This is a genomic window from Geothrix fuzhouensis (assembly GCF_024609325.1).
Classification (GTDB): Bacteria; Acidobacteriota; Holophagae; order Holophagales; family Holophagaceae; genus Geothrix; species Geothrix fuzhouensis.
The window spans coordinates 1011925-1127267 of record NZ_JANHMQ010000001.1 but is presented as its reverse complement, the minus strand read 5'-3'; the positions used below and the strand labels follow the sequence as shown (position 1 = coordinate 1127267).

The 115343-nt window shown below is 61.7% G+C and carries 95 protein-coding genes and 2 tRNA genes (2 of these 97 only partly in view); 75 read left to right on the top strand and 22 right to left on the bottom strand.

Features of this window, described 5'->3' with window-relative positions; all coding sequences use genetic code 11:
- Window positions 1-377, top strand: the 3' portion of a protein-coding gene (locus NOV74_RS05140) for a bacteriohemerythrin (RefSeq protein ID WP_257309844.1). Its footprint begins 28 nt before the window's first position; 377 of the gene's 405 nt are visible here — the last part of the coding sequence; its start codon lies beyond the left edge, outside the window; it ends in the stop codon at window positions 375-377.
- Window positions 378-562: 185 nt separating this feature from the next.
- Window positions 563-3649 carry a TonB-dependent receptor gene (locus NOV74_RS05135; protein WP_257309842.1) on the top strand — a complete coding sequence of 1029 codons (3087 nt, stop codon included), beginning with the start codon at window positions 563-565 and terminating at the stop codon, window positions 3647-3649.
- 62 nt (window positions 3650-3711) lie between these two features.
- Here the strand turns inward: NOV74_RS05135 and NOV74_RS05130 are convergent, their stop codons facing one another.
- Complete coding sequence (locus NOV74_RS05130; protein ID WP_257309840.1) at window positions 3712-6132, bottom strand: endonuclease MutS2; 2421 nt, start codon at window positions 6130-6132, stop codon at window positions 3712-3714.
- Between the two features lie 77 nt (window positions 6133-6209).
- Window positions 6210-6416 carry a 30S ribosomal protein S21 gene (rpsU, locus tag NOV74_RS05125; RefSeq protein WP_026852993.1) on the bottom strand — a complete coding sequence of 69 codons (207 nt, stop codon included), beginning with the start codon at window positions 6414-6416 and terminating at the stop codon, window positions 6210-6212.
- A gap of 144 nt (window positions 6417-6560) precedes the next feature.
- Between rpsU and NOV74_RS05120 the strand changes: the two genes are divergently transcribed.
- The gene (locus tag NOV74_RS05120; RefSeq protein WP_257309837.1) at window positions 6561-8522 is read left to right on the top strand and encodes a protein kinase domain-containing protein; all 1962 of its coding nucleotides are present in this window, start codon (window positions 6561-6563) and stop codon (window positions 8520-8522) included.
- A gap of 71 nt (window positions 8523-8593) precedes the next feature.
- Complete coding sequence (locus NOV74_RS05115; RefSeq protein WP_257304861.1) at window positions 8594-8824, top strand: hypothetical protein; 231 nt, start codon at window positions 8594-8596, stop codon at window positions 8822-8824.
- Window positions 8825-8860: 36 nt separating this feature from the next.
- On the opposite strand, the gene NOV74_RS05110 is transcribed toward NOV74_RS05115, so the two are convergent.
- The 3 genes from NOV74_RS05110 to asd are packed head-to-tail and all read right to left on the bottom strand — an operon-like array spanning window position 8861 to window position 10712.
- Window positions 8861-9112, bottom strand: coding sequence for a hypothetical protein (locus NOV74_RS05110; protein WP_257309835.1), 252 nt, complete (start codon window positions 9110-9112; stop codon window positions 8861-8863).
- Window positions 9109-9783 carry an SMC-Scp complex subunit ScpB gene (gene scpB, locus NOV74_RS05105; protein ID WP_257309834.1) on the bottom strand — a complete coding sequence of 225 codons (675 nt, stop codon included), beginning with the start codon at window positions 9781-9783 and terminating at the stop codon, window positions 9109-9111. The genes NOV74_RS05110 and scpB overlap by 4 nt, the downstream gene beginning before the upstream one ends.
- Window positions 9780-10712 (bottom strand): archaetidylserine decarboxylase, encoded by a 933-nt coding sequence (gene asd, locus NOV74_RS05100; protein ID WP_257309832.1) that lies wholly within the window; start codon window positions 10710-10712, stop codon window positions 9780-9782. The genes scpB and asd overlap by 4 nt, the downstream gene beginning before the upstream one ends.
- A gap of 69 nt (window positions 10713-10781) precedes the next feature.
- Here asd and NOV74_RS05095 point away from each other — a divergent pair, with 69 nt between their 5' ends.
- Both NOV74_RS05095 and NOV74_RS05090 read left to right on the top strand, forming a co-directional pair.
- Window positions 10782-11429: a methyltransferase family protein gene (locus NOV74_RS05095; RefSeq protein WP_257309831.1), complete on the top strand. Its 648-nt coding sequence runs from the start codon at window positions 10782-10784 to the stop codon at window positions 11427-11429.
- The gene (locus NOV74_RS05090; protein ID WP_257309829.1) at window positions 11426-12013 is read left to right on the top strand and encodes a HutD/Ves family protein; all 588 of its coding nucleotides are present in this window, start codon (window positions 11426-11428) and stop codon (window positions 12011-12013) included. Before NOV74_RS05095 ends, NOV74_RS05090 begins: the two co-directional genes overlap by 4 nt.
- Here NOV74_RS05090 and NOV74_RS05085 read toward each other — a convergent pair.
- Window positions 12010-12948: a YncE family protein gene (locus tag NOV74_RS05085; RefSeq protein WP_257309827.1), complete on the bottom strand. Its 939-nt coding sequence runs from the start codon at window positions 12946-12948 to the stop codon at window positions 12010-12012. The genes NOV74_RS05090 and NOV74_RS05085 overlap by 4 nt on opposite strands.
- Window positions 12949-13125: 177 nt before the next feature.
- Between NOV74_RS05085 and NOV74_RS05080 the strand changes: the two genes are divergently transcribed.
- A complete protein-coding gene (locus NOV74_RS05080; protein WP_257309825.1) occupies window positions 13126-14274 on the top strand; it encodes an ABC transporter substrate-binding protein in 1149 nt (382 codons plus the stop codon).
- Window positions 14275-14315: 41 nt separating this feature from the next.
- Window positions 14316-15104 carry a sulfite exporter TauE/SafE family protein gene (locus NOV74_RS05075; RefSeq protein ID WP_257309822.1) on the top strand — a complete coding sequence of 263 codons (789 nt, stop codon included), beginning with the start codon at window positions 14316-14318 and terminating at the stop codon, window positions 15102-15104.
- A gap of 249 nt (window positions 15105-15353) precedes the next feature.
- Here the strand turns inward: NOV74_RS05075 and NOV74_RS05070 are convergent, their stop codons facing one another.
- Entirely contained in the window at window positions 15354-15497 is a 144-nt protein-coding gene (locus NOV74_RS05070) for a hypothetical protein (protein WP_257309820.1), read from the bottom strand.
- On the opposite strand from NOV74_RS05070, the gene NOV74_RS05065 reads away from it, so the two are divergent.
- From NOV74_RS05065 to NOV74_RS05055, 4 genes are all read left to right on the top strand, one after another.
- A complete protein-coding gene (locus tag NOV74_RS05065; protein ID WP_257309818.1) occupies window positions 15496-15648 on the top strand; it encodes a DUF3309 family protein in 153 nt (50 codons plus the stop codon). The two genes, NOV74_RS05070 and NOV74_RS05065, sit on opposite strands and share 2 nt — an antisense overlap.
- Window positions 15649-15715: 67 nt before the next feature.
- Window positions 15716-15994 (top strand): hypothetical protein, encoded by a 279-nt coding sequence (locus NOV74_RS05060; RefSeq protein ID WP_257309817.1) that lies wholly within the window; start codon window positions 15716-15718, stop codon window positions 15992-15994.
- Between the two features lie 29 nt (window positions 15995-16023).
- The gene (locus NOV74_RS15450) at window positions 16024-16611 is read left to right on the top strand and encodes a YXWGXW repeat-containing protein (RefSeq protein ID WP_371748408.1); all 588 of its coding nucleotides are present in this window, start codon (window positions 16024-16026) and stop codon (window positions 16609-16611) included.
- A gap of 104 nt (window positions 16612-16715) precedes the next feature.
- Window positions 16716-17870 (top strand): AI-2E family transporter, encoded by a 1155-nt coding sequence (locus NOV74_RS05055; RefSeq protein ID WP_257309814.1) that lies wholly within the window; start codon window positions 16716-16718, stop codon window positions 17868-17870.
- Window positions 17871-17960: 90 nt separating this feature from the next.
- Here the strand turns inward: NOV74_RS05055 and NOV74_RS05050 are convergent, their stop codons facing one another.
- Window positions 17961-19625: a sigma-54-dependent Fis family transcriptional regulator gene (locus NOV74_RS05050; protein ID WP_257309812.1), complete on the bottom strand. Its 1665-nt coding sequence runs from the start codon at window positions 19623-19625 to the stop codon at window positions 17961-17963.
- 423 nt (window positions 19626-20048) lie between these two features.
- Here NOV74_RS05050 and NOV74_RS05045 point away from each other — a divergent pair, with 423 nt between their 5' ends.
- The 19 genes from NOV74_RS05045 (at window position 20049) to NOV74_RS04955 (ending at window position 42517) form a co-directional block, all read left to right on the top strand.
- Window positions 20049-20195 (top strand): hypothetical protein, encoded by a 147-nt coding sequence (locus tag NOV74_RS05045; protein WP_257309810.1) that lies wholly within the window; start codon window positions 20049-20051, stop codon window positions 20193-20195.
- A 949-nt stretch (window positions 20196-21144) separates the two neighbouring features.
- On the top strand, window positions 21145-21912 hold the full coding sequence (locus tag NOV74_RS05040; RefSeq protein ID WP_257309808.1) for a BON domain-containing protein: 768 nt from the start codon (window positions 21145-21147) through the stop codon (window positions 21910-21912).
- A gap of 75 nt (window positions 21913-21987) precedes the next feature.
- Window positions 21988-22137 (top strand): lmo0937 family membrane protein, encoded by a 150-nt coding sequence (locus NOV74_RS05035; protein WP_257309806.1) that lies wholly within the window; start codon window positions 21988-21990, stop codon window positions 22135-22137.
- 166 nt (window positions 22138-22303) lie between these two features.
- Window positions 22304-22693 (top strand): hypothetical protein, encoded by a 390-nt coding sequence (locus tag NOV74_RS05030; RefSeq protein WP_257309805.1) that lies wholly within the window; start codon window positions 22304-22306, stop codon window positions 22691-22693.
- A 10-nt stretch (window positions 22694-22703) separates the two neighbouring features.
- Window positions 22704-22982 carry a YtxH domain-containing protein gene (locus NOV74_RS05025; protein WP_257309803.1) on the top strand — a complete coding sequence of 93 codons (279 nt, stop codon included), beginning with the start codon at window positions 22704-22706 and terminating at the stop codon, window positions 22980-22982.
- A 496-nt stretch (window positions 22983-23478) separates the two neighbouring features.
- A complete protein-coding gene (locus tag NOV74_RS05020) occupies window positions 23479-24339 on the top strand; it encodes an alpha/beta fold hydrolase (protein WP_257309802.1) in 861 nt (286 codons plus the stop codon).
- A 362-nt stretch (window positions 24340-24701) separates the two neighbouring features.
- Window positions 24702-26099 (top strand): cardiolipin synthase, encoded by a 1398-nt coding sequence (cls, locus tag NOV74_RS05015; RefSeq protein WP_257309801.1) that lies wholly within the window; start codon window positions 24702-24704, stop codon window positions 26097-26099.
- A gap of 186 nt (window positions 26100-26285) precedes the next feature.
- Window positions 26286-26957, top strand: coding sequence for a PIG-L deacetylase family protein (locus NOV74_RS05010; protein WP_371748407.1), 672 nt, complete (start codon window positions 26286-26288; stop codon window positions 26955-26957).
- The gene (locus tag NOV74_RS05005) at window positions 26954-28090 is read left to right on the top strand and encodes a glycosyltransferase family 4 protein (RefSeq protein WP_257309797.1); all 1137 of its coding nucleotides are present in this window, start codon (window positions 26954-26956) and stop codon (window positions 28088-28090) included. Before NOV74_RS05010 ends, NOV74_RS05005 begins: the two co-directional genes overlap by 4 nt.
- Before the next feature lies 1 nt (window position 28091).
- Entirely contained in the window at window positions 28092-29216 is a 1125-nt protein-coding gene (locus NOV74_RS05000) for a glycoside hydrolase 100 family protein (protein ID WP_257309795.1), read from the top strand.
- The gene (locus NOV74_RS04995) at window positions 29119-32430 is read left to right on the top strand and encodes a chemotaxis protein CheB (protein WP_257309793.1); all 3312 of its coding nucleotides are present in this window, start codon (window positions 29119-29121) and stop codon (window positions 32428-32430) included. Before NOV74_RS05000 ends, NOV74_RS04995 begins: the two co-directional genes overlap by 98 nt.
- Complete coding sequence (locus NOV74_RS04990; protein ID WP_257309791.1) at window positions 32423-33106, top strand: PAS domain-containing protein; 684 nt, start codon at window positions 32423-32425, stop codon at window positions 33104-33106. Before NOV74_RS04995 ends, NOV74_RS04990 begins: the two co-directional genes overlap by 8 nt.
- Before the next feature lie 273 nt (window positions 33107-33379).
- Window positions 33380-35668, top strand: a complete 2289-nt coding sequence (locus NOV74_RS04985; protein WP_257309789.1) for a nitric-oxide reductase large subunit — start codon at window positions 33380-33382, stop codon at window positions 35666-35668.
- Window positions 35669-35693: 25 nt separating this feature from the next.
- Entirely contained in the window at window positions 35694-36011 is a 318-nt protein-coding gene (locus NOV74_RS04980) for a cupin domain-containing protein (RefSeq protein WP_257309787.1), read from the top strand.
- Entirely contained in the window at window positions 36008-37306 is a 1299-nt protein-coding gene (locus NOV74_RS04975; protein WP_257309785.1) for an NAD(P)/FAD-dependent oxidoreductase, read from the top strand. The genes NOV74_RS04980 and NOV74_RS04975 overlap by 4 nt, the downstream gene beginning before the upstream one ends.
- Before the next feature lie 186 nt (window positions 37307-37492).
- On the top strand, window positions 37493-37768 hold the full coding sequence (locus NOV74_RS04970; RefSeq protein ID WP_257309784.1) for a hypothetical protein: 276 nt from the start codon (window positions 37493-37495) through the stop codon (window positions 37766-37768).
- A complete protein-coding gene (locus tag NOV74_RS04965) occupies window positions 37765-39996 on the top strand; it encodes an alpha,alpha-trehalose-phosphate synthase (UDP-forming) (protein WP_257309782.1) in 2232 nt (743 codons plus the stop codon). Before NOV74_RS04970 ends, NOV74_RS04965 begins: the two co-directional genes overlap by 4 nt.
- A gap of 2 nt (window positions 39997-39998) precedes the next feature.
- Window positions 39999-40742 (top strand): trehalose-phosphatase, encoded by a 744-nt coding sequence (gene otsB / locus NOV74_RS04960; protein WP_257309780.1) that lies wholly within the window; start codon window positions 39999-40001, stop codon window positions 40740-40742.
- A complete protein-coding gene (locus NOV74_RS04955) occupies window positions 40739-42517 on the top strand; it encodes a glycoside hydrolase family 15 protein (RefSeq protein WP_257309778.1) in 1779 nt (592 codons plus the stop codon). The genes otsB and NOV74_RS04955 overlap by 4 nt, the downstream gene beginning before the upstream one ends.
- Before the next feature lie 365 nt (window positions 42518-42882).
- Here NOV74_RS04955 and NOV74_RS04950 read toward each other — a convergent pair.
- The 3 genes from NOV74_RS04950 to NOV74_RS04940 form a co-directional block, all read right to left on the bottom strand.
- Window positions 42883-42973: transfer RNA gene (locus NOV74_RS04950), tRNA-Ser, on the bottom strand.
- A gap of 76 nt (window positions 42974-43049) precedes the next feature.
- Window positions 43050-44498 (bottom strand): aminoacyl-histidine dipeptidase, encoded by a 1449-nt coding sequence (locus NOV74_RS04945; protein ID WP_257309776.1) that lies wholly within the window; start codon window positions 44496-44498, stop codon window positions 43050-43052.
- Between the two features lie 119 nt (window positions 44499-44617).
- A complete protein-coding gene (locus tag NOV74_RS04940) occupies window positions 44618-45799 on the bottom strand; it encodes a trans-sulfuration enzyme family protein (protein ID WP_257309774.1) in 1182 nt (393 codons plus the stop codon).
- Window positions 45800-45942: 143 nt separating this feature from the next.
- Here NOV74_RS04940 and NOV74_RS04935 point away from each other — a divergent pair, with 143 nt between their 5' ends.
- Window positions 45943-46413, top strand: coding sequence for a PaaI family thioesterase (locus NOV74_RS04935; protein WP_257309773.1), 471 nt, complete (start codon window positions 45943-45945; stop codon window positions 46411-46413).
- 9 nt (window positions 46414-46422) lie between these two features.
- The gene (locus NOV74_RS04930) at window positions 46423-47034 is read left to right on the top strand and encodes a class I SAM-dependent DNA methyltransferase (RefSeq protein WP_257309772.1); all 612 of its coding nucleotides are present in this window, start codon (window positions 46423-46425) and stop codon (window positions 47032-47034) included.
- A 3-nt stretch (window positions 47035-47037) separates the two neighbouring features.
- Here NOV74_RS04930 and NOV74_RS04925 read toward each other — a convergent pair whose 3' ends face one another.
- Complete coding sequence (locus NOV74_RS04925; RefSeq protein WP_257309770.1) at window positions 47038-47964, bottom strand: MBL fold metallo-hydrolase; 927 nt, start codon at window positions 47962-47964, stop codon at window positions 47038-47040.
- Between the two features lie 355 nt (window positions 47965-48319).
- On the opposite strand from NOV74_RS04925, the gene NOV74_RS04920 reads away from it, so the two are divergent.
- Window positions 48320-49558 (top strand): tyrosine-type recombinase/integrase, encoded by a 1239-nt coding sequence (locus NOV74_RS04920; RefSeq protein WP_257309769.1) that lies wholly within the window; start codon window positions 48320-48322, stop codon window positions 49556-49558.
- 357 nt (window positions 49559-49915) lie between these two features.
- Window positions 49916-50365 (top strand): hypothetical protein, encoded by a 450-nt coding sequence (locus tag NOV74_RS04915; protein WP_257309767.1) that lies wholly within the window; start codon window positions 49916-49918, stop codon window positions 50363-50365.
- 282 nt (window positions 50366-50647) lie between these two features.
- On the opposite strand, the gene NOV74_RS04910 is transcribed toward NOV74_RS04915, so the two are convergent.
- Window positions 50648-51124, bottom strand: coding sequence for a hypothetical protein (locus tag NOV74_RS04910; protein WP_257309766.1), 477 nt, complete (start codon window positions 51122-51124; stop codon window positions 50648-50650).
- Window positions 51125-51810: 686 nt separating this feature from the next.
- Between NOV74_RS04910 and NOV74_RS04905 the strand changes: the two genes are divergently transcribed.
- The 21 genes from NOV74_RS04905 to NOV74_RS04810 all read left to right on the top strand — a co-directional run bounded on the left by NOV74_RS04905 (window position 51811) and on the right by NOV74_RS04810 (window position 79106).
- Window positions 51811-53763: a type IV secretory system conjugative DNA transfer family protein gene (locus NOV74_RS04905; RefSeq protein WP_257309764.1), complete on the top strand. Its 1953-nt coding sequence runs from the start codon at window positions 51811-51813 to the stop codon at window positions 53761-53763.
- The gene (locus NOV74_RS04900; protein WP_257309762.1) at window positions 53760-54257 is read left to right on the top strand and encodes a hypothetical protein; all 498 of its coding nucleotides are present in this window, start codon (window positions 53760-53762) and stop codon (window positions 54255-54257) included. The genes NOV74_RS04905 and NOV74_RS04900 overlap by 4 nt, the downstream gene beginning before the upstream one ends.
- A gap of 193 nt (window positions 54258-54450) precedes the next feature.
- On the top strand, window positions 54451-55152 hold the full coding sequence (locus tag NOV74_RS04895; protein ID WP_257309760.1) for a JAB domain-containing protein: 702 nt from the start codon (window positions 54451-54453) through the stop codon (window positions 55150-55152).
- 186 nt (window positions 55153-55338) lie between these two features.
- Window positions 55339-56709, top strand: a complete 1371-nt coding sequence (locus tag NOV74_RS04890) for a toll/interleukin-1 receptor domain-containing protein (RefSeq protein ID WP_257309759.1) — start codon at window positions 55339-55341, stop codon at window positions 56707-56709.
- Window positions 56706-58223 carry an argonaute/piwi family protein gene (locus tag NOV74_RS04885; protein WP_257309757.1) on the top strand — a complete coding sequence of 506 codons (1518 nt, stop codon included), beginning with the start codon at window positions 56706-56708 and terminating at the stop codon, window positions 58221-58223. The genes NOV74_RS04890 and NOV74_RS04885 overlap by 4 nt, the downstream gene beginning before the upstream one ends.
- A 56-nt stretch (window positions 58224-58279) precedes the next feature.
- Window positions 58280-60490 (top strand): ATP-binding protein, encoded by a 2211-nt coding sequence (locus NOV74_RS04880; RefSeq protein WP_257309755.1) that lies wholly within the window; start codon window positions 58280-58282, stop codon window positions 60488-60490.
- A 126-nt stretch (window positions 60491-60616) separates the two neighbouring features.
- Window positions 60617-60856, top strand: coding sequence for a hypothetical protein (locus NOV74_RS15445; protein ID WP_371748406.1), 240 nt, complete (start codon window positions 60617-60619; stop codon window positions 60854-60856).
- Window positions 60857-60892: 36 nt separating this feature from the next.
- On the top strand, window positions 60893-63355 hold the full coding sequence (locus NOV74_RS04875) for an AAA family ATPase (protein ID WP_257309753.1): 2463 nt from the start codon (window positions 60893-60895) through the stop codon (window positions 63353-63355).
- Between the two features lies 1 nt (window position 63356).
- Window positions 63357-64445, top strand: a complete 1089-nt coding sequence (locus NOV74_RS04870; RefSeq protein ID WP_257309751.1) for a 5-methylcytosine restriction system specificity protein McrC — start codon at window positions 63357-63359, stop codon at window positions 64443-64445.
- 90 nt (window positions 64446-64535) lie between these two features.
- The gene (locus NOV74_RS04865) at window positions 64536-65330 is read left to right on the top strand and encodes a hypothetical protein (RefSeq protein WP_257309750.1); all 795 of its coding nucleotides are present in this window, start codon (window positions 64536-64538) and stop codon (window positions 65328-65330) included.
- Complete coding sequence (locus tag NOV74_RS04860) at window positions 65327-66076, top strand: caspase family protein (protein WP_257309748.1); 750 nt, start codon at window positions 65327-65329, stop codon at window positions 66074-66076. The genes NOV74_RS04865 and NOV74_RS04860 overlap by 4 nt, the downstream gene beginning before the upstream one ends.
- Before the next feature lie 60 nt (window positions 66077-66136).
- Entirely contained in the window at window positions 66137-68953 is a 2817-nt protein-coding gene (locus tag NOV74_RS04855; protein WP_257309747.1) for an SNF2-related protein, read from the top strand.
- 22 nt (window positions 68954-68975) lie between these two features.
- Entirely contained in the window at window positions 68976-69737 is a 762-nt protein-coding gene (locus NOV74_RS04850) for a DUF3800 domain-containing protein (RefSeq protein WP_257309745.1), read from the top strand.
- Window positions 69738-69898: 161 nt separating this feature from the next.
- Window positions 69899-71617: a site-specific DNA-methyltransferase gene (locus NOV74_RS04845; protein WP_257309743.1), complete on the top strand. Its 1719-nt coding sequence runs from the start codon at window positions 69899-69901 to the stop codon at window positions 71615-71617.
- A complete protein-coding gene (locus NOV74_RS04840) occupies window positions 71614-74352 on the top strand; it encodes a DEAD/DEAH box helicase (protein ID WP_257309742.1) in 2739 nt (912 codons plus the stop codon). Before NOV74_RS04845 ends, NOV74_RS04840 begins: the two co-directional genes overlap by 4 nt.
- A complete protein-coding gene (locus NOV74_RS04835) occupies window positions 74349-75266 on the top strand; it encodes a hypothetical protein (protein ID WP_257309740.1) in 918 nt (305 codons plus the stop codon). The genes NOV74_RS04840 and NOV74_RS04835 overlap by 4 nt, the downstream gene beginning before the upstream one ends.
- A 92-nt stretch (window positions 75267-75358) precedes the next feature.
- Window positions 75359-76777 (top strand): AAA family ATPase, encoded by a 1419-nt coding sequence (locus NOV74_RS04830; protein ID WP_257309739.1) that lies wholly within the window; start codon window positions 75359-75361, stop codon window positions 76775-76777.
- A gap of 100 nt (window positions 76778-76877) precedes the next feature.
- Entirely contained in the window at window positions 76878-77141 is a 264-nt protein-coding gene (locus NOV74_RS04825) for a hypothetical protein (protein ID WP_257309737.1), read from the top strand.
- A gap of 155 nt (window positions 77142-77296) precedes the next feature.
- The gene (locus NOV74_RS04820; RefSeq protein ID WP_257309735.1) at window positions 77297-77587 is read left to right on the top strand and encodes an AbrB/MazE/SpoVT family DNA-binding domain-containing protein; all 291 of its coding nucleotides are present in this window, start codon (window positions 77297-77299) and stop codon (window positions 77585-77587) included.
- Window positions 77588-77824: 237 nt separating this feature from the next.
- A complete protein-coding gene (locus NOV74_RS04815) occupies window positions 77825-78169 on the top strand; it encodes a single-stranded DNA-binding protein (protein ID WP_257309734.1) in 345 nt (114 codons plus the stop codon).
- Between the two features lie 43 nt (window positions 78170-78212).
- Window positions 78213-79106, top strand: a complete 894-nt coding sequence (locus NOV74_RS04810) for an ArdC family protein (RefSeq protein ID WP_257309732.1) — start codon at window positions 78213-78215, stop codon at window positions 79104-79106.
- Window positions 79107-79327: 221 nt separating this feature from the next.
- On the opposite strand, the gene NOV74_RS04805 is transcribed toward NOV74_RS04810, so the two are convergent.
- The gene (locus NOV74_RS04805; RefSeq protein ID WP_257309729.1) at window positions 79328-79675 is read right to left on the bottom strand and encodes a helix-turn-helix domain-containing protein; all 348 of its coding nucleotides are present in this window, start codon (window positions 79673-79675) and stop codon (window positions 79328-79330) included.
- A gap of 199 nt (window positions 79676-79874) precedes the next feature.
- On the opposite strand from NOV74_RS04805, the gene NOV74_RS04800 reads away from it, so the two are divergent.
- Genes NOV74_RS04800 through NOV74_RS04790 form a run of 3 tightly spaced genes read left to right on the top strand, consistent with a single transcriptional unit; the run spans window position 79875 to window position 83133 of the window.
- Entirely contained in the window at window positions 79875-81407 is a 1533-nt protein-coding gene (locus tag NOV74_RS04800) for a recombinase family protein (protein ID WP_257309727.1), read from the top strand.
- Entirely contained in the window at window positions 81404-82258 is an 855-nt protein-coding gene (locus NOV74_RS04795; RefSeq protein ID WP_257309726.1) for a ParB/RepB/Spo0J family partition protein, read from the top strand. Before NOV74_RS04800 ends, NOV74_RS04795 begins: the two co-directional genes overlap by 4 nt.
- Complete coding sequence (locus tag NOV74_RS04790; RefSeq protein ID WP_257309725.1) at window positions 82255-83133, top strand: plasmid partitioning protein RepB C-terminal domain-containing protein; 879 nt, start codon at window positions 82255-82257, stop codon at window positions 83131-83133. Before NOV74_RS04795 ends, NOV74_RS04790 begins: the two co-directional genes overlap by 4 nt.
- Window positions 83134-83159: 26 nt before the next feature.
- Here NOV74_RS04790 and NOV74_RS04785 read toward each other — a convergent pair whose 3' ends face one another.
- The gene (locus NOV74_RS04785; RefSeq protein ID WP_257309723.1) at window positions 83160-83609 is read right to left on the bottom strand and encodes an MDR/zinc-dependent alcohol dehydrogenase-like family protein; all 450 of its coding nucleotides are present in this window, start codon (window positions 83607-83609) and stop codon (window positions 83160-83162) included.
- 297 nt (window positions 83610-83906) lie between these two features.
- A tRNA-Ser gene (locus NOV74_RS04780) sits at window positions 83907-83996 on the bottom strand.
- Window positions 83997-84050: 54 nt separating this feature from the next.
- Here NOV74_RS04780 and NOV74_RS04775 point away from each other — a divergent pair.
- The 4 genes from NOV74_RS04775 to NOV74_RS04760 all read left to right on the top strand — a co-directional run bounded on the left by NOV74_RS04775 (window position 84051) and on the right by NOV74_RS04760 (window position 90032).
- Window positions 84051-85133 (top strand): DUF2891 domain-containing protein, encoded by a 1083-nt coding sequence (locus NOV74_RS04775; protein WP_257309721.1) that lies wholly within the window; start codon window positions 84051-84053, stop codon window positions 85131-85133.
- A 211-nt stretch (window positions 85134-85344) separates the two neighbouring features.
- A complete protein-coding gene (locus NOV74_RS04770) occupies window positions 85345-86805 on the top strand; it encodes a hypothetical protein (RefSeq protein ID WP_257309719.1) in 1461 nt (486 codons plus the stop codon).
- A gap of 39 nt (window positions 86806-86844) precedes the next feature.
- The gene (locus tag NOV74_RS04765) at window positions 86845-88902 is read left to right on the top strand and encodes a hypothetical protein (protein ID WP_257309718.1); all 2058 of its coding nucleotides are present in this window, start codon (window positions 86845-86847) and stop codon (window positions 88900-88902) included.
- 11 nt (window positions 88903-88913) lie between these two features.
- Window positions 88914-90032, top strand: coding sequence for a PKD domain-containing protein (locus tag NOV74_RS04760; RefSeq protein ID WP_257309717.1), 1119 nt, complete (start codon window positions 88914-88916; stop codon window positions 90030-90032).
- Window positions 90033-90036: 4 nt separating this feature from the next.
- Here the strand turns inward: NOV74_RS04760 and tadA are convergent, their stop codons facing one another.
- Window positions 90037-90498, bottom strand: coding sequence for a tRNA adenosine(34) deaminase TadA (gene tadA, locus NOV74_RS04755; protein WP_257309716.1), 462 nt, complete (start codon window positions 90496-90498; stop codon window positions 90037-90039).
- Between the two features lie 250 nt (window positions 90499-90748).
- Between tadA and carA the strand changes: the two genes are divergently transcribed.
- From carA to NOV74_RS04740, 3 genes are all read left to right on the top strand, one after another.
- On the top strand, window positions 90749-91831 hold the full coding sequence (gene carA, locus NOV74_RS04750) for a glutamine-hydrolyzing carbamoyl-phosphate synthase small subunit (protein WP_257309715.1): 1083 nt from the start codon (window positions 90749-90751) through the stop codon (window positions 91829-91831).
- Window positions 91824-95033: a carbamoyl-phosphate synthase large subunit gene (carB, locus tag NOV74_RS04745; RefSeq protein WP_257309714.1), complete on the top strand. Its 3210-nt coding sequence runs from the start codon at window positions 91824-91826 to the stop codon at window positions 95031-95033. The genes carA and carB overlap by 8 nt, the downstream gene beginning before the upstream one ends.
- Window positions 95034-95152: 119 nt before the next feature.
- The gene (locus NOV74_RS04740; protein WP_257309712.1) at window positions 95153-95554 is read left to right on the top strand and encodes a CoA-binding protein; all 402 of its coding nucleotides are present in this window, start codon (window positions 95153-95155) and stop codon (window positions 95552-95554) included.
- Between the two features lie 94 nt (window positions 95555-95648).
- On the opposite strand, the gene NOV74_RS04735 is transcribed toward NOV74_RS04740, so the two are convergent.
- Window positions 95649-96641 carry a hypothetical protein gene (locus tag NOV74_RS04735; RefSeq protein WP_257309711.1) on the bottom strand — a complete coding sequence of 331 codons (993 nt, stop codon included), beginning with the start codon at window positions 96639-96641 and terminating at the stop codon, window positions 95649-95651.
- Between the two features lie 50 nt (window positions 96642-96691).
- Here NOV74_RS04735 and NOV74_RS04730 point away from each other — a divergent pair, with 50 nt between their 5' ends.
- The 5 genes from NOV74_RS04730 to NOV74_RS04705 all read left to right on the top strand — a co-directional run bounded on the left by NOV74_RS04730 (window position 96692) and on the right by NOV74_RS04705 (window position 102123).
- A complete protein-coding gene (locus NOV74_RS04730; RefSeq protein ID WP_306672281.1) occupies window positions 96692-97591 on the top strand; it encodes an ACP S-malonyltransferase in 900 nt (299 codons plus the stop codon).
- Window positions 97592-97682: 91 nt separating this feature from the next.
- Complete coding sequence (locus NOV74_RS04720) at window positions 97683-99458, top strand: HD-GYP domain-containing protein (protein WP_257309709.1); 1776 nt, start codon at window positions 97683-97685, stop codon at window positions 99456-99458.
- A 21-nt stretch (window positions 99459-99479) separates the two neighbouring features.
- Window positions 99480-100007, top strand: coding sequence for a type II secretion system protein (locus NOV74_RS04715; RefSeq protein ID WP_257309707.1), 528 nt, complete (start codon window positions 99480-99482; stop codon window positions 100005-100007).
- Window positions 100008-100013: 6 nt separating this feature from the next.
- Window positions 100014-101159: a D-alanyl-D-alanine carboxypeptidase/D-alanyl-D-alanine-endopeptidase gene (locus NOV74_RS04710; protein WP_257309704.1), complete on the top strand. Its 1146-nt coding sequence runs from the start codon at window positions 100014-100016 to the stop codon at window positions 101157-101159.
- A 55-nt stretch (window positions 101160-101214) separates the two neighbouring features.
- Complete coding sequence (locus NOV74_RS04705; protein WP_257309703.1) at window positions 101215-102123, top strand: DMT family transporter; 909 nt, start codon at window positions 101215-101217, stop codon at window positions 102121-102123.
- 155 nt (window positions 102124-102278) lie between these two features.
- Here NOV74_RS04705 and NOV74_RS04700 read toward each other — a convergent pair whose 3' ends face one another.
- Together NOV74_RS04700 and NOV74_RS04695 are read right to left on the bottom strand one after the other, a co-directional pair.
- On the bottom strand, window positions 102279-103577 hold the full coding sequence (locus tag NOV74_RS04700; RefSeq protein WP_257309702.1) for an ABC transporter ATP-binding protein: 1299 nt from the start codon (window positions 103575-103577) through the stop codon (window positions 102279-102281).
- A 7-nt stretch (window positions 103578-103584) separates the two neighbouring features.
- Complete coding sequence (locus tag NOV74_RS04695) at window positions 103585-105333, bottom strand: ABC transporter permease (RefSeq protein ID WP_257309701.1); 1749 nt, start codon at window positions 105331-105333, stop codon at window positions 103585-103587.
- A 295-nt stretch (window positions 105334-105628) separates the two neighbouring features.
- Between NOV74_RS04695 and NOV74_RS04690 the strand changes: the two genes are divergently transcribed.
- On the top strand, window positions 105629-108802 hold the full coding sequence (locus NOV74_RS04690) for a serine/threonine-protein kinase (protein WP_257309699.1): 3174 nt from the start codon (window positions 105629-105631) through the stop codon (window positions 108800-108802).
- Here the strand turns inward: NOV74_RS04690 and NOV74_RS04685 are convergent.
- A complete protein-coding gene (locus NOV74_RS04685) occupies window positions 108799-109152 on the bottom strand; it encodes a hypothetical protein (protein WP_257309697.1) in 354 nt (117 codons plus the stop codon). The two genes, NOV74_RS04690 and NOV74_RS04685, sit on opposite strands and share 4 nt — an antisense overlap.
- 39 nt (window positions 109153-109191) lie before the next feature.
- On the bottom strand, window positions 109192-110145 hold the full coding sequence (locus NOV74_RS04680) for an AAA family ATPase (RefSeq protein WP_257309695.1): 954 nt from the start codon (window positions 110143-110145) through the stop codon (window positions 109192-109194).
- A gap of 165 nt (window positions 110146-110310) precedes the next feature.
- On the opposite strand from NOV74_RS04680, the gene NOV74_RS04675 reads away from it, so the two are divergent.
- The 3 genes from NOV74_RS04675 to NOV74_RS04665 form a co-directional block, all read left to right on the top strand.
- Window positions 110311-111459 carry a thiolase family protein gene (locus NOV74_RS04675; RefSeq protein WP_257309694.1) on the top strand — a complete coding sequence of 383 codons (1149 nt, stop codon included), beginning with the start codon at window positions 110311-110313 and terminating at the stop codon, window positions 111457-111459.
- Window positions 111460-111493: 34 nt separating this feature from the next.
- Complete coding sequence (locus tag NOV74_RS04670) at window positions 111494-113857, top strand: 3-hydroxyacyl-CoA dehydrogenase/enoyl-CoA hydratase family protein (protein WP_257309692.1); 2364 nt, start codon at window positions 111494-111496, stop codon at window positions 113855-113857.
- Window positions 113858-113985: 128 nt separating this feature from the next.
- On the top strand, window positions 113986-115343 hold the 5' portion of the coding sequence (locus tag NOV74_RS04665; RefSeq protein WP_257309690.1) for an elongation factor G. 682 nt of this gene lie beyond the right edge of the window; only the first 1358 of its 2040 coding nucleotides appear in the window; the start codon lies at window positions 113986-113988; the stop codon falls past the right edge of the window.

The following is a 115343-nucleotide window of genomic DNA, read 5'->3' as shown; positions in this document are numbered from 1 at the left end:
ACACGGGCATCCAGATTATCGACGAGCAGCATCAGGAACTTTTCGCCATCGTCGATCAGCTTCGGAACTCCGTCCAGTCCGGCGGAAAGCGCGAGGAGGTGGAGGCGCTGCTGGCCACGCTGGTCAGCCACTCCGAGCGCCACTTCTCCACCGAGGAGTCCTTCATGGCGAGGTACGGGTATCCGGACCTGACCCAGCACGTCTCCGAGCATGCGTCCATGCTCACCAGCCTCCACGAACTGCTCAGCAAGTTCCAGGAGAGCCACCATGCGCTGGCCCTGATGGTTCCGACCTTCATGGAAGGCTGGCTGAAGCACCACATCAGCGATGGGGATTTCGGCTTCGTGACCTACCTGAAATCGCGGAATCTGGCCTGAGGGGCCAGCCGTGACGGCCGGGTGAAGGCCGCCGGAAATGTCCGGAAACAGTTCGGGTAAAAAAGGCACTTGAGTTGCCCGATCGGGATCGAGGATCCTTGGGGCTTCCCTTCCCTCGGGTGACCGGAATAAACCGGGACTCGCAATCCGTATTGACGGCCATTCCCCTGGCCTTTGGAGCGACGATGAATCGACGTTGGGCAACCCTCACGCTGACAGCCCTGGCCTGCGCCATGGTTGCCTCGGCCCAGACCTCCTCCACGGCCGGCGCGGTGCGCGGCGTGGTCAAGAACAAGGCGGGCCAGGCGTTTCCTGCCGCGAGCCTCTCCCTGCGGAATCTGGAGACAGGTCTGGTCCGCACGGCCACCACCAATGCCCAGGGCGAGTACCAGATCGGTCTGCTGCCGGTGGGCAGCTACGAACTCACGGTGGTCGCAGCCGGCATGCGGACCCTGAAGGACACTCAGGTCCAGGTGTCCCTGGGCCAGAACACCGTCGCCAACTTCAGCCTGGACGTGGCCGAGGCCTCAGCCATGGTGGAGATCGTCGCGTCGTCCCAGACCCTGGACACCACCCAGGTGAACAGCGTCACCGCCGTGGACAGCAAGCTGGTGGAATCGCTCCCCCTGGCCGGCGGCCGGGACTTCACGGCCCTGGTGCAGCTCACCCCCGGGTCCGTCTACGACTCCGACAACAACCGCGTGTCCATGGAGGGCGCCCGCGGCATCCAGAACAACCTGACCATTGACGGTGCATCGTACCAGTCGAACTTCTTCGGCGAGCAGCGCGGCTCCACGCGCATCCCCTTCGCCTTCGGCGCCGACACCATCAAGGAACTCCAGATCATCACCAATGCTTTCGACGCCCAGTACGGCAATGCGGCGGGCGCGGTGATCAATGCCGTCTCCAAGACGGGCACCAACGAATTCGGCGGGTCTGCGCTCTACCAGGTCCGCCCCAAGTCCCTGGTCGCCAAGATCCGGTCCGTGCCCTACGATCCGCGCGGGACCACCAACACCGACAAGGCCCGGACGAAGAACTTCACCCAGACCCAGTTCAACGTGAACGTGGGCGGTCCCATCATCAAGGACAAACTGTTCTTCTTCGTGGGCGTCGAGACCTACAAGTACAAAGAGGACATGACGCCGGACTTCGCCATCGGCACCTCCAGCTCCACGAACCTCGCGGCGTTCAACACCTTCATCGGCACCTTCGGCGGCCTAGTGATGGGGAACGATGGGCGCACCCTGGCCCAGGAGGGCGGCCACAGCTACACGAACGACCGCACCAACACCGTCTACTTCGGGCGCCTGGACTGGACCATCAACGAGAACCACCGGGCCACCCTGCGCGTGAACGCCCAGGACTGGAAGTCCGAGAATGGCACGACGTCCTTTACCAGCAGCTTCGCCCCCACCACGGGCCAGACGCAGCAGGGCCTGGAGAAGAACAGCGGCCTTTCCTGGGTGGCTGAGCTGAACAGCATCTTCGGCTCGAACCTGGTGAACGAGGCCCGCATCCAGCGCGCCATCGAGCGCCGCCCCCGCTACGCCAACACCACCGCCGCCCCGGAGTTCCAGGTGAACAGCGGCTTCACGGCGGGCCAGAACAACTTCCTCCCCAACGGATTGGACGAGTACAGCTGGCAGGTCATCGACAACCTCACCTGGAGCCAGGGCGACTGGACGGTGAAGGGCGGCGTGGACCTCCAGTTCTTCGACTTCAAGAACACCTTCTTCCGCTACCAGAACGGCTCCTTCCAGTTCGGGAACTACGCCACGGCCAGCCGCTGGGCCGCGGGCACCGTGGGCACCGGCGACACGCTGGTCTACCAGGGCGCCTTCAGCAACTACGGCGGGGCCATCTCCTACAAGTCCAAGCTCTTCGCCGGGTATGTCCAGGGCCAGTATCAGGGCCTCCTGGACCGTCGCCTGCTCCTCAGCCTCGGCCTCCGCGCCACCCGCGAGAACCAGCCGGACAACCCGCGCCCGAACCCCCAGTTCGCCGGGTTGGACCAGGCCAACGACGCCACGTCGTACGACCCCCGGTTCGGTTTCACCTATGACCTAAAAGGCGATGGCAAGACCCTCATCCGCGGCGGCTACGGCTGGTTCTCGAGCCCGAACGCCAGCCTCACCGTGTCGAACACGATGAACAGCAACGGGAACACCACCGCCACCTACCGGATCGCCAACGGCGTGTCGAACAACGCCCTGTTCAACTCCGGGCCCCTCTCCTTCGCGAACCGCGTGTCCGGGACCACCCTCACCCGCCTTGATCCCACCCTGCTCTCCACGGTGGGCAACACCAATTCGAAGCAGGGCCAGGTCTGGGATCCCCGGAATGATCTGGCTGTGGCCAAGCGCGCCGCCCTGGGCGTGGAGCACGCCTATGACAGCGGCTACACCGTGGGCATCCAGGGCGTCTACGCGAAGTTCGAGAACCTCCAGTACTTCGTCAATATCAACCTGAACCAGACCGGGGCCCCCGCCGGCTCGTACTACAGCGATGGCTACCCCCTCGCCACCAACCGGTTCGGCGGCACCCGCCCCGGCAAGGCCGTGGTGGCGGGCCGGGTCCTGGATTTCACGGGCTTCGGGGACGTGTTCCTCAGCCGGAACGACGGCGAGGGCAAGTACCAGGCCCTGATCCTCACGCTGTCCAAGCGGGCCGAGTCCGGGTGGGGCTTCACCTCCAACCTGACCTGGTCCAAGGCCCGGGACAACAACTCCAACGAGCGCACCACCGCCAGCGCCAGCTCGGATTCCAACGTCAACAACCCGGCGGATCCCCTGGCCACCTACGCCTACAGCGACAATGACCGCCGCTGGCGCGTGGTCTTCGCCGGCTATTTCCCCGTCTACTGGGGCATCCAGGGCGCCGTGAACTTCAGCTACACCTCCGGTCGGCCCTACAGCTCCTTCAACACCGGTCGCACCATCGCGGGTGTCTCCTACTCCGGCGACCTGAACGGCGACGGCGCGACGAACGACTACAGCCCGGACACCGAGCGCAACCAGTTCCGGCAGCCCTCGGTCCGCAGCCTGGACCTGCGCCTGAGCCGGGACTTCAAGATCGCCCGCCGCTTCGAGGTGCAGACCTTCATCGACATCTTCAACCTGCCGAACTGGGCCAACCAGCGCACCACGCTGACCACCGGCACCCAGGGCAACCCCACCGTCGGCTTTGTCCCCTCGACGGACTTCGGCTTCATCAACCTGCCCGACCGCAGCACCCGCGAGGTCCAGCTCGGCGTCCGCGCCAAGTTCTGATCAAGTAGCCCGCATGAAGAAGGCCCCGCACTCGCGGGGCCTTCTTCATGCGGCTGGAACGCTCATTTCAGGGTGATGACCGTGGCGCCGGCTCCGCCCTGGTTCTGGGGGGCGTCCTCCACCCGGATGATGCCGGGATGGCCGCGCAGGGCCTCACGGACCGCCGCCTTCAGCCGGCCGGTGCCGTGCCCATGGACGATGCGGATGATGCGCCGACCAGCGGCCAGGGCTTCTTCCACGAAGCGGTAGATCTCGCTGTCCACATCGTCGCTGGCCCGGCCGATGAGGTTGATCTCGGAGTCGATCTCCTGGACTTCGGCCCGTACCCGCACCTTGCCGGTGGGTTTCGGCGCCGCCTCCCGGGCTCCGATGGGCTCCAGCTCACCCAGGCGGCACTCCAGGCGGCGGCCCTGGGGCGTCTCCAGTGTGGCCCGGTCCCCCTTGAGGGAAACGACCTTGCCTTCGACGCCCAGACCCCGGTGGCGGGCGTACCCGCCTTCCCGGACCTCCTTGGGGGCGGGGGCCTGCGGCTTCGCGCCCCGCGGCACCAACTCCGCCTCCGCCAGGCGGCTGAGCTGCTTCACCCGCTCGTGAGCCTCGGTGCCCAGCCGATCGGCATTCACCTCGGCCGCCTTCTGCCGTTCCTTCAGCTCCTTCACCAGACGCTTGCCTTCGTAATCCAGGAAATCGAGCACCCGGGCCACTTTCTCTTTCGATTCCTGCTGGAAGGCTTCGCGTTCGATGCGCAGCTTCTCCTCCCGCTGGCGGAGGATCTCCCGGTCCTTCTCGGCGGCGGCCATCTGCTGGCGCAGGGTTTCCGCCTCGTCCAGCAGGCGTGTGCGCTCGGCCTCCAGCTCCCGCAGGAAGTCGCGCCAGTCCTGCTCCCGCTTGCCCAGCACCTTGTCGGCGTGGTCCAACACGGCCTTGGGCAGCCCCAGCTTGGCGGCGATGGTGAGGGCGCGGCTCTGGCCCGGCTGGCCCACCAGCAGGCGGTAGGTGGGTGCCAGGCGGTCCTCGTCAAACTGCACGAAGGCGTTCTGGAATCGCGTGTGGCGGAGGGCCCACTGGCTGATCTCGCCCAAGTGCGTGGAGCAGAGGATCCAGCAGCGGCGTCGGGAGAGGGTCTGAAGCAGGGCAATGCCCAGGGCGGCTCCCTCCTTGGGATCCGTGCCCGTGCCCAGCTCATCCAGCAGCACCAGCCCGCCGTCATGGACGCTTTTCAGGATCTCTTTCAGATGCAAAATATGGCTACTGAAGGTCGAGAGGCTTCCCGTGATGGTTTGGTGATCGCCGATGTCCGCGTGGAGGCTGGGCAGGGCGGGGAAGCTGGAGCCTTCCTGCACGGGCACCGCGCAGCCGCAGGCGGCCAGCACCGAAAGCAAGCCCACGGTCTTCAGGACGACGGTCTTGCCGCCGGTGTTGGATCCCGAGATGACGAGGCCTGGTTTCTCCGCCTCCAGCACCAGGTTCAGGGGAACCACCGGATGCGGCAGGGGCTCCAGGCCCATGGCCTCCCGCACGGTGGGCAGCAGCATGGGATGCCGCGCCTCCAGCAAGCAGAGCCGGCCCTGCTTGGGATCGGTTTCCAGGTCCGGCAGACGGCCATCGCACAGCGCGGCCCAGCGCAGGAGGGCCAGACCCTGGTCTGCCTGGGCCTGAAGGTCCCGCCAGCGGGTGAAGTCCTCACGCCGGCCCCGCAGATCGGCCAGCAGGTCCCGCAGGAAGGCTTGCACGGCCAGGGCGTAGTCGCGGTCGGCCTCCACGAAGGCGTTGTTGAGGGGCACGGCCTCCATGGGTTCGATGAAGACCGTGGCGCCGCTGCCGCTGCGGTCTAGCACCAGGCCCGGCACCAGGCTTCGCCGTTCCTGGCGGACCGGCAGGCAGGCCCTCCCATTGCGCTCCACGACCATGGCTTCATTGAAGGCGTCGGGTGTGGCCCGCAGCAGTTTCTGGAGCTTGGTCTGCACGGTCTGGAAGGCATCCTGACGGTGCCGGTGGAGGCTGGCCAGGGCCGGGATGCGCAGGGGGTCCAGCTGGCCATCGGCGTTGAAGCTCTTGGCCAGGCGCTCCGCGATGGATGTGGGGTCCGGCAGCAAGGCGGCCGTCACCTGCAGGCGGTCGATGCCCAGGTGGGCTCCCACGGGAGCCGGGCGGACTTCAGGCCAAGGCAGGGCCGCCAGACTGTTGAGGAGGCGGGCCATGGCCTTGAGGCCCTCCCGCAGCTGCCGCCAATGCTCCGGCAGCAGCCAGCCCGCCGGATTGAGCAATTCGTCCAGGGCCTCGTCCATGGGCAGGATGGGCAGCATGTCCGGGGCCTGGACCCAAAGGTCCTGCAGCTCCATCTGATGCAGCCGCCGCAGCCCCGTCCGCCCGTCCCAGGGCTGCATGGCCCCCAGCGCCGCCCACGCAGGCGCCGTGCGGGCGCCCGCCTGGATCAAGCGTACCGCATCGGGGAATTCAAGGGCATGGAGTTCAGGGTTCATGGGCGACATCTTCAGCCTTCAGTAAAACAAAAGGCCCGCTTCCGCGGGCCTTTTTCGAGATGAAGCCAAGCTTCATCTCAACCGATCATGCGGCGCTCCTGAGCGAGGCGCTTCAGGGTCTTCTTACGGGCGGCGAGCATCTTGCGCTTGCGCTTGGTGCTGGGCTTCTCGTAGTGCTGGCGCTTCTTCAGCTCGCTGAGAATGCCAGACTTCTCGCACTTCCGCTTGAAGCGGCGAAGGGCGAACTCGAAGGTTTCGTCTTCTTTGACCTTGACCAAAGGCATATGGATGCACCTCCTTTCCCGTGGATTGACAAGGGCCTGCCAGGCAGGACCGAGCCGAACGAAAAGTCTACCTCATGACTGGGGTTATGGCGAGGACGAAAGCCTCTGGTTACCCTTAACCCTCACTACTTCTTCCGGATGCCCATGCAGCGCCCCTTCCTTCTCATCGTGGACGGTGAGTCCTTGCGGACTCCTGGCCTGGTGTCCGCCATGGAAGGCGATGGCTGGGAGGTCCAGTGGATCCGGCACGACGGGACGGAGGCCATCCTCCAGGCCGACCGGGCTCCAGACCTGTTGCTGGTGGACTCCGGGGCCCCCGGCGGCGGCGGCAGCGATCTGGTCCAGCGCCTCCGCGAGCGGAACCCCCGACTGCCCGTGCTGGTGCTCACCGAGGGCTCGGAAAGCGGGCAGGAGGGCGGGGCAGGCGTCCAGGAATACCTGGAACGGACCCGTCCCGATGGCGAGATCGCGGCCATCCTCCGCCGATACCGGCCCGGACCCGCCAAGCTCACGACCAGCGACATCTTTGGCGACCTTCTGGCGGATCTGGAGGGGGGGGCGGAACCCGTGCCTCCTGCCGCCGCATCGAAGGCGCCGGCGACGCAACCACCCCTCAGTGCCGCGGAAATCTTCGGGCGGGTGATCGAAGAGGTGGAGGCCGTTCCGGAACCCGCTCCGGCCAGGAACCTGGTGCGCGTGGTTCCGGCCCTGGCCTCGGTCTCGGCGCCGACCCCATCCCTTTTCTCGGCTCCGCCTGCAGCGTCGTCCGCGGCTCCGATCGAGTCTCTGGGACCCTCGGATTTCACCCTCAGTGGCATCTCCGGGGTCAATGATCCCTTTGCCTGGACCGGGGCCCCGGCGGGACCCGCCGCGGTCCCACCGACGAAGGGTGCGAAGCCGGCGCCGGCGGGACCACCGGAAGTCCTGGAGGAATACGGGAACTATTTCCTGCTGGAGAAGATCGCCATCGGCGGCATGGCCGAGCTCTTCAAGGCCCAGCAGCGAGGGGTGCAGGGCTTCCAGAAGATCGTCGCCATCAAGCGCATCCTGCCGCACTTCAGCGACAACGAGGACTTCGTCACCATGTTCATCGACGAGGCCAAGCTGGCGGCCCAGCTGACCCACCCGAACATCGTGCAGATCTTCGACCTGGGGAAGGCTGGCAGTTCTTACTACATCGCCATGGAGTACGTGAATGGCCGCGACCTCCGCACGCTGCTGCGGAAGGTGCGGGAATACGGCCTGCCGTTCCCGGAGCAGGTGGCGGCCTTCGTGGTGATGAAGGTGGCCGCGGCCCTCGATTACGCCCATCGCAAGCGGGGCTTCGACGATCGGGAGCTGAAGCTGGTCCACCGGGACATCAGCCCCCAGAACGTGATCCTCTCCACCGAAGGCGCCGTCAAGCTCGTGGACTTCGGCATCGCCAAGGCCGCCAGCAAGGCGAGCCACACGGTGGCCGGCGCCCTCAAGGGGAAGCTGCTCTACATGAGCCCGGAACAGGCTACAGGCCAGCCCCTGGACAACCGGTCGGACCTGTATTCCCTCGGCCTGGTGCTCTTCGAGCTGCTCACGGGCGAGCGCTGCTTCCAGGCGGACTCGGAGCTGGGCGTGCTCGAGAAGGTCCGCCTGGGCCGGATATCTGACCTAGCCACGCTGAATCCGAATGTGTCCAAGGAGATGGCGGCCATCGTGAACCGGGCGCTCCAGAAGGGTGTGGACCACCGTTATCCCTCGGCCCGCTTCATGGAGCGCGATCTGCGCGACTACCTGCAGCGGCTTGGACCGCCCATCACGGAACATGATGTGGCGGAATACATGCACGTCCTGCTCAATGGGACCCCGGAGAACCTGGAGCACCTGATGGCGTCCCGGTTCCCGCCACCCACCGGCCTGACGAGCGGCACGCACCGTAATCTGGCCTTCCAAACGGAGACGGCCATCCGAAAGGCCCCCCTGCCCAGCGAGGTTCTCGAGTCCACCCTGGAATCGCTGGAACCCATCGAGCCGCTGCCCGACGCCGCACCCCGCCCTCGCTGGCTGCTGCCGGTGATCCTGGGCCTCGCGGCGCTCCTCGTGGCCCTGCTTGCCATCGCCCGGTGGTCCTGAGCCAGTGGTCGTGACTCGGGGATCGGGATAAGATCAGCTTTTCCGTACCTTTCATCGCCCAGGGAGTTGCCATGGATCTGAGCCAGGATCAGAAGGCCTTTTACGAGACGACGCGCGAGCGCTGCCGCTCCGAGGTATCCCAGATCAACAACACCATCGCCACCGAAGTACAGCGCGTGAAGGAACTGCTCACGAGTCTGAGCAACCGCAAGACCGCCGTGCTTCAGATGTACGGCGCCGCCTGTGAAGTGCTGGGCGAAGAGAACGACCTCGCCGAAGAGTCCATCGACATCGAATTCTGATCGACCTCTGGGTGGTGGAGCGGTTTCGCCGCCCAGCTATTCATGAATCCGCATCAGCGGCGCAGCACACTTCTGGCAGTTGCTCTGATGGGGCGGATTCTTCTTGCCGCAGTGGCTGCACACCAGGACATGGGCCCGCTTGCGGCGCCAGATCCGCAGGTAGAGGACGCCGAGGAGCACGACCAGCAGGCAGCCCTTCTGCCAGGACTGGAGGAAGAACCCCGTGGGGCTCTCGGCTTTCGGCTTCTCCGGCTGTTCCTGGAGGCTGAGGGTGGTGGGCTGGCTCATGCTTCGGCCCCTTCGTCCGGCAGGTCTTCGATCCTCTCCATCGCCCCTCCGCCGAACAGACCGTCTTCGGGCAGTGGCGGTTCGAGGCCGGCCAGGGCCTGGGCTTCCAGGCGGCCTTCGCCGAAATCCTCCAGCCGGGGCAGGTCGTGGAGGCTCTTCAGGCCGAAGTGCAGCAGGAAGGCCTGCGTGGTGGCATAGGTCATGGGGCGGCCCACCACGGGCTTGCGGCCGGCGGGGGTGATGAGCTGCCGTTCCATGAGGCTCTTTACCTGGTTGGCGCTGCTGGTGACGCCGCGGATGGCATTCAGCTCGGTGATGGTGACGGGCTGGCGGTAGGCGATGATGGCCAGCGCCTCGATCTGCGCCGGCGTGAGCTTGCCACTCCGGGTGGTGGTCACCAGCCGGGCGACCATCTCCTTGTAGAGGGGGCTGGTGGCCATGCGCCACCCGCCGCCCACTTCCAGGAGGCGCAGGCCGCTGGGCCCACTCAGGCGCTCCTGCAGCTTCTCGATGCCCTGCTGGAGGGCGCCGTCGCCCAGGCCGGTGAGTTCCCTCAGCCGAGCCAGATCCAGCACCTCGCCGGCCGCGGTGAACAGAGCCTCCAGCGCGCCGGGCAGGTCCCCGCCCTCGTCCCAGAGAGGATCCTGATTGAAGATCTCGGTTTCGTTCACCGGTAGGCCCCCAGACGCTGTCCGACGTTCACGTTGCCCTGGGTTTGGAGCGGAACCCAGTCACCGGCTCTGGGACCCCCGATCAGCAGCACCACGGTGGAGCCGAATTCGAAGGTGCCGAGGTCTTCGCCGGGCGCGCAGGGCAGCAGGTCCACGGCGAAGCCACCGTCTTTCGGCAGGTCGCGTCCAGCGAGCCAGCGCCGGTCGATCACGACGCCACCCACATGCGTGGCACCCACCAGTACGGCAGCCACTTCCAGTCCTTCACAAGGGCCCGTGCCCAGGGCCATCCAGACTGCGCGACGGTTGCGTTCGTAGAGCTGCGGAATGGCGCCGGTGCTGAGGTCATTCACGGGCCAGAGCTCTCCTTCCACGCGGCTGACGGCGCTGACCTTGCCTTCCAGCGGCACGTGGATGCGGTGGTAATCCTTGGGCGAGAGGTAAAGCGTGAGGTAGTGGCCGCCCTCGAAGCGCCCGGCCCCTTGTTCGTGCTTCAAGAGTTCCGAAACGCGGTAAGAGAGCCCCTTGGCCTGGATGGCCGTGTCGGCCTCGATGCGGCCGCTGGCGATGATGCGGGCGTCCACGGGACTGTTCAGGCCGCCGGGCGTGGCGGCGTCCTGGGGGCGGAGGCCCGCCTTGAGACGCCGCGTGAACAGGGCCTGGAGGCTGGGATAGTCACCCAGGGGAAGCTCCGCTTCCGCCAGGTTGATCCCGTAGTGGCCTGCGAAACGCCCCAGCAGAGGCTGACGCCAGGCGCGGGGCAGAGGGCAGGCGGCGGCCCAGCCCACCACCCGCGAACCCAGCTTCTTCGGGTACAGTCCCAGCACCCTCAAGGACAGGGGGCCGGGCGTCCAGAGCAGGACATAGGCCACCCAGAGCAGGGCTAGGACGAGCGCAACACGCGCGGGCTGGGGCCAAGTCAGATGCATCGCAACAGGATAACCCGCCAGCCGGTTCCGCCGGTGGCCCTCGAAGACTCAGGCGCCCACAATCGATACATGGGTTCTGACACCGCCAATGTATTCCTGCTTTGCCTCGCATGGGTCGCCTTCGCGGCCGTGCACTCCAGCCTGGCCTCCCTTGGATTAAAACGGGTCACGGCCTTGCACTGCCCGCGTCTGGTGCCGGCCTACCGACTGTTCTACAACCTGGTGGCCGGGCTGACGCTGCTGCCGATCCTCTGGCTGCTGGCGTACCGCCCCGGACCCTGGCTCTGGCGCTGGACCGGTCCGGCGGCGTGGGTGATGAACGGTCTGGCCCTCGTCGCAGCTGGAGTCCTGGTGTTCGGGCCGGCCGGGTACGACTTGAAGGAATTCCTGGGCTGGCGGCAGATCCGGATGGGCCGCGAAAGCGCGGAGGATCTGGAACCGCTCAGGATCTCGTCGCTGCACCGCTTTGTGCGGCATCCCTGGTACAGCCTGTCCCTGGTGATCCTCTGGACCCGTGACATGAACACGGCACGCCTCGTGTCAGCCGGGTGGATCACTGTCTACTTCATCGCCGGGTCGTGGCTGGAGGAGCGGAAGCTCCTGGCCCGGTTCGGCGCGGCGTACCGGGACTACATGGCCCAGGTCCCCGGATTGCTGCCGCGACCCTGGCGGATCCTGAGTCGAGAAGACGCCCGGAGATTGGAGGGAAGGCGATGAGGTGGCAGCGGATCAAGCCCGCCGAGGGTCGCGTCGTGCCCTGGAAGAACGGCGGGGGTACGACCCTGGAGATGATGGTGGACCCGCCGGGGGCCGCGCTGGAGACAGGTTTCCGATGGCGCATCAGCTCGGCGGAGGTGGCCGAGTCAGGGCCTTTCTCGGCCTTTCCCGGCCTGGACCGCTGGCTGCTTCTGCTGGAGGGCGCGGGGTTCGACCTCGACTTCGGCCCATTCGGCCGGGTGGAGCTCACGGAACCGCTCGTGCCCATCCGCTTTTCCGGGGACTGGCCCGCGGCGGCCACCCTGGTAGACGGACCCTGCACGGACTTCAACCTGATGGTGGATCCACGGGGCTGCCACGCTCAGGTGGAGTCCTTCCGCCTGGTCTCCCCACGCACTCTGGCCTGGCCTGCGGGCTCCACCCTGATCGTCTTCGTGGCCGCGGGAACTGTCTATGTCCCGGAGGTGGACCTGCACCTGGGCCGGCGCCATCTGCTGCGGATGGACGATGCCCCAGGCAGCCTTCAGCTGATGCCAGGCTTCGGGGGCGCGGCGCTGGTGGTGGTCGAACTCAGAAACGTCTAGCGGCCCACCACCAGGATCTGGAAGCTGCCGGGCGTCATGGTGGGCCGGGGCCTGGGGGCTTCCGCCGTCGGGGCAGGGGTGGGGCCGAACTCGGCGGTGGGCAGGTAGATCCGGTGGGTCTTTTCGTCCAGGGCCATGGTGCGGGCGCCGCGCTTAGTGGGGGCCTGCTCCAAGACGATGTAGCGGTCTGGGCCCTCCTGGCGGATGACAGTGAGGGTGCCCTCGCCGTTCGAGCTGAAGGCCAGGCCCAGCTCGGGATCGTAGGCGGCGGCATCGGCACCGGCTCCGATGGCGGGCGTGGCCACGATCTTTCCGGTGCCGGTATCCAGCACCGCCATCAGCTTGTTGCCGCCGACAATGAAGAGCCGGTTGTGTTTCAGATCGATGGCCATGCCGGTGGGATCCTGGAGGGGAGCCAGGGGCCAGCGCTGCTCCACGGTAAGCTTCTTCGCGTCGATCACGGCGACTTCCGCCGGATCTTCCAGGTTCACGAACACATGGCCCTTGCCGTCGGTGGCGGCAAATTCAGGTTTTTGGCCGAAGGGGATGGTTCCCACGGCGTTCCCCGTGGTGGCGTCGAAGACCGTGGCGTTCTTCCCCCGGCCATTGAAGCAGAACACCCGGGTGGTGGCGGGATCGAAGAGGATGGCGTCGGGGCCTTCGCCGGTGGCTTTGGCCTGGCCGAGAACCTCCAGGCTCGATAGGCGGAAGATGGTGATGGTGTTGCTCCGGCCATTGCTCGTGAAGCCGCGGTCCAGGCCCGGGGCCAGCGCTACGCCGTGGACGCCGCCAGTGCCCCTGATCTCCCCGAGCGTTTTGCCATCCACGTCCAGGACCAGCACCCGATCTGACCTGGGCACGTAGAGGCGCTTGGCCGAGCTGTCGAGGGTCACATAATCCCATCCGCCAGCTTCACCGACGGGGAGGGTCTTCACGACTCGGAGTCTTGCCGGGTGAGGCACGGCCGCGAGTGCAATGGAAAGAATCGATGCCAGGAATACCCGCATGGCCGACCTCAGGGAAAGACCGCGAGCCTATCACGTTGACCGAGGCTCGGGCATGCTACGCTCCCGTCCAGCATTCAATCCCAATCCAATATCCAAGGAGTCAGCATGAAGCTGAGAATCCTCGCGCCCCTGATGGCCTTCGGGCTTGCTCTCCAAGCGCAGACGCCCGTGAAGATCGGAGTCATCAACTGCGCCACGGGCACCCAGGCGCCCATCGGCGAATACATGAGCAATGGCTACAAGCTGGCCTTGGAGGATCTCCAGAAGAAGGGCATCAAGGTCGAACTGGTCATCGAGGACGACACAGGCAAGCCGCAAGTGTCCATGTCGGCCATGGAGAAGCTGGTGACCCGCGACCGTGTGGCCGCCGTGGTGGGGCCCTACAGCTCCGCCTGCGCCAACGCCGTGTCCAAGCTGGCCGAGAAGTACAAGGTGCCCCTCTTGGTGCCTGTCGCATCGAAAGAAGACATCACCCGCCAGAACCAGAAGTACGTGTTCCGGCTCAGCGCCACCACCGAGGACTACGCCTCCATCCTCATCTCCATGGCCCAGAAGCTGGGCAAGCCCAAGACCATGGCGATCCTGAACGAGAATACGGATTTCGGCACGTCCGGCGCCAAGTCGGCCAAGGCCTACGCGGCCCAGGTCGGCATTCAGGTGGTGATGGAAGAAGCCTACGCGGCGGGTTCGCCCGATTACCGCTCGACTCTCGCCAAAGTGAAGGCGACCAGGCCCGACCTCGTCTTCATGGTGTCCTATGTGGCCGATGGCATCCTGCTCATGCGACAGGCGCGCGAGGTTGGTCTGCAGCCCCAGGCCTTCCTGGGCGCGGGTGCGGGCTTCGCGTCCTCCGAGTTCGCCCGGGAACAGGCGATTTCCAACAACGTGTTCTCCAGCACGCAGTGGACCACGGACGTGAACTGGCCCGGCGCCAAGGACTTCGGGAAGCGCTACAAGGCCAAGTTCGGCAAGGCCGAGGTCCCCTACCATGCCGCCAATGCCTACGCCTCGATGATGGTGATGGCGGAAGCCGCGGCGAAGGTCGGCGGCGATCGCGAGAAGCTTCGCGCGGAACTGCGCGGCGGCCACTGGAATGGCATCATGGGCGAGGTCCGGTTCGTCGACTACAGCGGTTACACGAACCAGAACAAGCACCAGATGCTGGTGGAACAGATCCAGAACGGCAAGCACGAAACCGTGTGGCCACCTGAGTACGGGTCGAAGAAACCGGTCTACCCCTTCAAGTGGAAGTAGCCGTCTTCTGATTCGCGCGTGAGCCTGTCATCTTGGATGGCATGCACATCGGGTACCTATTCACTGTCATGGCAGCGGCTTTTCTGGCCGGAGCCATCAACTCCATCGCGGGGGGCGGCACACTCGTGTCGTTCCCCGCGCTGCTTGGCATCGGCCTCACGGGGCAGCAGGCCAATGTGACCAGCACCATCGCCTTGTGGCCGGGCTCGATCGGGGGATTCTGGGGCCATCGCCGGGATCTTGCGGGCACGAAGGAATTCGCCCTGCGGTTGATGCCGGTCTCCCTCGTCGGTGGTGCGCTGGGTGCGTGGCTCATGCTGGTCACCCCGCAGAAGGTCTTCGACCACCTGGTGCCTTGGCTGATCCTGGCGGCCACGGTGCTGCTGGCGGCCAATGATCCGGTCAACCGAGTGTTGAAGAGGATGGGGAGCCACAACCGGACGCCGGGGTGGTGGGTCGGGGCCATGATCTTCCAGTTCATCGTGGGCATCTACGGCGGCTACTTCGGTGCCGGCATCGGCATCCTCATGCTGGCGGCGCTGAGCCTGCTGGGCCTCACGGACATCCACCAGATGAATGGCCTCAAGAACCTGCTGGCCCTCTGCATCAACGGCGTGGCCATCTTCGCCTTTCTGGGCATGGAATACCTGCGGCATCCCGGCAACGTCCAGTGGGTCCTCGTAGGCCTCATGGCCGTCGCCGCAGGCCTGGGCGGGCTGTTCGGTTCCCACATGGCGCATCGTGTCGGGCGAACCACGGTCCGCTATGGGGTCATCACCATCGGGTTCGTGCTGACCGCCTGGTACTTCTACAAGATCTACGCAGCCTGAGCCTGTCTGACAGCTCCCCACGGCGCCATGCGAGGGATGTCGGCGGTATGTTCGGACCCGGCCTGGGCGCTGGCTTCTTTCCGATGTGACAGCTGCGGCTATCACGGAGGGCAGGCCCATCGTTTTGAATCTGAATTCCGATCGTTTTGAACAGTAATCGGATGTCTCTGCATCCCAATTGCTTCGCCATTCCCATTTCCGAACACGTTCAATAGCTGGGCCTTATGGGGTTGGGAGTGCCGGGAGAGGTCACAGGGGCATGCGGCACGCTCCTTGATACATGAGGAGCGTGCCACTGATGACAGGGTCGGCCAACGACCGTCCCTGCTGGATCGGCGGGAGGTTCCAGAGGTGGGACTGTACTTGGTTCATGAATCGGAGGAGATGCACCATGCTCACCATCCTGATCGTCCTTCTGGTTCTGATGGCCCTCGGCACCTTACCTACTTGGCCCCACAGCAAGACGTGGGGTTATTACCCGAGTGGCGGCCTGGGCCTTGTGGTCCTGGTTCTCATCCTTTTGCTCCTGCTCGGGCGGATCTAGTTGGCCCTGATGGGTCGCGAAGCACCTGAACGCTGCCAGCGGCAGTCAAAGCTATAGGGAGAAAAATATGAATCGCACGATGGCCGTACTGTTGTCTTCGGCCTTCCTCCTCACGTCCTGCGTCGTGGCGCACCGGCGCGGTGGCGGGATCGAGATCATTCCCATCCTGCCAGCACTCATCGAGCTGGATGTGGACCAGCCCTACTACACCCAGGACGGCTATTACTACTTCTACACCAACGACCGCTGGGAGTACTCAAGGTCCAGAAACGGGCCTTGGGCCGAACTGCCTCGATCCCACTGGCCGCGCGAGACACGGTGGAGGGGTCGGGACCGTAGGCATTGACCCATCTCAATCTGGACCAGGAGTCCTCCATGCCTTTCAAGCTGTCGCAATGGGCCTTACCTGCGGTGTTCGCAGCCTTCAGTTGTGTGCCCGCCGTGGCCCAGATCCGCGTGGGCGTGGACCTTGGTGCCATCCGCATCCGCATCGCCCCGGAGGCTCCGCCTCCACCGCAGGTGGAAGTGAGGATGGCCCGGCCCAGCCGGAACCACGTGTGGATCCAGGGCTACTGGGATCGTCAGGATGACCGTTGGGCATGGTCCCCCGGTCGCTGGGAGGAACCATCCCAGCAGGGTGCCCGGTGGATCCGACCGCAGTACCGGTCGGAGGGAGGGGCTTACCGATATGAGCCTGGCCACTGGTCCCATCAGCGCCTGGAGGAGGGGGAGGATTACAGCCGCTGGCGCCAGGAGCATGGCCGGCAGCCTGGCAAGCACTGGGCAGGGAGAGGGACCGTGAGAGGGACGACCATCACCGGGAGCACTGATCGCATAAGAACTGCAGGGCCGTCCGGGGTGCGAATCCCGACGGCCCTCCGGGTCATCAGGCTGGTGATGGGTGCCGGCGTGGAAGGCAGGCCCTGCTTACGTACTTCTGAATGCGCCAGGGTGGTGCCATGAATCCCACGACGCCACCGCCTTCGGACCCCCGGCCACGCGAGGGTTCTCAAGAATCTTCGGGCGCTCAGCCACGTACGGTGCGCTTCGATGTATCTGCAGCGACCATGCTCCGGCTGGTTCTCGTCGGCATCTCGCTATGGCTGGCCTTTCGGCTCTGGCCCATCATCCTCGTGCTGGTCGTCGCCCTTCTCATTGCGGGAACGCTGAGCCCTGCTGTGCAGTGGCTGGAGGAACGGAAGGTCCGGCGTGGCTTCGCAATCGCAGGTGTCTACCTGGGGATCTTCATCCTCGGAGCCCTCATCGTGACCCTGACCATCCCCTCGCTCCTGGGGCAGGCGGTGGCGCTGTTCGAACGGGAACCCGCCTTCCGCAAGAGCCTGGCTGATTATTTCGCCCAGTTCCATGCGAGCGCACCGTTTGCCAATTGGCTTCGGAACATGAGTTACGACAGTGCGCTGAGTGCGATTGGCGGGGTCGCGTTCGGCTACTCCGTCCGGGTTTTCGAAGCCGCCACCTATGGCATGAGCGCCCTCTTCCTGTCGCTCTACATGATGATCGACCGCGACCGGCTGCGTGGAGGGCTGTTTGCGGTTGTTCCGCGCTCCCACCACATTCGCCTCTCCCGCGTCCTGTTGAACCTGGAGACGATCGTTGGCGCCTACATCCGCGGCCAGCTGGTCACCTCAATGCTCATGGGCGCCTTCACCTACATCCTCTTGAAGGCCTGTGGCATCGAGACTGCGATGGCCTTGGCGGTGTTCGCCGCGATCGCGGATATCCTGCCCTACATCGGCGGCATCATCCTGCTCGGACCAGTGGTGGTCGTCGCGCTTGGCCGTAGTCCAGCAGCGGCGATCATCGTCTTCCTGGCGATGCTCGCGTATCAGGAAATCGAGAGCCGCCTGCTCATCCCGCGGATCTACGGCCGGTCTCTCCGCCTTCCCTCGTCTGTGGTCCTCTTCGCACTCCTGGTGGGCGGAACGCTGATGGGGCTGCTCGGTGCTCTGCTCGCGCTTCCTGTCGCGGCGACGATCATGATGCTGCTGGAAGAACTGCGGGTCGAGCTGCCGGGAGAGCAGGAGCAAATTGAGGACAGGGAGCTGCGCGCCCAGGACGATCTCGCGGAGGAAGACTACGAGCGTCGGACCGAGGGTGTGGCGGCCCACGAGGCCGCGGCGGTCGCCCTCGAAATTTCGGCGAACCGCCAAAGCGAAGACGCTCTTTCGGCCAAGTCGAAAGCCGAGGAATCTGATGCGTGACTGCGCCAGGCCTGGGTCTTCAAATGACACGGCCGCGATTTGGACATTGGTAGGCCCAAGGGCGGCCTTGAACGCAGGCTGAGCTACGGCCTAGGAGTCCTTCCGCGTCTTGCTGCGCTCGGCACCGATCAGTCCATAGCTCTTGAGCTTGCGGTACAGCGTCGCTGACCCGATCTTCAGCTGTTCGGCGGTGCGCGTCTGGTTTCCCCCATTCAGCTCGAGTGCCGCGATGATGTATTCCTTTTCGACCTCATCCAGGGACCGGACCGCTCCCGTAGTGGCCACGGGCATGGAAAAGGCTTCGCGGATTTCCTCGGGCAGGTCTTCCAGTTCCACCCGATTCCCCTGAGCAAGCGCGGCGGCGCGTTCCATGGTGTTCTCGAGCTCGCGCACATTTCCCGGCCACGAGTACCGCAAGAGCTGATCGGCCGCGCTCGTGGAGATCCCCGCGATCTTGCGCTTCATCAACTTGGCCGCACTCGCAAGCAGCACGCGGGCCAGAGGCAGAATGTCGTCCCTGCGTTCCCGGAGAGGGGGAACATGCAGCTCCACGACTTTCAGGCGGTAATAGAGATCTTGGCGGAAGGCCCCGCCCGCCACTCCGAGGGCCAGGTCCCGGTTGGTGGCGGCGATAATGCGCACGTCGATCCGCCGGCCCTTGTTCTCCCCGACGCGGCGGATTTCCCGTTCCTGGATGGCTCTCAGGAGCTTGACCTGCATGCCCGGGGAGACCTCTCCCACTTCATCCAGCAGCAGGGTTCCCCGGTTGGCGGCCTCGAACAGACCGGGCCGATCCTGGTTCGCGCCCGTGAACGCGCCGCGGGCGTGGCCGAAGAGTTCGCTTTCAAGAAGTGTTTCGGTGATGGCGCCACAGTTGACGGCGACGAATGGCCCCGCAGCGCGCGTCGACTGTTCATGGACGAGGCGGGCGATCCGCTCCTTGCCTACCCCGCTCTCACCAGTGATGAGGACCGTGGAATCGACGGTGGCTACGCGGCAAGCCAAGTCGATCAATTTCCGCATCACAGGGCTCTTGGTGACAACGCCCAGTTCTTCAACCGGCTCGAACACAACGCGCGTCAGCGCCCGCCTGTGCTCACGGAGTTTTCGCTCGGCGGTCTTCAGGGACTCCGTGACCCGCTGGAGCGAGACTTCAAGGCATCCCTCCAGCCGTTTCGGCTCGAAGTAGCCGATTTCCGCAGCTCGTGCCTGGCCCCATTCCTCGCGCGTGCGTCCAAAAAGGTGGCAGGCGGCATCACCCTTGCCGACGCAGCGGTCCTCGAGGACGTAGATGTCCTTGCCAGTGGTCCGGCTGATGTAGCCGCTGATCAGTCCGCAGATGGTCCAGCAGATTGGGGCATCGGCGCGGCCGAAATGGAGGACATGCTGCTCGGCTTCATAGGAGCCGAGGATCAGCGCGCCATGCTCGGAGAGGGGATCCTCCCCGGCACCCGGCACCGCCCGGAAGAGGCCTTCCAGAGCAGGGATGCGCGTGCCTGCATGCCGCCACTCATCAGGAGTCGCCCACTTGAACTCAGTCTGCATGGCCTCGGCCATGCGCCACCCGTGGGCGAAGCCGAATTGGGTAAGCACGGTCCGGGCTGCCGTGAGCCCGAAGTTATCGACCAGATAACTGCGCAGGAGTCCCATGGCCACTGCGTCCAGCAGGACCGCGCGCTGGCCGGCGAACCTGATCAGGCCACCCTCTGGATCCAGTTCCAGCAGTTCTTTGTGGTCCAGGTCGTCGACGTGCATAGGCAGCCTTTGCGGTCGAATTGGAGTTGATCATAATTCATTTTGATCGAATAGGCCATGACAAATTCCGATATTTTGGTTTTAAAATATTTTAAATTAACCATTTAGACCGTGGTCCAAAAAATGCTTAATCTGACCCAATAGATCGACACCCCAATCATGGATTCCATGCGTTGGTGAAGAAAATTAGCCAGCCTCACGTGCACAGGACGCCCCTGGAAGTAAGCACGGCTTTGGTTCTGAGTGGAGCGACCAGGGCAGGGGTGCGAACCCGCTCCAGACCTACGGCGGCGAAAACGTACCCAGAAGAAGGACCTGACGACCATGAAACATCGGGGCACCTTGCGGAGGTACCGAAGCCGCTCGCAGCGATTGCATCTGTTCAGGGGATTGATTCCCCGCAGCCTTGAAGGGCGCAGCAGAATGCGGGTCATCGGCACGATTCTCACCGTCCTATGGGTGGTCGGTTTCATGAACGGCTACATGGTGGCCACGGGCCTCCACTTCCTGTTGGTGCTCACGACCGTAATCGTCTCCAGATCTTTCACCCGGTTCCAGGGAGCCATCTAGTTCCAGGTCGGACCCTGTGCAATCGAGGAGATGAGGGACTTTTTCATCCTTCAGATTGGAGAAGGCACCACGTCACTTCGATCGTATTTTTCAATAGAAGATTAAAGCAGGATTAATGGAAATAGATAAATAAAAAAACTTAAATCTATGGCCCGAAAAGTGCACTTACTCCGTGCTTCGGGGGCTACCGCCCCCCGGTGTTCGTAGATCGTAGGAACCACCTTCCACCAAGTCGTCCGATTAACCTCGGGGGAAAATTATGAGATTTGCCAAAAGCCCCCAAACGTTCGGGTCCCCTGATCCCAACCCTCGGCCCATGCGTGAGGGCCAAGGCGAAGGACTCGTCCTGGCATGGCGGATCCTACGATCGTTTGACCAAGTCCGAGAGCGACGGACGGGCAGCGAAGCACAACCCTGCGCTTCGCCTCTCACACCCGCGCAGCAGGGCAGCAGGAGAACCGCAGCGTCCGCTTCGGTTGTCCCCAGTAGCCGCAGGCCTGGTCCCTACCGCGTCTGCCCAGGAACCCTTCACTCAGTACGGCTGGCCCACTGCTGGTCTTTCGCAGACCTGGTTCGTGCCAACCACCTTTCAAGCCAAGGCTTCGCAGCCTCATTTAAGGAGACGTTCATGACGACCTCCGAGATCCCTCCCACGAGAAATCCCCAGCCCGCCCATCCGGGGTTGGATTCCAAGCCCGGCCCGGTCTCCAATCCCCTCGAGGTCACCGCCACGAAAAAGGTGGATGACCTTTCCAGGCGCCAGTCCAAGCACGACATGGTTCCGAAGCATGAACCCAAGACCCTTTCGAAGGAGAAGGAGACGGGCAAGACCGCGCCTACCCCAAGCCATTCAGAAGGCGGGCGGCCGCTACCTGGAGCACGGAAAAATTAGAAAGTTCCGAGCCTTTCAAACCCAAATCGCCCCACAGGGCAGACAAGAGGACACACCATGCGACATATCTCGTTGAACTCCCACACGGCTGTCATGGCTTCGGTAGCACTGGTTCTGGTCGGGGGCCTCCCCGTGCAGGCCGCTGAAACGGATAGCAAGATCGAGTCCTCCGCCAAGAACAGCTACAACTTCAAGACCTACCTGAAGGACGACAACATCAAGGTGTCGTCCACGAACGGTGTGGTCACCCTCACGGGGACAGTGGCCCGGGATTACCATAAGACCTTGGCCGAGGAAACCGTCGCGGGCCTGCCTGGCGTCAAGAACGTGGACAACCGGCTCACCCTGGTCGGTGACCAGCCCTCCGAACATTCCGATGCCTGGATCACCATGAAGGTGAAGGCGGTTTTGGCCTTCCATAAGAATGTGAGTGCCACGGACACCGAGGTGAACACGGAAAATGGCATCGTCACCCTTTCGGGTAAAGCTGACTCTGAAGCGCAGAAGCAGCTGACTGCGGAATACGCCAAAGATGTGGACGGAGTCACTGAGGTTCGCAACGAGCTGGTGGCCGCCAAGCCCGGCAAGCTGGCCCACCGGAGCGTCGGGGCCAAGGTGGATGACACCTCCATCACAGCGCAGGTGAAGACCGCCCTCCTGTTCCACAAGTCCACCCACGCCTTGGCCACCAAAGTGGTCACGCGGGATGGGGTGGTGACTCTGCACGGGCAGGCCACCAACGCCGCTGAACGTGATCTGGTGACCAAACTCGCCGAGGACGTTCATGGCGTGACGCATGTGAACAACCGGATGACCGTGCAGTAGTCCTATCGGGGTTTCGGCCAGCTTCAGGACCCGATCAGGAGGCCGAAACCCCGCCCTTTTCTCAAAGGAGAAACCATGTTGTGGACCATTGCCGTGATTCTCGTCGTCCTCTGGGCATTGGGCCTCGTGAGCGGCTACACGATGGGCTCATTCATCCATGTCCTGCTCGTGCTCGCGATCATCATCGTCCTGGTGCGCCTCATCCAAGGACGGAGGATTGTCTAGCAAGCCTCGCTCCTTCTTTCGGCCTAGGAACTTGCCATGCGCACAACCGAAGCATATTCAAAACCCGTAATGTCCGATGAGAAAGTCACTTGAGTCGCGCCAATGACAAGGCCCTCTGGATGCTTAACACCCATCAAGAACCCTGAGTCCCAACTCGGAGCCCGCCATGCCCATCGCCCTCGAAATCACCCTCATCCTGGTTTTGATTGCTCTTGCGGCTGGCCTGGTGCCTCTGCTTTTCCAGTTGCGCCGGACAGCTCAAGGCGTGGACACCTTCCTGCTCACCTCGAGCAAGGAACTGTCCCAGATCGCAGAAGATGTACATGCCTTCCGGATGCACATGGATAGTCTGGCGGGTTCTCTCCAAACCTCTTTGGGAGAGCTTTCCACCTTCACCAGATCCATCGCGGAGATAGGGAGGACGGTGACAGAGCTCAATTGCCGTGTTCGCGACAGCCTCGAATCCACCTATCGCAATATCGGAAAGATCATCAGAGGGATCGGCGCCGTGCTGGCCTTCTTCAAAATCAGGCAAACCCCTCACGAATCTGAATAGGACTACGACCATGAACGAGAAAACCACAACTTCCTCTCTGGGCCCCATGCTTCTCACTTTCGCCGCCGGCGCCGCTTTCGGCGCCGTGGTGGTGGCCCTCACCACGCCCAAATCCGGTCCTGAACTTCGCGGGAACCTCAAGGATCTCGCGCGGCGGGCCAAAGAACGGGCGAGCGACCTGGCTGAGGATGCCGGGTTGGCCTGGAATGGCATGAAGGAGCGCACCGTGCTTGCCGCCGGCGACCTCAAACGCGGCATGAATGATGCGGCGGATGATCTTCGGGGCTGAGCGCGCTAGAGCTGCGCAAAGCAACAGCCCAGCCAGGATGGCGAGGCCCAGAACTTGCCGGAGGGGCGAACCTTCCGGCAAGTCATCGCACCAGACGGTACGGACTCAAGCATCTAGGGAGGAACAGGATCATGAGCGAGAACAACGCATCTCATCCAATGGGTCCTATTTATCTTGCCTTCCTCGCTGGAGCCGCGCTCGGTGCCGCCGTGATCGCCCTTGGTAAAGCCAAGGCTGATCCGAACTTGCGAGAAGGAGCGGAGGGCTCCGCTCCGTGGGGCCACCACAGAGCCGGTGATGTGGCCGGGAAACGCAGCATGCCTAAAGTGAACGCCAGGGAACGCGTGGGCGTTGCCGCCGGTGGGCCTGTACCCAGGGTCCGCGTGTCTATGAACAATCTTCCAGGTTGAGCGACCTGGGATGGCCATGAGGGCGAACCGTCCGAATACCCACCATTCCAGACCGATTTGTCCAGGATGCCTGGCTCGGAGGTCATATGCGGGTAAAAGTGAACGGTCTACAGGTCGCCTATACGGATGAGGGCGCTGGTCTCCCGCTGCTGCTCGTCCACGGTTTTCCACTTAACCGCAAGACTTGGTCCAAGCAGGTGGAGGCCTTCAAGGCGAGGCATCGCGTGATTGCCCCTGACCTGCGGGGGCTCGGCCAGAGCGAATCAACGCCTGGTCCCGTTTCCATGAGCCGCTTTGCCGAGGATCTGCACGCCTTGATGGACTACTTGGGGACGGGCCCCGTCATTCTCGTGGGTCATTCCATGGGCGGCTACGTGGCCTTGGCTTTTGCCCATGCCTTTCCCAAGATGCTCCGTGGGTTGGTCCTGGTCGGCACGAAAGCCGGCAAGGACACTCCCGAAACCGCCGCCGCACGCCGTGCGACAGCCGAGAAGGTGCGGAATGTGGATGCTTCCGTGGTGGTGGATGCCATGGCCCCGAAGATGCTGGCGCCGACCAACACGGATGAAGCCATGGCCGCCGCAGTCAGGGAGTTCATGATTCCTTCACATCCAGAAGGCATCATCGGCGCCTTGCTGGGCATGGCCGACCGGCCTGATGCCAGGAATTGGCTCGGGAAGATCCGGGTTCCGACCCTGGTGATCGCTGGCGCCGACGACAGCATCATTCCGCCCAGCGAATCCGAAGCCATGGCCGAAGCCATCCCTGGGGCCAAGCTGACATTGATCCCCAAGGCGGGCCACCTCGTGGCTTTCGAAAGGCCCGAGGCCTTCAATGAATGCCTGCGGGTCTGGTTGGCCTGGGGTGGTGATGAGCCCAGGTCACGCAAGGTCCGCATCAGTGAACGACCGGCCGGATCAAACCTCATGGAAGCGTGGTCCCCCTGATTGGCCCTGGAGGGGTGGGCGGCTCTCGGGTGGCTAGAACCCCGCGCCGTTCTGGCACACCCACTCCCGCTTGGAGCCCTGGATGAACAAACCTGACAAGGTCGCAGCGAACCTGCCGGGGAGGCTTTTTGACTCTCCGGATGGATCGATCGAGCAGGTGGGGCGACAGGTTGGGGGGGCGGGATCCAGCTCGTTCACGAAGCCAGAGTGCACTGCGCCACCAGAACCTCAGCGGAAGAACCCGCGGAGGTTCTGGTGGCGATGCGGAAGCTGCCGCTGCAGCTCCTACCGAACCTGATCGATAAGGCCACCGTGACGCCATGAGCTCTGATCCCCAGCCTCACATCCCAATTCGATCGCGGGTGGCAGGCTTCGCCGAAAGGGGGAGCCTGTCTGGCCAGCGGCTCGGGGCCTTGGCGCTCTGTCTGCTGCTTGGCGCCTGCGCCCGGCTGCCCGATCTGAATTACCTGAAGACCCCGCTCAACGCTCCCGCGACGCCCAGTGTCGTCAACGCTCAGGGCACGCTGAGCGGCAAGGACGCGGCCACGGTGCTCGCTCAGCGCCTGGGCCATTCCAAGGTGGATGCCAAGGCGCTGGCGAGCATCGAGGAACTTGCGACGGGCCGACCGCTCATCGTTGGCAACAAGGTCACGTTGCTGTTCGACGGGCCCAAGACCATCGCCGCGATGATGGCCGCGGTGGCCGCGGCCAAGGACTCCATTAACCTGGAGACGTTCCTTTTCGAACAGGACACGTTGGGTTTGAAGTTCGCCGACATGCTCATCGCCAAGCAGCGGGAGGGGGTCCAGGTCAGCATCATCTACGATGCGGTCGGGACGCTGGGAACGCCGGAGGCCTTCTTTACCCGCATGCGGGATGCCGGAATCCGGCTGCTGGCCTTCCATCCTGTCAGCCCCATCCACAAGCTGGGCCGATGGCGCATCAATAATCGGGACCACCGGAAGATCCTGGTGGTGGACGGCAAAGTGGCTTTCGCAGGCGGTGTGAACATCACCGCTGCCTACTCGCGCGGTTCCTTGTTCCGATCCGGGGACAAGCGCCGCCGGGCCGCCCTGGGCTGGCGGGACACCCACCTGCAGATCGAGGGCCCCGCTGTGGCCGCGCTCCAGTGGCTGTTCATCCACAACTGGGCCAGCCAGGAGGAAGGCGATCTCCCCGCTCGGGACTACTTCCCCCAGCTAGCCCAAGCTGGCGACAAGGTGGTCCGTGTGATTGCGAGTCAGCCTGGCGGCGTCCATGAGGTCTACAAGGCCTACTTCGTGGCCATTCAGGGGGCGACCAGATCCATCCACCTCACTGCCGCCTATTTTGTCCCGGATGTGCAAATCCTGAAGTCGCTTCTGGAAGCAGCCCAGCGCGGGGTGGACGTGAAGCTCATCCTTCCCTCCATCTCGGATGGGGCGCTGGTCGCCTACGCCAGTCACTCCTTCTACCAGCAGATGCTCGAAGCCGGCATCAAGATCTACCAGTTGAAGGCCTCCGTGCTGCACGCCAAGACAGCTGTCATCGATGGCACCTGGTCCACGGTGGGCTCCACGAACATGGATACCCGCAGCTTTCTCCACAACAAGGAAATCAACGTGGTCGTGATGGGGGACGAGTTCGGGCAGGAGATGGAGAGTGCCTTCCAGGAGGACCTGAAGGATTCCAACCAAATCCAGCTGGAGACTTGGAAGCACCGCCCGCTGCATCAGCGGTTCATGGAGTGGTTCTCCCGGCGCTTTTCCTACTGGCTCTAAGGCAGGCAAGAGCCGCTTCCCAGCCTCCTTCGTATTGAAGGAGGTTGCGTGTCATTACGATGGGTTGGCTCGGCCTTTCGGACTAATAATTTATTTAAATGATTTAAATACATATATTTGTATTAAGGCACAGAATACGCATATTCAATGCCTTCCTCCGGCGTCAGCCGAGACGAGGTACATGAAGTGAACGCAGCCAGAGCACAGGACCGGGAACCAGGGGAGACCACCCGTGTGGCGGTCATTGTGGCTCATCCCGACGATGAGACTCTCTGGGCAGGGGGCCTCCTCCTGAGTCACCCCGAATGGTCGACGTGCATTGTGACCGTTTGTCGGGGCAAGGATCCAGATCGCGCGCCACGATTCCATCGGGCCCTGGAGCGGCTGGGCGCCATTGGCGCCATGGGGGATGTGGACGATGGTCCCACCCAGGTTCCACTCCCCAGCACCACGATCCAGGATGCCATCCTCACCCTGCTGCCCTGGCGCGAGTTTGACCTCCTGCTGACGCACGCTCCAGATGGGGAGTACACCTGGCATCGGCGGCATGGTGAAGTGTCCCGGGCCGTCCGGGATTTATGGTGGGAGGGTCGCCTCCGCACCCGAAGGCTGTGGCAGTTCGCCTACGAAGATGGCGGCGGGGCCTATTCCCCCCAACCTCAGAAGGGCGCGGGCATTCACCTTCCCCTATCCGAAGCGATCTGGGCGCGGAAAACCGGAATCATCTCCGATATCTACGGCTTCAGCGACACCAGTTGGGAGGCTAAGGCCGCTCCGCGCACCGAGGCCTTCAACTGCTTCGGCGAGCTGGACGCCATCTACCTCCCTGGCGGAATGGATCGCAGGCACAAGCCATGAAAATCCTGGTGCTCTACTCCTATCCCCCGGCGCCTGGAGGCTTGGCCACTCAAGGGGATCTTCTCTACAAAGGCCTTCTGGAGATCGGTGTGGATGCCCACGCCGCCCACCTCCGATCTGATGTTGAGAAGGAGTGGTACTACCGCTGGTTCCAGCCAGACGCGGTGGTGGGAGTCGGCTTCTGGGGCGATGTGCCCGACCTCGTCCTGCACCCCCAGCGCTTCGGCATGCGGGCTGTCCCCTGGCTGCTCGCGGACGGCTATGTCGTGAACTATCGCGAAGTCCTGGAGCGGCTGCCCCTCATGCTCGTGACCTCGGACTGGGTTGGGGAGACCTTTATCCGGGACGGCATCCGGGGCGACCACACGGTCACGTTGCCGGTGGGCTGCGACACGGATGCGTTCGTTCCCCGGAGCCAGGATGATCCCAAGGTGCGCGCCGTCCGGGAGGTCTTGGGCGTCGCTCCAGACGAATTGATGATTCTCACCGTGGGGGGGGACACCGCCTCCAAGGGGGGTCGAGGCGTGATGGAGGCACTGGCCAACCTGGGTAAGGAGGTTCCTCCCTGGCGATACGTCTGTAAGGTGTGGCCGCAGAAACGGACGGAGGTTCAGAACGCGTTGGATATGGAACTCGCTCGCGCCATCGGAATCGGAGACCGCGTGGAATTCTGTACCCACCAGGTCTCACGGGACCTGATGCCCTACCTCCTCGCCGCCTGCGATGTCTATGCCGCCCCCTCCAGGTTGGAGGGTTTCGGGATGTCCCAGGTGGAGGCGGGCGCCTGCGGTAAACCGGTCCTGGGGATCCGGGCCATGGGTATGCTCGACACGCTGATCCACGGAAAAACGGCGTTGCTCGCCGATGTGGCACAGGAAATCCGGATCACCGAGGCAGTCTTGGGCCCCGAGTCAGGTTTCGAGCCAGGTCATCGCATCGTCTTCGACAAGCCCCGGGTTTCAGACTACCGCGCCTCGGTGCCGGATATCGCCAGGCACCTGAAGGTCCTGCTCAATGACGCCGAACTCCGGCAGAGGATGGGAACGGCGGGACGACAAAGGGCTGTCGAACACTTCGACTATCGGATCGTGGCGCAACGGCTGGTGGCGATCCTCCAGGAAAGGCGGCCCTGACATGGATCCCCTGATCCAGGAAGCCAAGCGTGCCGCGCTGGACGTGCTTTTGCACAATGCGTCCGGCCCCTTCGAGGGTCTGCCCCGCACGGCCGGTTGGGGCTACCCGGAACCCTATACCCGGGACCTCCTCATCTCCTCGCTCGGCATCTTCGCCTCCGGCAACCAGGATCTTCTCAACTCGCTGCGCAGAGTGCTGGAAACGCTGGCGGGAAACCAGAGCCCGCGTGGGCAGATCCCATCCACGGTGCATGATCCCGAGAACCGGGGCGCCAGTGATACGACTCCGCTGTTCCTCCTGGTTCTGGGCCTGTACCGCCGCTTCACCAAGGATGCTACCTTCCTCCAAGGGGCCGCCGTCAAAGCTCTGCAGTGGATGGATTACCAGACCATTGATGATCGGGATCTGGTTGGCCAGCAGCCGACCAGCGATTGGCGGGATGAGCAGTGGGTGCTCGGCCACGGGCTCTATGTCAACGCGCTCGTGCATGGCTACCTAAGGCTCCTGGGCCTGGAGGACCGGGCGAACGCGTTCCGGATCGCCGCGAACCGGGTGGATGGCCGAGGGTTTGCCACCACCGACCAGCCCACCTACTCCGAGTGGTTCTACAAGGTCTTCCGGGACTCCCGCTGCGATGTGCTCGGCAACAGCCTCGCCATCCTGACTGGGCTGGCCGATCCCGGGCGCGCGCGCGACATGGTGGCCTGGATCGAAGCCCAGTGCGTTGAGTTGCGTTTGAGCGGGGACCTGGCGCTGGACCTGCCTCCGTGCCTCTTCCCTTTCATGAAGCCGGGGGATCCCGACTGGCAGGCCCGGTACGAAACCTACAACCTCCCAGGCAACTACCACAACGGTGGGGTGTGGCCTTTCGTCTGCGGCTTCTACGTCGCCGCACTGGTGGCGGCTGGCGAGCAGCGTCTGGCAGAAGCAACACTCCGCGCCCTCACGGTGCTCGTACAGCGTTCACGCAAGCTCCCGGCAACCCATCCAGGGGCCTTCGGCTTCAACGAATGGTTCCGCGCCCAGGATGGAGCCCCCGCGGGCGAGGATTGGCAGACCTGGTCCGCTTCCATGTACCTTTATGCAGCCGCCAGTGTGGAGTCGGGGAAAGCCCTGTATTTATGAACCTTCCCAGCAAGCCCGGGAAAAGGAAAACGAGTATGCAGAAGAACCATCCAGATCATGCTTCACCCAGGAGGGGCTTGTCATGACCAGACCGAAGACTGGCCCTGGGAGCCAGAAGCCGAAGGCCAAGGGCACACCCTCCAATCCTGTCGGATCGGCTTCGCCAGTGGTGGTTCCCGGTCCCGCCGATGCTTCCTCTGAGACAGCACCGTTGGAGCGTTTCCCCATTGTCGGCATCGGTGCCTCGGCCGGTGGTCTGGGCGCCTTCGAAGCCTTCTTTTCCGGGATGCCAGCCGACCGGGATCCCGGGATGGCCTTCGTGCTGGTCCAGCACCTGGCCCCCGACCACAAGAGCATCCTCACCGATCTCATCCAACGCTACACCCGCATGCAGGTGTCCGAAGTCGAGGATGGCGTGACGGTGCGGCCCAACTGCGCCTACATCATCCCTCCGGGCCGGGACATGGCGTTCCTGAATGGCACTCTGCAGCTGCTGGAACCGTCCGCACCCCGAGGCCAGCGCCTGCCGATTGATTTCTTCTTCCGATCCCTCGCGCAGGATCAACGCGAACGGGCGATTTGCATTGTTCTGTCCGGCACCGGCAGCGACGGCACCCTGGGCGTTCGAGCCATCAAGGGCGAGGGCGGTCTGGTGATCGCCCAGACGCCTGACTCCGCCGAGTACGACGGCATGCCGCGCAGCGCCATTGCCACTGGCATGGTGGATCTCGAACTCCCTCCCGGCGAGATGCCGGCCCAACTCATGGCGTATGCTGGCCATGCCTTTGGACCGTCGGAAGGGCCCTCCGCCGTTTCGACACCGCGGTCCGAAAGTGCGATGAAGAAGATTTTTGTCTTGCTGCGCGCCCAGACCGGCCACGATTTCTCCAACTACAAGCCGAGCACCATCCACCGCCGAATCAAGCGCCGCATGGCCGTCCAGCAGATCGATGGACTGGACGGTTACGTCAGGCACCTGCAGCAGACGCCGGCCGAAGTGGAGGCGCTGTTCCGGGACTTGTTGATCGGCGTGACCAATTTCTTCCGGGATCCAGAGCCATTCAAGGTTCTGGAGGAACAGGCCATTCCAAGGATCTTCGCGGGAAAGCCTGCGGGCGCCGCGATCCGGGTCTGGTCCGTGGGCTGCTCCACCGGCGAGGAGGCCTATTCCCTCGCCATCCTCCTGCAGGAGCGGATGGAGGCGTTGAAGCAGAGCTATACGCTGCAGGTGTTTGCCACCGACATCGACAGCCAGGCGATTGCGACCGCCCGAGCGGGAATCTATCCGGCCAGCATCGCGGCGGATATTTCGCCGGAAAGATTGGCCCGGTTCTTCACGGTCGAGCCTGGCGGCGGCGCCTATCGAATCCACAAAAGCATCCGCGACATCCTGGTGTTCTCTGAACAGGACGTCATCAAGGACCCACCTTTCTCGAAACTCGACCTCATCAGTTGCCGCAACATCCTGATCTATCTGGGCGGGGACCTGCAAAAGAAGCTCATTCCCATGTTCCATTACGCACTGAATCCGGGGGGTACGCTCTTTCTGGGTACCTCAGAGTCTGTGGGTGAGTATGGTGATCTGTTTGCGGTTCTGGACCGGAAATCCAAACTGTATAAACGCAAGGATGATGAACACGCCGTGCAACGGGCGGGGCTCGGGCGTTTCCCGTCGGCCCTCATGGCCAGGAGCGAAGCCGTCCACCGGGTTCCCGGGAAGGTCGGATCCTCTCTGAAAGGATCTCTGCGAGAACTGACGGAACAGGCACTTCTGAAGCAGGCCGTCTCCACCGGTGCGCTCGTCAACAACCAGGGTGACATCCTCTACCTCCACGGCCGCGCGGGGATGTACCTGGAGCCGGCTCCTGGTGAAGCCGGCACCAATAACGTCCTGAAGATGGCCCGGGAAGGCTTGAGGCGGGAACTGGCCTTGGCTCTGCACAAGGCGGTGGCGACCCGGGAAACCGTCCGCCGTTCCGGGCTGATCGTCAAAACCAACGGGCCTGACATCGTGACCAATGTGAGCATCCATCCGGTGGAGGTGGGAGGCGAAGCGATCACGGATACCCCTCTGTACCTCGTCGTCCTGGAGGAGGCGCCCGACCAGCCCACCGAATTCCTGCAGCCGCTGGTTGGGGAGGGTTCTGAGGGGCCGAGCCAACTGGATCAGGATGCAGCGGCCAGGATCGCGGCTTTGACCCAGGAACTGCGGGCCAAGGAGGAATACCTCCAGATTGCCAACGAGGAGTTGGAGACCTCCAACGAAGAACTCAGATCCTCCAACGAGGAAATGCAATCCGTGAACGAGGAGCTGCAGTCCACCAATGAGGAACTGGAGACCTCCAAGGAGGAACTGCAATCGGTCAATGAGGAGCTAGCCACGGTCAATGCCGAATTGCAGGCCAAAGTGGTGGATCTGTCGCGAGTCAATAACGACATGAACAATCTGTTGGCGGGCACCGGCATCGGAACGGTCTTTGTGGATCACCGTCTGCACATCCTGCGCTTCACGCCGGCAGCCACCCGGATGATCAACCTGATCCCGGCCGACGTAGGCCGGCCCGTGGGACACATCGTCTCGAACCTGGTTGGCTACGATCGCTTGACCGCGGATCTTCAAGCCGTACTGGACACCCTGGTTCCCAGGGAGCTGGAGGTTCAGACGGTGGAGGGCAAGTGGTTCTCGCTGCGCATCCAGGTCTATCGCACCCTCGATAATGTGATTGAAGGTGCCGTCATCACCTTTTTCGATATTTCGGAAATGAAAAAAGCCGAGGCTGCAGTTCGCGAGAGCGAAGCCATCTTCCGCCAGCTGGCCGAATCCCTGCCCCAGCTTGTCTGGATGTGCCAGGAGAATGGTCAGCACGAGTACCTCAGCCCTCAATGGATGGAATTCACGGGTGTGCCCGATGGCCAGCAGGTTGGCGACAGATGGCTCGACTGCTTCCACCCGGAAGATAGAGACCAGTTGATGGCTACCTTGAGATCCAATGCGGAGGCCAAGGAACCACTGATGGTCGAGTTCCGCTTGCGCAATCGCAAGGGCGATTATCAAAGCTTCACTGCACGCTGCTTTGCCATGCACCACGTTTCTGGCCACCTCGTCAAATGGCTTGGCCTGTGCATGGAGATCACCAACCGCCAACCTTCTCCAGGGCTGGCGGCGGACGAGCAGAGAAACCTCCAGAGACACAAGGCGGTACCCCATGAATGAGAAGAAGAATGTTCCCGAGTCGGCGGCCCAACTGCGCTGGCGTGCAGAAGAGTTGGCCCGGCACCAGAGAGCGGAATCAGCCTCAGAATCCCAGTCCCTGTCGCCCGAGGAGACGCGCAGGGCCATCCACGAACTGCACGTCAACCAGATCGAGCTGGAGATGCAGAACGAGGAGCTGCGGCGGGTCCAGGCAGAATTGGATTCCGCTCGCGCCCACTACTACGACCTCTACGATCTGGCGCCTGTTGGCTACTGCATCCTCTCGATTGAAGGTCTGATCCTGGAGGTCAATTCCACGGCCGTGAAGTTGCTGGAGGCAGCCCGATCCACCCTCATCAGGCAACCGATCACCCGGTTCATCCACAAGGAGGACCAGGACATCTACTACCTTCACCGCAAGCGGCTCTTTGAATCGAACGAGCCACAGGTCTGCGAATTGCGCATGGTGAAAAAGGATAGGACGACCTTCTGGGTCCGGCTTTCGGCCACACCGCCCAGTTCTGTGCGGGAGACAAATGGTGAGCCTGCGAGCCGGTTGGTGCTGAGCGACATCACCGAGTTGAAACGGATGGAGGAGGAGAAGGCCGAACTTCTGGCCCAATTGCGGAAGGGCCAGGACGCTCGCCGGCCCGGCCTGCCGCCGCGTAGGCGGGGAGATGACGGCAAAATCGCCTGAGCCTATTGTTCATGATCCCTCCGGGGGCCTCCGCGACCGGTAAGAATCCAGCCGACGCGTCGCAACGAGCAGCCTCGTGCCGGCGGAGATCTCCTTCGATTCGAGTTGTTCGGTGGCCAGGGAAATAGGGACGCTCAGCGAATCGGACAGATCGTCACCGACCGCGCCGATGAGCTCCAAGTGTTGACCGGACCGTTTTTGCTTGAGTCTGGAATCTATCAGGAGCACTGTGTCTGAGATCAGGTGAGAACCAATCTCATAAGGGGTCCTGCGATGAACCATGCAGCGTCTGACTCGGCTCCACTCTCCCCCCGTTGGCGTCAGGCGGTCATCCTGGTCATGATCTTCGGGTTCAGCCTGTTGATCTGGGTTACCGCCAAGACCTACGCCGGTGCCCCGCCCATCCCGGCCCGAGTGGTGGGAGATCTGGGCCAGACCCTCTTCACGGGCGAGGAGATCAAGGATGGCCAAGAGGTCTTCCTGAAGTATGGGCTGATGGAGCACGGGACGTTGTGGGGGCATGGTGCTTACCTGGGTCCGGACTACACGGCTGAATACCTGCACCGCCTGGCAGAGATTGGTCGAGACACGCTGGCCCAGGCGCGCTTTGGCAAGGCCTTTCAGGATCTGGACGAGGGGCAGGCCCTGGAGATCGGGGCCTTGGTGACCTCCCAGATCAAACAGAACCGGTACGATCCGGGCACAGACACGCTTCGATTCACGAATCTGGAGACAGCGGCTTATCGCCTCCAGGTGGACGAGTGGAAAACCTACTTCTCTGGGGCCACAGCCCCGGTGGGTCTGCCCGCCAAATTCATCCAGGACGAGGGGGAGCTGCGGAATCTGACGGCCTATTTCGCCTGGGCCACCTGGGCTACCGTGGCGCCACGGCCGGGGAAGGACTACTCCTACACCAACAACTGGCCCTATGAGCCCCTGGTGGGCAACACGCCCACGGCGTCGACCTACCTGTGGAGCGCCATGAGCCTCATCACGCTGCTGGGTGGCCTGGGTCTGATCCTGTTCGTCTTCGGGAAGTTCGATTACCTGGGCTGGGGCGGTGAGGCAGGCTGGAAGCATGCGGAGGAGAGCCGGCTCCACGCCTGGACCCTCACGCCCAGCCAGAAGGCCGTGGGTCTTTTCTTTGCCGTGGTGGCGCTGCTGTTCCTGGGTCAGGCGGCGCTCGGCGGGGCATTGGCGCACTACCGCGTCGAACCGGGTGGGTTCTATGGCTTCGACCTGACCCGCATCCTGCCGTACAACCTGGCTCGCACCTGGCACCTGCAGCTGGCCATCTTCTGGATTGCCACGGCCTGGGTGGGCGGCGGCCTCTTCCTGGCGCCGCTCGTGGGCGGGACCGAGCCCAAGGGCCAGAAGGCCGGCGTACTCCTGCTCCTCGGCGCGCTCGCCATCGTGGTCTTCGGCAGCCTGTTCGGCGAGTTCCTGGGCATCAACGGCTACCTGGGCAGCCTGTGGTTCTGGCTGGGCCATCAGGGGAGTGAGTACCTGGACCTGGGCCGCTTCTGGCAGCTGCTGCTGGCCGTCGGCCTTATCTTCTGGCTCTTCCTCATGTTCCGGGCCCTGCGACCGGCCATGAAGGGCGGCGAGCAGGGGGAGCTGCCTTCCCTCTTCTTCTACGCGGCCATCGCCATCCCGCTCTTCTACGTGCCGGCCCTGTTCTACGGGCCCCGCACCAACTTTGCCGTCATCGACAACTGGCGTTTCTGGATCATCCACCTCTGGGTGGAGGGCTTCTTCGAGCTCTTCGCGACGGTGCTGGTGGCCGTGATGTTCTACCAGCTGGGCCTCGTCACGGCGAAGTCCGCCACGCGGCTCGTCTACCTCGACGCCATCCTCTACCTGGCCGGCGGCATCATGGGTATCGGCCACCACTGGTACTTCACGGGGCAGGGGACCCTCAATATGGGCTTGGCGGCCAGCTTCTCCGCGTTGGAGGTGGTGCCGCTCACCCTGTTGACGCTGGATGCCTGGGACTTCATCCGCCTGCAGGACAAGAACTGCGAGGATTGCGGCCGGCCCCTGGCGGCGAAGCAGCGCTGGGCCATCAAGTTCCTTATCGCCGTCGGCGTGTGGAACTTCGTGGGGGCGGGCGTCTTCGGCTTCCTCATCAACCTGCCCATCGTGTCCTACTTCGAGATCGGCACCACGCTCACGGCCAACCACGGGCACGCGGCCATGTTCGGCGTCTTCGGGATGCTGGCCCTGGCGGTGCTGGTCTTCTGCCTGCGGGAACTCAAGGGCGATCGGGCCTGGGAACGGGCCGAGAAGGCCATCCGCATCGGCTTCTGGGGCCTCAACATCGGCCTCGGCCTGATGGTGGTCCTCGACCTCTTCCCCGGTGGCGTCATCCAGCTCTGGGATGTGCTCTCCCACGGCTACTGGCACGCCCGGCGCCTGACCTACCTCATGAGCGGCACCTTCCACACGCTTGAGTGGGTCCGCATCGTGGCCGACATGGTCTTCCTGCTTGCCGGGGCGCTGCCCATCGCCTACGCCACGATGAGGCTGGTCTTCTCCCCCGAACCGAAAGATACGGCCTGATCCGGCTGTCGCGAAAGGACCCATCATGACCATCTCGAATCTGCAGGAAGCCCTGCCCATGCCGGAATCGCAGCGGGCCACCCTGCCGCTCATCGATGTGGAGGACGGCCTCAAGGTGGTGCTGGTTGCGCTGCCGAAGGGAGTCAAGATCGCCCCCCACCAGGCGCCGTATACCGCCAGCGCCCAGCTCCTGACCGGCCGCATCGAAGTGCTGAAGGGCGAGACCTGGATCCCCATGATTCCCGGCGACCGGGTGGTCTTTGACAAGGATCAGCCCCACGCCCTGACTGGACTCGAATCCTCCTATGTCCTCGTGACCCACATGCGGAGCCAGGAGCGGTGACGGATCCAGGTCCTGCCCAACCTACGGTCGTCATCGTCGGCGGCGGGTTTGGGGGGCTGAAGGCCGCCCGGGCCCTCGCGGAAGCGCCGGTCCGCGTCGTGCTGGTGGATCGCCAGAACCACCACCTGTTCCAGCCCCTCCTCTACCAGGTGGCCTCGGCCACGCTCTCGCCCGCCGATATCGCGGCGCCCATCCGCCACATCCTTCGGACCCAGGAGAACGCCGAAGTGGTCCTGGGTGAAGTGATCTCCGGAGATCTGGCTGCCCGGCAGGTGAGACTGGCGGATGGCAGGGACCTGGCCTACGACTTCCTGATCCTTGCCGCGGGTTCCCGCAGCTCGTACTTCGGTCGGGACGATTGGGCGGGGCTGGCCCCCGGCCTCAAGACGCTGGAGGACGCCCTGGAAATTCGGAGACGCTTCCTGCTCGCGTTCGAGCGGGCCGAGCGGGAGGAGGATCCGGAGATCCGCCGTGAATGGCTGACCTTCGTGATTGTCGGCGGGGGAGCGACCGGCGTGGAGCTCGCGGGCACCTTGAAGGAGACATCCCGGCTCTCACTGCCGCGCGATTTCCGGCGCATCCGCACGGATCGCGCCCGGGTGATCCTTGTCGAGGCTGGTCCCAGCATCCTGGCGAATTTTGGTTCAGGCCTATCCGAGAAGGCCGTGGATGGGCTGGAACGCATCGGCGTCGAAGTCCGTCTGGGACAACCCATCACGGGGATGGATGACCGTGCCGTGCAGCTTGGCGGAGAGCGCATCCCGACGCGGACGATCATCTGGGCGGCCGGGGTGTCGGCCGTGCCCTTGGGCGCGGGCCTCGGCCTGCCGGTGGATCGCCTGGGACGCGTCATCGTGGCGCCCGACCTCAGCGTTCCGGGCCACCCCGAGGTCTTCGTGGTGGGAGACCTAGCGGCCTTCACACACGGCTTGAACGGCCCGCTGCCCGGCGTAGCGCCCGTGGCCATCCAGCAGGGGGCCTGGGCGGCAGAGAACCTCCTGGCCACCCTGGCCAACCGGCCCCGGCGGCCTTTCCGCTACCGGGACAAGGGCAGCATGGCGACCCTCGGCCGCGGCCGCGCCGTCGCCCGCGTGGGCGGCCTGAGCTTCACGGGCTATCCAGCCTGGCTGGCCTGGCTCTTCATCCACCTGATGCTCCTCGTGGACTTCCGAAGTCGGGTGTTCGTCTTCTTCGAGTGGCTGTGGGCCTACCTGACCACGCAGCCCCGGGCCCGGCTGATCCTGAGGAATGGCGACCAAGCCTCTTCAAAGGGCCGATCCGATGGGGCGGATTGATTTTCCAGCCTTGTCCGTTCCCTTGGGCCTACCTGTCAGCATTTCAGTGATTTCGAATCCCCCAGAGGAGTAGTGGTCATCTAGTGAGTATGCTTTTAATCGTTGGGTGCGGTTCGATGCCGCAGGCTTGGGACAGTCGGGCCGCTGTTCCGCACTGGAATCATTCGATTCCACCTGGAGCCGCCCATGCCCCTCGCCTTTCTTACAATCGGTCCATTCGCATGGACTTTGGCTTTGCTGGCATTGCCTTGGGTCGGCGCAAAAGCTGGTGGCGAAGGCGCGGTGCGTTTGAAACTGTCCGCCGTGGCCGGGAATCTTGGGCTCGGTGCAATGCTCGCGACATTCGTGAAGGTCATTCCTGGTTTTCCAGGCCTGACTCGCAGTACCGAGGCCGGAGTGTTGGCCAGCCTAGGATCGCTGTACTTTTTTTGGCTGATCATGCTTGAAGGGGGACTCACATGAGGTTGTCGCTGCGCTTCATCCTGCCTTTGATACTCGTCCTGGCCGGTATCGCTTACGGCATTTCCCCACTGGTTGATCAGTTGACTCTGCGATGGTTCATTCGGGACCTGAATAGCCGGTCGACCCTGATTGCCAACACCATCCAAGAGCCTCTGCTGGAGCAGCTTGCCGCGGGTAAAAGGGCCAAAACCGAGGAATTCTTCAACCGTATCACCCAGGATGAGCGGCTTTTTGCCCTGGGCTACTGCGCTTCACCGGATAGCGTCATGCTGGCCAGCCGTTCACTTCCTGAAGAAATCAGATGTGGCGAACTCGACCGTTGGCAACAACCTCAGGGGCACCTGCTCGCAAGCGTTCATGGGCCCTTGCACATTTCGGTAAGGCCGATGGCCAGCGAGGCTTCGCCAGCCGGGCGATTGGTTCTCGTGCACGACATGAGTTTCATCACGCGGCGCACGGAGGAGACCAAGCGCTACGTCTTCTATTTCTTCATGGCGCTCGCCGCCGTGGTTTCGCTCATCACAGTGGTAATCGCCCAGCTTTCCTGGCGCGGGTGGATGGCTGGCATGAGTTCTCTGCTGCGAGGCGAAGGTCTGCTGCGAAAGCCGTCGGGTGGTGCACTTGCCCCTCGCCCCGAGTTCAAACCGATTGCCCGCGATCTGCAGCGTCTCATTCATGACCTGGAGGCTGAGAGCCGCGCACGAGATGAATCCCAGATTACCTGGACACCTGAAGCCCTTCGGACAATTCTCCATTCTGAATTGAGTGGCGAAGACGTGATCGTCGTTTCCAACCGCGAACCCTATATCCACCAACGTCACGGCGAGCGGATTGAGGTCACAAGACCCGCCAGCGGCTTGGTCACGGCCCTTGAACCGATCATGCGAGCCTGCTCGGGCACCTGGATCGCCCACGGCAGCGGCTCGGCGGACCTTGAGGTGGTTGATAGGCACGACCGCATCCAAGTGCCGCCAGAAAGGCCATCCTATCAACTCCGCCGTGTCTGGCTAAGTTCGGAGGAGGAGGCGGGCTACTACTACGGCTTTGCCAATGAGGGGATGTGGCCGCTGTGCCATATCGCCCATGTGCGGCCCACCTTCCGTTCAAGCGACTGGGCCCAGTACCTGGCCGTGAATCGCAAGTTCGCCAAAGCCGTGGTGAGTGAGGCCAAAACCAAGGCCCCCATCGTCCTAGTCCAGGACTATCACTTCGCCCTGCTGCCAAAGATGATCCGCGAAGAGCTTCCAGAAGCCACCATCATCACCTTCTGGCATATACCGTGGCCCAACCCAGAGTCCTTCGCCATCTGCCCCTGGCGGGACGAGATATTGGCCGGGATGTTGGGCAGCAGCATCATGGGTTTTCACACCCAGTTCCACTGCAACAATTTTGTCGACACGGTGGATCGATTCATCGAGGCCAGGGTTGATCGGGAATCCTTCACGGTCTCATTCGGGGGAAAGCTCACCGCCGTGCGGCGCTACCCGATCTCCATCGCCTGGCCACCGGAACCCGAGATGCTGCAGAAGACCGTACCAACCTGTCGCAGCAGCATCCGTGAACTGAACGACCTTCCCCATGAGCACAAAGTTGGCGTGGGCGTCGATCGCCTGGATTACACCAAGGGCATCGTGGAACGATTCCGCGCCATTGAGCGCCTACTGGAACTGAACCCGGATTGGGTAGGCCGCTTCACCTTCGTCCAAGTGGCCGCACCAACACGCTCCGGCATTGATGAGTACCAGCATCACGAGGCCCAGGTCCGGGCCATGGCAACGCGCATCAACGGTCGCTTTGAACGTCAGGGACCGCCTCCCATCGTGCTCAGGATTGAGCATCACGAACCACAGGCGGTCTATGAATACTTCCGCGCAGCCGACCTCTGCTTCGTGAGCAGTTTGCACGATGGCATGAACCTGGTGGCCAAGGAGTTCGTCGCAGCCCGCGATGACGAACGCGGTGTCCTCATACTCTCTGAATTCACTGGTGCGGCGCGGGAATTACCCGAGGCCTTGATCGTCAACCCCTACGACGCCGACCAATGTGCAGCCGCCATGCACCTGGCGCTCACGATGGCAGCCACAGAACAGCGCGATCGTATGCGTCTGATGCGCGGATTGGTCGCGGAATTCAATGTCTTCCGCTGGGCCGGTCGTATGTTGCTTGATGCTGCGGCGATGCGCAGGCGGGGCCGCCTGGTCGAGAAGACGGAACGAGGGGGGAGGTGACGATGCGCCGAGCATTCCCACCCGTGGCCCGTGTGGATTGGGCCTTTTTCCTGGATGTCGACGGGACCCTGATCGATATTGCCGACCAGCCAGATGCGATTCGGGTCGACACTTCATTGCTGGACCTGATCACGCAGTTGCACCGGGCTAGTGGCGGAGCCGTTGCGCTGGTCACTGGTCGCTCGTTATCCGACCTGGAACATCACCTCGGCCCATTGCGAATGCCCTTGGCCGGACAGCAGGGCCTTGAACGACGCGATGCTGCCGGGCGTCTGTGGATTCACGCCGCTCCTCCTGCGGCAAAGGTGTCAATCAAAGAGGCCCTTGCCTCCGTGCTTGCTCGCCATCCTGGCCTGTTGCTGGAGGATAAGGGGCTGACCCTTGCGTTGCACTATCGGCAGGCCCCCCAACTGGCCGCCTACGTACATCGGCTCATGGGTAGATTGGCCCCGCAGGCTGGGCCTGACCTCGAACTGCAGCGTGGCAAGCGCGTGGTGGAAATCAAGCCCGCCGGCTTCGACAAGGGCACGGCAGTGGCCGAATACCTGTCCGAACCTCCTTTTAAGGGACGGCGACCGGTGTTCATTGGTGATGATCTCAATGACGAGCATGGCTTCACCGAGGTCAACAGGCTGGATGGAATTTCGATCAAAGTCGGCAAGGGTCCCAGTTGCGCACGCTTTTACCTACCGGATGTGGCAGCGGTGCACCATTGGCTGGGAGAAGCCGTGAAAGGTATCCCATGAGGAATCTTGACCTAGCTTTGATTGGGAATTGCACCATCGGAGCGCTCATTGATGACCGCGCCACGATTAGCTGGGGGTGCTTCCCCCGCTTTGATGGAGATCCAATGTTTTGCGCTCTCCTCAGGGACAGCGATGATTTCGGGTATTTCGGGATTGATCTCTCTGATTGCGAACGAACGGAGCAGCACTACCTCGAAAACACCGCGATTCTGGTGACTCGCCTTTACGATCCGCATGGCGGAGCCATTGAAGTTATGGATTTCGCGCCACGGTTTCACCTGCATGGGCGAACCTTTCGCCCCATGATGCTGGTGCGCCGTATCCGGCGGCTCACTGGTAGCCCTCGAATCACCCTGCGGTTGCGCCCTGCCTGCGACGAAGGGGCAAGTCGACCAGACATGACCTGGGGCAGCAATCACATCCGCTATGTAGCCCCATCAATCACCCTTCGGGTAACGACTGATGCATCCCTGACTGCACTCATGCAGGAGACATCGTTCTTTCTGGAGGACACGATCACGCTACTGCTGGGCTCTGACGAGACCGTCAACGAAGCCGCCAATGAAGTGGGACGGCGGTTTCTAGAGGAGACCACGCAGTACTGGCGGGAGTGGGTTCGCAATCTCGGCATTCCCTTTGAGTGGCAAAGTGAGGTGATTCGGGCCGCCATCACCCTCAAGCTCAATGCATACGACGATACCGGGGCCATCATCGCCGCCATGACCACCTCCATTCCAGAGGCCGCAGGCAGTACCCGCAATTGGGACTATCGCTATTGCTGGCTCCGCGACAGCTATTTTGTGGTCAACGCCTTGAACCGGTTAGGTGCAACTCGAACCATGGAGCGCTATCTCGCCTACATCATCAACCTAGCCGCCGATGCCGGGGGGGGGCCGCTGCAACCCGTTTATGGAATTGATGGTCGTTCCGAGTTGCACGAAAGGGAGGCCCCGGCCCTAGCGGGGTACCGTGGAATGGGACCGGTGCGCATCGGCAACCTGGCCTACCGCCAGGTGCAGCATGATGTTTACGGCTCTGCCATTCTTGCGGCGACCCATATCTTCTTCGACCAACGCCTGACTAGGCGAGGTGATGAAGCCTTGTTTCATCGTCTAGAAGCGCTTGGTGAACAGGCCATTTGCTGCCATGACCAGCCGGACGCCGGACTATGGGAACTGCGGGGCAGCGCGCGCGTGCACACCTTCTCTGCCGTCATGTGCTGGGCTGCCTGCGATCGTCTAGCCAAGATCGCCCAGCAATTGGGACTGCCCGAGCGCACCGACTACTGGAACCAGCAGGCGCAGATCATTCATAGCACCATCAGTCAACGCGCCTGGAACGAAAAGCGTGGCACTTTCGTATCCACCTTCGAGGGCGAGGCCATGGACGCCAGCCTACTGTTGTTGGTTGAGGTGGGCTTTCTTGATCGAAGCGACCCGCGATTTTCCGCAACGGTAGGTTCCGTGGAGAAGGAGTTGCGGCGTGGAGATTTCATTTTCCGTTATACAGAGAAGGATGACTTTGGCGAACCAGAGAATGCCTTCATCCTTTGCACCTTCTGGTACATCAATGCCTTGGCCGCTCTTGATCGCCGCGAGGAAGCAGGCGTCCTCTTTGCAAAGTTGCTGACTTGCCGCAATCGCCACGGCTTGCTAGCAGAACACATCGATCCCGAGAGTGGCGAGCTGTGGGGAAACTTCGTGCAGACCTACAGCATGGTGGGATTGATCAATGCGGCGATTCGGTTATCGATTCGCTGGGACCAAGCATTCTGATCCTGGTTCATGAAGGGGACGATCATGCTACACGGACAACCGGCGGGGCCATCGACGCGTTTCCGCCTGCGCCCCGGCGCGCTGCGTTGAGAGTCAGATCTTCGTGGCCACGGCCGGCCTTGTGGGCAGCATGCCCCTGGTCACTGATCTCACCTCCCAACACGCCCAGAGCGGGATCTACACGCCCTCCGCTGTCGCCTTCCCAGTGGCTGGCGCGGCCGCTGAAGGGAATGAGGCGTCCAGGCATGGGGAGAACAGAACCACTATGTGACCCGCGCGAGACCCACAGCGGGATCCGTACTCCGATTCCAAGTCCGATCAGCCAAATAGGAAAGCCCGCAAACCTAGTGGCTGCGGGCTTCTTTTGGCGGAGAGTGGGGGATTCGAACCCCCGAACGGCTTTTGACCGTTACACGATTTCCAATCGTGCTCCTTCAGCCACTCGGACAACTCTCCCATGGCTCCGCGTAGAGGCGGAAGCAGCAAGGTTATCACGGCCCAGGGCCTGGGCCAAGGGCCGTGATTGGTGGGACTACACGGCTTCGAGGACGGCCACCAGCAGCTTCCAGAAGTTGCCCACGGAGGGCACGCTCACGTGCTCGTCGGGAGTGTGGACATCCCACATGCTGGGACCGAAGGACACCATCTCCATCTCCGTGTATTTCTCGCCGATGAGGCCACATTCCAGGCCGGCGTGGATGGCCATGATCTCGAGGGGCTTGCCGAACACCTTCTGGTTGGTCTCGTTCACGATGCGGACAAGGGAAGCCTTGGGCTCGGGCTTCCAGCCTGGGTAGCCGCCGGTGACGTGGGACTCGAACCCGCCCAGGGCGCAGGTGGCGGCGATGCGCTCGGACAGGGCGGTCCTGGAGGCGTTGATGGAGCTGCGGGTGAGGAGGTTCACTTCCACCTCATCCGGGCGGGTCTCGATCACACCCATGTTGGTGGAGGTCTGCACCAGTCCCGGGATGTCCGGGCTCATGGCCTCGACGCCGTGGGGCAGGGCCAGCAGAAGCTGGAGGAGAGCTGTGGCATCCGTGTCAGCCATGATCTGGGTGCCTTCTCCAGCCTCAAGGGCCAGGTGGAGGCCGGGATCGTGGGCACCGAGGGCGGCGCGCCAATGGGCCTCATGCTCCGCCAGGGCCGTCCTGAAGGCCTGCTCCTGGGCGGGGTCCAGGAAGATCTGGGCCGAGGCTTCGCGGGGGATGGCGTTGCGTTTGTTGCCACCCTTGATGGCGGCCAGACTGAACGCGAAGGTCGGCTTCAGGGTGCCCAGAACCTGGGCGAGGATGCGAATGGCATTGCCCCGGCCCGCGTGGATGTCGATGCCGGAGTGGCCGCCCCGGAGGCCGAACACCTTTAGGCGGAAGGCGCGGGCGCCCGCGGGCGGCGCCGTGCGGGTGAGCTTGCGGGTGACGATGGTGTCCTCGCCGCCGGCGCAGCCGATGGTGAGGTAGCCCTCCTCCTCGCTGTCGAGGTTGAGGAGGAACTTCGCCTTGAGGCGGCCCGGCTGCAGCCCGTTGGCACCGGTGAGGCCCGTCTCCTCGTCGATGGTGATCAGGGCCTCGATGGGGCCATGGGCGACGTCCTTGCTGGCCAGCACCGCGAGGGCCGCGGCTACGCCGATGCCGTTATCGGCGCCCAGGGTCGTGCCCGTGGCGCGGAGGAGATCGCCGTCCTTCCAAACCTTGATGGGGTCTTTCGTGAAGTCGTGGCCGGTGCCCTCGTTCTGCTCACAGACCATGTCCACGTGGGCCTGAAGGCAGGTGGTGGGCCGGCCTTCCTTCCCGGGGGTGGCCTTCTTGCGGATGATCACGTTCCCGACCTCGTCGCGCTCCACGTCACACCCCAGGGCCTTGGCCTGATCCGCCACCCAAGCCGCAGCCACGGCCTCGTTCTTGGAGCCGCGGGGGATCTTCGACAATTCAAGGAAATAGGACCAGAACGTTTTCGGTTCAAGGGATTCGAGCAGCGTGTCCACAAAACCTCCGTATGCCCGACCAGTCAGCCGGGGCGGTTGCGTCAACTGTACCGGCCACCCGGCGGGGAAGGGCGTGACCGGGATCACTGTGTAGCACGATTTCCAATCGTGCGCTGCCGTCAGAGGCGTCCGAGGGCCTGGTCGAGATCCGCCAGGATGTCCTCCAAGTCCTCAATGCCTACCGACAGGCGCACCAGGCCATCCGTGATGCCCGCGGCGATGCGGTTCTCCCGGGCCATGCTGGCATGGGTCATGGACGCGGGGTGGCTGATGAGGGTTTCGACGCCGCCCAGGGACACGGCGAGCCCGGCCAGGTGCACGTTGTCCATGACGATGCGGCCGGCCTCGAGACCGCCCTTGAGTTCGAAGGAGATCATGGAGCCAAAGCCGGTCATCTGGCGCTTCGACAGGTCATGCTGCGGATGGCTGGGCAGGCCGATGTAGCGGACCCAGGCCACCTGGGGGTGTTTCTCCAGCCAGGGGGCGACCTTGCGGGCGTTTTCCTCGGCCCGCTCCACCCGCAGGGCGAGGGTCTTCAGGCCCCGGCTCACCATGTAGGACTGGTGGGGATCCATGTTCGCGCCGAGGTTCACCAGCATGGCGCGGATCTGCTTGTGGAGGGCTTCCGTTTTGGCCACGACGATGCCGCCGACGATGTCCGCGTGGCCATTGATGAATTTCGTGACGGAATGCAGGACCAGGTCGGCCCCCAGGTCCAGGGGCTTCTGGAGGTGAGGGCTGGCGAACGTGTTGTCCACGACCAGAAGGGCGCCCGCGGCGCGGGCGATCTCCGCCGCCGCAGCGATATCCGTAACGGACATGGCGGGGTTGGACGGTGATTCCACATAGACCAGCTTGGTGTTCGGCTGGATGGCTTGGCGGAGGTTCTCCAGATTGGAGGTATCCACATAGGTGGACTCGACCCCGAATCGGCTCATGTGCTTTTCCATGAGGCCCCGGCTGGGCCCGTACACGGAATCCGTGCTCACCATGTGATCCCCGGCGCTGAGCAGCGCGAGATAGACGGTGCTCACCGCGCCCATGCCGCTGGCCATGGCCGTGGCGCCGAACCCGTTCTCAAGCTGGGCGACGTTTTCTTCCAGCGCGGCCGTGGTGGGGTTGCCGATGCGGGTGTAGATGTAGCCATCCTCGGTGCCAGCGAACCGGTTGGCGCCCTGCTGGGCATTCTTGAAGGCGAAGGTGGAGGTCTGGTAGATGGGGGTCACCACGCTCCCGTGGGCGTCTTCCCGGATTCCCGCGTGTACCAGCTTGGTGTTGAATCCCTTGTTGCGGGTGTCCATGGCGGCTCCTGTTCAGGATTGAGAGGTGTTCAGAGAACATTGGATAATGCAAAATAACCAAACGGTTATAATAACAGGGCTGGCCCTAGGGCGAATGGTTGATCGGTTCGCCGCCATCTCACCTTTTGCACTCCGGAGATCTCATGATCGGCAAGGCTTTCCAGGACTACTACCCCGAGAATGTCGCTCATTGCTATGGGTGCGGGCGGCTGAACGGCCAGGGGCACCAGATCCGCACCTACTGGGACGGCGAGGAATCCGTGACGCGGTTCCGCCCCCGGCCGGAGCACACGGCCATTCCTGGCTACGTTTACGGGGGCCTGCTCGCGTCCCTGGTGGATTGCCATGGCACAGGCACCGCCGCGGCGGCGATGTATCGCCAGGAAGGGCGGCCCATGGACAGCCTGCCCGCCTTCCGGTTCGTCACCGCCTCCTTGCATGTGGACTACCTGGCACCAACCCCGTTGGAGGCAGAACTGGAGATCCGCGGTCGCGTGAAGGAAATCAAAGGCAAGCGCGTGGTGGTCGAAGCGGCGGTATCCGTCCTCGGCAAGGTCACGGCACGTGGGCAGGTCGTGGCCGTCCAGATGCCTGAAACGTTTCTTGAACGGTAAGGGGGCCTGATGTCCGATACGAAACGATTCGATGAGGCTGCGGCCACCTGGGATTCCGTGGATCGACGGGTGGTGCTGGCGCATGCGGTGGTGGAGGCCATCTCGTCGCGGGTACCCCTGACGAAGGAACTGGCCGTTCTCGATTTTGGCTGCGGCACGGGCCTGGTCACGCTGGCGTTGGCGCCTCAGGTCGGTTCGATCGCAGGGGCCGACACCTCCTCCGGCATGCTGAAGATCTTGGCGGAGAAGGCTGAGGCGAAGCGCCTGCCTCTGCGGCAGATCCTTCTGGATCCTTCGGGGGGCGGCGACCTCGGCGGTCCCTATGACCTCATCGTGAGCAGCATGACGCTCCACCACATCGCCGACGTGCCCGCCTTGTTCAGCCGTCTCGTCTCGCACCTCAACCCGGGAGGAACGGTGGCTCTGGCCGATCTGGACGAAGAGGACGGCAGCTTTCATGAAGACAGAACGGGCGTCCATCACCACGGCTTTCCCCGCGCCCACATCCAGGCCTGGCTGGAGCAGGCGGGATTTCGGCAAGTCCACCTCGGTACCGCCACCGTGACGCACAAGGAAGGGCAGGACTATTCCGTGTTCCTGGCCACGGCGCAGAGGGGTTGAAGGTCAGGCCATCGGTCGCCTCGAGGCCTGCTTCTTCCAGTACCGTGCCAGGCCGTACACGCTCATGAACGCCGGGTCTGCGATCTCGTAATCCTGGATGGCGTCTTCCTGGAGCCCGTACCCGGTTAGCAGCTCCCGCATGAACCCTTGGAACAGGGGCACCAGGGCTTCCTCGGTGTGGCCCGCCTCGATCTTCTCTCTGACCCAGCCTGCGATCCGGTGGATGTTCTCCTCCAGGGAATCGAAGTGGGCCAACCCATCGTTTTTGATGCCGAAGTGGGTGGGGTAGATGTAGGTCGGGTGGCATGCCCGCATCCGCTTGATGGAATCCAGCCACGCCTCCAGATCGATATCCGGTGGAGGAAAGGGGGGAATCGTGGGGCCCTCCCCGATGCGGATCCCTCCGACGTCACCCGTGAACAGGCCATCCTCCAGACGGAACGTGATGTGGTGAATGGCGTGGCCAGGTGTATGGATGGCCTGAATGGCCATGTCCCCGAACCGGACAGACTGGCCATCTTCCATGGCCACGATTCGATCCGGGTCGATGGGTTCCAGGCGTCCCCACAGCTGTTCCATGGTGTCTCCATAGATGCGTTGAGCTGAACTCAGCAATTTCCCAGGATCCTGAAGGTGGGGCGCGCCCTTGGGATGGACATAGATGCGCGCGCCGTGCCGGGCCAGGCGCCAGGCCGCACCGGCATGATCGAGGTGGATGTGGGTGACGAAGACATGCCGGATGTCTTCGAGAGCGTAGCCCAGAGCTTCCACGGCGGTCTGAAGGTTGCCGTAGAGGGATTCCGGCCCGGTTTCCACGAGCACGGGCCCTTCAGGTGTGCGGACCAGGAAGGCCCCCACGGTGCCTTCCACGTGGAAGTGGAGGTCGAGCAGCGAAACCGGCCCCTGCGATGTGACCGTAGGCATGGTCATCCCCCTTTCAAGCTTGAGGGGTCAGTATCCCGCACCGAGCAGAGGCCAACGTGATGATGGACATGGAAGAGCTGGGCGGTTTACCCATTCCTACAAAAAGCTGAAGGGCCACTAAGTAGTGGCCCTTCAGCTTTTTGTAGGTTGGCGGAGAGAGAGTCCGCCAAATTCAATTCCACCGTTGGTTACGGTAGAGCACTGATGATCATTCAAATGTGTTGTACTAGAAGGTTTTATAAATTTAATCTGTGCAGGACAGTGCAGGGTTGAGTAATGACGAGCAGGGGCGAGCAAAGATAAAATATGGGTATAAATATGGGTAAAAAGGCCTATCCTTTTAGTCAATGGAGGCCTAAATATGGCTGGAGGACGGAACAAACTGGTTGCTCCCAAGATTGAGAAGTGCTCCAAACCTGGGTATCTGAACGATGGCGGGAACCTCTACCTTCAGATCGTAAAACGCGCCCCAGCGAAACCAGGCGAAGGCCCAAGGAAGAAGGTCGAGGGGGTCACGAAATCATGGGTCTTCAGGTATAGGCACCGTGTCACCAAGAAGCTCATTGAATTGGGGCTGGGGTCGTTTCCGGATATTTCCTTGCAGAAGGCGCGAGACAAGGCGGCGAGCCTGAGAGAAATCCTCCACGACCGCAAGGACCCGAAGGTCGAAAGGGCAGTGAAGCGAGTGGAAGAAAGGGCAAAAGAGGCCAAGACAATCACCTTTGACGAGGCTGCAACCAAGTGCATTGCCGACAGATTCTCTGGATGGAAGAGCGAGAAACACGCGCAGCAGTGGACCAATACCCTGAAGACCTACGCCTCGCCTGCGATCGGAACTCTGAATGTCGATGTCATCGATATCGCCTTGGTTCGGAAGGTGCTTGACCCTATCTGGAATACCAAGAACGAGACGGCCTCGCGGGTTCGGCAACGCCTCGAAGCCGTCCTCGCTTGGGCAAAAGTAAGTGGCTACCGCTCAGGTGAAAACCCTGCCGAATGGCGTGGAAACCTTGATCAATTGCTGCCGAAGCCCTCAAAGGTTCAGAAGAAGAAACACCATCGCGCCATGGCCCATTCGAAAATTCCGAAGTTCATGACGGATCTCCGTTCAAGGGAGGGCATCGCGGCGCTTGCTCTTGAATTTACGATTCTCACGGCGGCGCGTACCGGGGAAACCATCGGGGCGGTGTGGGGGGAATTCAATCTGGAGAAAAAGACCTGGACCGTGCCCGCCGAGAGGATGAAGGCAGAGAAAGAGCATGTGGTTCCACTCTCAGCAAGTGCCCTGAAGATCATTAAGGACCTGGAGCAAGTGAAAGAAGGGCCTTATGTGTTCCCAGGGCCAAAAGCAGGAACTCACCTCTCGACTGGTGGCATGGATGCGGTGCTTAAGAGAATGGAGCGCGACGATGCCACCGTTCATGGGTTCCGGTCCACATTCAGAGATTGGGCTGCCGATAAGACCAATTTCAGCAAAGAGGTCATTGAGCACGCCCTCGCACACCAGTTGGAAGATAAGGCCGAGGCGGCTTATCACCATTCGACCATGCTAGGTAAGCGCAGACCGCTGATGGCAGCGTGGGCAAATTACCTAGCCTAAGGTGATATTTTCTACTCTTGTATTTGGTTACGATGGTCATTATTTTTTAAACACTTTCAAAAATTCTTCAAAGTACTCATTTATGATTGAATTCCATGGATGTGTGCTGAATGTATTTTTTCTGAATTAGGTTGAAATAGATTGATTGTCGAGTCGATCAATCCATAGCCTAGGGACTATGGAGAAACGATCGATGAAGAGCGCTCAACGAGCGAACCTGTTAGGTGGCAAGTTCGCCATGGTGCGTGACTGTACAAGCGTTTGGCAATCTTATGGCTGGCCACCAATTACCCTGCACCACGATTTGTGGTGCAGGCACTTGCGTGTGCCAGAAATTACGCCACAACAGGTGATTCCATGATGAATAGCAAAAGCTTTTCGAACGCCAAAAGCGTGGTGCATTCGAAAATTGGCCCCCAGCATTACGAAACCCTCGAATGGATTGCCACCACCCGAGGGATCAGTATGACCCAGGCATTGCGCTCCCTGCTGGAGGAGGCACGGCAGCAGGAGACCGAGGCCATTCTGGGCTCACGCCTGGATGGTTTGGCTCGAACCCTAACTGGGGTCATCGAGCAGCAAGCCAGGCATGCGACAAGGATCGAGGCGTTGGTTTCGATCCTTCGTGGGATCGAGAACGCCCAGGTGGATCGGGAGACACAGATCCTCCAGACCCAGGGGGCAGTGGTGGGCATGACGCAGCTTGTCTACGCCCACCTACTCGCCATGGTCGAGGGAAGTTCTCGGGCGGATGAGATCTCGGCATCGGCACAGAAAAAGATCCAGGCGCTCCGAGGGGAGGCGTAGATGGTCATTGTGAAAGAAGGTTGGAAGAAGGGGTTTCGAGGACGCCAGCAGCCCGCGAGAGCGGATAGAAGGATGCATTACCTCGCGTCAGAGCATGGCCGTGACTCGGCATGCCTGTTGAGCGTTGAGGGGAAAGCTCTTTCGGTCGAGGAGGCCATCACCGCTATCGGAGGTAAGACCGCAACCTACCACGAGGTAATCCTGGCTGGGAGCGACTCAGAGTGTGAAACCCTCCGGCAACGCAACCCAGAGGATCAGCAGGGCGCTATCCGTGAATCAGGCCTACGTCTGGCGCACGACTATGCACATGGGCGACCATTCGTTCTTGCCATCCATGAGGGTGACGGTCGGTTCCACTTCCATATCGCAGTGGCTGGAGCCTCCAAAGGCCAAACTATGGGTCGGGATGGCACACTTCAACAAGTGTGGGACCGCGAGTATTTCGGCGATGAGCCCCGGATTCTGGACTGGGATTCGCACAAACGATTCCTGACGATCAAGGCACAGGTCCGACAAGTCATCCAGCGGCAGCAGGAAAATCACCGAAGCCGAAGAGATGCGATTCGGCGGGCTGATCCAGGGCGAAAGACGGAGGTGGCACGTCCCTTCGAAGCGAAGAGCCGAGAGCTCATCGAGCAGCGTTACATCCTGGAGATTGCCGCCCTCGATGCTCGCTACCAGGCGCGGAGCAGCCTGGATGGTCCGAGGCATCGTTCTGAAAAAGAGCGAGTCGAGCACCGCCGAACAGGGGCTCTGCATCGCCTGGATCGGCGTGAATCAGAACGCCGAATGCGGGCCATTGGTATGTCCCTCGATCAGGGAATCCAGATGGGCGGAAGGCAGGTAGGCCGGACCATCGGTGCGGTTGGTCAGGTCACGAAGGTTGGGGTGGATTCAGCCATGCGTGAATTTGGTGTTCCCCGCCCGCTCCGGGCCACGGCACGGATCACCATAACCCTGGCGACAGAGGCCTCCCGAGTCGCCTTGCAGACAACCATGGAAGCTGCCAAAGCTGCGATTCAAGTAAGCCTGAGGCTAACCCGTGGCGTCTCCACCCTGGCCCTGGGAGCGTTGGCGGCACCTGTTACGGGAGGCGCTTCCCTGGCAATGGCTTTGCCAGCGGCTCGGGCGGAGCTCACGGCGGCAGGTCGAGAGGCCAGCAAGGGCCTTGCCCGCGCCGGGAGTGGGCTGGTAGGAAGTGGGCAGCAGGCGGCCAACGCCATGGGCAGGGAGATCCTTCCCTTCGAGGCCAGCGAAATGGCCGACCTGGCAAGGGGCAATGCGGGGCGTCAATTCGCCCGCCACCTTCCGGAGTCACTGCGACGGGCCATGCAACTCGCCAGGATCCTCCCCTCCGGCTCTCCCTTGGCCGTGGCCGTAAGGCTGGCCACAGAGACTGCCAGGGCGGCTCAGGAGGCCTCTCGTCCCCACCTGGAGGTAGACCGATGAACCCCATCACGGTTTCTCAACTGCTCCGCCTCTGGCAACAGGTGTCATGGCCATCGATCCTCCTAGGCGGCTTTGGCCTGGCGTGGATCGTGTTCCGCGATGTTCTGGTGAGTGGGGTCGATGCCCACTACTGGCTGGTGCATCATTCCAAACCATGGGTTCGACAGCTTCTCCATCGGCGATCGGGAAAGCTCGCGGCCCTTTTCACGGGGCTACTTTTTTTCGGATTCCTGTTTGCATTCGCTATAGAATCCGTTCCCTTCCGGGACTGGGCCTACAGGGAACCCAGATCATTCCTCTGGGCCAACCTGGGGATCGGCTCCATTGCCGTGATTGTGCTCATCACCTGGGACACTCATCCCTCGTACCTCAGGCGCGGTGAAAGTTGGGCGAGTGCCGAATTTCGGGACCTTCACGAGGACTGGGGGCGCTTCGACCGCCAGGACGGAAAGAGCGTAGGAAACGGCAAGCCTGTGGCCGTTCTGCTCGCATATCGCGATTGTGGGCGGAAAGCACGTCGGATGCTCATGACTCTTCAGAGGAAGGTCAGGAACCTCACATTCGTATTCCTGCGGTGGGATGTGCTCTCGCGTCACATCCTCATCCTTGGGCCTCAAGGCAGCGGCAAGACCAGTGCCTTCTACGGCCACATTATGCTTTCAGCGACCCACCCGTGGATCTACCAAGACAGCAAATCGGAACTCCCCTTCCGAGTTATGTTTCCAGAACGCCTCGTCTGGGGCCTTGACGTACGAGGCCACGAGACCCGAAGTGGTGTGTGGAACCCGCTCCAGGAAATCCGCAGCCCAGACGACATTGACCTGATCGTCGACTACGTTTTCCCCACAAACGCTCGGGACGCAAATCCATGGGTCAGGGAGATGGCACGTGTGCTTTTCTCGGCGATTCTCCACTCCCAGCCGTGGAGCAGCCTCCAGGAAATCTCCAGAGAACTAAGGCGGACGCGGCTGGAGACGTTCTTGGAAGGCCTCGATTCGATCTGGAAGGACCTCCTCAAGGAACCGAAATCACAGGTGCCAATTCTCCAGGATCTCGTCGCCACGCTTGCTCGATGGGAAGCCCCTCGGGTGGCGACAATAACGGAAGGAGATAGCACAGTCTCTCTCGACGAGTTCATCACGCGAGGTGGATGGGTGATGAGTTGCGAGATGTCCGATGCTCTGCGGACTCCGGTCCATCTGTTCTGGGGCATGCTGATTGGCCGTTTGAGAAATCGCGCCGAGGGGTCCGCGCCAATTCTTCTCCTGCTCGATGAATTCGGAGATGCTGGCCGATTGCCCAGCATCGAAAGGGCCTTGGTCCTCCTAAGAAGCAAGGGTGTTGCCTTCGTCGCCGCCATCCAGAATCTGGGGCTCATGGAGGATGTGTACCCCCAGAACTGGAAGGCTGTGGTGAAGGGTTTCGGAAGCAAGATCTGGCTCATGCGAAACGCTGAAGACGACACGCGGGAAACGCTTTCGCGTGTTCTCGGAAAGTGGACCAGGCGCATCAAGCCAGCCAACAAGCACTCCAAGGAAACCGAGAAGGAGGCCGACCTGGTACCGATTGACGCCTGGGGAACATGGTCCGACGAACGTGCCGCGATCGCACGGGCCAATGGGTGGACCTACTGGCTCCCATTGAGTCTTCCGGTCCCGAACACGCCTCTTGGGGCTGGCGTTGAAGCGGGCGATCCGTGGGAGGAAGCGCGGGCCATGGCTGCAATGGCCGTCGAGGAGATCTCACAGGAATCGGGCGAATCGCACCAAGAGCGATGGAATCCGCTGTCCGCAACCTTCATCAGTCCTGAACCGATTGGGAGTGGGCTGGAGATGCTTGGCGAGCTTCACTTGCCATCACCTCCAACAGCAGTCGCGATCCCCACACCAGAAAACGCACTCACACAGGCCGGGGGCCCGGCCATCACCCAAGAGGAGGAATGGCTATGAGCCAGATTCACGACGCAACAGCAGCACTTGCACGACTGGAGCGCCTTCGGGAGCTCGGGTACAGATGGGACGCCGCCGCCAGGGAACTGGCGGCCAACGGATTTGAGGAACGGGCCATTGCTGAGGGGCTTCGAGCCAAGGGCGCGTGGATGGCTTCGGCCTCGGCTCTCAAGACTTCTGGGCTGCCATACGAGGACATCGTGGTCCATCTTCAGGAGATGTTTGCCGGATGGGCGGACGTTGCGACCGCGTTGATGGCGGCGGGTCTGACGGGCGCAGATGTGTTGCGAACCCTTCTTCCTGTGGCGGAAGAAGCCCACGACCTTTGGAGCGTCGTTCAGGTTGCGGTGTGCCGTTCCCCGGAAGCAGCAGATTTTACCGAACTCAGGGCGGTCCTCAGGTTCTACGGGATCGATGCGGAGGAAGCGGTAAACCATTTTGCCGGGCCATTCGGGACGAAGGAGGAAGCTGAACGGCGGCTTGGGGTCTTGTAGAACCGAGGAACAAGAGGCACGGGGGAATGGCTCCCGTGCCCATTTCGTGTCAGGCACTGCCGGATGTCCATTCCCCGCGCCCGGCACCCCTGCCCGCTCTCTGCCCGGTTCCCGGTGCGTTCCCGGTTCGGGTCTTGGGAGCGGGGGCCACCGTCTCGTGAGTGCCCCGACTCGATGGGCACGGAGATGAGCCATGAACCCCCACGCTTCCTTTGTCCCCCAGCCCCTGCTTTCCTGTGAATCCCAGCCGACACCCAAGCTCTCACATGTGTCCGAGACCTTGGCCATGTATGGTCCGGAAGCCCTCAGTGACGCGCAGATTATCGAAGCCATGCTGACGCGGACTCGCGCAGGACGCGCCGAGACAATGCTCGCCCAGGCTGGCAGCCTCGCCCGGATGACAGCCATGGGACCTGCCGAGCTCCAAGCCATTGGTCTCACCAGGGTCGAGATGGCCAGATTCGCAATCCTCCAGGAAGTGCAACGCCGATCCCAGCGCTCCGCCGAGCGCCCGCGAATCAGTTCCCCACGGGCCGCTGGAGCGTATCTTCTCCCTCGCTGCACTGGCTGGACCGAAGAGCGCTTTGGGCTTTTGAGTCTGAACGCCAAAGGTGAACTTTTGGCGGAACGCATCCTGAGCCAGGGCACTGCTACCGCCACGCTCATCAGCCCTCGCGAATTCTTCCGGGAGGCACTCCGCTATGGCGCGGCCACGGCATTGGCATTTCACAATCATCCATCTGGGGATCCGACACCTTCCCGCGAGGATTGCGCCCTGACCAAGCGTCTTCGTGATGCCGGAGAGAGTCTAGGAGTGCCTCTCGCTGACCATATGGTGATCGGTGCCGAAACCTGGCATAGCTTCCGGGCGGCTGAAGGGTGGGACCGCTCCTAGCTTCAGTCCTGGCCAATGTGCCAAAGGTGAAGGTGGATAACGACCTAGCCTGACATCGTGGGATTGCAGCCACTTATATCCACTATCCAGCAGTAGACTGGGGAGGATCTTCGGAGACTTCACTGCAATGGCCACCACCAGTGCTTTCCTTCTCATAGACTTCCTCATGTCGGATGAGTTGCGCCCATGAAGGAAGCTGCCACTCGCATGGAAGCAATGAGAGACACGATTTTCATCAGCCACGCCAACCCAGAGGATAACGAGTTCACGCAGTGGCTCAGCCTTCAGCTAAGTCTTCAGGGATACGCGGTTTGGTCTGATGTGACCAAGTTGATTGGTGGCGAGGACTTCTGGGTTGATATCGAATCGGCGATCCGGGATCGAACCATCAAGTTCCTGTTTGTTGCCTCAAGAGCTTCCAAGACTAAGCAAGGTGCCTTGAACGAATTGGCAGTTGCTCTTACCGTCGCACGGCAGATTTCGATCCACGATTTCATTATCCCGATCCGGATCGATGATCTTCCTTTCAGCGAATTCAGCATCCAGATCCATCGCTTGAATGGCATTGATTTCCATGGAAACTGGGCTATGGGACTTGCCAAGCTACTCAAGAAACTGAATGAAGACACGGTGCCGAGAGACGAAGCGAAGTTCAATGCCTCGACCATCCGATCCTGGTGGGACGCAAATCATTTGGGCGAGGAAATCGTCAAGCACGAACCTGAAGTCCTGCTTTCGAACTGGCTTCCCGTCGAAGATCTCCCCAGCCAAGTTTTCCTTCACACGGATAAAATCAAGCAGAACTCGCGGATGGGTTTTCGCTTTCCTGCGCACCGGATCGGTTCATCCACCTTGTCCTTTGCGACTGCGGAAGAACTGGGACTTACCCAGGTCGATTCAACCCAATACGCCACCAAAGATGTCCTTGCTGGGAGCATTCAAGATGCTCCCTTGAACGGGGAGCAGTGCCAATTCGCGCTCTTGCGGGTTCTCAGAGTTTCATGGGATAGAGCCATGTCCGATGCGGGGTTGGCGCTCCATGAAATGGCGAGCAAGAAGCGTTGCCGATACTTCAATCGGACCCACTTCAAGGGTAAAGAGTTCGTGCCCTTCGAGAATTCGGGTTTCAAGGGACGACGAACCTTAATCGGGAAGTTGAAGGAGAACCAGTGGCATTACGGGTTGAGCGCTGAGGTTCGGATCGATCCGTTCCTTCTGCTGGCCCTGTATCCCCATGTCCTGGCGACCACGAACGGGAGCACCCTCCTTTCCTCTGCTGCGAAGCTCCATGCCGCAAGACGATCCGCGTGCAAAGATTGGTGGAATGCGGAATGGCGCGACCGCCAGCTTGCATGCTTGCAATGGTTGGCCAACAAGAACGACGGGAAAAGCATTCTGGTGCGCCTTTCTTCGTCCTTGTCCTTCGATGTTCCCATCACACCAATTCAATTCCGAAGCCCCCTTTCCTACTCCGAGGAATCGCTCAAGAGGGATGAGGATCCACCCGAGGACCCGGCTTTCGAGGAGGCCACCCTTAATCAAGTCGAGGGTCCATGATTGAACTGGTCCACATCCCCGAGCCGTCGCTGCTGTTCCGCCATGGTCAGGCAACCCTTGACCCAAGGGATGGGCTCACCTTGTTTGGTCCGCTGGAGGATCCGGCCATTGGCAGGATCCAGTGGGCAGCGGTTGGACCCAGGTCTTGCATTGATCGGATGAAGAAGTGGGTGACGCGAGTTCAGGGACCTGTTTATGGCCCACCTGGCGCGACCGCTCGCCCACTTTTCCCTGGGTTTGAATCAGTGTTCAGGACGGTCTGGGATTCGAACCCCGTGCTTGAGCTTGAGATCCCTGCGGATGAGATCAGCCGCAGAGTTCACAATGCTGACAAACACCAGCGGGTATTTCAGACGGCGGATCTCTACGTTGAGAAGATCCTTCAGGCCAGGATGGACGAGGATATCACTCCCACAATCTGGTGTGTGCTCATTCCGGAAGAAGTGTATTCCTATTGTCGGCCTCAATCCCAGGTCCCAACAAGTGAGAAGGTCCAACCGGCAAACCGGCTGAGCAAAATGGATCTCCGAAAGTCCGCGACTGAACAGTTCCTATTCGAAGACATGAAGGAATTGGCTCAGGAATACACGTACGAGGCCAATTTCAGGCATCAACTGAAGGCTCGGCTTCTGCCGCACTTGGTTCCTATTCAGATCATCCGGGAAATCAAGATCGCCGAAGCCGATCTTGTCTCGGCTTCTGGCAAACCGCTCTGCCCAGACTCAACCCTGGAATCGGCCATCGCCTGGAACCTTGCGACTGCTGTCTACTACAAGTCCGGTGGGCGTCCCTGGAAGCTGGGAGCAGCCCGTGACGGGGTTTGCTACATCGGCATGGTCTTCAAACAGATGGAGCGGGAGGCGGACACCAGGACCGCCTGCTGTGCGGCGCAAATGTTCATGGACTCGGGAGATGGCGTGGTATTCCGAGGTGCCGTTGGCCCTTGGTTTCATGAGAAGCGAGGGGACTTTCACTTAGACAAGAAGTCGGCCAAAGAAATCGTGTCCATGTGCATCGAGGCCTATCGAAAGCAAAATGGAAAATCTCCTAAGGAGTTGTTCCTGCACGGCCAGATCTCCCTTCGTGACGAGGAGTGGTCCGGATTCATGGAGGGAGCGGGCAGCGAAACCAAGGTCGTTGGCGTCCAGATTCGCCCTTCTGCCGCGATCAAGCTATTCCGCCCCGGCGATCATCCTGTTCTCCGTGGGACAGCCTATCTGGTGAACGAGAAGTCCGGCTTTCTCTGGACGAAGGGCATGGTACCGCGCCTTCGAACCTATCCAGGACGGGAAGTCCCGAAGCCCATATTCATCCAGATCTGCCGAGGTGATTCGGACATCCGAACGGTTATGGCGGATGTTCTCGCTCTCACCAAGCTGAACTACAATTCCTGCACGTTTGCCGATGGCGTGCCCGTAACCCTAAAATTTGCGGATGCCGTGGGTGAAATTCTTACGGCTGGTCCGTTCGCCAAGGATTCCGGGCATCCCTTGCCTTTCAAATACTACATTTGACCTCGAAAGTTTTTTGCACCAGCCCTTGGTGAAAGTCGAACTCGTGAAGGCCCATTATGATTGAAGCGATCAGCATTGCAGGCACAGCGACTTTCGGAGCCCTGCCCGAAACCCTGGATGGGCTTTCGCAGTTCAACTTCATCTATGGAGCGAATGGCACCGGCAAAACCACGATCAGCCGGGTCATTGCAGATGAGCGAGCATTTCCGACCTGCAAGGTGACCTGGAAACGCGGCACGCCTCTTCAACCCATGGTTTACAACCGCGATTTCGTGGACAGGAACTTCAATCCATCGACTGACCTAAAAGGTGTATTCACCCTTGGAGAGAAACAGGCAGACTCCCTCACCAAGATTGAGACCGCGAAAGATGAGCTTGATGCTCTCACCAAGAAGGTCGAAACACTGACCAACAGCCTTCAGGGTGCGGATGGAACGGGTGGCAAGAAGGGTGAGCTTGCTGCATTGGAGTCGGAGTTTAAGGACAAATGCTGGGCGCAGAAGCAGAAGCATGATCCAAAGCTGCAAGGCGCATTCGAAGGGTTTCGCGGAAGCGCGGAGAAGTTCAAAGGAAAGTTGGTTTTGGAGTTGTCCAACAACTCCGAAACTTTATCAACACTGGAGGAGTTGGAGAAGCGAGCCGCAACCGTTTTTGGCACAACTCCTACCACAGAGCAGTTGATCCCTGGCCTAGATGCGACCAAATCGATTGCGCATGAAACCAACCCCATTCTTGGGAAGCGGGTCATTGGCAAAGATGATGTTGATATCGCGGCGATGATCAGGAAACTTGCCAATAGTGACTGGGTTCGCGAAGGTCGTGCGTTCTATGACTTGAATCAAGGGGTCTGTCCGTTCTGTCAGCAGAACACGACGGACTTGTTTGCTAAAAGCTTGAACGAATACTTCGATGAGACGTTTGAAAACGAAAGCAAGGCCATCGACGACCTCGTAACGAACTACAAAACAGACTCGGCTCGGCTCCAGCAGCAGGTCGCATCCATTCTTGCCGCCCCATCCCGATTCTTGGATGCGGAGAAGCTGAAAACGGAGAAGGAGCTTCTCGACTCCATCTTCACCATCAACTACCAGAGGATCAGCCAGAAGAAGAAGGAGCCAAGCCAGGTTATCGAACTCGAATCGATCAGCAATGTCGTGGCAGCGCTCAAGACGATCATCGATTCTACAAACGCCTTGATTGGTGAGCATAACCGGATGGTGGCGAACCTCTCGCAGGAGCGCACCAAGCTCACGGCGCAAGTATGGAAATTCCTCCTTGACCACGAACTCAAGGATTACTTGGTGACGTACAAACAGACCAAGGAGGCCCTGGATAAGGCGATTGCCGGAATGTCTTCGCAGATCGTGACCGCGAGGAGCGAATCGACAAAGAAGGAGGCTGAAATTCGGGAATTGGAAAAGCAGACGACCAGCGTTCAGCCAACCATAGATGAAATCAATGCCCTGCTTTCCTCATTCGGATTCAAGGGGTTTTCGCTCGCGAAGGCGGCAAGTGGAACCTCCTACAAACTAATCCGTTCAGACGGGACAGATGCAAAGGCGACATTAAGCGAAGGTGAAAAGACCTTTGTTACCTTCCTATATTTCTATCACCTCCTGAAGGGAAGCGACTCGGAAAGCGGCATGACGATGGATCGTGTGGTCGTGTTTGACGACCCGGTATCCAGTTTGGATAGCGACATCTTGTTCATCGTTGGCAGTCTTATCAAGGGTCTTTTTGAAGAAGTTCGGACGGGGGTTGGGCACCTCAAGCAAGTGTTTGTCCTGACCCACAACGTATATTTCCACAAGGAAGTCACGTTCAATCCCAGACGGGACAAGGCAGTCTGCCTATGCGAAGAGACCTTCTGGGTGGTTCGTAAGCCGGGAGATATTTCCAAATTCGACAATCATCCGTCCAACCCGATCAAGACATCCTACGAACTTCTCTGGGCAGAAGTTCGCAAGGCTGATCGAACCAATTTGACCATTCAGAACACGCTTCGGCGAATACTGGAAAACTACTTCAAAATCCTAGGTAGGGTCGATCTGAATAAGATCTGCGAGATGTTTGAAGGGAAAGAAAAACTCCTCTGTAATTCCCTGGTCTCCTGGGTTCACGATGGATCGCATTTCGCTCACGATGACTTATATGTTTCGATCGATGAAGCCATGGTCGAGGCTTATCTAAAGGTATTCGAGGCTATTTTTTACAAGATGAAACACGAAGGGCATTACCAGATGATGATGGGTAATCCGGGAGGCTGAGGGGCAGAAAAATCAAATGCGGCGATTACAGTCCTCATTCCGCCCAAGAAACGACAAGAATTGTCCATTCCATGGTGGGACAATGACGAAATCTTTCCCCCCTTTGACTAAATGTGTGGAGCTCTCATGAAGATCGCCTTGAGAACCCCCTCCTTGAAGAAGCGAATCGCTGCCCGTACCAGCCCAGCAAGGTTCATTCGTCAAAATATGGGCCTAAAGGCTCCTCGCGGCTGGGGTTGGCTCACCAATCCGCGCAAAGCTGCCTACAACCGAATCTATAGCCGAACCACCTTCGGCCTACGCGGGTGCGCCTGGGTCCTTCTAATCCCTGGCACGACCCTCGGATTCTGGTGGATGATGAGATAACTCCTTAGCCGCCCGTCTTTTCCAAGGGATACCCCCATGTCCGAGCAATCACCTATCACGGGTAACAGTCCGAACCTTGAATTGCTTATGAAAGAGTTCGCTGCCCAGGCTGAATCTTGGTTCAAGGACCGGACCTTCGTCCTGGATTACAACCGAATCGTACAGGCCTTCTTTGAGCCTGAAAACCTCCAGAAGGCCGAGTGGCCGAACTTTCAAGAGCTCGCCGACCAGCTACATTCATTCAACAGCGTAAAACTGGCCAAAACACGAGCGTTCGGCCAACCGAACTACCCCATCGAAAAATATCGAGAATCGTTTGAATTTCTGGCTCATGGCCAGGGTTCTGTTGAAGACCGTATGCGAGCCTTCATGGGCGACAAGGAAGCCTATGCAAGCAAGTTCATTGGCCCTAGCGCTGTTTCCGAATTGATCGGACAACTCTTTCCAGAAAAATTTCTATTCATGAACCAGAGAGATACGGACGCTGCCAAATACCTTGGGATCTATCCCATCTTTCCAAAGGGTGCGGATTTCCCCCAGAGATTCACGGCTTTCAACGTTGCCATGGTTCCTCTCTTCGAGGAGTATCAACGCGTCGTCGGCATTCGAATTGGAGCACCAATCGGCCTCGAAGTGGATCAGTTTCTAAGCTGGATTTTCGAAACGAAGATCCCCAAGAAGGCTGGGGATAAGCCCAAATCGGGTGGGCAGCAAATCTGGGTCTTCGCTCCTGGACCTCAGGCTAGATTCTGGGAGGAGTGCAGAAGCCAATCCATCGCAGTTTACGGTGGAGACTTGCTTGGACCGCTGGACGCCTACCAGACGAAGGATGAGATCCTCCAGCAACTCAAGGTGCTCTATCCGAAGGAGGATGTAGAGCCCACCAACGATGCCAGAGCCGCCTGGGAGTTCTGCCGTGTTATGAAGGAAGGTGACCTTGTCATTGCCAAGAAGGGAAATCGTAAGATCCTTGGCGTGGGTATTGTCCGAAGTGGCTACCGGCATGACCCCACCCGTCCGGAGTACCCAAATGTCCGTGACGTGGATTGGATCCACGAGGGGGATTGGACTCTACCGGATGGGGAAAGCTTCGCCACCAAGGCCCTCACGAACATCACCCGGTACAAGGAATCCGTCGCCGCCATCCTTGCGACTGTCGGCATCAAGACCGACGAAGTTGATGTTGAAGATGGTCCAAAGCACTACTGGATGAACTGTTCCCCCGGTATCTGGAGCGTCGCTAGTTGCGAGATCGGCGGGGAACAGGTCTACACAACCCACAACGATAAAGACAACAAGCGTCAGGTCTACGCCTGCTTCCAGGAGGTCAAACCGGGTGATCTAGTGATCGGATACGAAACGACGCCTGAGCAAAAAGTGACCAGTCTTTTGGAGATTACCAAGGGGATTCATGTCGATGCTGAGGAGGGTGAATGCATTCGTTTCAAGATCCTCCGTCACCTGGAAAAGCCACGATCCCTCCAGGAGCTCAAGGCAGTGCCAGCATTGGCAGACTGCGGGCCTGTGCAGGGGAACCGGCAGGGGAGTCTCTATAAACTCACCAAGGCTGAGTTCGATACGATTCTTGGCGCTGATCCTGTTTCAGAAGTAGAAGCAGTTGAGCCAGAAGATGAAGAGGCGCTCGAATACACCGTTCAAGATGCGGTGAAGGAGCTCTTTGTGGGGGAAGCCACGGTCCAAGAGTGGCTGGGGCAGTGGGAGCGCGATAAAAACCTGATCATTCAAGGACCGCCAGGTGTCGGGAAAACATTCTTCGCGAAGCGCCTCGCCTACGCGCTGATGAAGACTAAGGACCCCAAGCAAGTCGCCATGATTCAGTTCCACCAGTCCTATGGATACGAGGACTTCGTTCAAGGGTTGCGGCCTCGTCCCGAGGGTGGGTTTGTCCTGAGGAATGGTGTTTTCTATAAGTTCTGCCTCGATGCTAGGCGTTCGCCTAAGAAGCATGTCTTCATCATCGATGAGATCAATCGGGGCAATATTTCTAGGATCTTCGGCGAACTCTTGATGCTGGTTGAGAATGACAAGCGGGGAGAAGAATTCGCGCTGAAACTCGCCTATCAAGAGGACAGTCAAACGTTTTTCGTTCCGGAAAATGTCTACATCCTTGGCTTGATGAACACGGCAGACCGCTCACTGGCCGTGGTGGACTACGCGCTACGTCGCCGGTTCTCCTATGTAGATCTTCTTCCGGCCTTCGAGAGCAATGAGTTCAAAAGCGCTCTCACCGAGAATTGCCCCGAAGACCTAGCAGTGAACATCATCCAGAAGATGAAGCGCCTGAACAAGGAAATCGTCGAGGACACCTCGAACCTTGGACCAGGCTTCAGCATCGGCCACAGCTATTTCTGCGACATCAACTCCGCTGAGGATTATCAGCGGGTCATTCGGTTCAAGATCGCTCCCCTACTGAGAGAGTACTGGTTCGATGACCCCAAGAAATCAGACCGATGGATAAAGGATTTGCAGGGCCTGTGAGATGACCGGTATCCCGATCCGCAACTATTACTACTTGCTTAGCTACGCCTGGGACCTCCTGGAGGAGTCCAGGGAGCTTGCAAGGGGGATCGAGCATCTTCCGAGCGTTGAAGATTTGTTGGCCCGGATGCTGGTCCACGGAACGCAACAATTGCTTCGGCGCGGCATGGATCAGGGCTACATTCCCCAATCAGATGTGCTCAGCACGATCAGAGGCAGAATCGATTTCGAGATTTCTACCCGCCGCCTTCTCCTTGAACACGGCAAGGTGCAGTGTGATTTCGAGGAATTCCTTCCCGACCTCCTACATAACAGAATCCTGAAAGAGACATTAAGGGGCCTTGGGGCCTATCCAGGCCTAGACTCTGACAATAGAACAGCGGTCCATTCAGTGCTTCGTCGGATGGAGGGCATCAGCCCCCTGCACATCCGAAAGTCGCACTTTGCCCAGGTTCGCCTTCACCGGAACAATGCACACTACCGGCTGCTCATGCACCTCTGTGAACTGGTACACGAAAACCTCCTCATCAACGAGGAGACAGGGCAGCGCTATTTCCGTGACTTCCTCCGAGACAAACGGCAGATGGCGAAGCTCTTCGAGCTCTTCGTCGCCAGGTTCTATCAAAAGACGCTTGAAGCTGATGGCTGGAAAGTTCGGCCTCAAGAGCGGATCCATTGGATTTGCCCGAACCCTCCGGATCTCCTGCCTGAAATGCAGGCCGATGCCGTCCTACGTGGTGATGGACGGGTGGTCGTCGTGGAATGCAAGTTCTACCGGAAAACACTTCAGTCAAACCTTTGGAGTCAGAAGCCAAAGATCCGGTCTTCACATCTGTACCAGTTGATGACCTACATCCATAACCTAGGTGCCACAAGCCCTGGGCAAGGGATCGAAGGGCTGCTGGTGTACCCCGCCGTCGAGGTCAATTTCATCGAAGACGTTGTGTTATCGGGGCATCGAGTTCGGATCTGCACGATCGACTTGTCAGGTGAATGGGAAACGGTTGCAGAACGCATGCACCAGGTCCTGACTGATTTTCGCCTGCCTGATGACTTACACACGTTGCCGTCGATGGAGGTGCAACCTTGATCTTCTATAGGGTGTAGTATTTACCTAGAAGCTTGAACGCTCTGTTCGCTGTGTAGGTTTGTGTTGGTACTAATGCAATGGGAGAGAATAGTGCCAAATTTTGAGACAAGCCCCAAGCTTCCGGGAGTGAATATACGGCATTTGGTTATGGATAATGATGATTTTATTGTTTGCATTGATGAGCATTTCGATATTGATTGGAAGACGATGGATTCCTATAACTCAGGGATTCAGACAGATCCCACAAGGCACAATAAAATAATTAATAGGGCAGCCTTGGCTGAGTGCATTCCAAATAGTCACCATGATGAACGCATAAGAACTGATTTCAAACGAATGGTCGGAGAATCTATAGCTAGGTCGTTAAAAGGTGACTATGAAAACGCTGAAACAATGCTGGATTCCGCGATCGCATATATTGAATTAAGAAATATTGAAAAGGCACGATATTGGCAACTTTGCACCGCATGCTGGTCTGCAATAATCATGGCTATTATCGCTATTTACTGCATAACTATTAAAATTAAGATAATTGAACGAGTCGGTGAAAATGTAGCCATTTTATTGATGGCATTTGTAGGCGGCTTGCTCGGAGCAGTACTGTTTATGATATTTCGAATTGGGAAATCCAATATTACGAGTGAAGCTCCAAGATCACTCCATGTCCTAGAGGCCCTGGCAAGGATGATGGCCGGTGGACTTTTTGGTGTAATTGTCGGCGGTGCGATCAGGCTTGGTGCTGTTGTACCAATGTTGCGCTCGGCGGAGTTTCCATATCTTGGAATATTTATTACATCGATCGTATCTGGGTACAGCGAGCGCTGGGCTCCGAGTTTAATTGAGAAAGTTGAAAAAAACCCTCAAGATAAAGGGAAGAACAGATGACTCGCAAAGCATTAATTATTGCAAATCCTGGTGAAGCCGGTGCTTCGAATTATTGCGAGGGAGTAGCTCGTGATGTAGAAAATTATTCAAGCTTTTTGAAATCTCCTATTGGCGGTCTTTGGTACGATTCTGAAATTAGTATTTTGGACCGTCCCACTGCCATGCGACTCCAAACAACGCTCTCAGTCATCGGTAATGTGGACTATTTATTTTTAGTTTTCTCGGGTCATGGGTGGTACTCCGAAAAAACAAAATCAACAATTGTTTCTCTGCGTAACGGAGAAGACTTCGATTCTTCTGAGCTAAAACTTCCTAGCATTAGGCAGACTATTGTTCTGGATTGTTGCCGCGAAAGTTACGATGAGCGCCCAGTGGCAAAAAGCCTAATCGAAAAGGCGGCAAGAAGGATGCCACAACTCCATCCAGAACGATGTCGAAAAGCTTTCGATAAGGGAATTGTTGAATGCCCGAAGGAACTTTTAGTCCTTTACGGATGCTCCATCGGCGAGAGATCCGGAGACGATTCACAGCAGGGCGGAGCCTATTCATCATCGTTGATTGATTCAGTCCAGAGTTGGTATGAACAAAAGGATATAGATACAGATAAATATTATGCTTCTTTAGACATACCCGATGCTCATCAAGCTGCTGTGGGCCTAGTAACCAAGAAACGTGGCGGTCGCCAGAATCCAATGATTTCAAAACCGCGCTCTGGCCCCTATTTCCCAATTGGCATTATCGCCTGATGGGGCTTTGCCTTGCATAAGGCCCATTCTTTGCGGGCTCATGCATAGCCTGAAGGACCGATGACAACCCCGTTCCACAGCCACTACTGGGCTCAACTGCTCACACTGAAGTCCTCCTCGGACAGCATGGAGAACCTGTCGAGGTCCTTCTCTGGAGCCCGTGTAGACCTCAATCCACACCAGGTGGACGCGGCGCTCTTCGCATTTAGGTCGCCCCTTTCCAAGGGGACCATCCTGGCTGATGAGGTTGGGCTTGGAAAGACCATCGAGGCAGGGCTCGTGATATCGCAGCAATGGGCGGAGCGCCATCGGAGGATCCTGCTGATCCTTCCCGCCACGCTCCGAAAACAATGGCAAATGGAGTTGGATGAGAAGTTCTATCTGCCTTCGGTTGTCCTTGACTCGAAATCGTTCAACCAAGCCCGGAAGGAGGGGACCCAGAATCCCTTCGATACGAATCGCACCGGCCAGGCGCAAGTCGTGATTTGCTCGTACCACTTCGCGGCACTGAAGGCCAAGGAGGTCCGCGAAGTTCCATGGGACCTGGTCGTCATGGACGAAGCCCATCGGCTCCGGAACGTCTATAAACCTGGCAACAAGATCGCCAGAGCCATCGCCGATGCCACCAAGGGCTATCGAAAGCTGCTCCTCACGGCTACGCCTCTCCAGAACTCGCTCCTGGAGCTCTTCGGCCTGGTGAGCCTGATCGATGATCGGGTTTTCGGGGATCTGGAGTCTTTCAAGGAACAGTTCCTTCGAGCACCGAACGAAGACTTCCGAAACCGGAGTCTTCGGGATCGGCTGAAGCCCCTCTGCATCCGGACCCTCCGGAAACAGGTTCTGGAGTACATCCGGTACACCCAGCGAATTCCAATCACCCAGGATTTCACGCCCTCGGACGAGGAACAGCTTCTCTACGAGCGCATCAGCGACTATCTCCAGCGACCCGATCTGGTGGCGCTTCCCAGCAGTCAGCGGGCCTTAATCACACTTGTGTTGAGAAAGTTGCTGGCATCTTCCAGTTTCGCCATCGCCGGTGCCCTGAAGGGCATGGCGCAGCGCCTGGAAGACCAGCAGAAGGCCCTGGAAGATGACTTCGAAGGGCTTCCAGAACTGGCTGACGAATGGGAGGAGGACGAGGCCCAGCGGGACGCCGATCCGGCCAAGCTTGCTGCCGAGTTATCCGAATTGCGGTCCTATCTGCAACTGGCAGAGACCATCCAGAACAACGCCAAGGGGTCGGCCTTGATCACGGCGTTGGAAACGGCCTTTGCCCGTGCGCAGGAACTCGGCGCGGCACGTAAGGCGGTGATCTTCACCGAAAGCCGCAGAACACAGGCCTACCTGTTGAAGCTGCTTTCGGAGGCGGGTTATGCAGGCCAGATCGTCACGCTGAATGGCGTGAACACCGAGCCGGAGCCCAGAGCGATCTTCCAGCGGTGGAAGAAGCGCCACGCCGGGCAGGACATTCTTGAGGGCTCGCAGGCCGTCAACATGAAGGCGGCCTTAGTTGAGGAATTCCGCGACCAGGCCACTCTCCTTATTGCTACGGAAGCCGCCGCCGAGGGTGTGAATCTTCAGTTCTGCTCTCTGGTGGTCAACTACGATCTGCCATGGAACCCCCAGCGGATCGAACAGCGCATCGGGCGCTGCCACCGGTACGGCCAGCAGCACGACGTGGTGGTGGTGAATTTCCTGAATCGACGCAATGAGGCCGATCAGCGAGTCTTCGAGCTCCTCTCCGAAAAATTCCGCCTGTTCGATGGCGTGTTCGGGGCCAGCGACGAAGTGCTGGGATCCCTTGAATCGGGCCTGGACTTCGAGAAGCGGATTGCCCAGGTCTACCAGGAATGCCGTACCCCGAAGGAGATTCAGGGGGCTTTCCAGGCGCTTCAGGCAGAGCTTGATGACCAGATCCAGGCGCGGATGAACCAGACCAGGACCACCCTTCTGGAGAATTTCGACGAGGACGTTGCCGCCAAGTTGAGGGTGAGAAGGGAGAAGGCCAAAGAAGCGCTGGACCATCGAAAAGCCCTGCTCTGGGATCTCACCAAGACAGAGCTTGATGGTCAGGCGACCTTTTTCGATGCCAGCCCCAGGTTCGAAGTCACCTCTGGTGCCTTCCGTGGTCACTACCACATGCAGTGGCCGGAGGCAGACGAGCGAGGGGCCACCTTCTACCGAGAAGATCATCCCCTGGCCTCAAGCCTTCTCCAGAAGGCCTTGGGCAGAGTGTTGCGGTCTGAAAAATTGGTATTCGATCTCTCCGGGGCAGGGAAGAAGGTCAGCCTATTGGACCCATTTCGGGGGAAGGGCGGTCAGCTTTGCTTGGCCAAGCTCCGCATTGATTCAGTCCAGATCGAGGAATTCCTCCTGCTCGCAGGACGGACGGACGATGGGCAATGGCTAGACCAGGAGCAGTGCGAAAAGCTACTCGGGCTTCCAGCCACGGTGGAACCCTTGCAGGGCGGATTACTGCCCTTGGAATGGTCATCCCGGTTTGAGCCCCAAGTGAAGGCTCGTCTGGGAGAGGTCGAACTGCGGAACACCAGCTACTTCGAGGAGGAATCCGCCAAGCTGGATGCTTGGGCGGAGGATCTGAAGCTCAGCCTTGAGCGGGAGCTCCAGGACCTTGGGCGGCAGATTCGGGAGGCGAAACAGGCGAAGAAGGCCTGCGCCACCCTCCTGGAGAAGGTCGAGGCCGAGAAGTCGGTTCGGAACCTGGAAAGCAAGCGGAACCGGCTACGCCGCGAACTCTATGAACAACAGGACCAGATCGACAAACGACGAGAAGGCCTGATCACTGAGATCGAGGATCAGTTGAAAGCTCAGCATGGGCTTGTCGATTTATTCATGATTCAATGGGCATTAATGTAAGCAAGGAGGGCATACCTTACACATGACAGCAGAATTCCAGCCCCCTCCTCCTTTTGGTGATTACCTCGTTTTTGTCGATGAGAGCGGAGATCACAGCCTGGAGTCGATCAATCCCGACTTCCCGATCTTCGTGCTCGCTTTCTGCATCGTTAAGAAAGACGACTACCGCCTCCATTCGGTGCCCGAGCTTCAGGCCATGAAGATGAAGCATTTTGGCCACGACCAGGTGATTCTCCACGAGCATGACATTCGGAAGCGCAAAGGCCCCTTCGCCTTGCTCATGCGAGAGGACAAGCGGGAGTCCTTCATGGGCGACATGAACGCCATGATGGAAGGGATGCCCTTCACCATCCTCGCCTGCGTCATCCAGAAGGAGGCGCACAAGGCGAAGTATGTGCATCCGCATCACCCCTACAAACTCTCCATGGAGTTCGGCCTGGAACGGGTCGTGAAGTTCCTGGAAGAGAAGGGGCAGGATGGGCGGCTTACGCACATCATCGTGGAGAGCCGAGGTAAGAAGGAGGACGACGATCTGGAGTTGGAATTCCGGAGGATCTGCGACGGGAAGAACTATCGGCAGCAGAATTTTCCATTGGATGTCGTGTTCGCGAACAAGCAGACGAACTGTTCGGGCTTGCAGCTTGCAGACCTGGTGGCTCGACCCATTGGGCGGCATGTCATGGACCCCAGGCAGCCGAACCGTGCCTGGGATCTGATCGAACCCAAGCTGTTTCGGAGCCCCCAGGGCAAGACCGAAGGTTGGGGATTGAAGTGCTTTCCCTGAAAAAGCGAAGGGCTCCGACTTTCACCGGAGCCCAGCGCCGATCGGGCACTCCCAATCCACTTGCCCATAGTATGGGATCTTCAGCAGGTCACACAAGCGAATGGTTCACCTTTTATCCTCCTTCCGGACACCTCACCTTTCGCATTTGCTAGGGAAAACCAATGGCTGCACGAAATAAGCTGGAACTGACCTGGATCGGGAAAAACCAGCGCCCCCGCCTGGAGCCACGGATCCTCCTGGAGGATTCAGGGCTCTCGCACCAGGCCAAGACACGCGTCTCTGAGTCGGACATTTTCGACAACAGGCTAATCTTCGGAGATAACCTGCTGGCTCTAAAGGCGCTGGAGCAGGAATTTTCTGGGGCGGTGAAGTGTGTTTTCATCGATCCCCCGTACAACACAGGAAGTGCCTTCACCCATTACGACGATGGATTGGAGCATTCCATCTGGCTTTCTCTTATGCGTGATCGCTTGGAGATTATCAAACGACTTTTATCTAAGGATGGATCTCTTTGGATCACGATTGACGATAATGAGGCGCATTACCTGAAAGTGCTTTGCGATGAGGTTTTTGGACGCGCTAATTTTGTATCTACAATTGCATGGATGAAACGCGTGTCCCCGGCGAATGATGCAAAGTATTTTAGTACCGACCATGATTCCGTCCTTATCTATGCAAAGGACAAAGCATCCTGGAAACCAAATCGACTTCCACGCGGGGAACAACAGAACGTTTATTACAAAAACCCCGACAAGGACCCTCGCGGGCCCTGGAATTCGGTTACATACACTGGGAATAAGACCCGAATCGAGCGTCCAAACCTTTATTACGGCATTAAGAACCCGACCACTGGTGAATTGATCTTCCCACCGGACACGTTGACTTGGAGGTACGGACTGGAAACCCACGCCCAAAATGAGGCAGCGAATCTTTTGTATTGGGGGAAGGATGGACAGTCTAAGGCACCACGCCTGAAGATGTTTCTAAACGATGCTGAAGCTATTGTTCCCCGAAGCGTCTGGCTTAGTAGCGAAGCCGGAAGTACTCAGAGTGCGATGGGTGAACAAAAAACATTATTCAAAGCACCTTTTTCTACCCCAAAACCCGAATTGCTTCTTAATAGAATTATTCATATTGCATCTGATCCTGGGGACTTAATCCTAGATTCATTTGCGGGTTCCGGGACAACCGGCGCAGTCGCGCATAAAATGGGCCGCCGCTGGATCATGATTGAGTTGGGAGAACACTGTCAAACACACATAATTCCCCGCATGGAAAAGGTCATAGATGGCGCAGATCCAGGCGGGATCACCAAAGCAGTGGACTGGAAAGGTGGTGGTGGCTTCCGCTATTTCCACCTTGCACCTTCTCTCCTTGAAAAGGACCCATGGGGCAATTGGGTAATCAGCAAGGATTTTAATTCGGGCATGCTCGCCGAGGCCATGTGCAAGCTGCATGGGTTCACCTATGCGCCCAGCCAGGATCATTACTGGAGGCAGGGACATAGCAATGAGGCTGACTTTATCTACGTCACAACACAGTCCCTCACCCAGACTCAGCTTCGCGCGATCTCCGAAGAGGTCGGTGAGAAGCAGACATTGTTGGTGTGTTGTGGGGCATTCCGAGGTGATGCAGAGTCCTACCCGAATCTCACCCTCAAGAAGATTCCCCAGAGTGTGCTTTCGAAATGCGAGTGGGGGCACGACGACTACAGCTTGAACATCCAGAACCTTCCCAGCGCCTCTGACCTTGGAGCCGCGCCCCTAGATCCCGTGGCTACGCCAGAGCCCGGAGGGGTTACTAAACGTCGAAGCAGGCCACCGAAGACAGCCAAGCCCAGCGAAGGCTCACAGGCGCTCGGGCTGGAGGTGGAAGAATGAATAAGACCCTGAACGCCCTCGTGGGGCGCATGAGCCTCCGTGCTCCCCAGGCAGAATCCCTTAAGATTCTGGCGCAGGTTGCAGACCTTCTGCCCATGACTAAGGATCAGGACGCGATAGCCTCTCTGGACGCGATCAAGGCCCTTTTCCCGACGGTGGAGGATTTCGAGCGCGACTTCCCTTCGCTATGCTTCGCCCTGGCAACAGGAGTTGGCAAGACGCGGCTCATGGGTGCCTTCATCGCCTACCTGTACCAAGCCAAGGGCATCCGGCACTTCTTTGTCCTCGCGCCCAACCTTACGATCTACAACAAGCTGATCACAGACTTCACGCCTGGAACATCGAAGTATGTCTTCCAGGGCATCTCGGATTTCACCTTCAATCATCCTGAAATCATCACTGGCGACAATTACGAAAGTGGTCGCGGTGTCCGGGTGGAGGACCGTCCAGAGGGGATGCAAGTCCAGGCTCTACCGGGCATGGATTCGATCCATATCAACATCTTCAATATCTCGAAGATCAACAGCGAAGTTCGCGGCGGCAAGGCTCCTCGTATCAAACGCTTGGCGGAATACATCGGCCAGAGCTATTTCGACTATCTGGCGGGCCTACCGGACCTCGTCCTGCTGATGGATGAAGCGCATCGCTATCGAGCCGCCGCTGGCATGAAAGCGATCAACGAGCTCAAGCCCATCATGGGTTTGGAGCTTACGGCAACCCCCTTCGTCGAAGGCAGTGCAGGAAGCCGCACTCCCTTCAAGAACGTCATCTATGACTACTCTTTGGCGAATGCCATGAAGGACGGCTTCGTTAAGGAACCCGCCGTCGCCACGCGGGAAAATTTCAATCCAGCCAACTACACCGAAAAGCAGTTAGAAAAGCTGAAGTTAGAGGACGGAGTTCGAATCCACGAATTCACCAAAGTGGAGCTCACCACCTACGCGAAGCAGAATGGGGTTCCCTATGTGAAGCCCTTCATGCTCGTCGTGGCTCAGGATGTCGCCCACGCCAATGAATTAGTGGCAATCATCCAAAACGATGATTTCTTCGATGGGCGCTACAAGAGCCGCGTGATCACGGTCCATTCCAATCTACGTGGAGAGGAATCCGAAGACGTTGTGGCGAAACTGCTCGCGGTGGAAGACCCCTTGGAACCCACGGAAATTGTGGTTCACGTGAATATGCTCAAGGAGGGCTGGGACGTTCGGAACCTGTACACCATCGTCCCGCTGCGGGCTGCCAATTCCAGAACCCTGGTGGAGCAGTCCATTGGGCGTGGTCTGCGCTTGCCCTACGGGAAGCGGACAGGTGTGCCCGAGGTAGACACCCTGACTATCGTGGCTCACGACCGTTTCCAGGACATTGTGGATCATGCGAAGGACCCTGATTCCATCATCAGGAAGGGCCTGGTGATCGGGAAGGACATCCCCGATAAACCACAACAGGTGGTCACAGTGCCATCGGTGCTCGAAGCGAGCCTTCTTGGAACCCTGGTTGAAGCCACGGACGGAGGTCAGCACACATTGTTGCTACCTACCGCCGAAGAGCCGATGTTCAAGACCGAGGCAGAAAAGAATGTTGTTCGCTCTGTGCTTACCTCACTTCCCAACTTTGAGCACCTTCGCGGGGCCTATGAACTGAAGAAGGAAGATGTACGGGCAGAGATCGTCCGTGAGGCCGAGATAGCCTATGCGGCCCGCCCAGTGGTGGAAGGGGAGGTCAAGCCAGACATCGCCGCCATCGTCGAGCAAACGCTCGCCCATGTGGTCAAAGAGACGATTTCGATTCCACGCATCATCGTGGTGCCCACCGGAGAAGTGAGTTCTGGCTTTTCGGATTTCGATCTGGATACCACAGGGGTTCGGCTTCAGCCAGTGGATCGGAACATCCTTCTGGAGGAAATCCGTACCAACGAAAGGCGCTTCCTGCAAGCAGGACTGGCCTTTGGGCATGAGGAGCGCCTTGAAGATTACCTGGTGCGCGAGCTCATCGATCGAGATGACATCTCCTACGACGACCATGCCGCCCTCTTGTACAAGCTAGCGGGGCAGTTGGTGAAGCACCTGCAAAGTTACTTGGCCGATGATGGCGAAGTTGAAAATGTGCTCCAGTACCACCAGAAGCAGCTTGGAGACTTCATCCACGCGCAAATGCAGGCGCAGGTGTGGGAGAAGGCTACCGGCTACGAAGCCCGTGTCACGAAGGGCTTCGTGGTTCTCAAGGCCAACGTCTTCCAAGCCCCGACAGACGAACCCCTGCGGGACTTTAAAACGCCCGTTTCCAACAAGCAGGACATCCCCAAGATGCTCTTCAATGGGTTCAAGCGCTGCATGTATCCCATCCAGAAATTCGATTCTGATTCAGAGCGCCGTTTCGCCGAGATCCTCGAAAACGAGCGGGAGGCGCTGAAGTGGATGAAGCCAGCGTCGGGGCAGTTCAGAATTTTCTACAACAAAGACCATGCCTACGAGCCGGATTTTGTGGTGGAGACAGAGAGCATGAAGCTTATCTGTGAGCCGAAGATGGCCAAGGAAATGAAGGACGAAATTGTTCTGGCCAAGAAAGCGGCAGCGGATTTGTGGTGCCAGCACGCCACAAAACACGAGCTTGAAAATGGTGGGAAGCCTTGGAAATATGTGCTTATTCCGCATGACCAAATACTTCCAAACAGTTCTTTGGTCTTTTTGTTGAAAACATGCGCGACAGAAGTTCCATTAGGCGTAACTTCAAAATGACCAAAGTGTGGAAGGATCCCCGCTGGAACAAGCAATGGCTTGAGTGGGACGACATACCATCTGAATTTCGGGCGGCATTGATTTGGGCTTTTTTGACCACAGGCCCAGAAACCAAAGATGAATTTGCGAAAATGTTTATTGCTATGGAGCAGTGGAAATATTCCAGATTTAAAATATTTTTGGAACTCGAAATTTTATGGATAAACAATACCTTGGATATGCTATGTGATGACATAGAAGGTATTGATATTTGTAGAGGGATTTCTATGTTTTTTAGTAAAAAATTAGGTAATGAGTACAGCATTGAAGATCGAATCAATTTAAAAAAAGTCAATCTGGTAACACCAGAAATGTTGAAAAAAATTGATATTAAGAAACGAGATTTATCTAGCTCGTGGAATTGGATGGATTCCTGGTTCTTGAAATGCCACGAGAAAGAAAATTCAGTCAGTTTTCTCGAATGGGTGCCTCAGGAGCTCGATAGGATCTCCAAACAAGACCGTGTTCCAAAATCTCAATCAACCCTTTCAATACGCCAAAAATCGAGTGAGACAGAACAACATGCACTATTGCATCTTGGGAGATCATTCCCGATCGATACCTCAGGCCAGGAAATCCAAAAGACCATTCGCGTAGTAGAAGGACCAGAAGGACCAGCCATGACCTGGGGGTATATTCTTCGCGACATTGAGCCCGAGATTCCGTATTCGCCATTTCCGGTGTATGTCTCCGATTGGGACGCCGACTTCAATAGCCGACGATTTAAACATCTGCTCCTACGCGAAGATGATGCATTTATTGGAGGCAAGAGCGGTGGCCTCGTCGATTTTCCAAAAGATCTGCGCTCTGCGGCTGATCTACTGCGGCGAAGAAATAGGCTTGAGTCGCCGATGTCACACCTGGTCTTAGGCTAGGTTTTCGGCTCGGATCCACCATATAACAGTCCAACCAACCAGAGGAGGCGTCTCCTCAGGTTGGTGGAGTTGCCTGCCCAAATCCTGGTTCTGTGATCGCGGTGATCACAAACGTGACCAGGAGTGTCCAAATGGGACCAACCAGAATTGCAATGACCGTTGCAGAGTACGCAACGGATTTCCGGATTTCCAAATCCACGGCGTATGCGCGGATTGTCACGCTTCCAGGGGGCCTTCTTCATGGGTGGGACATCGCTGATATGTTCCCCCCCTTCTTTTCCTTGGCAGACCTCCAAAAGCTGGTGGCGGGTGCGCCCAAGGCCCCCATGCAGGAGGTGCAGGCTCCCGCACGTCCTGGCCCACTCATCAAGCTGAACATGGATCAACTGAGGGATTCTCCCTCTGTTCCGCGAAGGTGGCTCTGGGACGGGATGATTCCTCTTGGGGTGCCTGGTCTGGTCGGCGCGGTCAGTGACCACGGGAAAACCTCACTTCTGTTGCAGATCGCTGCTGGAGTCTCGATTGCGAGGCCGGTGCTTGGAAGGAAGACCTTGGATGAACCTGGCGGAGTCCTGATGGTTTTCCTGGAGGATGACAGCGTTGAGGAGGTCAAGCCTCGCGTGGATAGCGTTGCGGAGACCTTCCCTGATTGGACGGACGAGAACGAGGCCAATTACCGAAAGCACCTTTGGCCCTATGTGCCCAACTGGGAACATACTCTGGACACTTCATTCGCACGGTTGCATCAAGATCTGGAGCACCAGCTTGGCATGATGATCACGGCAGGAATCAAGCCTGCTCTGGTGATCATCGATACCTTCGCGGCGGTCAGTGATGGATCAGAGAATGATGCGTCCTCATCGCGAATGCTCTGGGCGGTGGCCCGTTCACTCTCGCGGAAGTACGGCGTCACCGTCATTTTCTCCCACCACCTGCGGAAGGAGGGGCAGATTGGCAAGGATCGCAGCCCCATCCACGAGCGCCTGCATCCCAGCATGATGCGCGGAAGCAGCGCCAACGAAGGTGCGGCACGGTTCATTCTCCAGCTTGGCTGGATCACTTGGGATGAAGCCGATCGGTCGGGCCTAGACCCGGAAAAGGCCTACAACTTGGGCTACGCGGTTGGGCGAGTCAGCAAGGTCAAGGCCGCTAAACCTGAGTTGCTCTTCCTGGACCGCATCGACCCTGGAGATCCTGGCCAGGGCTGCTTTCGGCTTCACCCCAAGGGGGAGGAAATCGTCGCCACGCTTTTCAAGAACCGGGGGAAGCTCAAGGAGCTTGGCCTGCAATTCCAGCTTCTCGTGGCGCTTAGCCGGGCCAAGGAACCCATCGACCGTGAGGCCCTACAGTTGCAGGTCTTCGGGGCTGGCCAGAAGGCGCGGAAGGCCCTCGAAAACGCCCTTACCAGGCTCCGGAAGGACGGTCACCTGCTCCCGCGTACCTTGCAGGTCTCAGAGCAGGGGTTGCGCCACATCCAGGAGTTGCTCACCGAGGCCCCTGACGAAGACTGACATCACCCGCCTCAGCACTCCCTTGTGTCCCCCCTATGGGGGGGGTGGAAGGGAGTGCCCTTCGATTCATTTCACATCACCCTAGCCCATGGATCTGAACATGAACATCAACCCCATTTCTCTTCGCCTCACGAAGAAGGTCTACTTCGCAGCCCCGGCAGGATGCTTCCTCGCGAGCAATGTGATGACCGATCGATTCAGCCCGGTATTCGCAGAGACGGTCTTCGATTCGTCACACGAGCGGTTTTCCCAGTGGGCACGGGTCGTCGCAGCCGGAGCCGATCAGAGGCTCTGCCGGATCTTCCGTGACGAGCAGGAATGCCGATCCTGGATCGCCGCGCTGGTCCCACCTAGAGTCCGTTAATGGGAGTGGCGACGACAGGCCCTGAAGAGGCACTTGAACCTGCGTTCTCCATGGAAAGGAGGGCTGGCTATGCATGAGGAGAATTTAGTGACGCTGTTCGAATCCAGGCTTATCACCTGTCTTGCGTCACCGCTGGGGACAATTCGGAGGGCACGATGATCCTGGTCAAGGCACGGAAACAGGGTGGGGCAGTCATCATCACCATTCCTGCCGGTCTGCTGAAACTCCTCGACATCAAGGCGGGAGATGCCCTCGACTTGGACGTGCTCCCCGACGGGTTCGTGATCCGAAAGGCGGAACCTGCCCACAGACGATACAAGCTTGCCGAAATGCTGGAAGGTGTGATCCAAGAAACCATCAAGGAGTTCAATGCTCAGGTTGCGCCCGCAATGACAGCCGAAATTGTAGCCCGAACGATTAGGGTGGTCTATCCGGCAAAGGGCTAACCCGGCAGACCGTCTCCAGGGGCGGCACAGACACAGAGGCTGAGAGCAATTTCGCTTTTGTTCAGCCGTTCCCTGCGGCCTTGCCTGCGCTTCCCTTGCGCCCGGCGGCGGCGAGTCCTCTGCTTTCTTGTTTCCCGCCGAGCGGGAGCCCCTCCGCGAAAGCGTCCTCTTGCCTTGGGAGCGGCGTCGCTTGTCTTGGTCGAGCCGCAGGGAGCGGCAGACCCCAAGGAGCACACCATGACCCTCAACACCCTCATCATCACCGGCCACCTCGGCAGCGATCCGCGCTTCGCCCTCACCCCCACCGGGAAGCAGAAAGCTTCCTTCTCCATAGCCACCAGCCGTGTATATCGGGGCCAGAAACACACCGAATGGACGCCTGTCGTCATCTGGGGCACCCTCGCAGCCCGCGCCGAGAAACTCCTGAGCAAGGGCCAGGCCGTTCTGATCTACGGCGAGAAGCGCACGCGAAGCTACACCGACACGCATGGCGTGGAGCGCCAAGTGGTCGAGCTTGTGGCCTCCGACTTTCAGATCCTGAGCCGCAAGCAGGCTGAGCCCCGAGAGGAGGCCGCCCAGTAGGGCGGTCTTCTCTCTCCCTCACCCCACGATTCAGGAGTCCACCATGTCCCCAGCTTATGAATCCATCACTGCCCGCATCCTCGACATGCTCTCCCATGGCCAGATCCCCTGGCGTCGTCCCTGGAGGGCCATCAAAGGTTTAGGAATGCAGCATCCGCGCAACATCAGCGGGAACCTATACAGGGGTGCCAATTGGTTCCTGCTGGGCATGCTGTCCTACCCAAACCCGATCTTCTTGACCTACCGTCAGGCGCAGGCGCTCGGCGGCCACATCCGCAAAGGTGAGCATGGGTTCCCAGTCGTCTTCTGGAAGCTCTTGGAGATCACTGAGGACACCGCCACAGAAGCCGATCAGGTGGGAAGGAAGATCCCCTTTGCAAAGACCTACATCGTTTTCAATGTGTCCCAATGCGAAGGACTTTCCCTGGTGCTGCCAGAAGCCCTTCCTGTCACTGCCGAGTTTGACCCCATCCAGGACGCTGAGGCCTTGTGGGAAGGCATGCCGCATCGTCCAGAGTTGCACTATGGCGGGGACCGCGCTTGCTACATACCTGGCCTGGATCTGGTGAAGCTGCCCGATCGGAAGGCCTTCGGAACTCCTGAGGGGTATTACGAGACCCTTTTCCATGAAGCTGGTCACGCCACGGGCCATGCCAGTCGGCTGAATCGGAAGGAACTCATGTCCGGTTCTCACTTTGGGGGTCGGGATTATTCCATGGAAGAGTTGGTGGCTGAGCTTTGTGCGGCCTTCTTGTGTGCCGAGGTTGGCATCGACCAGGCCGTGATTGAAAACCAGACGGCCTACCTCCAGGGATGGCTGGAGAAGCTTCAGAAGGACCAGAGCGCTTTCGTTACCGCTGCCGCCCGCGCCCAGAAGGCCGCTGACTTTATTCTTGGCCGTCGGATGCAGGGCGTGGGCGAAGAGGAGGCCGCCTGAGCCTCGGCAGGAGCGCTGGGGGGGCCTTCTGGCTACTGAAGGTGGCCCCCTCCTTCCCGTTCTGGCGAGGATGCTGCGCCTCCGGTCGGAGCCCGCAAGCCCCCAAGATGGTCTCCCAGGGGGAGCCCTCCGTCTTGCGGGCCGCTGCGCTTTGCGGGTTCCGCCCTGCGTCGCTCATGGCCGCCATGACGGAAATGAGGGGGAGTGGACGGAATTGCCTCCTATTTCCCTTGAGCCCTTCGGACATGCATTAACGCTGCGGATCCGACATCAAGAATGAGCTCGATTTCGGCTGCCGTGAGCCGTGAAGCAAACCACGTAAGCCTTCCCATGGCCTGGTCCTTGGCGCTGTCAGAAAGCTGTAGTCGGAAGAGTTCATGGAGTTCAAGGCCGAGCGATTCAGAGATTGTGGCCACCACTCTAAGGGAAACAGTTCTTTTCCCGGTTTCGAGACGACTGATGGTTTCAGGTTGGACACCGACCTTTTCGGCCAATTCGGCCTGAGTCAGCCCCGCAGCCCGTCGTTGTCTGGCGATCCTTTGACCAAGGCGTTTGGGAAGGGAGTTCATAGGGGGAGCCTCTGTCGAGGAGGGCACGCCGACACGCCAGGTCAGATTCCCCCATGGACTTGACCTAACTGGTCATGCTTTCGCCGAAAACTTGACCTATTAGGTCATGGTGGGCGAGCCGAGAGGCAGGTAGGGTCGTCTGCCAGGGCCAAGGAACGGTTGCCGAAGCCCACCACCACCTAGACAGACGGGGTGCAGCATGAGTGACGACCTGATCCAGGCAGCCCAATACGTGCGGATGTCCACAGAGCATCAGCAGTACTCGACGGAAAATCAGTCTGATGCCCTGAAGGAATACGCCACAAGACGGGGTATTCAGATCGTCCGGACATTCTGCGATGCAGGGAAAAGTGGGCTTCGCCTTGATGGCCGGGATGGTCTGAAAGAACTCATCGAGACCGTCCAATGCGGTCGGGCGGATTTCACCACGATTCTTGTGTACGACGTGAGCCGCTGGGGGCGATTCCAGGACGCCGACGAAAGTGCCTACTACGAATACATCTGTAAACGGGCCGGGATCAACGTTCAGTACTGTGCAGAGCAATTTGAAAATGATGGTAGCCCGGTCAGCACCATCGTGAAGGGCGTCAAGCGGGCCATGGCCGGTGAATACAGCCGAGAGCTTTCGACAAAGGTGTTCAAGGGCCAATGCCGCTTGATTGAACTAGGGTTCCGGCAAGGGGGAGCAGCCGGATACGGATTACGGAGGCTGCTCATCGATCAGGCTGGAAAACCAAAAACAGAGCTACAACCTGGTGAACAGAAGAGCCTTCAGACCGATCGCGTGGTGCTGGTGCCTGGCCCACCGGACGAGCGGGCGGTGGTCCGTAGGATCTATCGTCTGTTCGTTTCGGAGGGATACACCGAACGGCAGATCGCTGGAGAACTCAACCGGGCTGGAATCTTCGGAGAGCTAGGCCGGGACTGGACCCGAGGGATGATTCACCAGGTGCTCACGAACGAAAAATACGTTGGAAACAACGTGTATAACAAGGTTTCATTCAAATTGAAAAAGAAGCGTGTCAAAAATCCACCCCAGATGTGGGTTCGGCGCAACGAGGCCTTCGATGCCGTGGTGGACATGATTGATTTCACTCTAGCGCAGGAAATCATCCTGGAACGCCACAAGAGGGTCTCGGACACGGAGTTTCTGGAACTGCTTCGAGGCCTTGCCCAACGCAATGGTCGCCTGAGCGGGCTGATCATTGACGAGGCAGAGGGCATGCCATCGAGTTCAGCTTACCGGCATCGCTTCGGCAGCCTCGCAAGGGCCTATCAACTGGTCGACTACCTGCCTGATCGGGATTTCGCCTATGTGGAAATCAATCGGAGGTTACGACGACTTCACCCCGAGATCATGGCGGAGGTAATAAGGGCTCTTGAGGAGCATGGAGGCACCGTCACACAGGATCCTAGGACGGACCTGCTTCTCATCAACGGCATGCATTCGGTCTCGATTGTCATCTCTCGATGCCAGGTCTCCAGAGCCGATGCCATGCGCTGGATGGTCCGCTTGGACACTGGGCTCGTGCCAGATCTCACCATCGTCGTCCGGATGGATGCAGCAAATATGGCCCCACTCGATTACTACGTTCTCCCGTCTCTGGACGTGAGGGAGGCCCGTCTTCGCATCAAGGAGGACAACGGGATGTTCCTGGATGGATACCGCTATCAGTCGCTTGAGTATTTCTTCGGAATTGCTCAAACGGTTAGGGCTGTGGTGGCAGCATGACCACGGTCCAGATTGTTTCCATCGATAAGATTCGCGTGATCAATGCACGAGGTCGCAGCAAAGGGAAGTTCAGGGAGATCGTGGAGAACATCGCCAAGATCGGCCTTAAGAAGCCAATTACCGTCAGTCGACGCGAGGGAGAAGATGGATTCGATCTCGTCTGTGGGCAGGGGAGGCTTGAAGCCTATATCGCCTACGGAGCCCGAGAAATCCCGGCGGTGGTTGTAGACATACCTCTGGAGGATCGCCTTCTCTGTAGCCTGGTCGAAAACCTGACCAGACGCACACCATCCTGCCTGGAGTTGGCAAGGGACTTGGCTGGGTTAAGGGAGCGCGGCCACAGCCTGTCTGCCATCGCCGCAATCACGGGCGTGAGCGAGAGCTACGTCGTGCAACTCATCCGCCTGATTGAGAACGGAGAAGATCGTCTGGTCGCGGCGGTCGAACGTGGCGACATTCCCATCACATCGGCCATTGAAATCGCCACCTTTGATGATGCGGGCATGCAGCGTAGCCTCCAGGATGCCTATGACAGCGGGAAACTTCGTGGACGCTCGCTAGTGAAGATGCGCAGGCTCATTGAAGAGCGTCGGGCTCATGGCAAAGACCTAGGAAGGTCTAGCTCGCGACGATCCAAGGCACCTTCACAACAGGATTTGGTCCGCACACTGCGGAAGGAAACTCAAAAGCAGGAACTGCTGGTGAAGAAATCCCGACATTGCGAGCAGCAACTACGGTTTGTCTTGACGGCTCTGAAGGATTTGATGAAGAACGATCACTTCGTGACCCTTCTTCGGGCCGAGAAACTCGATGCCCTGCCGAAGTATTTAAATGAAATGCTTCAGAAATGAGCGCCCCACGGCTTGAACCAGCATTTGAGTTGGAGGGGATCACAATCCGGCTGGACCGGCTCTTGCCGACGCGAGCCACCGGCGAGAACTTGAAGGAGTCATCCAAGTTCCGTGCCCTGACCGCCTCCATCCGCGAGGTGGGAATCATTGAGCCCTTGAGCGTGTTCCCACAAAAGGGTGGGAAATACCTTCTACTCGATGGGCACGCTCGTGTCGAAGCACTGCGAGAGCTTGGGATCTCCGAGGCCCCCTGTCTCGTTTCCCTCGCCAATGAGGGCTACACCTTCAACAAGCGGGTGAACCGAATTGCGCCCATCCAGGCAAATCGCATGATCCTGAAGGCAATGGACGCTGGGGTTCCAGAAGAGCGAATTGCGCGGGCGCTCAACCTAGCGGTCGATACGGTACGCATGAATCGAAGCCTGCTCTTTACCATCTGCCCAGAGGCTGTTGGCTTGCTCCAGGACAAGCAGGTTGCCCTCAAGACCCTGTCACTCCTCAAAAAGGTGAAACCACTTCGCCAGATCGAGATGTCCGAGATCATGGTCGCGGCTGGGAACTACTCGGTGACGTATGCCCGTGCCCTCGTGATGACCACGTCGAGGGAACAGCTTGTGGATCCTGAGAGCCCGAAGAAGATCCCAGGCATTCATCCAGACGACCTCGCTCGAATCGAGCACGAGATGAGGATCCAGGAGAAGGATTTCCGTATGCTCGATGAAACCTACAACGAGCACATCATGGCCCTGACGATCGCCCGTGGCTACCTCAGGCCTCTGCTAGAGAATGGTCGGGTTGTGCGCTTTCTCTCCCAAAACTTCCGAGAGTTCCTTTTTGAATTCCAACGGATCATCGAGGCCGCGAACTTGGAGTAGCGTGGAGCGCATAGTGATGCTAAGACCTATGTGGTGAGGAGCATCCATGCGTCAGCCGCGACCTTTGGACCAATGCCTTTCACAGCGCAAAGGAGCTCCATAGCCCCTCCCTTGGCGCGGTTATCGACAAGGGTATTCAGGCCATCCAGTGCTCCAGAATGAACGGCCTGCATCAGGTTAATTAACCGACCGGCCATCATCTCGGTCAACATGCCTCGGTCGTACCCGGCCTTGCACAGCCGCATCATCACATCACCCGCATCGGCCTTTGCCACCGTTACAGGATCTGTGAGGCCAGCTTTCCGGAGACTCGGAAGCAATTTGTAGGACTTCTCCAGTCCATACTTATTGACGGCCAAGGTGGCAGCAATGACGGCCTCAAGGTGTCTCTCGTTAAGTGGCACTGCTGCCTCCGTTGCAATCCAGTCTGGATGGTCTTCCTCAATGATACGTCTGGGTTTCGTATCACGTTGCATTCAGACCGAGTCAAGTGCACCGACGGTCCTCCAGTCCCACCTTGCAGGGATGCTGGACCTCAGGGCGTCACCCGGAAGTTCTCAGGCGGTCTCCCAGCGTTAGCCCTCCGACCTGAATCCCGATCTGCTTCGCGGGCACCGTACCTCATCGCCCTTGGTCGAGAAGACGGAAACGGAGTGGGTCGAGGTCAGCCCGGTGACAGAAACTCGAAAGCCAAGTAAAAATATGGGTAGAAATATGGGTGAGTAAATGCAAAAACTCCAAGATGTCTAGAATCAACATCTTGGAGATCGTTCTGGCGGAGAGAGAGGGATTCGAACCCCCGAACAGGTTTCCCCGTCTCCGCATTTCGAGTGCGGTGCCATCAACCACTCGGCCATCTCTCCGGGACGCTCATTCTAGCAAACCGGCCGATAGAATCCAGCATCCGGGAGGTGGAGATGGTGACGAGGGCGTGGGGACTGGGGCTGGCGATGGTGGTGATCACCCTGTCGGCCCAGGAGGCGGACCTGGCCTTGACGGACGCGGCGGCGGACCGTTTCGCGGCGCTGGCGCTGAAATGCGCACGCCAGGAATACCCGAACAAGCTGGATCACGTCATGAACAGTGCCGAGGAGGTGAAGGCGCCGAAGGCGCTCCACCCGGCGTTCTACGGATGCTTCGACTGGCATTCCTCGGTGCATGGCCACTGGATGCTGGTGCGGTTGTTGCGCACCCATCCGGACATGGCGAAGGCGGCGGAGATCCGTGGGGTGCTGAACGAGAACCTGACCCCGGAGCGCATCGCCGCGGAAGTCGCCTATTTCGACCAGCCGGGTCGCCGGAGTTTCGAACGAACCTACGGCTGGGCCTGGCTGCTCAAGCTGGCGGCGGAACTGAAGGCTTGGGATGCCCCCGAGGCCCGACGCTGGTCTGGGGCGCTGCAGCCTCTGGCCGACCGGGTTTCCGTGGCCTTCCAGGACTTTCTGCCGAAGCAGACCTATCCCATCCGCACAGGTGTGCATCCCAATTCGGCGTTCAGCCTCGACCTGGCGCTGGACTATGCAAGGGCGGCGAAGGACGCCCGTCTGGAGGCGGCCATCCTCGATCGCGCACAGATCTGGTTCTGGAAAGATCACAGCGGTCCCCTGGCCTGGGAGCCGGGCGGGGAGGACTTCCTGTCGCCCTGCCTGGAAGAGGCGGCCCTCATGGCCCGCCTGCTTCCCCGCGACCGGTTCGGGCGATGGCTGGATGGGTTCCTGCCCGGCCTGCCCGGCACCCTAGGCCCCGTCACCGTCTCGGACCGCACAGATCCCAAGATCGTCCACCTGGACGGCTTGAACTTGAGCCGCGCCCGGGCCCTGTACGACCTGGCCCGGACCTTCGGGCCGAAGGACCCGCGACGATCGGCCCTGGTGCGGGCTGCCGACCGCCATGCCAGGGCTTCCCTCCCGCACCTGGCCACGGGGAGCTACGAGGGGGAACATTGGCTGGCCACCTTCGCCGTTCGCATGCTCGAGGCCAGAGGCACCGGTATCAGATAGATATCGTTGGATATAAAAGGGAACATTCTGGTCATCTACGATTCAGATTTCTGAAAAATACCATTCAGGCCCTTGACGCAAAGACGCTGTCGCACGAACATCGGCAGGCGTTGCCTGACATTGAGATGGAAAGTTAACTGCCCGTATGGAGCCCGCTGGTTCGGTTTTGCCGATCCATATGGGACCCCCGGGCCCTGCCCTGGGAGGTCTCGTGAGACTTCGAAGTTTTTCCATCGCCACCGTGGCGCTCGTCAGCGTCTTCCCCCTCGCTGCCCCGCTGCAGGCCTGTTGCGACGATTTCTGGAGCTGCGTGGGGGCAGTGGCCTCCGGGGGCCTCACCTGCGCGGTGGAAAGCCTCGTCAATAGCATCAAAACAATCATCCAGAACGTCGGGAGACTGGTCTCCACCCTGGCGCAACAGGCGGCGGACGTGGTGAACCTCGCCAAGACTGAGCTGAACGGCGCGGCCAACGACCTGCGGAACCTCGCGGGCCAGGCCGAGGGAGATTTCAATGCCGCTGCCCAGGCCGCCCAGTCCATCGTGAACGAAGCCAGCCGGCCGCAGCTGGTGTCACCCCATATGGCAGCCGGGGCGCTGGCCACGGCTGGAACCGCGGGAACCCGCGCAGCCACGGCGGGTGTCCAGCCTCCTGGCGTTCATCCAGGCATGGCCGCCGCGCCAAAACCCGGGGGTGTGGGAGCGGTCGGAGCCGCGACCGGCGTGCGGATGGATCAGCTGCCAGCCGATCCTCAGCAGGTGCTGGATGCCCTTCGCAGGGCCAAGGACGCCATCGACGCCCTCCGCCCCGATGTGACCCAGCCCATCAACCAGGTGCGCCAGTTCGCCACCCAGGCCGAACAGCAGGTGACCTCCGCCGCTTCTTCGGCCGCCAACATCGCGCAGACCGCCCTGCTGGCCCCTCTCCAGACGCTGGGGAACATGCTCACGGACCTGGTCAACCACCCGGAACATATCTTCGATCCCAGCCAGATCGTGGACAACGCGATCAACCAGATCACGAACCAGGTCGTCACCACCATGACCCAGGTGCACGATGCGGTCATGCAGCAGGCCAAGGCCACCCTCGATCAGGCGCAAAGGCCCATCCAGGACGCCCTGGACCGTGCCTCTGTGGCGAAAAAGATCGCCGACGCCATGCAGAAGGTCCAGCACGCGAAGACGAAAGCCTCCTGCGATGCGCTGAACGCGCTGATTCCGCGCCAGCGTCTGGATGTCCGCGCCTTCACGGTCCATGTGGCCGGGGCCGCGCCCGCGCCGGGGATCCTGGCCTTGAACCTGAACCAGCACAAGACCATGGCCATGGCGCCCTTCAACCGGACCACCGCCTCTCGGCTCACCGCCCGGACCGTCGGCACCCAGATGGGCGCCAAGCTCAAGGGCCCCTGGCAGGACTTCAAGCGCCTTCAGGCTGCGTCTCCGAAGGTGGATCCGGCAGCCAAACCCCGAGTGGACGCCGAGATCTCCCGACGCTTCGCCGGGAAGACGGGGCCGCAGGCCGAGGCTGAACGGCAGGCCATGCTGAACGAGGCCCGCGCGCGGTTTGCCAAGGATCCGGCGCTGCTCCGGAAGGTCGAGGCCATGCTCGATGGCGATCCCATCATCAAGGGGCATCTTGGCGGTCCGCATGGTCCCGCCGTGCGTGAGCAGTAGAACCTCGCTCGGGGTTTTGTCCCTGCCTGGGAGGCATGTGTGATCGACCTGTGCCTGCGGGCCCTCGTCCTGGCCGCCGTCTCCGCCGCCACGGTGGTGGCGGCCGCGGATGGCTTTGAGCTGAAGCCACCCCCAGCGCCCGGCGGGCCCATCCAGGGCACTGCCACGGCGCCTGCGGGGACCGAATGGGTCGTGGTCTTCTACCGGGTGGCTGGCGAGGAGGAGTTCTCCAGCTTCAACCTGGATGTCGGACCGGATGGCACCTCCTACGCAGGCAAGCTGGAGGGTCCTTTCCCGGCCGGGGCGAAGCTCGAGTACTACGCGGCCTTGCGCACGCCCTCCGGAATCAAGTACCTGCCTGCAGAGGCACCGGCCACCTTCGCGAGCCTGCAGATGCCCGGCACCGCTACCGCCCCCGCGGTTGGTGGCGCGACTCCCGCCCAGGCCGAGGCGGGCCAGGTCCCCGCATCTTCTGCCACGGCCACGGGAGCCGCGCTCGGGAGCCCGGCTCCAGCCCATGGCCCCATCTACTTCGATGGTGCTTTCGAGCGCATGGTCCACCACCAGACCCCGATCGAGGGAGAACGGCGAAACCTGGCCTCGGGCCAGCTCCGGTTCGCCTACCAGAAGAGTGAGGGCGATCAGCAGGTGCTCCTGAACGCGCGGGTGGTCTACACCAACCAGCCCTTCGGAGGCCAACCCCGGTGGAGCCTTGGCGATCTGCAGGCGGCCTATGCGGTCGGAAACCACAAGCTCCAGGCCGGGGACATGGTGGTCCAGGAATCCGAGTTCACGTTGGCCGGAGCCGGGCGTCGGGGCCTCGATTACGCCTACACCGGGCAGGCCCTGGGAGGTCACCTCTTCGCACTCAACACGCAGGCCCATTCCGGAACCGAGGGCGTTGTCTGGCCGGTGAAGGGCAGCGAGGCCTACGGTGGATCCCTCGGCTACGGGTGGCTCAATGGCAACCTCCGGGCCAAGGTGGTGTTCCTGTCGGGGAAGGACGACCCCGCCACCGCCATGAATCTGGTGTCCGCCTACGCGCCCACGGTGCAGGACGGCTCCACGGGTTCCTTCGTCCTGGACGGCCGGTTCCTCGACAGCCGCCTGGCCCTGTCCGGGGAGTATGCCCGGAGTCTCTTCACCAAGGACCTGGTGAACGAAGCGCCCCACCTCAGCGACCAGGCTTGGCGCCTCAGCAGTTTGTGGGCCGATGGGCCCTTCAGCGCCCAGTTGGGCTACCGGGACGTGGGCCGGGACTTCGGCACGGTGGGCGTGGCCTTCTTCGTGGGGGACCGCCGCACCTTGAACGGCAGCCTCGGCTTCAACCGCGCCACCTGGAGCCTCAGCGCCACAGCCCTCGATGAACGCACCAATCCCACGGGACAGCCGGGGCTGGATCAGGCGTGGAACCAGTCCCAGAGCCTGGATGCGAGGGTGGGCCTCACCCAGACCCTCTTCTGGCGAGTGGGGCTTCGCCAAGCTCACCAGGAAGCCGAGCTGATCTCCAATCCGCTCATTCCCTTCAGCAACAGCAAACGCACCGGCCTCACCACCGGCTTCGATGTCATGCTGCCGCCCGCGTCGAGCCTGGCCTTCAACGCCCAGTTCGACCGGTTGCGTTCCGAGGGCGCCAGCAACACCACGGGCAGCAGCACCACCTTCTCGCTTGGAGGGAGTCTGGCCATGGGCCAGCGGGTGCGCGTTTCTCCAAACCTGAGCTGGTCCCGCACTCTCAGCGATCCCGGCGACCAGAAGACCACCATGGAGAACGCCTTTCTCAACGCCGATGTGGCCCTCATTCCGGGCATCCTGGGCTTCCTCCTGAATGGAGGCATCTCCCGGACCGTGCTCGTCACCGGCGATGTGATGGAGAACTCTGTGGCCGAGGGTACCTTGCAGTACTTCCTGGATACCTTCCTCAAGGGCCGTGGCCGGGCCAGCCTCGGTCTCAAGGGCCGCTACACGCACGCGCCGGGCCTGGTGGCCATGACCCCCACCGGGACGAGTACGGGGGGAACGGGCACGGGCACTCCGACGGCGGCATTTCTGGCGAACGACAACTCGGTCTCCATTCTCCTGAACATCTCGTACTGAGGAGCTGACCCATGCGAACCCTCCTCATCTCCCTCACACTCTTCTGCGCTCTTTCCCTGCGGGCCCAGGGCACCATCACCGTCACCCCGGGTGTACCAGTGGTCGGAGCACCCACCACCTTTGTGCTTTCCCCGACGTACCCTCCCGTGGGGCCCGTGTCCTGGGATTTCGGGGACCAGACGCAGCCCCTCAGCGGCGGGATCGTGGCCTCCCACATCTATGCCCGGACAGGATCGTATACGGTGCGTGCGTCCTATCCCTATGCTGCGGGCCAGGGGCTGCCGTTGACCGTTCAGCTGCCGATCCTCGTGGCAGCCCGCCTGGGTCCCTCGGCCCCGTTCACCATCTCCATGCTGCGTCTGCGGTGGGAGGATGGCCGGGTGGACAGGTCGGTGGAGCAGGGCTTCAGCCCCCTGGTGGTGTTCGCCGATCTGAAGTTCGAGGGCACGGGGATCTTCCAGGCCCAGTGGGTGGTGGACGGCATCCCGCTGGGCACCTTCGCGGCCCAGCTGGCCTTTGCGGGGACGGTCACGCTGGATTCCCACAGCATGCTGCCGCTCCCCACCACCGCCCCGGGGGAACACTGGGTCACCCTGAGGATCCTTTCTCCCCAGGTATACATCGAGTCGCCCCAGATCCGCTATTTCGTGAAGCAGGGCGGCGAGGAGGCCCCTCAGATCGATGAGGTGATCCCCACGGCGGTACGCCCTGGCGAAGAGACCGAACTGCGGATCCGCGGGCGCCGTCTGGCTCCCGGGATGCTCGTTTCCTTCGGCAAAGACATCGCCCTGGTGGCGCCCCTGCGGTTCCCCGAACCAGGCTGGGCCATCGCCAAGATTTTCGTGGCGCCCACGGCCCACCCCGGCTTCCGCGAGACCCAGGCCGCCAGCAAGGCCGGACGTAGTCGCGGCCCCGCCCGGCTGGAGGTACTGCCGCGGCCCCGCCATGTCGCCGCGACCGACCCGGGCTTGCCTGCGCTGTCTCCCCTGGTGGCCTTCCTCTGGTCCGAAGGGGACGGCGTGGTGCGACCGAGCCTGGTCAGGGCCCTGACAGCTGCCTTCCTCCCGCCAGAAGACGGCTTTGCCGGGGATCTGTCCGGCCTCTTCCAGGTTCCTTCAGGAAGAGATTGATCCTTCAGTGCTGGCTACGTCGCCGCCGGAAGAAGGACTGGAGCTGCTCGCGGCACTCGGCTTCCAGCAGGCCGCCCTCGAAGGCGATGCGGTGGTTCAGGTTCGCATCCTCCAGGGCACCTAGCCAGCGACTGACGCCCACCTTGGGATCCGAGGCGCCGAACACCACGCGGCCCACCCGAGCGTGGATCAGGGCCCCGAAGCACATGAGGCAGGGCTCCAGCGTCACGTAGAGCGTGGCGTCCGTCAGCCGGTAGTTCTTCGCCCAGGCGCCGGCGCTACGCAGGGCCAGGATCTCCGCGTGGGCCGTGGGATCGTTCAGCTTCACCGGATGGTTGTGTCCCCGGCCCAGCAGGGCGCCCTCCGACACCAGCACCGCGCCCACAGGCACTTCGTCCAGACGATCCGCCTTCTCGGCCTCCTCGAGGGCGAGCTTCATGAAGTAGATGTCGTCGCCGCTCCACATGGATCCAGTGTGGCGCAAATCAGGCTAGGGCCTGGAGCCCGGAGTCTGGAGTTAATGCTTCAAAAGCCCATCCGGTACGTCGGAAACAAAGGAGCAGTATGGCCGATTTCCCCTTGAAGAAAAAGGCTGATCCTCGGTTTCCCAGGTCGTTACACTCACCTTGATCCTGAAGGATCGAGTCATTCTCACCGCCCCGCGACGGCTTGGCCTTCGCGGGGTTTTTGCAGAGCCACCGAGCGGGGGGAGGCACATGCACGCGCACCTGATCCTGAAGGACGGGACCATCTTCCGGGGGCGGGCGCCGTTGGGTTTCGGCGGGGGCGGCGAGGCGGTGTTCACCACGGCCATGGCTGGCTACCAGGAGATCCTCACGGATCCCAGCTTCGCCGGGCAGATGGTCTGCATGACCTTTCCGGAGCAGGGCATCTACGGCATCCATGCCGATCTGAACGAGGGCACGCGGCCCTGGGCCACGGGCCTGCTCTGCCGCCGCCTCACCTTCGCACCGGACCACACGCGGTCCGAAGGGGATCTGCCGGCCTGGCTCAAGCGCCACCACATCCCCGTGATGACGGACCTCGATACACGGGCGCTCACCCAGCATCTGCGCGATCAGGGCGCTCAGCCTTCGCTCATCTGGACTGAGTTGGACGGCAGCCTCGACGCGGGCGTGGCCAAGGCCAAGGCCCTGCCGGACATGACCGGCCAGGCCCTCTGCGCCGAAGTGAGCTGCAAGGACCGCTACGAGCTGAACCCCGATGGCGCCTTCCGCGTGGCGGTGCTGGATGGCGGCATCAAGCTGAGCATCCTCGATCAATTGGTGGGCGCGGGGCTGCACCTCGAAGTGTTCCCCTGGGACGCCCCCGCCACGGAGCTGGCCGCCAAGCGCTTCCACGGCCTTTTCCTCAGCAACGGCCCCGGTGATCCCGCCGCGCTGCCCGGCATGCAGAAGGAGGTGGAAGCCTGCATCGGGAAGCTGCCCATCTTCGGCATCTGCCTGGGCCATCAGCTGCTGGGCCAGGCCTTCGGCGGCCGCACCTTCAAGCTCAAGTTCGGCCACCGAGGCGCCAACCAGCCCGTGCATGACCTCATGACCGGCCGCATCGAGATCACGGCCCAGAATCACGGTTTCGCCGTGGATGAGGCCAGCCTGCCGAAGGATGTGGAGGTCACCCACCGCCACCTCAGCGACGGTACGGTCGAGGGCCTCCGGCACACGCGGCTGCCCATCTTCAGCCTCCAGCATCATCCCGAGGCTTCGCCTGGTCCCCACGACGCGCACCCAGCCTTCAATCGCTTTGTGGCGCTGCTCCAGGAGTTCCACCATGCCTAAGCGGACGGATCTGAAGAGTGTGCTAGTCCTCGGTTCCGGTCCGATCCAGATCGGGCAGGCCTGCGAGTTCGACTACTCGGGGACGCAGGCGCTGAAGGCCCTGAGGGAGGAGGGCATCCGCACCATCCTGCTGAACTCCAACCCGGCCTCGATCATGACGGACCCGGGCCGGGCGGACGCCACCTACATCGAACCCCTCACGCTCGGCGTGCTGGAAAAGATCATCGAGGCCGAGCAGCCCGACGCCATCCTGCCCACGGTGGGTGGCCAGACGGCGCTGAACCTCGCCATGGAGGCCCACGAGAGTGGCCTGCTGGAGCGTGCGGGCGTCAGGCTCATCGGCGCCCAGCCCGAGGCCATCAACCGTGGCGAGGACCGCCAGCTCTTCAAAGCCCTCATGGACGGCCTGGGCCTGGAGACCTGCCGTGGCGGGTTCGCCCACAACATGGGCGAGGCTCGCGACCTGCTCAAGCTCACCGGCTTTCCCGCCATCATCCGGCCCAGCTTCACCCTGGGCGGCAGCGGCGGCGGCATCGCCTACAACGTGGACGAGTTCGAGACCATCGTGGCCCGGGGCCTGGATCTCAGCCCCACCAAGCAGGTGCTCATCGAGGAGAGCATCCTGGGCTGGAAGGAGTTCGAGCTGGAGGTGGTGCGCGACCTGGACGACAACGTCGAGGTGATCTGCTCCATCGAGAACCTGGACCCCATGGGCATCCACACCGGCGACAGCATCACGGTGGCGCCCGCGCTCACCCTCACGGACCCCGAGTACCAGCGCATGCGCGACGCGGCACTCGCGGTCATCCGCGCCGTGGGCGTGGAGACGGGCGGCTCCAATATCCAGTTCGCGCTGGAACCCGAGACCAGCCGCATCATCGTCATCGAGATGAATCCCCGCGTGAGCCGCAGCTCCGCGCTGGCCTCCAAGGCCACCGGCTTCCCTATCGCCTGGGTGGCGACGAAACTCGCCCTGGGCTACCGGCTCTGGGAGCTGCCCAATGCCATCACGCGCATGACCAAGGCGGCCTTCGAGCCCGTGCTGGATTACGTGGTGGTGAAGATGCCGCGCTTCACCTTCGAGAAGTTCCCTCAGGCCGACAAGGTGCTGGGCACGCAGATGAAGAGCGTGGGCGAAGTCATGGCCATCGGCCGCAGCTTCCAGGAAGCCCTGCAGAAGGCCGTGCGCTCGCTGGAAGAAAGCCACAAGGGAATCTCCGGCGCCCTGGAGGGCAAGCTGGATCTGGGCCGCCTCAAGGAACACCTGCTCATCCCGGGGCCCCAGCGCATCTTCTGGGTCTACCACGCGCTGAAGGCTGGCCACAGCGTGGAGGAGTTGCACCGCCTCACGCGGATCACGCCCTGGTTCCTGCGTGAGATCGAGGAGATCGTGGTGCTGGAGGGCCGCCTGCGCAGCTTCCCCGTCGACCGACTGCCAGAAGAGCTCCTGGAGAAGGCCAAACGCGCGGGATTCGCCGATGACCAGATCTCGGTGTTCTGTTCGGGAACGGAAGCTGAGGTCGCCGCGCGGCGGGACAAGCTGGGTCTGCGCCCTGCCTACAAGCGCGTGGACACTTGTGCGGGCGAGTTCCTGGCGGAAACGCCCTACCTCTACGGCACCTGGGAGGATTACAGCGAGGCGAGCCCCACGGACCGTCCCAAGGCCATCGTGCTGGGCAGCGGGCCCAACCGCATCGGCCAGGGTGTGGAATTCGACTGCTGCTGCGTGCAGGCCGTGGAAGCCATCCGGGCCAGCGGCGTGGAAGCCATCCTCATCAACTGCAACCCCGAGACCGTCAGCACCGACTTCGACACCAGCGACCGCCTCTACTTCGAGCCGCTGACCTACGAGCACGTGAAGGCCGTGGTGGACCGCGAGGCCGCGGGCGGCAAGCTGCTGGGCGTCTTCGCCCAGTTTGGCGGCCAGACGCCGCTCAAGCTGGCCTCGCCCCTGCATGCCGCCGGTGTGAAGCTGCTGGGCACGCCACTCAACACCATCCTCGATGCCGAGGACCGCGAGCGCTTCGGCCAGGCCCTTAAGCGCCTGGACATTCCGGCGCCGGCCTGGGGCATGGCCACCAGCTACGAGCAGGCCAAGGACATCGCTCAGCGTCTGGCGTACCCCGTGATGGTGCGGCCCAGCTTCGTGCTGGGCGGCCGGGCCATGGCCGTGGTCTTCGATGACGCCGGTCTGGAGAAGTACATGCGCGAGGCCGTGGCTGTGAGCAACGACCAGCCCATCCTGCTGGACCGCTTCCTGGATGGCGCGCAGGAGCTGGACATCGATGTGGTGTGTGATGGCGAGCAGGTGGTCATCGCCGGCCTGCTGGCCCACATCGAGGAGGCGGGCATTCACAGCGGCGACAGCTACGCCGTGATCCCCGCCCTGGGCGTGCCTGAGGAGATCCTGGAAACCGTGAAGGGCTACGCCCGGAAACTGGCCCTGGACTTGGGTGTGCTCGGCCTCATGAACCTGCAGTTCGCCGTAAAGGATGGCATCGCCTACTGCCTGGAGGCCAACCCCCGGGCCAGCCGCACGGTGCCTTTCGTGAGCAAGGCCACCAATGTCGACTGGGCAGGCGTGGCCGCCCGCATCGGCCTGGGCCAGAGCCTGAAGCAGCAGGGCATCACGGATGGCGTCCCGCGCGCCGTGTCAGTGAAGGGCGTGGTCTTCCCCTTCGCCAAGTTCCCGGGCGTGGATCCGGTGCTGGGCCCCGAGATGAAGAGCACCGGCGAGGTCATGGGCATCGGCGATACCTTCGGCGAGGCCTACGCCAAGGCCCTGTTGGCCGCGGGCATTCCGCTGCCGCTGTCGGGCACGGTGTTCCTTACGGTGAACGACCGGGACAAGGCCCGCCTGCCGGAGCTAGCCCAGAAGCTCGTGGCGCTTGGTTTCGGCCTGTGCGCCACGGAAGGCACGGCCCGCACGCTTGAGGCTTCCGGCCTCAAGGTGCGCAAAATCTTCAAGGTGAACGAGGGTCGACCGAACGCCGTGGACTTGCTGAAGAACGGCGAAGTCCAGTGGGTCATCAACACGCCCCTGGGCCGCGATGCCTTCTTCGACGAAAGCGCCATCCGCCGCGAGGCCCTGCGCCTGAAGATCCCCTGCCTCACCAACCTCAGCGCCGCCCTCGCCGCCTGCGAAGCCGTCGAGACCCTGCGCGGCGAGATGAAGGTACGGGCCATCCAGTCGCTGGGATGAAAAGTTGAAACCGCAGATGTCCCAGATGGCGCAGATAAAAGCCAAGGCAGTTTTTATCTGCGGCCATCTGCGACATCTGCGGTTAAATTGCCTTTCCCCGACCAAGCCTGGAGGTCGCCATGTCCATTGAAGACCGCATCCAAGCCTTCCTCGCCTCAGGCCCCTTCGCGGTGGTGGGGGCCAGCACGGATCGCTCGAAGTACGGCAACAAGGTGCTGCGTTGTTACCAGCAGCACGGGAAAGAGGTGTATCCCATCAATCCAAAGGCGCCAGAAGTGGAAGGCCTGAAGGCCTACCCGTCGCTGGCGGTGCTCCCGGTGAAGGTGCCGGCCATCTCCGTGATCACACCACCTGCAATCACGGAACAGGTGGTGGGCGAAGCCGCCGCCGCCGGCGTGAAGCACATCTGGATGCAACCAGGCGCCGAGAGCGACGCGGCCATCCGCACGGCGGAGTCGCTGGGGATGAATGTCATCGCCGGAGGGCCGTGCCTGCTGGTGATGATGGGCTATCACGAGTGAATTCGCTGCGCGAATTCGGAAATGCAGGTCCCATCTGAATTCTCGTAGCGAATCAGACTAGGCGAGGCCCAGGTTCTTCCGAACCTCTAACCGATCATCCTCGTGGGCCTGGATCACCTTCGGGACCTCGCTCTGCCACAGCTCCGAGAAATCGGCGAAGGAGATGGTCGGCTTCACTTCGGCGCCAGGGGTCGAGTGTTCGATTGAGTCCTGCGAGCACATCTCGCGGGTACCAGGCTTGGGGGTCATGGGTTCGGGTCCTCAGGAGAAAAAGGTAAGCGGTCTGAAGTTGGTAGGCAACCACGGATTCGGCGGGTTTCGGGCGGGCCCGCACGCTGGCGAGGGCATCGTGCCCCTCGGTCATGCGGCCTGATCCTTCCGCGTCCACCCGCACGTGGTAGAGCTGCAAGGAGCGGCCCACCCGGGGCGCCAGGCCCAGGAAGGTGAAGGGTGCCCAGGCGTGGGTCTGGGCCATGCGATTCAGGGGCACGTAGCGGCCTTCGCGTTCGGAGCGGGCCAGCATGGCCTTGAGGGCGCTGTCGGGATCGCGGTCTGTGTAGACGAGGTGGACTTCGCCACACCCTGCCTGGCGGATGCGGCCCAGGAGGAAGGCCACGCCCTCGGGATCCGTGTGGGGCGCGTCGAAGACGGCGCCGAAGGCCGGGCCCATGGCCAGGGCACCTGTGGTCTTGCCGGTGGCCTGGCCGCCCATGAAGAGGATCACCGGCTCCCCTCGGGCGTGGGCCAGGGCCCGGTCGCGCAGGCGCTTGCCCAGGGCGTTCATGTGCACGGCGGCGCGCCCCGCCGGATCCTCCAGGGCCTCGTAGCCCTGGGTGGGGTTCTGCCGCAGGGTGGGCAGCAGGGTGGCGAGCACGTCGCCATTCACCAGCTGGCCCTCGAGGGTTCCCGCCCGGGCCGCGTAATCGTCCAGCGAGGCATCCGCATGACGGGCCAGGTCGGCGGCTTCGGCTTCCAGGGCCCCACACAGATCCCGCCTCTGGGCTTCGCCCAGCTCCCAATAGGAGCGGCGTTCGTGCCAGGGAACCTGCTGCCAGGGCTGGGGTGCCGGGAAGGGGAGGGGGGGCATGGCCTCAGCCTACTGGATGCCGGGGGTTCCGGCACCCTATGCTCGGAACCATGCCCGCTTCCGCTCACACCCTCCTGTTCCCCGGCCAGGGCACCGAAGCCGTGGGCATGGCCCAGGGCTGGGAGGCTCACGACGCCTGGGAGGGCACCCTGCGGGCTGCGGAGGCCCACACCGGTCGTCCCCTGAGGCAGGCCATGGCCAAGGGGCCACAGGAATTGTTGCGGCAGCAGCGCCTCGCCCCCTGCGCGGTGTTGGCCCATTCTGTGGGCATCTACCGGGCCTGGCGTGCGGCGGGGCTGGCGCTTCCCGTGGCAGCCGCGGGACACAGCATGGGGTTCTATTCGGCCCTGGTGGCCGCCGAAGTGGTTCCGCTGGAGGCGGCTCTGGACCTCATTTCCGCGGTAGAGGATCTCAGCGAGACCGCCTTCGCCGCGGGGGCCATGGGCATGGCCTTCCTCATCGGGGTGTCCGAGCTGGACCTGCGGCGGGCCTTGCTGGACCACCCCGAACTGGTGCTGTCCAACCGCAATGGCCAGGCCCAGTTCACGGCCTCGGGACCGGTGCCCGCCCTGGAATCGCTGGTGCGGGACCTGGGTCCTGCAGCCCTCAAGACGGGCCTGCTGCCGGTGCAACATCCCCTGCATGGACCCCATATGGCCCCCCTGCTGCCCGGCATCTCGCGTAGGCTGGCGGCGGTGCAGCCTGCGGAACCCGCCTTCCCGCTGATCTCCCATTTCGATGGGCGCCTGCTTGGCACCGGGCAGGCGGCCTGGGATGAAGGCATCGCGTCCGTGGCCCTGCCGGTCGACTGGCTGGCGGTGGTGGCCCGGCTGAAGGTGCTGGGCGCCCCTTTGGCGGAATGTGGCCATGGCCGACAGCTGGCGGGACTGACCCGATGGGCGGACCGGGATCTGGCCGTGGCCTCGCTCCAAGTGCCTCCAGTTCGGTAAAAAACCGCAGAGCCTTTGGGACTGCCAATGGATATGCCGGCTGTGGCTCTGGCATGATGAGCTTCCGAACCCTTCGGTCTGGACGCGCTCCATGATGGTTTCCCCTCACTTTCTCGGTGAAGCGCTGGCGAACCGGTGCTCCCAAGTGCTCTACCGCTGCATGGAAGAGGTTGGCAGCACGAAAGGGGCGCTCTACTTGCGCGTGCCTGGCCAGGGAGGCTTCGAGGTCGTCAGCTTCTACGGCTGGCCCCGGGGCACCCGCCCGCCCGTGGCCATCCCGGAAGGGCACCCGCTCCTACTGAAGACCCAGCGGGCCCGCCGGACCTATGTGGTGAACGATGCTTCGGAATTGCCGGAACTTTCGGCCTTCGGCCAGGGTGGAGAATGGCCCCGATACCTCATCACACCGGTCTACCTCCAGGGCGACTGGGTGGGTCTGCTCATTCAGCGGGACCGTATCAAAGGCGGGACCTTCGAAACGGATCGCGACGAACCGCCCACCTTGGCCATCTGCGGGGACCTGGTGGCGGCCCTGAAGGAGTTCCGCTTCCACGGGGGGCCCCACCCCTCCCGGGAGCAGCCCGTCGGCCCGGGCCCGGTGCCAGAGGGACTGCCCACAGCGGCAGATCTCCTCGGAGAGCTGGCCCCCGCGCCGGAACGCCTGCTGCCACCGGCCCGCGCCGCCGTTCCGCCCATGCATGCTCCGGGGCCGGTCACCCCTTCCACGAGGCCCTCGGACAACGAGCGGCTCTATGGCTTTCCCGCGGGCAAGGACGGCTATACCTCCCTGCCTTGGGAGCCTGACCGCACCCTCAGTGGCTGGGTGGCGCCTGCCCCCGTGAACGCCGAACGCGGGAAGGGCATGGTGCCGCCTGAGCAACGGGCCTTTTTCTGGGAGATCGCCGGACTCATCAGCCAGATTCTTCCGGCCACCGCCGTGGCGCTCTGGATCGAGGACCCCGAAGAGCTCCGCCCCATCCTGGTCTTCAGTACCCTGCCCCTGTCCCCGGATCTCCAGCAGCAGATCCTGGCCCACGCCACCTTCCACCTGCCGGCCGTCCGAGAATCGGACCTGCGCCTCATCAGCCGGACGGAGATGCCTGAGGTGCCGCCGTTGACCGGCGCATTTGCCACCTACCTGCCCCTCCTGCTCAACGAGACCCTTCACGGTCACGACCTGGTGATGGTGTTCCGCCTGGAGGACCATTCCTTCTCTCTCTCCGAGGTCGAGGCCATCCAGCAGCTGAGCCGGGTGCTGGCCCTCTATCTCCAGGAGGCGCGACTTCATGTGCGGTATCACCACGCCTTCCTGTCCGTAAGTCACCGCATCCTGCAATCCGGCGAAGGCCGGGTGCCGAGCCTGCGCCCCCACAGCCTGGCCACCGCGCGGTTGGCCCGGGATCTGGCCCAGATGCTCGACCTGCCCACAGAGGATGTGGAGGCCGTGAGCATCGCCGCCATGCTCCATGATGTGGGGCTGCTGCTGCTGGACCCCCAGATGCTCGCCAAGCCGACGCTGAGCGACGAGGAGATGAAGAAGGTCCGCGACCACCCGGAGCTGGCGGCGGTCTTCCTCAAGGACCTGCGCTTCCCCTTCGACGTGGTCCGCATGATCCGCCATCACCATGAGCGCTGGGACGGTCTGGGCTACCCCGAGGGCCTGCGTGAAACGGCCATCCCCATGGGCAGCCGGATCATCGGACTCATCGAAGCCTACGAGGTGATGACCAGTGGCAAGAGCTACCGTCGACCCCAGGGCTTCCGGCAGGTGTTGGCGGAACTGCGGAACGAAGCCGGCTCCCAGTTTGATCCAGCGGTGGTGGAAGCTTTTTCCGAGCTCATGGCACGAAAGAGTGAAAGAGTCTGATAATCAAGGCTCGGAGCATCCATGCGGCCCCTCCTTCCAGCCAATACCCAGCGCGGCTTCACCATGGCCCTGGCTTTGGCCATGGCCGTGGTGATGGGCGTGATGCTCATGAAGGTCGGTCCCCGGCTGAGCGCCGAAGTCCAACGGGAGAATGAATCTGAGCTGATCTTCCGGGGCGAGGCCATCGCCACGGCCCTGCGGGTCTATTTCGCCAAGACCAAGCACTACCCCACGGACTTGGACGAGGTGATGAAAATTCGACCCCGTATCCTGCGCCAGAAGTACCTAGATCCCATGACCACCAGCGGCGAGTGGCAGTTCGTGACCCAGGTGCAGGCTGGCGCTTCGGGGGACACTCAGGGTCTGCCCATCGTAGGGGTGCGCAGCCGTTCAGAAAAAGACAGCATCCATGCCTACCAGGGCAAGACCCTGGTGCGAGATTGGCTGTTCACGGCCGACGAGAACCTCCTCGGGGGCGGCGCCACCACGGAGAACGAACGCACGCGACGGAGCCTCCGGGGAACCATGCCGACGCTTCCAAAACCCTGAGGTTGCATGCGGCTGTCCTTCCTGACCATCCTCCTGCTGCTGTCCACCCTGCCTGCGATGGCCCAGGGTTTTCAGGCCTGGGTGCGAGGCCTGGAAGCCCGCGGGATCTCTGTCTCTGCCGGGCTCTGGGAGATTGATACAGGGAAGGTCCTGGAGCGCCACCATGATGAACTGGCCCTGGTGCCGGCCAGCACCACCAAGGTGGTGACCACCTACGCCCTGCTGAAGACGTTGAAGCCGGACGCCACCATCGAGACTGAAGTGTGGGGTGACCTGAAGGATGGCGTGGTCCAGGGCGATCTCATCTTCAAGGGCGATGGTGATCCCCTCTTCACCAGCGAGCGGATCTGGCTGTTGGCCCAGTCGCTGAAGAAGCTGGGCCTGCAACGGATCACCGGGAACATTCGACTCGATCAGAGTGCCTTTGACGCCCAGCGGGAACCACTGGGTTGGGAGAACACATCGGCCAACACCCTGCCCGTCGTGCGGGCCCTCTCCGTGGACTTCAACCGGGGGGAGAACGGGCACTTCGTGATCGACCCCGACCGCCTGGCCCGGGAGACCATCCAGCGCATCCTCCAAGAAACAGGGATCGCCGTGGAAGGCCGGATCGAGAACTTGGGCCAAGGCGTCCCCCGCAAGCTGACCGCCTGGACCTCGCCGCCCCTGCGGGCCCTGGTGCAGGACATCAACAAGTGGTCGAACAACTTCATGATCGAGATGCTGGTGCGGAGGTTCGGGGCCGGGTCGTGGCCCCGCGGCATCCAGCGCGTGCAAGCCTTCTATCGCACGGCCTTCGCCCTGGGACCGGAGGCGCTGCAGATCACGGATGGCTCGGGGCTGAGCAAGGACAACCGACTGTCGGCTCGCACGCTGGCCATCATCCTCCGGGGGGCGTACCACGATTTCGAGGTGGGGTCCGAGTTCGTGTCGTCGCTGAAGATCATCGGGGGCGAGCCTTGGAAGCTGAAGGTGAAGGATCCCAACCTCACTCGCCGGGTGCGGGTGAAGACAGGACATCTCGACCGGGTCACGAGTCTCTGCGGCTACCTCCAGACCTTCGATGGCCGGGTGCGCGTCTTCGCCATCCTGCTGAACGGACCCGCCCGGGACGAGGATGTCTGGGAGCAGATCTCCCGCTGGGCGAATTGAGCCGCTGCCAACCCTGGCCTTGCGGGCCAGTGCATCCGGCGGCGATGCTGGAACCATGGAAGAGACACAGGCGGGGACGCCAGATCCGAGAGGCCTGGCGGCCCTGATCCTCGGGGCTTCGCTCCTGGGCTTCGCGGCCATGCTGGTGCGTTGGGCCGCTCCCGCAGGCCCGCTGGCGGTGGGCTTCTACCGCATGGCCATCGCCTTGCTGCCCGTGGCCTGGCTGGCCTGGCGGGCGCGGGGCACCGCGCGGTCCGGCATCGGGCGGGCCCGGCTCTGGGCCGGTGTGGCCGGCCTCTGCTTCGTGGGCGATCTATGGATGTGGCATTCGGCCCTGCACCATACGAGCGCCGCCAACGCCACGCTGCTGGTCACGCTGGCACCCATCTGGGTCGCGGTGGTCTCGGTTGTCTGGATGGGCGCCCGCCTGCGGCGCCGTTTCTGGCTGGGCGTGGGGTTTGCCCTGGCCGGTGCCCTGGTTCTCGGGCTGGCCAAGGGCGCGCGCTGGGGCACGGGCTTGGGCGAGTTGCTGGGGGCTCTGGCGTCCCTGGCCTACGGGGCCTTCACGCTGGTGCTCGGGCGCGCCCGCCGGGACCTCAGCGCCCCGGAGGCTTTGTTCTGGGTCGTCCTCTGCTGCGTGGTGGGCTTCGGTCTCCTCGGCCTCGCGCAGGGCGAGACGTTCAGCGGCTATCCGGCGCGCGCCTGGTGGGCCTTGGCGGGCCTGGGGCTGGGGGTGCAGGTCGTGGCCTGGTGGCTCATCACCTGGGGCATCGGCCACGTGTCCACGAACGTGGGCGCCATGGGGCTCATGACTCAGCCCGTGGCCACGGTCATCCTGGGCTGGCTGCTGCTGGGGGAATCCGTGCGACCCATGCAGGGGCTGGGCACCCTCCTGGTGCTGGCAGGCATCGCTGCCTGCGCCTTCAGCCCACCCGCTGCAGAGAAGAAACTTACTCCGGGGTGAGGACACCGCGTTCCTCGCGGTAGGCGAAGAGTTCCCCGAAGCGGCCCCACGGGGCCCCCTCCGCGATCGCAAGCCAGAGGCGTAGCGGGAGCGGGAGCACGCGACTTGATGTCGCGTGCGATCGGGGCGGTAGTCAGGTGAGGCCTGGCCGGGCGCTATTCCGGGGTGAGGACGCCGCGTTCCTCACGGTAGGCGAAGAGTTCCCCGAAGCGGCCCCATGCCACGAGGGTCTCGAAGGTCTTCTCCGGATCCTCCATGGGCAGTCGCGTGGCCAGTTCCTGGAGGAGGGTCTCCTCGGACAGCTCGCCCTCCTCGAGGTGCATCATCTCCTGCACGACACGGAAAAGCCGCAGCTCCAGGAGCTGGGCCCGCCAGAGATCCTTGCGGTCATCCATGTTGGCGTTCACGAAGCGCTTGCCCAGAGGCGTGAGCAGGACGGCGCGCTTGGGGGTGTCCACCAAATCCAGCATCTCCGCGGCCTTCACGGTGGTGAGCACCTTCTCGAAGGCCACATGGGTATGCGAGGCCACCTGGAAGAGGTCGCTGGTGCCGCCTTGGGCGTCGAGGAACTCCAGCAGGCCGAGGATGTCGCCGCTTTGGGCTTGGGGGAGGGGCTCCACCTGGTCCTCCTGGACCGCGGCACTGGGAATGGGGGCGGTGACCTGGACGTCGGGCAATTCGGCGCTGGTGAAGATGTCGTGCAGGTGGTCCACGAGCTTCATGAACTCAGGCGAGCGGCTGTCCCGGGGCCGGGCCATGGGAACGTCCACGATGGTCCGCAGCGTGCCGGGGCTGCCGGAGAGCAGGGCCACGCGGTCGGCCATGAGCAGGGCCTCGCGGATGGACTGGCTCACCATCACGATGGCCGAGGGATTGCGTTCCTTGTCCGCCCAGATGTCGATGATCTCGGCCCGCAGCGCTTCCGCGGTGAGGGCGTCCACCTGGCTGAAGGGTTCGTCCATGATCAGGATCTCCGGGTCCACGGCCAGGGCCCGGGCCACGCCCACGCGCTGCTTGGTGCCGCGGGAGAGCTCGCGGGGGAAGGCTTCCTCGAAGCCTTCGAGGCCGACCTTGCGGATGGCCTGGTGGGCCCGCTCGCGGACTTCACCCTCGGGCAGATCCCGGGCGCGCAGTACCACGCGGACGTTCTCCTCCACGGTCATCCAGGGGTAGAGTGCGAAACTCTGGAACACCATGGCCACGCCGGGATTCAGGCCATCGAGTTTCTCGCCATGGTGGCGGACCTCGCCCTGGGTGGGCGGCATGAGGCCCGCGAGCAGTCGCAGCAGGGTGGATTTGCCTGATCCATTGGGGCCGATGAGGCAGAGGATCTCGTCGGGGCGCACCTCGAGACGGATATCCTCGAGCACGCGCTGGACGCCACCCCGAGGCCCGGGGAAGCGCATCTGGACGCCGCGGAGTTCGCAGATAGGGGAGGTGTTGGGCTGCTGCATATCCACCTCAGCGGTTGAGTGCGTAGCGGGTTTCGGCCAGGCGGTAGAGCGGCACCCAGACGAGACGGTTGAAGAGGACGACCAGGGCCGCCATGAGCAGGGCGCTGGCCGCGAGGTGGGGCATGGAACCTTGTTCCGTGGCCAGCACCACTTCAGCGCCCAGGCCGAAGGTCCGGAGCGTGTGCTGCCTGGTGGTGACGATCTCCGTGATGATGCTCGCATTCCAGGCCCCGCCGGTGGCGGTCACCCAGCCGGTCACGAGGAAGGGGAACACCGCGGGGAAGTAGAGGTTCCAGCAGCGCTTCCACAGCGACATCCGATAAGCCGTGGCGGCCTCGCGGAGGTCCGCAGGGATGGCCTGGGCCCCCGCGATGATGTTGAAGAGCAGGTACCACTGGGTGGACAGCACCATCAGGAGCACGCAACTCACGCCCAGGCCGATGCCCAGGGAGCTGAACACCAGGATCAGCGACGCAAAGATCAGGGAGGAGGGGAAAGAGGCCGCCACCTGCACCACGGATTGGAGGCGCCGGGACCACTTCGGCGACATGCCGATCCACAGGCCCACAGGCAGAGTCCAGAGGGTGGCCAGGAACGTGGAGAGGAGCACCCGGGACAGGGAGGCCCCACCGGCTTTGAGCAGGACCAGCCACTTCGCGCCACTCACCTCGGCCAGCAATCGCACGACGGAGAACGCGCCCAGCGAAAGCAGCACGAGGATTCCCACCATGGCTGAGGTGGCTACCCAGGACCCAAGCCGGCCAGGTCTTTGAAATTCTTCGTGGGCCTTCCGGATGAAGGCCGGGCGGGGCGTCCGGCGATGCAGGCGCTGGTTGTGCCGGTTCTCCAGCCATTTCAGGAGGCGGGAGCGGCGAAACAGGCGGAGCAGCCAGTTCTCGCCAGGGTCCACCTCGCCACCTTCGTCGACCTGGAAGCGTTGGGACCAGGCCACCACGGGTCGCCAGACCAACTGGTCCAGCAGGATCACCAGCACCAGCATGGTGACGATGGCGTAGATCTGGGCGCGGGTGCTCCCCTGCTCCACCGCCGTGTTCATGTACGACCCCAGTCCCGGGAGCTGGAAGTTCTTGTTGCCCGCGTGGAAGGCCTCGGCGGACATTAGGAAGAACCAGCTGTTCGCCACGCTGACCATGGAGTTCCAGACCAGGCCGGGTGTGGCGAAGGGGATCTCAACCCAGCGGAGCTTCTGGAGCCAGGTGAAACCGTAGAGGCTCGAGGTCTCCTCCAGCTCCTTGGGCAACGTCTTCAGCGACTGGTAGAAGCTGAAGGCCATGTTCCAGGCTTGGCAAGTAACGATGAGCAGGATCGCCGACAGTTCCAGCCCGATGTTGCTGCGGGGGAAAAGGGTGAGCATGAGCAGCAGCACGGGCGGCAGGAAGGCCAGCAGCGGCACGCTCTGGAGGATGTCGAGGATGGGCACCAGGACCCGTTCGGCCCGCGGGTCCTTGGCGGCCCAGTAGGCCACCACCAGCGTGAAGGCCAGCGACACCGTGTAGGCCGCGATGGCCCGGATCAGGGACAGCAGGAGGTACTTGGGCAGGGCCCAGGCGCTGAGGGCGATCTGCACCGTGGGTCGTTGGACGGCGGTCCATTCCTTCCCGACCAGCCAGAGCGCCGCCAGCGTGCCCACCAGGGCCGCGAGCACGAGCAGGTCGATCCAGCGGCGGTGCCGGATGGGCGCCGTCAGCAGGTTCATCGCCTGGCCCCAGACGGTGTCGAGGAAGCGGTGGATCATAGCCGGTCCGGAGGAGCGGATGGGGCGCTGTGGGGCACGCCGCCATCCCGTTCAGGGGGCGGATTCGGGGGAGCCGGAACAACAGGTGAGGGCCGCCTCAGCGGGCGGCGCAACACGACGGAGGTTCGGAGAGGTCGGATTGTCGTCCCATCGAACCTCCTTTCCGGCGCCAGGGCCATGGCCAGTCTGACCCCCGCCCCGGCCCCGGTCAACACGGGAAGTGCTTCACCTGCAGCCACAAAAGGGGGCACCATGAACGGATCATCAAGGAGCGGAATCGTGCGGAAAGGCAGCCATGGCGACCGCTGAGGAGCGGGTCCTAGCCCTGGCCGTGGCCCGCGGCCTGCTCGAACCCGGCGATATCAGCGGCCACCTGGAGGACCTGGTGACCTCGGGGCGCCTGGCTGGCGGCGACCGCTTGATGCTGGAGCAGGAACTGGCCGATCTGGAGGCCGTCGAGGCGAATCACTGGTCCGTGGAGATCACGGCGCAGACCCACGCGGCGACGGAGGGGGCGATCACTGGGTTGGCTTCCCTGGCGGATCCCTCCGGGGCTGAGCTGGAGGCGGCCTTCCCTGTCGCCGGATTCCGGCAGAGTGGGATCTTCCGCGCCAAAACCCTGGAACGCTGGGGCCGCTTCGAAGCCCTCGAACTCTTAGGCGAAGGCGGCATGGGTCGCGTGTTCCGGGCCACGGACTCCCGCCTCCGCCGGGTCGTGGCCCTGAAGCTCCTCCGGCGGGACGACCCGGACCTCCTCCGGCGCTTCATCCAGGAGGCCCAGCTCCAGGCCCGGGTCGACCACCCGAATGTCTGCCGGGTGCATGAGGTGGGCGAGTGGCGCGGGCAGCCCTACATTGTCATGCAGTTCATCGCCGGGGAGACCTTGCTGAAGGCTGCGCCCGCATTGTCATTGGAGGCGCTGCTCCGCCTGATGACGGAGGTCTGCGAGGGCGTCCATGCGGCCCACCGCGTGGGCCTCATCCACCGCGACCTGAACCCGGCCAACCTGATGGTGGAGCGGCTGGACGACGGGTCCACCCGGGCTTGCGTGCTCGACTTCGGGCTGGCCCGGGGCATCGGGGGTGGGAAGCTCACGCAAACCGGTCAGGTGATGGGCACCGTCTGCTACATGTCTCCAGAGCAGGCGCGTGGGAACACGGCCCTGCTGGACCGCCGGTCGGATGTCTATTCCCTGGGCGCCACCCTTTACGAGGTACTGACCGGGGAGCCACCCTTCGGGGGGGAAGGGCTCGAATGCATGGCGCGCATCGTGAAGGACGATCCGGTGCCGGTCCGGATTCGAGTGCCCACCATCCCTGCCGATCTCGATACCGTGGTGCTCACCTGCCTCCAGAAGGATCCGCGGCGCCGGTACGCCACCGCCCGGGCGCTGGGGGAGGACCTCCAGCGCATTCTGGATGGAGAGCCCATCCAGGCCCGCGCCGCGACGCCGGTGGAGCGGATGGTCCACTGGGCGCGGAAGCGCAAGGCCCTGGTCACGGCTTCAGCCGCAGTCTGCCTTTCCATCGCGGTCTTCGGTGGTTTCGGCGTGCGGGAACGGCTGCGGGCCCAGGCCCAGGCCGCCCATGCCCAGCGGTTTGCCCAGGCCGCCGAACGCATCGAGGCCCTGGGCAGATACCTGCGCATCCAGCCGGCGCGGGACCTGACTCGCGATCAGGCGGATCTCCGGGCCCGGGTGGAGACCCTCGCCCACGAGGTCGAGGCCGCCGGCCCGCTGGCCGCGGCCCCGGGCGCCTACGCGCTGGGGCGGGCGCACCTGGCCCTGGGCGACCCGGCCGGGGCCCGAATCCAGCTGGAACGGGCCTGGGCGCTGGGGTTCCGGACACCAGAGGCGGCCCATGCCGAAGGTCGCGCCCTGGCGGCGATCTACCAGATCGAGCTGGGCAAGGCTTCCGCACTGCCCGATCCAGAGCTCAGACAGCGTCGGCTCGACGAGTTGAAGGAGACCTTGCGGGAGCCCGCGGCCGATTGGCTGAGGCGCGGCGCCAGCGCCAGCCTTGAACCCCCGGCTTTCCGGTCGGGCCTGCTCAGGTTGATGGAGGGCCAGCCGCAGGAGGCCGTCCGGCTGGCACGGGAAGCCGAGGTCCAGGCCCCCTGGTTCTACGAGGCCCTGCGGCTTGAGGCCGAGGCCTGGCTGGCCCAGGCGCGGTTCGCCCAGGAAGCGCAAGTCGCCCAGCCCGCCCTGGAAGCGGCGGGCCGAGTTCTCGCGCAGGCCGAACTCCGGGCACCCTGCGATGTGGATCTCCTCAGCCTGGACATGCGGCGTTGGCAGGAGGCCGTGGCGCGGGGTTGGGAATCGGGAGCGGATCCCAAGGCGCCGGTCCTGGCCCAGGTGGCCGTGGCCGACCGCTGGGTCCAACTGGAACCTTCCGCCGCCGAGCCCCTGGCCTGGCGCGCCCGGGCGCGGGGAGAGATGGCGCGATATCTGACTTACCGGGAAACCGATCCTGGCGTCTGGCTGACCCAGGCGAAGGCGGATGCCAGCGAGGCCATTCGACGGGACCCCTCGGAAATCGAAGCGTATGCAGCCCAAGCCTCGGTCCTGCGCACAGAGGGGTATCGCTTGCTGAGCCGTGGGGAAGATCCTTCGCCGCGTCTGAAGGAGGCGATGGCGGTGGCCGACCGGGGCCTTCGCCTCGATCCGGGGCATATCGTCCTGCTGAATATCCGCAATTCCGCCCTGCTCGCCTGGATCGACACGGCCCGCATGTGCGGCACTTATGACCGGGCTACCGTAGCGCCTTATCTCCAGGAGGCCCGGGCCACAGCGGAGGCTCATCCCGAAGATGCCTATTTTCAGGGGAACTTGGGAAACGTGGCGCAGGCCATGGCCAAAGCTGAAGTCGCTTCAGGTGGGGATCCTTCTGCTGACGCGGAAGAGGCGGTTCGGGCCTATGAAGCAAGTCTGAAGAGCCAGCCGCGCCATGTGGGGTTCCACCGGGGCATTCTCATCGCCCGGGATGCCCAGGCTAAAGCCCTCGCGCGCGATGGGCGCGATCCCAGCGCTGTGGTGGCTCAGGCGCGGGCCGCCTATGAACGAGCCCGGAACCTTCAGGTTCCCCTCTCGACCTTGGCGCCGTATTTCCTGGATGTGCTCCTCTCTGCGGCCACCCAGGCCTTGGCGCAGGACGAGGATCCAGGTAGATATCTGGAGGAGGCGGGCAGGCTGCCGAACCCTCAGGAACGGGGTTCGGATGATCCCGTGGAACCTGGCACAGTATGGCTCCGCTATTGTGCCCTCATGTTACGAACAGGCTACCGGCCGCAGCCACAGGGCCTTCGGGTTTTGGGGGAGGCTACGGCCCGGTCATTGGCCCGACTCCAGCCCGTGGATCCTGCGTTCTGGATGGCCTTGGCTGAGTTTCATGACGCCTGTGGCAATGCGCCCGCAGGCGCACTGGCCCGGAGGCGAAGCAGGGCCCTGAACTCGAGGTGGCGCTCTCGCTAGCCGTTCGTCGGATTCATGATGCTCTTGGACAGGTAGGCGGGGGTCGTCCCGTCCTCCTTGGGGTGGTTCCAGATCTGATTCACCACGGTTGGGGTCATGGGAAGGTGCGGCTGGTCGCCGATGATGGGTTCGCCGTGGGGGAAGTGGCGGAGGAAATCCTCCCGGCTCATGTGCTTGCCTTCAGCCGGGCCGCCCTTGTCGTAGAACTTGCCGAAGACCTCCACGGCCCGGTCGCTCCACACGAGCGCATCGGTGGCCTTGGGATCGATGGTGTGGACCCGCGTGGTGCCGTCGGGCATGAGCACGTTCAGGGTGATGCCGGTTATGCGGGGGCGTAGCGGAGCGGCCATGAGGTTCTCCTGTGGTGTGAGGTGACGTGAGGTTCAGGTTCAAGGGCGGGGAACGGCCTGGAGCAGCTGGGCGATGACCTGGTCCGTGGTGGCGCCGTCGGCCTCGCTTTCGAACGTGAGTAGCAGGCGGTGGCGCAGCACATCGGGCGCCAAGTCCACTACGTCCTGGGGCAGCACGTGGTCGCGACCCTGGAGGTAGGCCAGGGCGCGGGTGGAGGCCTGGAGCGAGAGTGAGGCCCGGGGGCTGGCCCCGCAGCGCAGCAGCTCCTTGCCCTTCCAGACCTTGCCATGGCCGGGCCGGGTGGCCTGCACCAGCCGCACGATGTAGGTGCGGATGGCGTCGTCCAGGCGCACCTTCTGGGCCTCCCGGCCCGCCGCCAGCAGGAAGGGGCCATCCACCACGGGGTTCACCTCATCGCCGTTCAGGTGGGCACGGCGGAGGACCTCCACCTCATCCTCGTGCTTGGGATAGTCCACGCGGAGCTTGAAAAGGAACCGGTCCATCTGCGCCTCGGGCAGAGGGAACGTACCCTCCTGCTCCAGGGGATTCTGGGTGGCCAGCACGAGAAAGGGATCCGGCAGGCGGAAGCTCTCCTCGCCCAGCGTCACCTGGCGCTCCTCCATGGCCTCCAGCAGCGCGGCCTGCACTTTGGAGGGGGCGCGGTTGATCTCGTCCGCCAGCAGCAGGTTCGTGAAGATGGGGCCTCGCTTGGGCGTGAAGGTGAGCTGCCTGGGATCGAAGACCAGGGTGCCCACCACGTCGCTGGGCAGCAGGTCCGGCGTGAACTGGATGCGATGGAAGGTGGTGTGGCTGGCGGCCGCCAGCGTCTTGATGGTGCGCGTCTTCGCCAGACCCGGCAGGCCCTCCAGCAGCACGTGGCCGCGGCAGAGCAGGGCCACCACCAGTCGGCTGAGCAGCTGGGGTTGGCCCACGATCACCTTGCGGCATTCGGCAAGCAGGGGTTCCAGGGAGTGGGCGGAGGTCGCGGTCATGGGGTGTCCTGAAGGTCCACTCATCTTGACTGGAACCGGGCCAGACCGGAATGGTGCATTGACCCCCGGTAGGTCAGCATGACCCACGGTAAGTGCTTACGCGCTCTGTGGCCGGTGCTAGGCTCCTCCAAACCCTGATCTCAGTCACTTCACCTTGGAGGACCCATGCGATCTGCAGTCATCGTCGAAGCCAAGCGCACGCCCATCGGCCGGGGCGTCAAGGGCGCCTACGCCGCCACCCGACCCGAGCAACTGGGCTCGGTGGTCATCGAGGCCATCAAGCCCCTGCTGAAGGACTGGTCGGGCCTGGAGGACGTCCTGGTGGGCTGCGCCATGCCCGAAGGCGAGCAGGGCATGAACATGGCCCGGTTGATCAGCTTCCGCGCCGGCCTGCCCATCACCGCTGGGGCCGCCACCATCAACCGCTTCTGCGGCAGCAGCCAGGAGACCATGCTCATGGCCGCCCGCGCCATCATGGCGAATCAGGGCGACCTCTTCCTCACGGGCGGCGTGGAGAGCATGTCCAAGGTGCCCATGATGGGCTTCAACCCCAGCGTGGATCCTTACATCAGCGAGCACTACCCCGAGGCCTACTGTTCCATGGGCATCACCGCCGAGAACCTGGCCAAGGAATACAAGATCAGCCGCCAGGACCAGGATGAGTTCTCCTACCAGAGCCACCAGAAGGCCGCTGCCGCCTGGAAGGCCGGGAAGTTCGAGCGGGAGGTCGTCCGCTTCGAGGCCAAGGGCTTGGACGGCAAGCCCGTGACCCTCCAGCAGGACGAGTGCATCCGCGCCGAAACCACCATCGAGAAGCTGGGCGAGCTGAAGGCCGCCTTCATGGTCGATGGCTGCGTCACCGCCGGCAACAGCTCTCCCGTCACAGACGGCGCCGCCTTCATGCTGGTGATGGAAGAAGGCCTAGCGAAGTCTCTGGGGCTGAAGGCCCGGGCGCGCATCATCGGTGGTGCCGTCGCTGGCGTGGAGCCGGATCGCATGGGCATCGGCCCCGTGCCCGCCGTGAAGAAGGTGCTGGACCGCTTCGGCCTCAAGCTGGATCAGATCGATGCCATGGAACTGAACGAGGCCTTCGCCGCGCAGAGCCTGGCCGTCATCCGCGAAGGCGGCTACGACCCCAAGAAGGTGAATGCCTGGGGCGGCGCCATCGCCGTGGGCCATCCGCTCGGCGCCAGCGGCGCGCGCATTCTGACGACCCTGCTGAACCGCCTCGAGACCGATGGCGGGAAGTACGGCATCGCCACCATGTGCATCGGCGGCGGCCAGGGCATCGCGTCCATCATCGAGAAGCTCTGATCCAACCACGCAAATCGACATCAGGAGGTTGGATATGAACATCAAGAAGATCGGAGTCCTCGGGTCCGGCGTCATGGGCTCGGGCATTGCGGCCCATGTGGCGTCAGCGGGCTGCCAGGTGGAGTTGCTGGATATCGTCATCGACGAAGCGGCGCCGGACAAGCTGGCGGAGGGTGCCTTGGCGGCCCTGGCGAAGTCCAAGCCCGCCCTGGCCATGCACCCGTCGTTCCTCAAGAAGATCCGGCCCGGCAACCTGCGGGATCACCTGGACCGTCTGGCGGACTGCGACTGGGTGGTGGAGGTGGTGAAGGAAGACCTCGCCATCAAGCGCGAGCTGTACGGCCGCCTGGAGCCCAAGCTCAAGGCCGGCGCCTGGGTCAGCTCGAACACGTCGGGCATCCCCCTGAAGCTGCTGGTGGAGGGCCGCAGCGACGCCTTCCGCAAGCACTTCGTCATCACCCACTTCTTCAATCCCGTGCGCTACCTGCGGCTGCTGGAGTTCGTGAAGGGCCCCGAGGTGGACGAGCAGGAGTCCCTGGCCTTCCGCACCTGGCTGGAGGAAGCGCTCGGCAAGGAAGTTGTGCCGGCCTACGACAGCCCCACCTTCATCGGCAACCGCATCGGTATCCACAGCATCATGGCCACCCTGCAGATGGCCCTCGCCGAGAAGATCCCCTTCGAGGTGCTGGATTCGGTGCTGGGCGACGCGGCGGCCCGGGCCAAGAGCGCGGCCTTCCGCACGGCGGATCTCGCGGGTGTGGATATCCTCGCCGCCACGGCCAAGAACGTCTACGACCTTTGCCCCAACGACGAAGTGCGCGATGTCTTCAAGTTCCCCGAGTTCCTCCAGTACATGCTGGACAACAAGCTGCTGGGGAACAAGACGAAGCAGGGCTTCTTCAAGAAGGGCCCGAAGGACGCCAAGGGCAAGAAGAGCTTCCTGGCCCTGGACCCCGCCACCCGTGAGTACATTCCTCAGGTGAAGCGGGACTGGCCGATCCTGAAGGAACTGAAGGGCATCGACGATCCCGCCGAGAAGGTGAAGACGCTGCTGACCAGCGACACTGAGGCCGGCCGCCTGGCTTGGCGCTGCATCGCGCCCAACCTGACCTACGCCGTGAACCGGCTGGGCGAGGTGACGGACGGCCCCCTGAACGTGGACCGCGCCATCAAGAACGGCTTCGCCTTCGATCTGGGCCCCTTCGAGACCTGGGACACCCTGGGCGTCGAGCGGGTCGTGGCCCGCATGAAATTCGAGGAGCTGCCCATCGCCCCGCTCGTGGAGAAGATGCTCGCCAAGGGCATCACCAGCTTCTACCGCTGGGAGCACGGCGTCCCCGTGGCGCAGCTCAATCCGAAGACCCTGGCCTACGACGCGATCCTGGAAGACAAGCGCGTGATCATCCTCAAGCGCGAGGAAGGTCGCGGGAAGGTGATCGCGGAGAACGGCAGCTGCCAGCTCTTCGATCTGGGCGATGATGTGGCCTGCCTGAGCTTCCACAGCAAGATGAACGCCCTCGACGACGGCATCATCATGCTGATGGAGGACACCATCCAGAAGCATATCCCCGGCCGCTTCAAGGGCCTGGTGGTGGGCAACCAGGGCCAGCACTTCAGCGCTGGCGCCAACCTGGTGATGGTGCTGAACGCCGCCAAGGACAAGCAGTTCGACCTGATCGAAGAAGTGGCTCGGCGCCTGCAGTACGCAGCCCGCATGCTCACCTACGCGCCGTTCCCCACCGTGGCGGCTCCCTTCAACCTGGCCCTCGGCGGCGGCTGCGAGATGACCATGGCCTGCCAGCGGGCCGTGGGCCATGCCGAGCTCTACATCGGCTTGGTGGAAGTGGGTGTGGGCGTCATCCCGGCGGGTGGCGGCTGCCTCCAGATGCTCCTCCGGATGGAAGACGCCATGGCCGCCAAGGGCCAGCTGGGCCCCATGCCCAAGGTGAAGACAGCCTTCCAGTTCATCGGCACCGCGAACGTGAACACCAGCTTCGATGAGGCCCAGCGCAATGGCTATCTGCGCCGCACGGACCGCCGCGTGATGAACAAGGCCTTCCTATTGAACGAGGCTAAGCAGGAGGTTCTCAAGATGGCCGCAGATTTCCAGCCCGTGAAGGAGCGCACCCTGCGTCTCCCTGGCCTGGGCGGCAGCGAGGCCCTGAAGATGGCCGTCAAGGACTTCCAACTGCAGGGATTGGCCAGCGAGCACGATGCGATCATCATGGGCGAGCTGGCCAACATCCTCTGCGGTGGGGATGTGAGCCTCGTCCAGGAGGTCAGCGAGGAACGGATTCTTGAGCTGGAGCGGCAGGCCTTCGCCCGCCTCTGCAGCTACGAGAAGACCCAGGCCCGCATGGATGCCATTCTGAAAACTGGCAAACCCCTGCGGAATTAGCTCGAACTCCCGTTATTTTGTGACTTATGCCGCCTTTTTTGAGGCGGCATTTTTTTGGGTTGCCAGGGGATACGCAGGTCGGAACACTTGGGGCGGTCGATATCCGAACCCCACAATCAGGAGGCACTGTGAGCGGCAATTCTCAGTCAACTCCACGCGTAGCGGCCATCGTGGGCCCCTACCTCTCCGGAAAGACCTCCTTGATGGAGAGCCTTCTCTTCGTGGCAGGCGCCCTGCCGCGCAAGGGCTCTGTCAAGGAGGGGAACACAGTCGGCGATGCTTCCCTGGAAGCGAAGGCCCGCCAGATGAGCGTCGAGGCCAGTCTCGCGGCCTGCACCTACGAGGGTGAGGGCTGGACGCTCATCGACTGCCCAGGTTCTGTCGAGTTCCGCCAGGAGACTGTCCACGCCCTCATGGCCGCGGACATCGCGGTGGTGGTGTGCGATCCCGATCCGGCCCGCGCGCTGATGGCCGCGCCGGCCTTGAAGTTCCTCGACGACCACAAGATCCCGCACGTGATGTTCATCAACAAGATGGAAGCTCCGGGCAGTGCGGGGCGGCTGAAGGATGTGTTCAACGCCCTGCAGCTGGTGTCTGAGCGCCCCCTGGTGCTCGTGGAAATCCCCATTCACGAGGGCGATCAGGTCACGGGCTATGTGGATCTCATCAGTGAGCATGCCTACCAGTACGAAGCGGGCAAGGACGCGGACCTCAAGCAGCTGCCGGATTCCGTGCTGCCCGAGGAGCGCGAGGCCCGCCAGCTCATGCTGGAGAAGCTCGCGGACTTCGATGACCACCTCATGGAAGAGCTGTTGGGTGATGTGGTGCCTTCGCTGGAGGAAGTCTCTGAAGACCTGGCCAAGGATGTACGGGACGACTTGTTGGTGCCGGTCTTCTTCGGGTCCGCCGACAAGGATGCCGGCGTGCGCCGTCTGTTCCAGGCCCTCTGTGACGAAGCGCCCCGGGTGGAGGCCACGGCCGAGCGGCTGGGCATCCCCGAGGGCAAGGACACGCTGGTGCAGGTGTTCAAGAGTGTGCATGCCCAGCACGTGGGCAAGCTGAGCATCTCCCGGGTGTGGCGCGGCGAAGTGGCCGATGGCGCGGTCCTGGCCGGCAACCGCGTGAGCGGCATCAACCGGCTCTTCGGCGCCCAGCAGATCAAGCAGACGAAGGCCTCGGCTGGCGAAGTGGTGGCCCTGGGCCGCATGGACGAGGTGCGCACCAGCGAGGCCCTGACCCCTTCCGCCAAGCTGGAGTTGGACTGGCCGGAACCTCTCCAGCCCATGCTGGCCCTCAGCCTGCACACCCTCAAGAGCGGTGACGATGTGAAGCTGTCGTTGGCGCTCCAGAAGCTCTGCGAGGAGGATGCTTCTCTTCAGGTGGAGCAGAACGCCGAGACCCAGGAGCGCGTCCTCTGGGGCCAGGGCGAGGTGCACCTGAAATGTGCGCTGGACCGCCTCAAGAGCCGCTTTGGCCTCGATGTCCA

Coding starts and splice junctions, on each gene's coding strand:
- NOV74_RS05135 (WP_257309842.1), top strand. CDS start 563: ATGAATCGACGTTGGGCAACCCTCACGCTGACAGCCCTGGCCTGCGCC.
- NOV74_RS05130 (WP_257309840.1), bottom strand. CDS start 6,132: ATGAACCCTGAACTCCATGCCCTTGAATTCCCCGATGCGGTACGCTTG.
- rpsU (WP_026852993.1), bottom strand. CDS start 6,416: ATGCCTTTGGTCAAGGTCAAAGAAGACGAAACCTTCGAGTTCGCCCTT.
- NOV74_RS05120 (WP_257309837.1), top strand. CDS start 6,561: ATGCAGCGCCCCTTCCTTCTCATCGTGGACGGTGAGTCCTTGCGGACT.
- NOV74_RS05115 (WP_257304861.1), top strand. CDS start 8,594: ATGGATCTGAGCCAGGATCAGAAGGCCTTTTACGAGACGACGCGCGAG.
- NOV74_RS05110 (WP_257309835.1), bottom strand. CDS start 9,112: ATGAGCCAGCCCACCACCCTCAGCCTCCAGGAACAGCCGGAGAAGCCG.
- asd (WP_257309832.1), bottom strand. CDS start 10,712: ATGCATCTGACTTGGCCCCAGCCCGCGCGTGTTGCGCTCGTCCTAGCC.
- NOV74_RS05095 (WP_257309831.1), top strand. CDS start 10,782: ATGGGTTCTGACACCGCCAATGTATTCCTGCTTTGCCTCGCATGGGTC.
- NOV74_RS05090 (WP_257309829.1), top strand. CDS start 11,426: ATGAGGTGGCAGCGGATCAAGCCCGCCGAGGGTCGCGTCGTGCCCTGG.
- NOV74_RS05080 (WP_257309825.1), top strand. CDS start 13,126: ATGAAGCTGAGAATCCTCGCGCCCCTGATGGCCTTCGGGCTTGCTCTC.
- NOV74_RS05075 (WP_257309822.1), top strand. CDS start 14,316: ATGCACATCGGGTACCTATTCACTGTCATGGCAGCGGCTTTTCTGGCC.
- NOV74_RS05065 (WP_257309818.1), top strand. CDS start 15,496: ATGCTCACCATCCTGATCGTCCTTCTGGTTCTGATGGCCCTCGGCACC.
- NOV74_RS05070 (WP_257309820.1), bottom strand. CDS start 15,497: ATGGTGCATCTCCTCCGATTCATGAACCAAGTACAGTCCCACCTCTGG.
- NOV74_RS05060 (WP_257309817.1), top strand. CDS start 15,716: ATGAATCGCACGATGGCCGTACTGTTGTCTTCGGCCTTCCTCCTCACG.
- NOV74_RS15450 (WP_371748408.1), top strand. CDS start 16,024: ATGCCTTTCAAGCTGTCGCAATGGGCCTTACCTGCGGTGTTCGCAGCC.
- NOV74_RS05055 (WP_257309814.1), top strand. CDS start 16,716: ATGCTCCGGCTGGTTCTCGTCGGCATCTCGCTATGGCTGGCCTTTCGG.
- NOV74_RS05050 (WP_257309812.1), bottom strand. CDS start 19,625: ATGCACGTCGACGACCTGGACCACAAAGAACTGCTGGAACTGGATCCA.
- NOV74_RS05045 (WP_257309810.1), top strand. CDS start 20,049: ATGCGGGTCATCGGCACGATTCTCACCGTCCTATGGGTGGTCGGTTTC.
- NOV74_RS05040 (WP_257309808.1), top strand. CDS start 21,145: ATGCGACATATCTCGTTGAACTCCCACACGGCTGTCATGGCTTCGGTA.
- NOV74_RS05035 (WP_257309806.1), top strand. CDS start 21,988: ATGTTGTGGACCATTGCCGTGATTCTCGTCGTCCTCTGGGCATTGGGC.
- NOV74_RS05030 (WP_257309805.1), top strand. CDS start 22,304: ATGCCCATCGCCCTCGAAATCACCCTCATCCTGGTTTTGATTGCTCTT.
- NOV74_RS05025 (WP_257309803.1), top strand. CDS start 22,704: ATGAACGAGAAAACCACAACTTCCTCTCTGGGCCCCATGCTTCTCACT.
- NOV74_RS05020 (WP_257309802.1), top strand. CDS start 23,479: ATGCGGGTAAAAGTGAACGGTCTACAGGTCGCCTATACGGATGAGGGC.
- NOV74_RS05005 (WP_257309797.1), top strand. CDS start 26,954: ATGAAAATCCTGGTGCTCTACTCCTATCCCCCGGCGCCTGGAGGCTTG.
- NOV74_RS05000 (WP_257309795.1), top strand. CDS start 28,092: ATGGATCCCCTGATCCAGGAAGCCAAGCGTGCCGCGCTGGACGTGCTT.
- NOV74_RS04995 (WP_257309793.1), top strand. CDS start 29,119: ATGGAGCCCCCGCGGGCGAGGATTGGCAGACCTGGTCCGCTTCCATGT.
- NOV74_RS04990 (WP_257309791.1), top strand. CDS start 32,423: ATGAATGAGAAGAAGAATGTTCCCGAGTCGGCGGCCCAACTGCGCTGG.
- NOV74_RS04985 (WP_257309789.1), top strand. CDS start 33,380: ATGAACCATGCAGCGTCTGACTCGGCTCCACTCTCCCCCCGTTGGCGT.
- NOV74_RS04980 (WP_257309787.1), top strand. CDS start 35,694: ATGACCATCTCGAATCTGCAGGAAGCCCTGCCCATGCCGGAATCGCAG.
- NOV74_RS04970 (WP_257309784.1), top strand. CDS start 37,493: ATGCCCCTCGCCTTTCTTACAATCGGTCCATTCGCATGGACTTTGGCT.
- NOV74_RS04965 (WP_257309782.1), top strand. CDS start 37,765: ATGAGGTTGTCGCTGCGCTTCATCCTGCCTTTGATACTCGTCCTGGCC.
- otsB (WP_257309780.1), top strand. CDS start 39,999: ATGCGCCGAGCATTCCCACCCGTGGCCCGTGTGGATTGGGCCTTTTTC.
- NOV74_RS04955 (WP_257309778.1), top strand. CDS start 40,739: ATGAGGAATCTTGACCTAGCTTTGATTGGGAATTGCACCATCGGAGCG.
- NOV74_RS04940 (WP_257309774.1), bottom strand. CDS start 45,799: ATGGACACCCGCAACAAGGGATTCAACACCAAGCTGGTACACGCGGGA.
- NOV74_RS04935 (WP_257309773.1), top strand. CDS start 45,943: ATGATCGGCAAGGCTTTCCAGGACTACTACCCCGAGAATGTCGCTCAT.
- NOV74_RS04930 (WP_257309772.1), top strand. CDS start 46,423: ATGTCCGATACGAAACGATTCGATGAGGCTGCGGCCACCTGGGATTCC.
- NOV74_RS04925 (WP_257309770.1), bottom strand. CDS start 47,964: ATGACCATGCCTACGGTCACATCGCAGGGGCCGGTTTCGCTGCTCGAC.
- NOV74_RS04920 (WP_257309769.1), top strand. CDS start 48,320: ATGGCTGGAGGACGGAACAAACTGGTTGCTCCCAAGATTGAGAAGTGC.
- NOV74_RS04915 (WP_257309767.1), top strand. CDS start 49,916: ATGATGAATAGCAAAAGCTTTTCGAACGCCAAAAGCGTGGTGCATTCG.
- NOV74_RS04910 (WP_257309766.1), bottom strand. CDS start 51,124: ATGCAGAGCCCCTGTTCGGCGGTGCTCGACTCGCTCTTTTTCAGAACG.
- NOV74_RS04905 (WP_257309764.1), top strand. CDS start 51,811: ATGAACCCCATCACGGTTTCTCAACTGCTCCGCCTCTGGCAACAGGTG.
- NOV74_RS04900 (WP_257309762.1), top strand. CDS start 53,760: ATGAGCCAGATTCACGACGCAACAGCAGCACTTGCACGACTGGAGCGC.
- NOV74_RS04895 (WP_257309760.1), top strand. CDS start 54,451: ATGAACCCCCACGCTTCCTTTGTCCCCCAGCCCCTGCTTTCCTGTGAA.
- NOV74_RS04890 (WP_257309759.1), top strand. CDS start 55,339: ATGAAGGAAGCTGCCACTCGCATGGAAGCAATGAGAGACACGATTTTC.
- NOV74_RS04885 (WP_257309757.1), top strand. CDS start 56,706: ATGATTGAACTGGTCCACATCCCCGAGCCGTCGCTGCTGTTCCGCCAT.
- NOV74_RS04880 (WP_257309755.1), top strand. CDS start 58,280: ATGATTGAAGCGATCAGCATTGCAGGCACAGCGACTTTCGGAGCCCTG.
- NOV74_RS15445 (WP_371748406.1), top strand. CDS start 60,617: ATGAAGATCGCCTTGAGAACCCCCTCCTTGAAGAAGCGAATCGCTGCC.
- NOV74_RS04875 (WP_257309753.1), top strand. CDS start 60,893: ATGTCCGAGCAATCACCTATCACGGGTAACAGTCCGAACCTTGAATTG.
- NOV74_RS04870 (WP_257309751.1), top strand. CDS start 63,357: ATGACCGGTATCCCGATCCGCAACTATTACTACTTGCTTAGCTACGCC.
- NOV74_RS04860 (WP_257309748.1), top strand. CDS start 65,327: ATGACTCGCAAAGCATTAATTATTGCAAATCCTGGTGAAGCCGGTGCT.
- NOV74_RS04855 (WP_257309747.1), top strand. CDS start 66,137: ATGACAACCCCGTTCCACAGCCACTACTGGGCTCAACTGCTCACACTG.
- NOV74_RS04850 (WP_257309745.1), top strand. CDS start 68,976: ATGACAGCAGAATTCCAGCCCCCTCCTCCTTTTGGTGATTACCTCGTT.
- NOV74_RS04845 (WP_257309743.1), top strand. CDS start 69,899: ATGGCTGCACGAAATAAGCTGGAACTGACCTGGATCGGGAAAAACCAG.
- NOV74_RS04840 (WP_257309742.1), top strand. CDS start 71,614: ATGAATAAGACCCTGAACGCCCTCGTGGGGCGCATGAGCCTCCGTGCT.
- NOV74_RS04835 (WP_257309740.1), top strand. CDS start 74,349: ATGACCAAAGTGTGGAAGGATCCCCGCTGGAACAAGCAATGGCTTGAG.
- NOV74_RS04825 (WP_257309737.1), top strand. CDS start 76,878: ATGAACATCAACCCCATTTCTCTTCGCCTCACGAAGAAGGTCTACTTC.
- NOV74_RS04820 (WP_257309735.1), top strand. CDS start 77,297: ATGATCCTGGTCAAGGCACGGAAACAGGGTGGGGCAGTCATCATCACC.
- NOV74_RS04815 (WP_257309734.1), top strand. CDS start 77,825: ATGACCCTCAACACCCTCATCATCACCGGCCACCTCGGCAGCGATCCG.
- NOV74_RS04810 (WP_257309732.1), top strand. CDS start 78,213: ATGTCCCCAGCTTATGAATCCATCACTGCCCGCATCCTCGACATGCTC.
- NOV74_RS04805 (WP_257309729.1), bottom strand. CDS start 79,675: ATGAACTCCCTTCCCAAACGCCTTGGTCAAAGGATCGCCAGACAACGA.
- NOV74_RS04800 (WP_257309727.1), top strand. CDS start 79,875: ATGAGTGACGACCTGATCCAGGCAGCCCAATACGTGCGGATGTCCACA.
- NOV74_RS04795 (WP_257309726.1), top strand. CDS start 81,404: ATGACCACGGTCCAGATTGTTTCCATCGATAAGATTCGCGTGATCAAT.
- NOV74_RS04790 (WP_257309725.1), top strand. CDS start 82,255: ATGAGCGCCCCACGGCTTGAACCAGCATTTGAGTTGGAGGGGATCACA.
- NOV74_RS04785 (WP_257309723.1), bottom strand. CDS start 83,609: ATGCAACGTGATACGAAACCCAGACGTATCATTGAGGAAGACCATCCA.
- NOV74_RS04775 (WP_257309721.1), top strand. CDS start 84,051: ATGGTGACGAGGGCGTGGGGACTGGGGCTGGCGATGGTGGTGATCACC.
- NOV74_RS04760 (WP_257309717.1), top strand. CDS start 88,914: ATGCGAACCCTCCTCATCTCCCTCACACTCTTCTGCGCTCTTTCCCTG.
- tadA (WP_257309716.1), bottom strand. CDS start 90,498: ATGTGGAGCGGCGACGACATCTACTTCATGAAGCTCGCCCTCGAGGAG.
- carA (WP_257309715.1), top strand. CDS start 90,749: ATGCACGCGCACCTGATCCTGAAGGACGGGACCATCTTCCGGGGGCGG.
- carB (WP_257309714.1), top strand. CDS start 91,824: ATGCCTAAGCGGACGGATCTGAAGAGTGTGCTAGTCCTCGGTTCCGGT.
- NOV74_RS04740 (WP_257309712.1), top strand. CDS start 95,153: ATGTCCATTGAAGACCGCATCCAAGCCTTCCTCGCCTCAGGCCCCTTC.
- NOV74_RS04735 (WP_257309711.1), bottom strand. CDS start 96,641: ATGCCCCCCCTCCCCTTCCCGGCACCCCAGCCCTGGCAGCAGGTTCCC.
- NOV74_RS04730 (WP_306672281.1), top strand. CDS start 96,692: ATGCCCGCTTCCGCTCACACCCTCCTGTTCCCCGGCCAGGGCACCGAA.
- NOV74_RS04720 (WP_257309709.1), top strand. CDS start 97,683: ATGATGGTTTCCCCTCACTTTCTCGGTGAAGCGCTGGCGAACCGGTGC.
- NOV74_RS04715 (WP_257309707.1), top strand. CDS start 99,480: ATGCGGCCCCTCCTTCCAGCCAATACCCAGCGCGGCTTCACCATGGCC.
- NOV74_RS04710 (WP_257309704.1), top strand. CDS start 100,014: ATGCGGCTGTCCTTCCTGACCATCCTCCTGCTGCTGTCCACCCTGCCT.
- NOV74_RS04705 (WP_257309703.1), top strand. CDS start 101,215: ATGGAAGAGACACAGGCGGGGACGCCAGATCCGAGAGGCCTGGCGGCC.
- NOV74_RS04700 (WP_257309702.1), bottom strand. CDS start 103,577: ATGCAGCAGCCCAACACCTCCCCTATCTGCGAACTCCGCGGCGTCCAG.
- NOV74_RS04695 (WP_257309701.1), bottom strand. CDS start 105,333: ATGATCCACCGCTTCCTCGACACCGTCTGGGGCCAGGCGATGAACCTG.
- NOV74_RS04690 (WP_257309699.1), top strand. CDS start 105,629: ATGGCGACCGCTGAGGAGCGGGTCCTAGCCCTGGCCGTGGCCCGCGGC.
- NOV74_RS04685 (WP_257309697.1), bottom strand. CDS start 109,152: ATGGCCGCTCCGCTACGCCCCCGCATAACCGGCATCACCCTGAACGTG.
- NOV74_RS04680 (WP_257309695.1), bottom strand. CDS start 110,145: ATGACCGCGACCTCCGCCCACTCCCTGGAACCCCTGCTTGCCGAATGC.
- NOV74_RS04675 (WP_257309694.1), top strand. CDS start 110,311: ATGCGATCTGCAGTCATCGTCGAAGCCAAGCGCACGCCCATCGGCCGG.
- NOV74_RS04670 (WP_257309692.1), top strand. CDS start 111,494: ATGAACATCAAGAAGATCGGAGTCCTCGGGTCCGGCGTCATGGGCTCG.